We start from the raw sequence: 115,343 nt of genomic DNA, 5'->3' as shown, positions 1-115,343 counted from the left end.
CTCCTTAATCAGGGCGACACCTGCGCCGGTCACCGTCCATTGGGCAGTCGGCGGCTTTTGGCTCCCATATTCAGTCGGATAGCGAAACTGCTTTTCCACCGCGGCGTTATGGCTTGACGCTCCGGTCAGGATATATTTTGCTCCTCGATAATTGATGATAAAGGAGGCTAAAGCAAGGCCTTCCATCGATGTCGAGCAGGCACCAAACAGGCCGAAATAAGGAATCTTGGCTGTTCGTGCCGCAAAGCTTGATGGCGTAAGCTGATTGACCAAATCACCCGTAAGTAAAAACTGAATATCATCTCTTTTGACCTTGCCTTTTTGCATAGCCGTTTCGATTGCCTCTTCAAGCAGCAAACTATGAGCTTTTTCATACGAGTCCTTTCCCATCCATAAATCATCGTGAAGGATATCAAAATCATCTGCCAGGTTTCCATTGGCTTCGAATGGGCCGCCGGTCACCCCTGATGCGGTTATGATCGGGCGATTTTTAAATACCCAGGACTGTTTTCCCCTTAGCAATTATAAAACCCCCCACATTTTTAATAATGTTTTGATTAAGGCAACAACAAAAGCTGCAAAGACCCCAAACAGAACAACAGATCCCGCTAGTTTAAACAGATTTCCCCCAACACCAAGAACAAATCCTTCGGTGCGATGCTCTATTGCAGCTGAAATGACAGCATTGCCAAAGCCTGTTACAGGCACTGCACTGCCCGCACCTGAGAACTGGCCAATTCGATCGTAAACACCGAATCCTGTCAGAAGCATTGTTATAAATATCATCGTGGCAACAGTGGGGTTGCTTGCCGTTTGTTCGGTAAAATCAAAATAATAAATATAGAAATAAGTAATCGCTTGTCCAATTAAACAAATCAGGCCCCCGACCAAGAAGGCCCTTAGGCAATTTTTCAAGAGCGGGCGCTTTGTTTCATGCTTCTGTTCGAGCTGCTGGTATTGCTTTTGCTGCGGGGTTTTTTTGGGCTTATTCCCCATTGTGATTGGCTCCTTCCTATGTCATTTCTTTTTGAAGGCTGATAATCGATTTCAACCTTTTTTCTGCCTTTATATCCGAGAAATCTGGTTTTTGCATGTCTTCTTGCAGCTGGACAGCTTCAAGGAAAATTTTATAATCACTCGATACTGTAAAATTCTCATCGGGAAATTCTTTTTCAAGCCGCTTTGTAATGTTTTTTTCAATGTCCTTCATCCCGAACCGTTCTAAATGCCTGACTTTATACGCAACAAGAACATCCTTCTTCCCTTTTATGACTGCGACATCGTAAATTTCATCAAAAGCCATAACCTCCTCTTTCACCTTCTGAGCAATGATGATATCTTTCTGTTTATCGCTAATCGGAACAGGAGCTGGATTTGTCGCTCTAATAAGGGACATTTGATTGCCCTTTCCTTCATCTGCTTCTTGACAGCCTGCTAAAATAATGGTTAACAAAAGGAGAAGCTGGCAAATAAAAAATGATTTTGACCATTTACTTTTCATATTTTTCCCTTCCTATGTAAGAAATGTGTGTTTCACTCTAATTTATTGTTTGCACTGAGGCCGATTTTATTACATTAAAAATACTTTTTGTAAGAAAAAAATAACCGGGATAATTTCGGCAACTTATTCGGCCCGTTTCATCAATCTCATTTTCATCGAATTTTTGTATGCTCAGTTTTCGAAAAAAAATCCAATAAAAAAGACTGTCTCATCTATCGAGACAGTCTTTTTATTTTCTATTTGTGTTTTTTCTTTTTAAGCAGCCACAATCCTTCTTTATTCTCTTAGGTTCCTGTTTTACGCGAGTTATTCGCGAAGCTTGTTTGCCTGATTTTTTTTGCAAAGTGTCAGCCTCCTTGTCTGAGATTCATAATATAATATGAAAGCTTGACAAGATTGGTACGGCTAGCTGCCCAATGCTTTACTGATAAAAACTTCGATTACCGAACCTATAGCAGCGACTGCCAGAACAAAAATCACAGGCACACCAAACACTGGAACAAGAAAATATATAGCAGTTAACAATAAACTGGACCAAACACCCGTGCACCAAAAACAGCTAAGCAGTTCTCCAATCCAGCTTTTTATTCCCTTACCCTTTGGAACTAAGTAGATTTCTTTGTTCCCATCCGGATCTTCTTCTATTTGTTCTTCAAAAAAAGGAGCCCTTATGAATTCAGTTATTTTGTCAAAAACAATTAGCCTTGTTAAACGAAACGAAGCAATCCCGATGATTACTATCAACCATAAATCAAGGTTCAATTCAATCACCAACCTATTTAAATGTTAAGCAGGCATATGATAAGTAAAAATAAAAGCTTATCGCCAGCTCTATAATAAGGCTTCACCAGTTTTAGCAGGAAGCGAGGATTTCCGCTATTCAAAAATTATGATGTCAGTAATGTCATCTATATTAAACTTTTTCTGATGTCTGCCAATTTTCACTTTCACAAAATTTCCTTTTTTGCTGATTACCTGAAATTTGATTGGCTGCCCATCTATAATCGCTTCACACACTGGTGTTTCTATACCATTCCAATAACGCGCCAAATGAGCGATCTTTACTCTGATTTTCTGTCTTTTCATCTCGTCTATCCCATGAATTGAAGCTGTGGACGTTGTTGTCCCCACCTCATTTTGATGGTAGGAGCCTAAAGAGTTTTCTTGTTCGCCCGAAGCGACTTCATGCGGCATTTCCACCGTTGCATCTGTCTGAATGTTGTTGTCATTGTTTACCGCCTTTTCACCTATTTCGACATCTTTATCCAGATGCCCTAATAAATCAGCCTCTGTTTCAACAGTCAGTTTTTCACCAAGCATTTGCTTCAGCTTTGATTTTACTTCGTCCTTTGAAGCCTTATTTATCTGTTTGTTTTTTTGCGCCAGCCCAGCTTTTTCATAATCGTCTTCCTCCGTTAATTCCACCTCGATTTGCTGAAACTCGGGAAATTGCTGATCATTTTTCGTATAAAAAATATTTTGCATATGGTTGTTCGCCGGTTCATGTTTATATAATAAAGGTTTAAAAGGTGGCTGCTCATCTTCCGCCAAAAGTCTCCCTCCCACACAATCAATTATTTCTTCATTTATTTGTATGCAGCAAATATCGCTGTTGCTATATCAGTGGAAGTTTTCAAACTATTTGAGGGTGTTTGCAGAGGCAAATAATCATGTGACTGGATTGTGATCTGAGAGGGACAACTCTTTAGATTGAACTATAAAAAAATGCCCGCTTCACACCAGAAGCGGACATTTTCTTACTTAAGCAATAATATGGTAACCCGAATCAACATGAATATTTTCCCCGGTAATTCCGCGCGACATGTTGCTGAATAAAAACACTGCGGTATCGCCAACCTCTTCCTGGGTCGTCATCCTCCTAAGCGGGGCTTTCTCCTCGATTTCTTTAAGAATGGAATTAAAATCACTGACTCCTTTTGCGGATAGAGTGCGGATTGGACCGGCCGAAATCGAATTCACACGAATTCCCAGCTTCCCTAAATCATTAGCCAAATATTTCACACTTGCATCCAGAGAAGCTTTTGCAACGCCCATAACATTGTAGTTCGGCATAACCTTTTCTCCGCCCAAGTAGGTTAACGTGACAATGCTTCCGCCTTCTGTCATTAAATCTTTGGCTTCCTTAGCCACTGCTGTTAACGAATAGGAGCTGATGTTGTGAGCAAGCAGAAACCCTTCTCTTGTCGTGTTCAAATACTCTCCCTGAAGCTCTTCCTTATTCGCAAAAGCAATACAGTGGGCGATTCCATGGATCACCCCGGTTTGCTGCTTAATTTCCGCGAAGCATTTTCTTACTTCTTCGTCATTGGTGACATCGCATGGAATGATCAGTGAATTTGCACCGTCAAGCGTTTCCGCAAGATCACGGACGCTTTTTTCCAATCTCTCTCCTGCATATGTAAAAACCAGGCTGGCTCCTGCTTCATGAAGTGAGCGGGCAATCCCCCAGGCGATACTGCGTTTATTGGCAACTCCCATAACAACATAAGTTTTTCCAGCCAATGATAAGCCCATTCTAAAATCCTCCTATTAATACAAGTTATTAATACCTAGTACTAATTCTAATACATTTTGAAAAAAATGAAAAGAAACATTGCACTATGATTGTATTGTTAAGTAACACTGCCTAGTAAATCAAGCGATTTCCCCGCATGTGATGCACCAGCTATGTAACCGAAGCGTGCATTTCCACCCGCATCCCCCGAGACTTAAGATAAGTAGCTCATAAATAAGGTAGCCATGCCAAAATAAATCAAAATACTGATAATATCATTAATCGTCGTAATAAATGGCCCTGAAGCTACCGCAGGATCAATCTTTAATCTGTGCATCAACAGCGGCACTAATGTTCCGGCCATTGTCGCAACAAACAATGATGAAAGAATCGACATCCCTACCAAAATACCGAGATAAATATCACCTTGCCAAATATAAACGACAAGTGCGGATAGGATCCCACATGTAGATCCGGTTATAATACCCGTTCCTGCTTCCCGCAAAACCAATTTTAATTTGCTCTCTTTTTCCAAATCTCCAGTTGCAATCCCCCTGACCGCAACCGCCAGCGCCTGCGTCCCAGTATTTCCGGCCATCCCTGCGATTAAAGGAATGAACACGGCGAGGATGGCAACCTTGTCTAATGTATCCTCAAACCGCCCGATCAGGCTCGCTGTGAATGTCCCAAGGAAAAGCAAAATAATCAGCCAGGGCAGCCGTTTTTTAGCTGCTGACAAAGGACTGCGGTCAATCGAATCAAGGTCGCTTATCCCGGCCAGCTTGGAATAATCGTCCGATGCCTCTTCTTCCATAACATCAATAATGTCATCAACGGTAATGATCCCAAGTAAATGGCCTTGAAAATCAACAACCGGAAGAGCAAGCAAATTATAATCACGCATTTTTCTTGCGGCTTCTTCCTGGTCCTCGGCGACCGAAATCGAAACAACCCGGTCTTGCATAATCTCTGATAACATCGTATCGTCAGAACTGATAATCAAATCTCTTAATGAAATAACCCCAACAAGAGTTTTTTGTTCATCAATCACATAAACGTAGTAAATTGTTTCCGCCCTTGGAGCTTCATTTCTTAAAATATGCATCGCCGACCGAACGGTTTGGTTTGCAGAAATGGCAATAAACTCGGTCGTCATGATACTACCGGCTGTATATTCTTCATAATGGAGCAGCTCTTTTATTTCATCAGCGGCTTTATCATCCATAATCGTTAAATAACTGGCAACTTGATCTTTATCCAGCTCATTCAAGACGTCGACGGCATCGTCGGCGTACATATTCGAAAGCATATCTGCAGCGTACGCAGGATTCATTTCTGCTAAAACCTCTTGGTATTCTTCTTCCTCAATTTCTAGATTTTCGAACAAACCGGCCATCTCTTCCGGAGATAGATAATGATAAATGAGCGTCCGTGATTCTTCGTCTAAATCCTGGAAAAATGAGGCCTGGTCATATGGGTGCAGCTCCAAAAACTCGTCCCGGAACTTTTGCATGTTTTCTTCTTTTAATGCATCAAGCAGCAGCTTAATATTTGTCTGATGAAGTGTCTTTTCCTGTTTTTGATCTGTCATACGCTTTTCCTCCCCACTGCTTTATGATAAGCTTTTTCCACTCTTATGTTTATAACAGGAAAATAATCGTGTTGGACATTCGATACTATTTTTCCTTAATGTTTTAATAAATTTTCATAAAGTAATTCTTAACTGGAAAACGAACAAATTATTTTTAAAATAAGAGGCAGCATTATTCATTTCATTCGTTTATTTAAGGTTAACAAAAAATGCTTATGATTAGGGTTTCTTTTAAACATACTAATGATATTTTCTCCTGTATGGTTACAAGAAGCAAACTATCGCAGAAAAATAAAGGAGATTTTTAAACATGAAGCTCGATATAATTGGTGATATTCATGGCTGTTACAACGAGTTTTACGAGCTGACAACAAGACTCGGCTACGAATGGGCTGATGGATATCCGATGCATCAGCAAGAAAGAAAGCTGGCCTTTGTCGGAGATTTAACGGATCGGGGTCCTGATTCTATCCGAACGGCCGATGTTGTTTGCCAGCTGGCTGTTGATAAAAAAGCAGCCTTTTATGTTCCCGGTAATCATTGCAACAAGCTGTACCGCTATTTGCTTGGAAACAATGTTCAAATATCCCATGGGCTCGAAACAACGGTCGCAGAAATCAATGCATTATCAAAAGACGAGCAGCAGCAATTCCGAACAAAATTTATCGAACTGTATGAACAGGCCCCGCTCTATCATGTACTTGATAATGGGAACCTTGTCATCGTGCATGCCGGGATCCGTGAGAATTTTATCAGCAAAAATGATGCGAAAGTAAAATCCTTTGCATTGTACGGGGATATTACTGGAGAAAAACACCCGGACGGGTCACCGGTGCGCAGAGATTGGGCCAAACAATACCAGGGCAAGGCTATTATTGTATATGGGCACACCCCTGTTAAAGAAGTCCGGAAAATCAATAACACCTTCAACATTGACACAGGCGCTGTGTTTGGGGGAAAGCTGTCCGCACTTCGATATCCCGAGCTGGAAATCGTATCTGTTCCATCAACACTGCCTTATGTGGAAGAAAAATTCAGGGAAACGTAATTTTGCTAATCCGGTATCCCGTCAAGTCCAATAACTCAAAAATGCCACCCCGCCAACGTGAGAGGAGTGGTTTCTTATCCGAACATATTGATCACTTGTTGCATATCTTCCGGAAGTGCAGCATGAAAATTCAGCTCCTGCTCAAGAATGGGATGCCAAAAGGCGAGATTGCTGCAATGAAGCGACTGCCTTCTGATATACTGCCTGCTTCCCCCGTACAAATCATCTCCTAATAAAGGGTGTCCAAGATAAGAAAGGTGAACCCTGATTTGGTGGGTTCGCCCCGTTTCCAGCTTGAGCTCAATATGTGTAAACCGTTCGAACCTGGCAAGAACTTTAAAGTGGGTACAAGCATACTGCCCTGCAGCATTGACTTCCCTTTCAATAATGCTGTCAGCTTTTCTTGCGATCGGCTCAAGTATCTTCCCGCTATCTTCAGGAATGTGCCCTTCACACAGCGCCTGATAAACCCTGTTCACCTGTCCGGATCTTTGCTGCTGGCTGAGGAGATGGTGGACATGCCTGTGTTTCGCAATCAGGACGATACCTGAAGTATCACGGTCGAGGCGTGTAACGATATGGGCGGTTGCTTCTATGTCTTTTTCCTGATAATAGCCAATCAGTGCATTCGCCAGGCTGCCGGATGGATGTTCACGTGACGGGATCGTGCTCATTCCCGCCGGCTTAAGAACGATCAACACATATAGATCTTCATAGATGATCGTTAAAGGGATTTTCTCTCCTTGCATCCCTTCGCTTCTCTCTTCTTTCGGAAAAACCACTTCAAGATGATCACCTTGATTCAGAATATAGCGGACCGTTACATCGTCGCTGTTAACCCGAATGTTTCCGCCCTTAAATTTGATATCGGTTAACGCTGTTTTTGAAATGTGATACTCCCGCAAAAATTGGCGAATTAATTTTCCGGAATCCTCATTTGTAATTTCCCATTCAAGCTTAAATCGTCCAGGCATATATTTACCCTCTAATCCTTATCGCTTACAAATGAATCACGGACGCGCTTCCAAAATGGAAACGGCCTGAAGCGGGCAAAGCGGATTTTTTCATCGGCAACCCTGAATTGAATCGACTTCACATCTTTATGCAGCAACGGAAGATGGTCAATCGTGATTTGAAAATCAGCTTCATTTACCGGTTTCAGCATGCACGTATGATGTGCCGGCAAAATGAGCGGTGAACCGATGGTCCTGAACACGCGATTGTTGATTGATGCCATTTCAGCCACTTGAATCGCTGGTAATGACGGATGGAGGATCGCCCCGCCCAGTGCTTTGTTGTAGGCGGTGCTTCCCGACGGCGTCGAAATGCATAAACCGTCGCCGCGAAATCGTTCGAAGTGCTGGCCTCTTATTTCAACATCCATGACAAGCGTTTGTTCCGCACCTTTAACTGTCGATTCATTAAGAGCCAGATAACGGGTTTCTTTGCCGCCATGCTGATAACGAATAATCACTTCGAGAAGCGGGTACTCAATAATTTGGTAAGGAGTTTTCGCAATTGCAATCACGAGCTTTTCAATCTCTTCCGGAACCCAATCGGCATAAAATCCAAGATGTCCAGTATGGACGCCAACAAAAGCCGTTTTATCAAGTCGGCTGCTGTAGCGGTGAAAAGCGTATAACAGAGTCCCGTCGCCGCCGACAGAAATGACGATATCCGGCTCTTCTTCATCATAGACAAGCTCAAAATCCAATAAATATGATCTCATTTTATGCATGAGTGTATTTGACCTTGAATCCCCTTTGGATGTAATCGCAAACTTCATGACTGGATGCTCCTCTTTTTTATAGGAATAAGCGGTTTATAGCTTGTTTTACAGTTTAAAATACCAGCAGGCAAATCACTTTTCCCCTTCCTGCTGCTCTTTTTTTCTAGAAAAGAAGGCCTGGGCATCCTGAATTTCCCCGCGGATTTGGGACATTTCTTCATCCAGCCGAAAAGCGGCTTCTGCCGCTCTCTGCAGCCTCATTTTTATATCCTCAGGAAATTGGCCTCGATATTTATAGTTTAAGGAATGTTCCACCGTTGCCCAAAAGTTCATGGCCAGTGTCCGAATTTGGATTTCGGCCAGAATCTTCTTTTCCCCGTTTATTGTTTGGACGGGATATGAAATGACAACATGGTAAGACCGGTATCCGCTCGATTTTTCATGTGAGATATAATCGCGTTCTTCAACAATTTCAAAATCGTTGCGGTTTCGAAGCAGCTCTACAACCTTTATGATATCGTCGACAAACTGGCACATCATCCTGAGGCCCGCAATATCCTGCATTTCTTGTTCAAGCCTGTTTAACGGGATTCTTTTTAGATTTGCCTTATCCAAAATACTCGCAATCGGTTTAACACGGCCTGTGACAAACTCGATCGGCGAGTAGGTCGTATCAAGTTCAAACTGGGCCCTCATTCCCTTCAGCTTTACTTTCAACTCTTCAACTGCTAGTTTATAAGGCGCTAAAAATTGATCCCAATGCTTCATAAATACTCACCTCATCCGGTTTTCTCTATCTGGATGTTGGAACATTGAAACAGCCTAAAAAACATTTTCGACTTTTTCAACCATTACCGCTCCATAATTGCTGTTTCCTTTAATATTTTCAATCAGGTAGGATAATTCATTATGAAATTGATCAAGCAGCAGCCTCTCGCCGCCACCGGCTGCATATACAGGATACTCCGCATCAAGCGCTTTCTTGATTTCCGGCCAGATCTCTTCCGGAAGCTCAATATATGTATACTCATTATTCATTTCTGTTAAGTAAATAAATGCCAATTGATCCGAGTCAACAAGAATTCGACCAACCGCAGATAGTTCCGCTAATGCAACTGGAAATTTTCCCTCAAGAATTAATTCATTTTCCTTTATAAAAGCTTTTTCGATTGTGATCCTTTTCTTCACGATTATGATACCTCCAAACTCTCTCCATTTTACCACATTGCCGGCATATCTCCTAAAAATTGCAGTGGCTTAAGAAAAACGTGATAATATGGACAACAGAGGCTGCTTATCCAAACTTGGCAGAAATAAGACACATCCGGAGCTTTCCGGTGATCTGATCTGCGGTATTGAAAATGAGAGGACGATCGTTTATGCCACAGCATCTTGAAATTGAATGTAAAAACCTTCTAACGGAAGATGAATTCAACCGGTTGAAGGGATACTTTAAAATAGCTGATTCAGCATTCAGGCAACAAGTTAACTCGTATTTTGATACAAAAGATTTTTTATTAAAACAGAACGGGACGGCTTTACGAATCCGTGAAATAGGAAATAATTTCGAATTAACATTAAAGCAGCCCGGCGGGGAAGGGCTGTTCGAAACGAACCAGCCGTTAACCGCCAATGAAGCTGCTGCAATGCTGACGTCCGCGGCAGTTCCAGAAGGGCAAGTTAAGGAAATTCTTAAACAAATTCCAGTGCCGGTTGCTCTCCTTGAAAATTTCGGTTCACTGACCACCTTTAGAGCTGAAATCGAATTCCGCGGCGGTCTGCTCGTTTTCGATCACAGTTACTATTTAAATATTGATGATTATGAAGTAGAATATGAAGTAGAGGAAAAAAACAGCGGTGAAAAGATCTTTATTGAACTTCTGTCTGCTCATGATATTCCGATCAGGGCAACGAAAAATAAAGTCAAAAGATTTTACGATCAAAAATACATACAGCTAAACTCTTAATTCTGTAGATATTAAAAGGAGTTTTTTATGAACATAGATAAATTAAAGATTATGCTTGAACTTCAGGCGCTGCAAAACTTTAATCAGCCGACACCAACAGCTTCCAACAGCACAATGTTCCAGGACTTGTTGGCAGAATTTCTTTCTGGCCAGGAAACGGCAAATCTTGACTTGCTCCCCGAGAAAGAACACAGTGAAAAATTTAATCAAATGGCGCCGGTCACTATGCCTTCCCTTCCGCCTATCAATCTGACAAAACTGCCGCAGACCCAGTCTGATTATGAAGACATTATCAAAACGGCTGCTGAGCACTATGGGCTTCCGGCTAAATTGATTCAAGCCGTCATTAAACAGGAGTCGAATTTTAATTCTAATGCGGTCAGCCATGCCGGAGCTTCAGGACTGATGCAGCTTATGCCGGCGACTGCCCGCGCTCTTGGTGTAAAAAACGTTTTTGATCCCTATGATAATATTATGGGCGGCAGCAAATATCTGCGGAAAATGTATGACAAATATAACGGCAATATCGAATTAACACTCGCTGCTTATAACGCCGGTCCTGGAAATGTCGATAAGTATTCAGGAATTCCCCCATTTAAAGAAACACAAAACTATGTGAAAAAGGTGACGCAATCCTTTCTGGCATAGAGTGTAAAATAGTTCCAAACGCCTGTTACTGGTAACGGGCGTTTTTTTTGTGTAAATTAGTTAGGAAAGCAAAAACTGCCGGGTGTTGTTGGCATCGCAAGGCTTCTCGGTTGAATCGTCAAAAGGGCACTGTTAAAATAAAGAAAATTAAATAACATAAAAACCTATTCAAAAGGAGTTATGACAATGGTCGAGAAAATGCCGACACCGTTCGATGCCATCGGCGAAAAAACGCTGCACCAGCTGGTGGATGCTTTTTATCGCCGTGTTGGACAGCATCCTGATCTCACTCCTATCTTCCCAAATGATCTTTCTGAAACTGCAAGAAAGCAAAAACAGTTCTTAACGCAATATTTGGGAGGGCCGGCGCTTTATACGGCCGAACATGGGCATCCAATGATGCGGGCACGTCACACTCCATTTGAGATTACGCCAGCCAGAGCAAAAGCATGGCTTTCCTGTATGAGTGAAGCAATGGATGAAACGGGTCTGGAAGGCCAATTAAGAAAAGATTTCTATGCAAGGCTTGTCTTGACTGCCCAGCATATGATAAATACGCCAGATGATACAGAAATAGAGGGTGGGTCCTGAGTGAAATCACAAAAAAACTCGTTCTTATCGTCTCACTGCCACGCTATTGATAAGAGGCCAATCGAAATATATATGTTTGTTGACCCGCTATGCCCTGAATGCTGGGCATTGGAACCAATCATTAAAAAGCTGCAAATCGAATACGGGCGTTATTTTTCGATCAAGCATATTTTAAGCGGCCGCCTCGCAACACTTAATCTTGGCAGAAGAAAAAACTATGAGAATATTGCAGAATTGTGGGAGAAAACAGCCAGCAGATCGGGAATGTCGTGTGACGGCAGTGTATGGCTCGAAAATCCGATTTCCTCCCCTTATCTTGCGTCGATGGCCATTAAAGCGGCCGAGCTGCAGGGAAGAAAGTCAGGAATCAAGTTCCTAAGGAAGCTGCAGGAAGTACTATTTTTAGAAAAACAGAACGTCTCTAACTTTGACGTCTTAAAACATTGTGCAAGAAGCGTCGGACTTGATGTTGAAGAGTTTATAACCGATATCCATTCTGAAAGTGCTTCAAAAGCTTTTCAATGTGACTTAAAAATAACTGCCGAAATGGATATTCAGGAAATCCCTGCTCTTGTCTTTTTCAATGAACAAGTAGAAGAGGAAGGTATCAAAATTACCGGCTCTTATCCTTATGAGGTTTATGTACAAATTTTAGAGGAAATGCTCCAGGAAAAACCGGAACGTAACAGTCCTCCCCCCCTGGAAGATTTCTTGCAACATTACGGGCTTGTCGCTTCAAAGGAAATTGCAGTTGTTTATAATTTATCCGTAAGCGAAGTCGAACGAGAAATGAAAAAACTTTTACTAAAACAACTGGTAGAGCAAATCCCCGTTAAATACGGTATGTTTTGGAAATACAATGATTAACAGAAAAAAGCTCTGCCTCATTTGGCAGAGCTTTTTCTTTACGAACAAAGGGGATGGGAGAAATTTTTCACGGTCAAACAAAGGGGTATATGTTTGTTTGTGATCAACTTCACGTCTGTAATATACCACGAGTTTGGGCGGAGTAGCAATAGTTTGTGTGTTATTTCACAATATTGTCAAAAACAAGTGATGTGATCATGGACAACTGCATATTTATTAGGGTAACTGACATTTCTACATATGAAACCCCGGTATTCACTGTTTCATATAGATGGTATCAACGATGTTTTTAATGTGTTAAAAAAGGAGGAGCCTGATTTTGCAAAATACTATCATAGGAATTATGCTGCTGTTTATCTTAGTTGCTTTTGGCCTTCATTTCCTGGGCCTGATGAAGTTAATTCCTGTTTTCATTAGCGGTCCGCTCTTGTTTATTTCATTGCTTATTTTTTTCTTATACTTAAACGAACGGAAAAAGTTCAAAGGATTTTAGTGTTTATTCGGATACATTTTTTGCGGTGATTACCCATTTTACACCATAAAAAAAGCCGAATTTGAATAGAACATCGTTCAAGTCCGGCTTTTGTTCTGTCTATATGTTACCATGTCTTACGATAATAATTGTTCCATCTCGTTAAGTTTTTCTTCAAAAACTTTACATGCTTCTTCAATCGGCTTCGAGCTTGTCATGTCTACTCCAGCCTTTTTCAATACTTCAATTGGATAATCCGAGCTGCCCGCTTTCAGGAAGTCTAGGTAGCGGTCGACGGCCGGTTTTCCTTGTTCAAGAATTTGCTTGCTCAGAGCGGTTGCTGCACTGTAGCCTGTCGCATATTGGTACACATAATAATTATAGTAAAAGTGAGGTATCCGTGACCACTCGAGGCCAATTTCCTCATCAATTTCAATGTCTTCACGGCCAAAGTATTTTTGGTTTAATTCGTAGTAGTCCTTTGTTAACAAGTCTGCTGTTAAAGCTTCGTGATTCTGTGCTTTTTGATGAATAAGATGCTCATACTCAGCAAACATTGTCTGGCGAAAAACCGTTCCTCTAAAGCCCTCCAAATAATGGTTCAATAAGTATAGGCGTTTTTGTTCATCGTCAATCGTTTTCAGCAGATAATCATTTAATAACGCCTCATTACAGGTTGATGCTACTTCTGCAACAAAGATTGAATAGCCGCCATAAGGATATGGTTGATTTTTGCGTGTATAATAGCTGTGCACGGAATGGCCAAATTCATGGGCAAGTGTAAATAAATTGTTGATGTTATCCTGCCAGTTCATCAAAATATATGGATTTGTTCCGTATGCGCCGGATGAATAGGCTCCGCTCCGCTTTCCTTTATTTTCATGCACATCAACCCAGCGATTCTCAAAACCTTCTTTTAAAACGCTTATATAATCTTCTCCAAGCGGAGCCAGCCCTTTTAAAATGATCTCTTGCGCTTCTTCATAGCTGATTTCCATTTTGACGTCTTTAACAAGCGGAGTAAACAGATCATACATATGAAGCTTATCAAGCCCCAATACTTTTTTGCGCAGCTTGACATAGCGATGTAAAAGGTGAAGATTGTCATTGATCGTATTCACTAAATTTTCATAGACGCTCTCGGGAATATTGTTAGCTGCCAGCGCTGCATGGCGTGCAGATTGATACTTCCGGATTCGCGCATTAAAATTATCCCGCTTGACCGTACCGCTGAGTGTACTCGAAAAAGTATTTCGGTACTGCCCATATGTGTTATATACAGCTTTGAACGCATCCTCGCGAACCCGACGATCCTCGCTCTCCAAAAACCTTATATAGCGGCCATGGGTCACTTCCACTTCTTCACCATTCTCATTTTTAATGCTTGGAAATTCCAAATCTGCATTATTAAGCATGCCAAAGGTCGTACTCGATACGTTCATAATCTCGGAAGCTTCAGCCAATAAGGCTTCCTGCTCGGCCGAGAGCACATGCGGCCTTTGCAGATTAATTTCTTCGAGGGCATGTTCATAAAGCTTGAGGTCCGGTTTTTCTTCCAAAAACTTTTTAAGCTGTGCCTCATCAATTGTCAATATTTCCGGAACAATATAGGCAAGCGCACTGGCTGCCTGGGAATACAAGTTCTTGATTCGGTCATCAAGTGCCTGATAGTGGGAATTGGTTGTATCCTGGTCGTAGCGCATATGGGCATATGTATACAATTTCCCAAGGCGTTCCATTAATTGATCCTGGACTGAAAGGGCTTCGAACAAATGCTGTCCACTCTCACCAAGCGTTCCCTGGTATTTCTTCATTTCTGGAATAAGTTCTTTTACTTGTTGATATTCTTTCTCCCACGCATCATCCGTCGGAAAAATATCTTCGAGTCTCCATGTATCCTCTAAGGTAATTTCATCCCTTGCCGGCAGTTTTTTTACCGCTGTTTCATTTGTCATATTCGTCATCCTCCATTTATAGAATTGTGAGAAGAAGCACAAGATTTGTTCAAGATGTATGCTTGAACTCGATCATGACGGTATGCTTCTAAATTCTCGTTGTACAGGGCAATCTCCTTCCTTTAATATAAAGTACCATAACCTGCAAGAAATGCACAAAAACTAAGCAATCATAGCATTTCCGCTGTCTGCACCTGCTGGAAAATGCAAATCCCCTTTTATTGTATGTTCCTGGCGCTTTTTTCATTATAAGTTCCGCATGATGGCAGGCCCGAAATTTCGATACATCAATTCATCCGCTGTTGACTTTTGAGCTGACGTCTCAGGTCTGATAATTTGCTTTAATACTGCTAAATTGTTTTTGTTCCTCCACGCCAGGTAACCGGTATCAACAAGAAGCTTTACATATCCTTGCACAGCTAATGGCCAACTACCTTTTACTAGTGGCAGGCTTCTAATATTAATTTGATTCTTTTTTAATCGCTGTGAAAAACAGTGGTAAAGTTGCTGGATGGATAGAACTTCGCCGCTTCTGTATTTTTGCAGAACATCCATATATAAATATGTTTGCCAAATAAGCGGGGAGGTCTCGATAAACAAACTATTTGCAGTCGGAAGCCCAATAATAGATGGAAGCAGAGAGATGTTTAAGGAATGGCGGTAAATTTCTTTTAAAAAAGATAGGTTTGCGGATTTTGTCCGGCCGAAGAATGTCAGTTTATAACGATCCAACTCTTTTCTCCACGCGTTCAGGGAAAAGGAAGGTGAGCTCGTTGCTGTGAGCAGTTGTTGGATATCGGTTTTTGTCGGGGTTGAGAAGCTGAATTGAACAAATGCATGGCGTGGAGACATCGAAATCGGATGATGGATGGTAATGAATTGATTGGTAACGGGGCAATAGCACAGAAGGTTCCATTTTTCGATATGTTGTCTGAAAAATAAAAAATGAAACTGGGAAAACGATGCTATATCTGCTGTCTTCCGTTTGAGCAGCTTTCCTCCCAGAATCCATATCGGGATCCAATTGAAGCGGAGATAACCGTTTGTCCTGTCGATAAATTGTTTTGAGCTGATCGGTGAACATTGATATTCAAGAGCGATCCTTTTACCTTTATACGTGTACGAGATATCAGCCCGCTGGTTAATTTCAGGAATATAGTGTTCCAGTATCGGCTGCAAGTTCTGTCGTTTAAGCCATGAGTACAGGTTCAGCTTTCCTTCCATATGGTACAGGGATTCCGCTTCAGCTCCGGCAGCAGTACAGATGCTGTCATGATAATGGGAAAAGTGATGGACTTTTTTCGTACCGATTTTCAAAATCAGTTTTTCATCGCAGTGGGGGCAATAAAATTCCTCCCTCTTTCGTAAATCATCGAGGAACTCATATCGATAATGATCGCCGAGTGAAAAATATTCTCCTGTTTTCGTTTTCGCAGTCAGCATATACCTCCTCCTTTCTTTTTTTAATTCGAGCAAGGAAAATAATTTCCTGCCTAAACGAAAAAATTTCGTGTTAATTAACCGCCGCCGATGAAATTTTTCAAAAAAAAAGGCATAAAAAAACCGACTTCAAATTTGAAATCGGTATATGTTATGAAAAGTATTTGCGCAAGGTAACAAAAACGTCTTCCTCGATAATGACCTTTCCGTATTCCTCAATACGGTGAATGGTCATTTGTGTCTCATTGCCGTATTCAAGAAGAACACTGAGCAAATTATCAATTTCTTCTTCTTCCAAATCCTCTTCCGGGAATTCCACATATAGATAATACTTGCCTTCAAATGAATATAGCTTGGCAAGTAATGAGTCGATTCCAGGGCGATGTGACAACGAAATAACATCCTCAAAATCGCCGAACGACAGAAGGAAGTCAAGACTTTCATCTTCCAATGCCTCTTCTTCTATATCCCCTCTAGGGTTAAAATGTTGATCAAGCATTTCTTCAATTCGCTCATCAACAGGAATATCCTTGATTTTTTCATCAGGTACAGGCAATTCGAATTTTTGGCCATCCTTGGAAAGCTGGGCTTTTGTCACAAGAACCTCCAAACCTTTATCAAGCGCCTGAACTTGAATCCATAGAGGCCCTTCAGCAGCAAACTCTTCCTCTTGATGAACTTCATCCATCATTTCCCAGAATAGCTCTTCGCTTCTTTCCCGGTTGTACCAGATCTCTTCGCGGTCGAAGCCTCTTTCCTCTATGTCAACATAGGAAATATAAAACTTTACCGTATGTTCGTTAATACGTTCTATTTCCATCAGGAAACCTCTCCCTTCTTGCAAGTAATGAAGGGACTAAATACCCCCATACAGAAGCTTATGCTAACCTGTTACCCTAAATTAACGGTAATAATCGTATTTTAGTCTCAGGCGGACATTGTTTTGTACCTTGTACTTTTATTTTATGATAAAACATAAAATAAGGGAAATAAAATCTTATAGTTCATAAAAAACCATTACTTGCCTATTTATTTTTATGCTGATTTACCTTCTTTGATCGTCTATTTTCCTTAAAAAAGGGTTGCTTTATTTTAACAGATCTCGCTGTCTAGTACAAATAATCCAAATCGTTTACTTTTATAATACCCCCATATAAAAAACCTCTTCTCCATAATAAATGGAAGAAGAGGCGGTTACTGTTTAATTTACAAGGCGCTGCGCTTCACGAAGCTGGTAGGTACGAACTTTTCTAGGTAGGAAACGGCGAATTTCGTCCTCGTTATAGCCTACTTGTAATCTTTTCTCGTCGATAATAATTGGACGGCGAAGCAAGCCCGGATTATCTTTAATTAATTCAAACAAATTTTGTAACGGCATTGTTTCGAGATTAACATTTAATTTTTGGAAAGTTTTTGAACGAGTGGAGATAATTTCGTCAGTTCCGTCTTCTGTCATTCGCAAAATTTCCTTAATTTCATCAATTGATAATGGCTCTGAGAATATGTTTCTTTCTCTATATGGAATTTCATGTTCTTCAAGCCATGATTTAGCTTTTCTGCATGATGTACAACTTGGTGAAGTGTATAAAGTAACCATCAGCATCCACACTCCCTTAACAATATATAATAACGCCATGTAAAAGTATTCTTTAATGGAGGTATTTTCTAAAATTAAAATTACTTTAAATAAGTAATTTATATTATGTATTATACACTAATTAAGATTAGTTTGGTACCCTTTTTCAAAGAAAAATGAATTGTTTCTCATCTGAATTTTATGCCAATCCTCCATTAACCTAATAGATAAGACGAATGAACACCTGAAAAGTTTCATTTTTTTACGTTTATTTATAAAATCTCTTCACCCCCGGTGATTTTTCTTAACATCCAAAGCAATTTCCCACATTTATATCCAACTATATCCAAATTTGCGCTAGAAAGTTTAGTCAATTTTGAATTCTATTTGTTTATCTACCCTTAGCAAAAAAACTTAAACCTAAAAAAAAAATTATTTTTCATTCTCAATTATTCTCCCAGGAATGAAAATGAGTGATTCTCTTTCGGATCATTTACAGTGATTAAATATTTTCCAATAGGTTGTTTCGATTGTTTTTTTCACCAATTGTTAATACTTCTTCCACAGGCTGATATGATTCTCCATAAAACTGCTTGTCTTTATAGGTATGAATCATTTCATACGTTTCCTTCATTGATTCAAAGATGATTTCTTCAGATTCCTGATTTGGCGCCCAATAGAGAATTTCCATTTCATTTATTTCATTTGTAGCGAGCGAACGGCGGCTATACCCGATCGAGTTGGCGTGCTGGAAGCCTTCCCGTTTATAAAAACGGAGCCTTTTTTCGGTGTCTGTATCTTCATAATTGATCGGCTCTACTTCAAGAATGATCGGCTTTCCTTTCCGCTTCAAGTTCTCAAGTAATTTATGTCCGATCCCTTCGCCTCTTGCATCCTTTGAGACAAACAAATAATCAATAAATACAAAGCGGTCCAGTTCAGCATACATTAAAACATGATGCGGTCCTTCGTCTTTATGATAAATATTTGCCCGTTCTTTCAGCAGCATTTCCATATGCTCTTTTGATTTCATTTCCTCAACAGGAAAATACTGATTCAATTTTTCATACCAATGCATGTACTTGCTCCTTTCAATCATACGCTTGTTCAAAAATTTGCTATCTTAAACCGAAGTATTTGTAGATTTCCCCCTTTCAATACCGCTTCACTTCTTTTACAATAAAAGCAGTGGGATTATTTCATCTTTTTCGAAGACCGTGAAAAAGAACGATGGAGGGTTACATATTATGGGTGGTTACATAATGGATTTAACAATCGTCGCATTGCTGATCGTTGCCATTACGGCGTTAATGGGCGTCCTGGTAAACGGAATTGGCGAAAAAGTGTTTGGTGGCAAGCACAAAACCGAATTTGCCGATCAATCTGCCAGAATGCAAACCGGCTGGAAAACAGTCGGCGGCAAAAAGAAATAGCATTTTTAACATTTGGTCAAGAAACGCTCGAAGCCCATCAACAGGTTAGAGCGTTTTTTTACGGTGTATAATCCACATCACCAGTATATTTATTCCCGGAGTTCCAAAGCAGAAATTCGTTTATACCATTGTCGCTCAGCGCGCGAATTTGTGCTTCGATCTCGGCCTTGCCATAAACCTGATAATTTCCTGGGCCAAGCCACGTTGCCGTGAAATCCTGCAGCCATGGTCGCGATAGAGGTGGATCGCTCAATTCTGCCAGTTTTGCTTTCTCCAGTTGTGTATAAGCCGATACAATTTCGTATGGTTGAAGATCGGGTTTGCTCACGCCAAAATACGGAGTCCAATGACTCGGGTAAATCATGGAGGAAATGACATCAACGTGTTCGGAAATTCGCGAAAAATTTTGGCCGATCCCCGGCGCTTCAGGCAGTGTCGCAGTATAGCCGAAAATATCAACAGAGACATTAACCCCGTAAGGTTCAAGTTTTTCCTCTGCATACTTTACAAAATCAGTAACGGCACTGATCCGGCTTTCAATGTTGGTACTGCTCGATGTTTCATATTGCCCTTTCGAATAATTCAACGATGTATCACGAGTCTCAAACCCTTCAGGGAAGCGGACATAATCAAACTGAATCTCCTGAAAGCCCAGTTTTGCCGCCTCAATCGCAATTCCGACATTATAATCCCATACTTCTCCTAAATACGGATTGACAAACGATTCATTCCTGCCATTTTTCCATATTTCATTCCCTTCTTTAAAAGACCATTCCGGCTTCATCGCCGCCAAAACGGAGTCCTTGAACACAACTACTCTGGCAATCGGGTATATCTGTTTCTCCTCCAAAGTTTTTAACATTGCGGCAGGATCTTTTATATAGGGTTTGCCAATACCATGGTAGGTTGATCCCTCTTCCGGCAGATATGTAAGGTTCCCCCGATCGTCTTTGATATCAATAACCATTGCATTTAGGTCCGTATGATCCAGAAGTTGTGTTAACTGATTAAATTTTTCGCCTCCGGCTGAATGTCCAGTTACATAAACTCCTTTAACTGCATCCGGGTATGTAAATTCGTGTCCTGTATCAAACTTAAATCTCGCCATCTCCTCTGGGAGTTCTCTTACAAATGGTAGATGTTCGCGCTTAGGCTGGTTAGCAAGTGTACGCTCATCTTTGGCCACAGCGGCACTGCTGGAGCTGGCAAGCAAGAAAGATACAGCTGCGATTTTCAATAAGTTCATTCATAACCCCCTCTTTCAAACTGGCCATCTATTATTATTTTAAACTCAAATTCTCGATTTATTCATTTATTTCGTAATTACCCATTATTAAGAATAATAGACATGAAATATGAGAATCGCGTCGAAATTTTGCGAAAACTGTTTAGTCATCATTGGATTAGTAAAAATGTTTTCATCACAGAAAATGATCGTTTTAACCTTGGAACACCTTGCTTTTACGACAAGTTTCAGTTATTTTGTATATATAAGAAACCGTAAATGAATAGGACAGGCTTTGAAAAAGACTAGTACTTTTGCACCCCGTTTTTCCAGAGAGTTTGTGGTTGGTGAAAACAAACAACGGAGCAATCGGAATGGACTTTGTGAGCCTCACGGAGGAACTACTGATTATGCAAACGATTTTTTCAGGAATACAGCCAAGCGGTACGATTACTCTTGGCAACTATATCGGGGCGATGAAGCAATTTGTTGAACTTCAGCACAATTATCAATGTTACTTTTGTATAGTGGATCAACATGCGATTACAACGCCGCAGGATAAGACGGTTCTCAGAAAAAACATTAAAAGCCTGGCTGCACTCTATTTGGCGGTAGGAATCGATCCGAATAAAGCGACATTGTTTATCCAGTCAGAGGTTCCGGCCCATGCCCAGGCCGGGTGGATGATGCAATGCGTGGCCTATATCGGGGAACTGGAAAGAATGACGCAATTCAAAGATAAGAGTGCCGGCAAAGAGGCGGTTACGGCTGGATTGCTCACCTATCCGCCACTGATGGCCGCCGATATTTTACTATACAATACAGACCTTGTTCCCGTCGGAGATGATCAAAAACAGCATCTCGAATTAACAAGGGACCTAGCGGAAAGATTCAATAAAAAATACAATGACATTTTCACGATTCCCGAAGTCAGCATCTCCGAGGTTGGTGCAAGAATTATGTCCTTGCAGGAACCGACTAAAAAAATGAGCAAATCCGATCCAAACCAAAAAGCGATGATTACGATGTTGGATGATCCGAAGTTAATTGAAAAGAAAATTAAAAGTGCTGTCACTGATTCGGAAGGAATGGTCAAATTCGATAAGGAAAACAAGCCTGGGGTTTCAAATCTCTTATCAATTTATTCGATTCTGACAGGAAGGACAGTTGATGACCTTGAGGCACAATACGCAGGTAAAGGTTACGGAGAATTTAAGTCAGATTTAGCCGAGGTTGTTGTTAATACCATAGAACCAATTCAAGCAAAGTACTATGACTTAATCGATTCAAGTGAATTGGATCGGATTCTGGATGAAGGCGCTGAAAAAGCGAATAAAGTTGCTTTCAAAATGCTCAAAAAAATGGAAAATGCGATGGGTCTGGGACGGAAAAGAAAATAAGAAGCCACAAAGAAGGAGCTGAAATATCAGCTCCTTTTTAGTTAACTTTAGGTCCATGTTCCATCTCCCACAGTTTTTCGAAAAACGGCTGCCCCTTTATGATATTTTCACATAAAACTGCATGCTTGCTTGTCCAGCCTATTTTCGTCTCTTCAAACAACTGCTTCCATGCCTCTTCGAAGTGCATTTGCTGGATTTCGCTATATTTTTCGGGATGCCATTCGGTATACCAATAGCGGATTTCGGCTTCGTTTTGCGAAGAATGCAGCTGATCGAGAGCCATAAATAAAAGTTGCTTTAATTGCCGTTCTTTTCTCGTCAGCCCTCTCATTAAATGGGGTTCTGGCGAGAGGATATGAAAGCTTTTTAAGGTTGATTGTTCATGAAAATCGTATTGAGCCGTTTCCTGGTTTTCAAGCATTTCATAGACGAGTTGTTCCTGCCTCGGAATCAGCCTGCTTTTCCGAATTGGAATATTATAACCGATTGTATCCACCGCTAATATTCCTGTGCCATCTGAAACTATGAAGCAATATTCAAGCTGGGTGCGTTCATGGTTTTTCCGTAAATATGCTTTTTGAAACACATCGTCCATAAGTTGTTGAGGCAACTCCGATAAATCGTTTTCTATGTAGTTGTATAACAGAGTATCAATTTTCAAAAGCGGTACTTGATCCAGTAGCTCAACACCGTCGTCCTTTCGCCATTCATGAAAATGGCAAATATTATATCCGTTCTCTTCCCCTTCGAACCAGTTCACCCAAACATCATGAAGATATAGCATGAATTTAACCCCCGCTTCAACAAACTGTTTATCATTCAGTATGGGCAGTTGGAAGTTAATTTATTCCTTTTTTAATCGCATCAGGCGTCTACTTTTCTTGTCGATGATCCGGGTAATAGATGCTTACCGAAATAATGATGATTCCAATCAGGAGTAGATAACATTCAAACCGTGTGCTAACAAAAGACAGATAATCGGTAAGGTTGAGTCCGGTTGCCAGTAAATTTAGGTAGATGATCAGGCTAACTCCCCCGGAAACGGCAAGTCCAAAACCGGTGAGCAGCAAGAATAACCTAAAAGCCATGCAAACGAACCCGAATCCGGCTTGAATTTCGTTTAATCGTTAACATATCCATGTTTATCACCCCTGGATTTTCCTGTTTGCCTTAAATATATGTGGTGATAAATACATATATGTACAGGCCATGTTTTCAAGTAGGATGATTATTGTTCGTGAACGAGTTGTGCGATCAAGGGGTTTTTCATCATTAGGATTTAGTTTTTAGGATCCAGAAAACGGTTTGCAGGCAGCACGAGCGACCTCTTAATGGAGAAATTCCCTTCCTTTTTGAAATCCGAAATAATTTGGTAACCGATCGCATATCCGAGCAGGCGCGGATATGGACCTGTGCCGAATAAAAGCATGTCATGTTTTGTATTGTTTCTGGACAAGTCCAGATTTTCAGATACATACTTGTCCCAGTAGCGGACTAATTCTTTTTCCGAGTAAAAATAACACCAATTTCCAATGTATTTTTTGCCGCAATAATGATTGACTGCTTCTTCAGCCAGCCCTTCCATTATGATCGAATCGAGCAAAGTGTATTTTTCAAGCGGTTTTTTTATTTTGTGCATACGGCAAACATGATGATATTCATGGACAAAGAGTGCTTCTATTTCTTTTATATCGTCGCCGGGCGAAAGAAATAGAAATACTTTGTCTTTGAAAGAAACTCCAGCTTTGCCGTCGGTTTCCTTCATCAATCTCCGGTTTTCTTCATTGATGGGAAAAATAAATACCGGCACATCCGGGCCGTTCCATAATTTTTTGTACTTATTGAACAGGTCACCAACCTTGGTCCAAATTTTACTTTCCAATAATGTCAAATATGATTTTTTACTGGTTCTGCCAGGTCGGTACATTCCGAACTCCAGTAAGTATTCATAAATATTCTTCGGATCATCGTTCTCAAAAAGGTCAGCGAATTTACTGCATATTTTGACCGGATTATCAAACTGGCGCTTCATCCATTCATCTGTATTAATAATCCCCATTATCACCACTCCATATAAACTCATTGTCCTTTTTCAGTTTATGAGCAAGGTGAATTTTGGTGATTTTCACAAACAGAAAAAGAGCGGTATTTGGCCGCTCTCCTGGTTATGCAAGAAATTGAAACATTTATCAATATAAAAGTAGTCGCTCCAATTCCGGTTGTCGCCTTAATTTGAGATAATAATGAGTAATCGTTACTCTCATACATCTTTAAGGTAAGAGAACTTGCTTCTAACATACTCATAGTCTCAGCTTCTTCTACATATTCCGATTTCTATACAGCAAATAAATAAAAAAAGGGGCACCTATTCCTGATACAAACACCCCTGCTGGAAGATCTAGCGGGAGAAACGCAGTTCTGGCCACCACATCTGCTAAAATAACAATTAGTCCTCCTATCAAAGCGGCAACAGGTACCAACCCCCCAAAAGATCGGCCAACCAGTTTTCTTGCAATATGAGGTGCAATTAAGCCGACAAATCCGATTCCTCCGGCATATGCCACAGCAGAACCTGCCAACGCCACAGAAACAATAAGCAGGGCAAAGCGGTGATACTGCACCCTTGAGCCCAAACCTAAAGCCACTTGATCACCCAGTTCCTGCACATTAACCTCTCGGGAAAATAGAAGGGCAAGCGGAACAAAAATCAGCACCCACGGCAACATTGAATAAACATTTTCCCAATTTGCTCCATAGACGCTTCCTGTTAGCCAAATATAAGCCTGCCCTGTTGTGTAAGTTCGATTAAGGACGATCATCATCGTTGTTAAAGCACCCATTGCTGCTGCCACTCCAATTCCAATGAGTACAAGGCGGATAGGTGTGACACCCTTTTTCCAGGCTAAAATGTAAATGACAAGTGAGACAATTCCGGCCCCCAATATGGCGGCAAAAGGGATGAACTTAATACTGATTGTCCCCGAAAAGTACGTAATAAACAAAACTGCTGCAGCCGAAGCACCACCGGTTATTCCTATAATATCGGGAGAAGCTAAAGGATTCCGGACGATCCCCTGCAAGATTAGGCCGGATACTCCAAGTGCCATGCCGACAAGTAAAGAAAGAATCATTCTAGGAAGTCTAAGGGTATCAATAGTAAATTGGTATTCCGTACTTTCCAGCCCCAATAAGTGTAATAGTACAATCAAAGGATTGATCATAGTACTTCCTACGGATAGCCCCACTATAAACAACAACAGCGATAAACAAAGTAATAATGAAAAAATAACAACCATTTTTTTTTCTATATGAAAAGAAAATCTGCCTGATCTATCCCGTACTGAGAAATACTTGCTCATTCCTTGTTAAACCCCCTGCGTGCAATATAAATAAAAAATGGGGTGCCAATAAACGCCGTCATGACTCCAATGGGCATTTCTTGGGGCATAATGACAAACCTTGCCGCCACATCAGCCAATAATAATAAACTGGCGCCCAACAATGCACAATAGGGAACAATCCACCGATAATCAATGCCAACCAGCGAACGAACAATATGAGGTATAATGAGACCAATAAAACCAATGGAACCGCCAACAGCAACGGAGCCGCCAGCCAGGATTACAACAACGAATGCAATTAATATTTTTACTAAAATGATTCGTTGGCCCAGACCTTTCGCTATGTCTTCTCCAGATGTCAAGATATTAACGGCATGCCCCAACAGGAAGGCCAAAATTACTGCGCTTGCCATGAAAGGCAGGATTGGTTTAAGCATATCTAAGGTTCTGCCGGCTACAGAACCGGACAGCCAAAAGAGCATTCCTTCCAGATTTTGTTCATCAAGGACTAACAAACCTTGGGTAAAAGAAACAAATAAGGCTGAAATAGCAGCACCCGCCAGAACAATTTTTATTGGTGACAATCCATCGCTTCCCAGTGAACCAAGAAAATAAACTAGAATTGCTGCAACTGCCGCCCCTAAAAAACCCATCCACATGAGATGTATCAAAGACGTAACTGAAAAAAATGAAACAGCAAAAACGATAAAAAACAGAGCGCCGGCATTGATTCCAAAAATACTCGGGGAAGCCAGCGGGTTTCTTGTTAATGCCTGCATAAACGCCCCCGCTATCGCAAGGCTTGCTCCAATTACCGTTGCTATGACAGCCCGTGAAGTTCGTGTGGTTGTGATAATTACATGCTCTGTTGAAGACGGATCAAAATGTAATAAAGCCTCGATTGCAGTTTTAAATGGAATTGGCGTCTGACCCAAAGCAATACTTAAAGTAAAAGAGATGGCAAAAAGACCAAATCCGAGTATTAAACCTAAAAATTTTGAGTATGTACGAAGAAATAGATGTGTCATTTCCTCCCTCTACTTTCATGAATTTAGTTTTTTAAATGACAAAAATAGGAGGATTATAAAATCCTTCCTATTCTGTCTACCTTCGGCTATTTACTTCTCCAACTCAAAATGCTTGTAAAGGTCATCCAGCATGTTATTTGCTGAAATAATGCCTCCGCCATTATTCCAGGTAACCTCATCCACCATATATACCTGATTGTTTTTCACAGCATCAAGATTTTTCCATAATGGATGACTGGTCCATTCTTCATATGATTTTTTAACCGCTTCACCGCTTGTATCATCAAAATTAAATACAAAGAAGCTATCCGCATTCATATTAGGAATACTTTCTTTATCCGTTAGCTTAAGTACAACTGTACCCTTTTCCGCTTCTTTTTGTTGAAATTCAGGACGTACAAACCCAAGTTCACCTAATATATCTCCAGCAAAGCCTGTTATATAAATACGGGAGTGATCTTCCCTGAAATTAAGTACGGATAGCTCAATTGGCCATTTATCACCCATTTTGGCAGAAATCTTTTCTTTAAAATCAGCAACCCTGTTGTCCCAGTCAGAAACAAGTTCATTTGCTTTGTCTTCCTTATTTAGCGCTGTTCCCATCAAATCAACCGTTTCTTTAAAATTAAAAACAGTCTCATGAGTAACGGTTGGGGCAATTTGAGATAATTGATCATAAATTTTTTCATGACGCAGCTTAGAAGCGATAATCAAATCCGGTTTCAATTTTGAAATTTCTTCAAGGTTCGGCTGTGTTTCCAAACCCACATTTTGGACTCCTTCCAAATCGTTTCTAAGGTATTTATAAATCGGCTGTTCTACCCAGGACTCAACCACTCCTACCGGTTTTACTCCAAAGGCAACAGCAACATCGGTGGCCCCTTGGTATAAGGTTACAATTCTTTTTGGTGTTCCCTTAATGGTTGTTGTTCCCATTGCATGAGTAATGTCACGGGAACTTTCTAACCCTGCAGCTTGCTTTCCTCCAGTTCCTTCTTTTTGTTCTGTCTGTTCCGCCTCTTTATTTTCTTTCGATGCTTCTCCTGATGATTGACTTCCACATCCAGTTAAAATCATTGCAAGGGATAAAATGATTGCGAGCAAAGAAAATGAATATTTTCTTTCAAATGAGTATGTAATTCCTGGCATGTAGATTCCTCCTAATTGATAGTGATAATTTTTATCAGTAATAAATTATATATTCATAATCTTTGAATACCTACTGAACGTGTTTTCCCCCTTTATTAAAATATTGATGAGAACCTGTCAAATTAAGCGGGGTTTTATATGGAAAGTTCCTCTCTAATTAATATTGAAAATCATTATCAATTAAGATGATAAAATAATTAGGGATTTTAGTCAATAGAAATTTAATTAAAGATTATTAATTGTTTGAATATCCTAATTTCCGATTCTTTGAAGTTTGCTTTTAATGGGGCAAATTCTGCAATAACCAATTCCTTCAAGGTCTTCTTCCAGTAGATAATACATACAGCAAGTTTTCCGGCATGGATTTTGTTCAAGTTCTTCTCCAATTTTCAAATATTCTTTAATCGGATTTTCTTTTAAATTAAATAAGTCGCCTTCCGCATTTTTTAGAAATTGAAAGTCACTGTTCAGTCGTTCGATTTTGACCAGCTCAACGTCTCTGGACAATATTTTCCGATAGATGGAGTTGATTCGAATGGCTACGTTTTCCCACAGTATTGACGGAGAAAGACGGGATGTTTTTTGCAATGTATTTAAAACAGGAGTAATGTGTTCAGAAAAAAGAGAGCGTAATACGTTTACACGCCATTGTTCCCTCTCTAAATTCGTTGTTTCCTCCCAAGGGCAACATTCTAATTGAATACATAATTCACGTTCTTTACTCAATGCACATGCTTTAACAGGTAATTTAAGCGTACAATTGTATTGGACCATACTATACAAGGTAGACGCTACGATGAGATAAGCATACCTTTTAGAAAACATCGAAGCCGCGACTGATAAATTTGGTGCTTTTATCTGCAACATTAATTTTTGTAAAAATACTCGGCATTTTTCTTCATTTAAAAGATCCGACATCTCTATATCCTTGGGTTTCTCATGCTCTAAATGTATATTGAATGTCTTAAGTTTATTCATCATCATACTGTTCATTTTTATCATCCTAATAACAAATTTCAATTCTTAATCAGTAAAATAAAGAATATTAAATTGAATAAAAAGCACCTGCTTAAGTTCTAAAAGTAAAAAAAAGAAATTCGTGCTGACCCGTCATAAATATGGCGAGAATGAACACGCTCCAGCTTAACCTTTAAGAAATTGCCATTGTGTCTGTCCTAACCTTAGTAATTTACCAATCTTCTTGATTTCTCTGTTTTTTCTTTTTCTATTGCACGTTCCATTAATATTTTATAATTCAGGTGGTTGAATTTGTAAATACCGTCTTGATCGGCGATAATATAGTCACCCGATTCAAAAACGACTCCACCTACACTTACTGGAGTGTTGACTTCCCCTTCCAACTTTAAATTTCTCGTCGTCTTTGGTGAAACGATTCATAAAACACCGGTATACGACTCCTCCTTAAATATTCAAAGTCTGTTACTGCCCCACCAACTATAACGGCAGATAATCCGATTTCTTCTGCTTTTCTGGCTCTAAATTCTCCCCAACAAGCATGTGTTTTATTCCCTGAAGCATCAATAACTAAAATATCCCCTTCTTTAGCATGTTGAAGAGCTATATTTAATGGGTAACCATCTCCACTTGATAATTTTACCGTAATAACTTCCCCATACACTTTAGTAACGGATACTGTACAATTAAAATTAGCTATGAAACCAAAATCGGTAAAGTGCCCTATTGTCGAAGTGCTAACCGATTTAAATTCTTCTATCTCATCCGCAGTATATTTCTGCACTCTTTCTCTAACCGTTAACATTTTGGCCTCCTTGCTAATTCAAATAAAATGGATTATATCCTATCCCCTTTCCAGATGGCATCGCCCCCGGGACACCATCTGATTCCAGTAAAGGACGAATGATTAGCTTCACCGGCCACTCTTTTCTTTCGAACAGCTCATAGTGCAGTACTTCCCTATCCGCTTCAGGTATATCGATTGATAGCAACGCTTCTCTTAATTTCATTTCTGTTATTTCCCAAAATATATTTTCTGGAATATGATAGATTTTGGATAACGATTCCATTATTACAGCCAAATTCACTTGTATGCCAAGGGATTGGATGTAAAAAATTAATTTTTCAATCGATTCGTTATATAAGGTGTTTGAATAACCGGGTCTTATCTGGTACCCAGGATCTTTAATTTTATGTTTTTCTAAATACGTTTGATGCAAGCGGACTGAATCATGGTCTCTAAATAATAATCCAACTATTTTTTTATTTTTTAGTACTACACAACAATTTTGGCCGTGAATCTCCGGTACAATCCCGACTTTAAACAACCTCATTGTAATATCATGAAATACAGTCGCTAAATCTGTATAAAAGCTGATAACATCTTCATTTGATAGAGTTTCTTCTAATAATTCACTTAAAAAATGATGGCCTTGAAGTTCGACGCCTAAAGAAGACATGGATATAATTTTATAACCATTATTCATAATTTCTTGAGGATAAGTTCTTACTTGGGCTGCCAAATGGCGCGGATGATCATCAAAAAGCCCTATAGATTGAGGCATATATCCCCACCAATTTTTTTCTTCACATAAGAATACTCTGTTAGCAAGAGTCTCGTCGCAAGCTACAGCTTGTCTAAACATTTGCTCTCCGGCTATACCATTTAATAATTTAACGACTGGCAAGTATCTGGCAGCACCCAATGACTTAACACTAATTGGTAGTTTCAACATTTTCGTTGATTCATGGGGAGATGTTAATGAACGCACAGAGGATGTGGCCAGGAAATCGCCAACTTTTGAATCCAGGATGATAATTATTTTATCCTCTAATTCTTGTTTAAAATTTGGGATGATAATGTTTTTAAGCTGCCACGGATGAACAGGTATGATCGTATATTTATCTTTGGAAATCCCTTTGAGTATTAACTCGTTTTCAATGATCGCTTTTTCCTCGTCTTTTAGAATATCAAGGCTTTCCAGTCCATTTTCCGGGCACCCTTTTACGACTGAATCATTACATATTGCCACCCAACATAAGGTCGTCTGTCTCCCGAATTCAGCCATATACTTTTGATAATCGATTGGTGTAAAACCTATTTTTGCTTTGGACAAAGGATGAAACGGCCGATCACGTAAAGATGCGATCATCTCGCCTTTAACAAACCAATCATAAGCTGACGTGGGCTTAATAGTTTCGTAATCATCCATCCGTTTTAGACTAAGATTTAATTGCTCTATAGACACTTTTAACCCTTCCAGAAAATCTCCTACACCCGAATGTGCATATGCTTCTTTAGACAACGAATGTTCCAGCACCAATTTGCTGAGTTCTATAGGTGAACTTATCGCCACCCAATCATGGTTCTCCTTCTTATAAATAGAAGAACCAGACACCCACTGATAGCCCTGTCTATAACTTTTTTCCATAAGAAAACATAATTTATCGATATAAACCAAAGTTTGTTTAAATTCGGGATAAAGTTCTTGAATAACATTTGGTACATCTGAAAGCATTTTTGTGGTATGTTTATCGATATAAAAAAATTGCTCTGCAATAAATGCATTCATTAAATCTTGCGTTATTATTTGCTCAGCAGTAACACTTTGTAATTGAGTTATTGTTTTTTCCATAACGGTTCCCTTCTGTTATGTAATAAAATTCAGGGTGAGGATGACCTAAAAAGTCATGGTGAGAAATAGTCCAGCAATATGCACCTGATTTCTTAAATAGGATGGCATCTCCAACCCGTAAACTTTCCACCTCGGCATTTTCATAGAGCCGATCCTTAGGTGTGCACAACTCGCCAACGATCGTTACGTTCGAACTTTTGGTTTCCGGTCTTTGAAAAGGATAAGACCACCTTTCAAGATGTATTACGGAAAACGGATGATTATGCCCCCAGGATGCAGGCAATCTATTATGATGGGTTCCGCCCCTTATTACAGCGAAGCACTGGCCAGCTGACATTTTTATATCTACTACTTCCGCAATATAATAACCATAGTCGGCAACGATAAATCTACCCGGTTCAAAGAACAATTGCGTATCACCCAGGTTTTGTAATGCTTCACTTTGGGCCAATAAGGAGGTAAAGAGCTGCCAGTCAAATCCAGGTGTCTCATTATAAGAGACCCCAAAACCTCCTCCAGCGTTAATAACTTTCACATCTAATCCATATTGGTGTTTCCATTGTTCCACTTTTTGAATATAATGATGAATCATTTCTACGTGTAATTTTGTTCTTAGGTTATTTGATAAAGAATGGAAGTGAAAACCCCTGAAATGAACGTGCGTATTTTCTTTCTCTCTTAAAATGGATAACGCTTCTCCAATTAACTCTTCATCTATTCCAAACTGACTTGGCCGGCCTCCCATTGATATGTTTGTTTTGGGCAATGAATTTGTTCTTAAATTAATCCGTAATAAGACTTGAATATGCTTATTGCTTTTTTTCGCCAGCACGATTAATTTCTTCAGTTCCAAAAAACTTTCTACATGCAGATATGAAACATTTTCGCTAATTGCCCTTTCAAGTTCATAATCTTTTTTGCCAGGCCCCCCGAATAAAACAGGTACCGTTTTGGAAACCTCTCTTACTTTGCTCAACTCACCTATCGATGCAACTTCAAACCCCTTCACTAACGGCAATAATGCCTGTATAATTCTCTTATCAGGATTCGCTTTAATGGCATAAAATAAATTAGTCTGCTTGGGCAACGTGCTTAACATATTACTTACATGGTTTTGAATCCCTTCCAAGTCATATATATAAGCACATATTGGGTCTATCGTTTGATTATGCACCTCATTTATCATTTTTTTTATATCAGGATCCATACTGACCTCCAATTAAACTTCGATATTCTTTCAATTTTTGCATATATGCCCGAAATGCTGTACCTCTCTCATCCCCCAACACAAAAATATGTACCCCATTTTCCACCCACTTCTTATGATTCTTTGGATGTCTGGAGACAATTGAGTAAGGTACGTTACATTGCTTTGATACTTCATATAATTTCTCTAAATTTTTTTGCACTTCTGGATGATCTGTCTCCCACGGCACAGCAAGTGATTGAGAAAGGTCCGCTGCTCCTTCCAGAACGAAACTAATTTGTGGCAGAGATAAAATCGATTCACTTTCATTAACACCTAGCAAGCTTTCGATCATTGGAACGATCATCATCTCTTTATTTGCCTTGGCGATATAATCTCTTAAAGAATACTTTGCGAATACTCCTGGCCTGCCACTGTTAAGACTTCTCATGCCAATTGGATGATAGAAAGCATAGTTAATTGCATTTTCTACTTGTTCCTTTTGCGTAACATTTGGTATGACAATGCCTTGAGCGCCACAATCGAGCACTTTCAAAATTTCGATCCTGTCAACTTTTGAAATACGGACAAGCGGCGTAATCCCCACCAACTCGGCAGCACGGACCATATCTTCAATGTTTCCATATTCGTTGATGTATGTTCATAATCAATAATGACAAAGTCAAATTCAGCATGACCAATTAGTTCAACCATGATCGGATGTGGTATAGATACAAACATTCCAAAAACAGGTTCATTTTTTTTAATTTTTTCTTTAAGCTTATTTTTTTCCATTCATTTCACTCCACGTCAACAGCAAAGGATTTTTTGTTTTGCGGAAATACAACTGGCCGTCGCCGTAAATACGCCGCTTGGTCATCTCTTCGATCAATGCAGCTTCAGAAAATAAATTAAACATCTCAAACCGTTCTTTAAATTCAGGATGATCATGTTGATACGCTGCTATCGTTTTTACACATCTACTCCAAAAATCTATCTCACTCAATCCGAATTTTTCAAATGTGTAACAAATTTCTGTCATGCAGATAAAGAAAAATGCATCATATGTATAGTCTCTAACTTCTGCTGCATCTTTGGCCTGAATAAACGAATATCGGTTAAATTTCCTGTGACTTTCCGGCTCTGGATTTAATTTTGGCTCCCAATCCGGCTTTAAGAGTTGATCAGGAGTATACCGAACTCCATCATGCAAATCTTTAATAATCATTCTTTTCGGGAAATTGTTTTCAACGACTAAAATAATATTTTGAGCATGGGATTCCAGCGCGATCCCATGAGCAAATAATAAATGTATGATTGGAAACGTTACAACTTTAATAAGCGCTTCACTCCAAGCTTCAACCCCATATTGTTCAATCGCAGCTTTAATAAATGGCTCTCCGTTTTTTTGAGTATGTGATAGAGCATTTAGCGGCCACGCTTCCTCATTATCTTCAAGATATGTCGAAACATTTTCTCTGAAAATGGCTCCGAGCGTTCCATAAGTCATATCATATTGAATTGGATTTAGCTTATCGTACCGAAAAGATATTCCCATTACTTCTCTTAAAATCTGAAATTTTTCTTTTTTTAATAACGAGTCATCTTGAATAATTTTATTTAGCCAATCACTTATTAACGGGGCATTCTGAGTTGTGTGATGGGCTAGAATACGACTGGTTGAAGTATTTGTTATACTTAACGGAAATTTTATATATGGTGCTTCTGCATTTTCACGATGTGATAAAGAACGGATAGATTGCTGTACTCTATAAGTACTATTTGCTGTTCCTAGAATCACAATATCTTTATCAATCAATTGTTGAACGAAGAGAGATAGAATTTTGTTTTCTAGTTGCCAGGGATGTGCTGGCAAAAAAACATAATTCTTTTCTTCGCAGCCTTTTTCCTTAAGCACCTGTAAAAACCTATATTTATCTTCATTTGTCACATGATGTTTAATTATTTCTTCAAATGACATCTTTTTCAGAGTATTGACATCAATTAGCTGCTCATTTACTGCAACCCAGTATATAGAAACTTCCTGATTGAATTCTGGTCCATAATCAAAGTTATCTGCTAAAGAAAAGCCGATTCTTGATTTATAGCTTGGATGATAAGGGTGGCCATCCACCATATGACTTTCCAACACTTCATAATATTTGTCCTGTTCCGGTATTTGATCTACTTGGAACTGCTTTGACTGGTGATCCTTTACTAATGTTTCCAATAACTCATGAATAAACTGAGAAGTATATGAACCTGTTACGTTATTTTGTATAATCTCTTCAAGAAATAGATATAAATTGGTAAATTCCTCCCCTTCTCTTTTAATTGATTTTTTTTCGATTTTAATTCGACCGAATGACCATTTTACATCTGCTTTACACGAATAATGGATGATATCTCCTTTAGCACTTTTTCCGTTAAAAAACCAATCTGTTCCAGTTTTGGTTGCTTTGATAATATCTTCAAAGAATAATGCCTCCAACGTTTGGCGCATAATCCTCTCTTTTACTTCATCAATCAATAATGCCTTGTCTTTATACGAGTAACTTAGCGTTGCCATAGGTTTCACTCCCCAATTTCTTCATTATATTGTTCACCGGAATATAGGATGGTGCCTCACTTTTCCCAAAAAGACAACTTATCATATTTTTTTTAGCAGCAAACGTCTCAGTTGTTAGCAAATGAAGAATAAATTCGTTCGCATTTTTTTCATATTCTTGCAGAAGAACATCACGAACAATTCCCCAAAAATGTTCTTCTTCCACATTTGCATCTTTGGCAATTGCATGTATGAAAGATCCTAAATGATTAACAACAAAATAATATGATGTGCGTGCCCAAGCTTCTTCTTGTTTATAGAATAGGGGGCCTGTCGTATCAACATCCTCTTCAACCTTTTCTATATTTACACTTACACCTTCTAAATCTCTAATAATAAATGTTTCCGGCATGCCATTCTTTATCGTTAGTAAGGAGTTTTGTAAATGCGCTTCAAAATGAATGCCTTTCTCTTCTGCTAAACGGACAATAGGCAATAATGAAATTTCCAAATATCGTTTGAACCAGTGTTCTATTTTTTGACTTCCAGTCAGTGAGTATAGCCGGGAATGATTACGCTTAACCGGAGTTTCAATTAAACTGGAAAGAACAAAAGTTGTCTCTACATCGAATTCAATTGGGCGATAGACAATAGTAAATAATTTTGTGACGTCTTCATTTGCAAACTTGCACGTACATACTCCTACCTCATAAGAGATTTTTGTATTCGATTCTTCCTGGAAACAGCTTCTCTGTAATATGTACCTGGTCGCATCCAATGTTCTGCGCATTTGTTCTTTATTATTGGTTCTCATCATATTTGTTATTTGAATGTTTAGCGAAAGCTTAAGGTTGCAGGTCATTTCAGGAATATATACCGTACGGACAGAAGATGTCGGATATGCCACAGGGCCTAAGCTGCCAAGCGGGATTATTTTCTCTTGATTTATATAGTCCTCTACTTCTTTTACTGTTTTTACATGCTCGTATTGCCAAGGGTGAATGGGTAAAATTGCATAGGAAACCATTTTGTCTTTAAGAACTTGTTGTGCATGCTCTTTAACACTTTTATGCAGATCAATCCTTCTTTCTTCCGACACCCATTCTTCCTGGTAAATATCATTTCTAACAGCTAAATAACACAGCTGAAAAGAAGTACGGAGTTCTGGACAATACTTTTTAACTTCATCTTTTGTAAATCCTAACGTATTTTTGGGAAAGGGATGGAACGGATGCCCATATAAGAGCGATTGTTCTGACGTTAAATAATCCCATTTATGTTGTTCAACCGAATACTCTAAAAATAAAGCTAATTTTTGAAAGCTATTATCAACTTTATTTGAAAAATCAATAGAACGTTCAGCCGTTATTTCAGGATGCTTATCTTTTATTTCTTTAACGATCAATTGAACTAAATAAGAATAATCAAGTTTTCTTTCTTTGTTTACCTAAAAACTAGCAAATTCATGTTCACCTATTGCAGAATAAAATGAAAGAGTTCCTGATATGGTTACGTCACTAGTTGGGAAATATATAGAATAAGCATTTTTATTTTTACTGACCGAAAAGGAGTTTGAATTTTCACTGCAAAACTCTCTAATAAAACAATTTAATAATGTCTTACATGTATGAAAGTTTGCTTGATTCCGACTTTCAACCCGTTTTTTAACTGACATTTTTAACACCTTCATCTAATTTTCTTCTATTTAAAAATAAAGCCAGCGGTAAAGTTAATACCATTAAAATCCCTAACACTAGAGATTCTTCTTTTAATGCCATCCATTTTGCATGGTGAGTGCTTTCTCCAGATTGAATGATCATTTGCCAACGCGCATCGTAATAAACGGTTAATATTATCACTGAAAAAGAAGATGCTAAACGTTTTATCGTATTAGACAATGCTGATCCTTCGTGCAGGTCGTCATCTTTTAATGAATTAAGCCCAATTGTCGTGACGGGCATATTTGATAAACCAACACCCATTCCTCTTACTGCCATTAGGATGACAATGAAAATTAATGGCACTCCTTTGGGGACAAATGCAAAAAACAATATTGAAATGGCAATCAGGCCTATGCCATAAACAATAAAATGCATGGATTTGCCCGAATCAATTAAGTTTCCACCGATCCATACAAACAAACTTGTAAAAATGGCTGTCGGAATAAACAGGGCACCTGTTAATGAGGGTGATAAATGGAACACCTCTTGGAACATTAATGGTAATGTAAAGATAACGCCAAACATGACTGAAGCATGGACTGCTGACATTATGACTGAGACAGCATATACAGAATTGCGTAAGAGCCCGAAACGAATTAAAGGTTCTTTTTGTATGTTCTCTATTTGAATAAAGCGAATCAAAATAACGACGCCTAAAAAAAGCATTACACTTGTTTGCCCACCCCGGTATCGTCTGATTTGAAAACATCTGAATGCCCAGACTTAGTCCGCCAATGCCTAAAACCAGTAATACAATTCCTTGAAGGCGGATTGTTTTTCTATGCGCAGGTCGATCAGGGTTGATTTGCCTATAGCACAAGATTAATGAAAACAGCGCAAAAGGAACATTTATCCAAAATAGATGTCTTAACTCTCCAAATTGAATAATGAGACCTCCAAACGTTGGACCAATAGCCGGCGCAATGGTTAACAACATTCCCCATACACCAGTCACTTTTCCACGGATTTCTTTACTGTAAATATCAAATAATAAAACTAATGACAAAGGAATCGTTAAACCGGCTGCGATGCCATGCATAAAGCGTACTAACAATATCATCTGTACATATTGATAAAATAAGCCACCCATTATTGAAAACACAAAGTATAAGCCAATTCCCAAAATATATGTTTTTTTTCTGCCGAGACGATCAACAATACAAGCAGTCAACGGCATTGTGATCGTCATTGCCAATAGATAAAGTGCAATAATCCATCCACCATATATAGTGGAGATATCATACATTTGAACAAAGCTCGGCAATAATATATTAAACGCGCTATTCGTCAAAACTAAAGAAAAGGAGCCAATAAGGATAGCAATTAAAACAGTATGCTTTTTCAATTTCATTAAAATAACCATTGTTAATTGATCATTTGAATAGCTTCAACTACAGATTTCTCAAAAATATTTAAAACTTCTGTGGTTTCATTTTCTGTAATGGTCAATGGAGGTAAAAAACGCATGACTGCTGAGTGGCGTCCTCCTACTTCAATAATCAAGCCATTCTTAAAACATCTCTCTTGAATTTTTAAAGCCAGCTCCTCAAATTCTGGATAGTGTCCTAAACAATCTTTTTGTTCTTTGGGATTTACAATTTCAACCCCTATCATCAACCCTCTTCCACGAACATCGCCAATCTCTTCATATTTTTCTCTTAAATCGTTAAGCCTTTCAAAAAATTGCTTGCTGCGTACTTTTACATTTTCAAGTATATGGTTTTCTTTTATATATTTTAAAGTTGCCAACCCTGTAGCCATGCCCAACTGATTGCCGCGGAAAGTACCAATATGCGCCCCTGGATTCCATTGATCCAGTTCCTCTTTATAAATAACAACCGACATTGGCAGGCTTCCTCCAACTGCTTTCGAACAAACAATGACATCTGGAATGATGCCCGCATGTTCAAAAGAAAAAATTTCACCAGTTCTCCCAATTCCTGTTTGAACTTCATCTACAATTAAAGGAATTCCTCTTTCTGCAGTAATACGTCTCATTTCTTTTAACCATTCAATATCAGCTGGGATTGATCCACCTTCCCCTTGTACTGTTTCAAATATCATGCCACAAGGAGACGCTATACCACTTTCACAATCATCTAATAAATTTTCGATATATTGCGCGCTAATTTTAGCAGTCTTACCTTCGCCAATACCAAATGGGCACCGATATTCATATGGAAAAGGGAGAAAATGAACATCAGGTAATAAACTTTGCAAATGTTGCTTCTTGCTTAAGTTACCACTCATGGACATGGTAGCTTGTGTCGATCCGTGGTAACCCCCCTGGAACGCCAAGATGGACTTACCTTTAGTGGCATTTTTCACTAATTTAATCGCTGCCTCAACACCATCAGCACCGGTTGGCCCACAAAATTGTATTTTAGTCGAGTCTCTTAACTCTAAAGGTAATATGGAGAGTATTTCTTGTATAAATTCGATTTTCAAAGGAGTTGCTAAGTCTAATGTATGTAACGGAATTTGTCGTTTTAGCACATCTTCTATTGCTTGAATTACAACTGGATGATTATGTCCTAATGCAAGTGTTCCTGCACCGCTTAAACAATCATAAAATACTTTCCCTTCTACATCTATTATCATCATTCCTTCCGCTTTCTCAATAACCAACGGGAAATGACGTGGATAGGATCGGGCATTCGATTCTTTTTGATTCTGTAATTCTAAATACTTGTTCCCCGTTTTGAATGTCATCATCTATGGACACTCCTTTTTATTTAATAATGGAAATTACCGTAATTGATATTAAGATCATTAATAAAGCGTGATGAAAATAAATTGTTTAATAAGAAATCAGTCTGGGATACAGAGTGCATTTTCACATCGGTTGCTTATGATAATGAAATTCATTATCAATTACCTTATTAAGAATAATTGATAATGATTATCATAGTCAATGCCTTAATTGAAAAATAGGAAAATTCACCCAAAAAATTGTCACAGAGTTTAAAAGTACACTACAGCCTTTTGTCCTAGGCAATCATAATATTTTGACTAAAATATTCCCCCTAACCCTTAGCCCAGAATTAAGCTTTTTTTTAACAAGTTTATTTTATTGGAGTTGGATTACGTATCTTGGCATCTTCAAATTCATCATATCCTTATTATGAAGAAGCTGTTGATATCCTTATCGAAAAATTGAGGAAAGAGGAGCAGAGGTAGTCCTTTATGGTTTAAAAATTGAATTAACCCCGAGTCAGGATGATATTGAAATTTGCAAAGAATTTGGTAGAGAATTTGTGAAAATTAAAGGCTGTCGAGAAACTCGACAGCCTGGCGCGGTATTTGACCGCTCTCCTGGTTATGCAAGAAATTGAAATATTTGATAGAGTTTATAAAAATGAACATAATATAAATCCTTATTGCTTCCTCCCGACAAAGCGAACAATTCCAAGCGTACCGGTGTTCATGTCCTCTCTTAAATTCTCATGCTTTACAATTTGACACATCATTTCATAATCATCTGTTATGGTCTGTAAGCCATTTAACAGGGGTACTGGCTTGTTTTTGACGGTTCCATAAATGATTGCTTCAACTCCGAATGGATCATGTAGAAACTCATTTTTGAGCTTGGAGGATTCGTTGTGATAATCTTCTTGATAATATTTTTCATATTCACCTGTACAGCCGCAAATGGGACATTCATCCACAAACGGATGCAAGTGAGCCGGACGATCTACTTCAAAATGAACACTGGCAGCAACCGGATAATAGTTTACATCTTCAATATAAAAAGGTTTCTGTTGACTTAAATAATGCGTATAGAAACGAAGATGAATCGAGTGATCATGAGTCAAATACCCGTTATCACCTAACTTGATTAATTGCAGTCCTCTTCGCCTTCCAACGGCGTCGCATCCCTCTGCTGTGTGAAAATAACCGTAGTCATCCTCCATTTCGATCGTATCTTCAAGGGCACGAACGACAAATGTAAGAGCTTGCTTATAATTATCGGCTAATTTGTCAGAAATCATGATCCATAGATTAGGATATCTGGGAGCTGAATTTGGGAAGTTATTAAATTGCGGTAATAAATCAATCAAGATCTTACTCCTCCATGTTCGTTAATTGACAATAAATTGGTCGCTTGGATTTTTTCAATTACTTCAATTAGCGCTTGTTCATTATTTGTTTTTTGGGTGACATAGTGTGAAACGGCTTTTAAATTGGGGATCGCATTTTTTACAGAAATTCCTAATCCTGCTGTTTGAATCATTTCAATGTCGTTCTCATTGTCGCCAACAGCAACAAGCTTATGCGTTGGAATTTCCAGATGCTGCATCAAAACCTTTACTGCTTCGCCTTTATTAACCCCTGTAGCTATGAATTCCAGCAATTCGGGTTCAGAGTTTATCGGTGTGAAAATAGAGTAAATCATTTTCAATTCATGTATCTCTTGTTGGTTTCCAATCAGCATGATTTTAACCAATTGCTTTGTAAGCAGTTCGTCAATGGTTGTATACTGTGCTGTAATCGAATCTTTTATTAACTGTTGATGTATGTAAGTACTTTCTTCGAGAAAGTAAGCACCTTCATGATCAAAGGCCAACAAACTGACATTATATTGATTCCTGATCTTTAAAAATAACGAAACAATGTCGTTTATTTCATTACTCTCTAAAAATCGAGCATAAATAAACTCACTGGCCATTGGTTCATAAATCATGGCGCCGTTGTATAGGATGACAGGAGTAGTAATCCCAACTTCATTAATATAAGGTAAAACGCTATCGAGTGAGCGGCCGGTTGCAAAAGTAAATTTACCTCCAGCTCTCTCAAAGCTTTGAATTCTGGATATGACATCTTTAGAGATTCGTTGGTTGTTATCAAGTAAAGTACCATCAAGGTCAGAAATTATGCACCACAAGCTGCTTCAAATCCTTTTCATTTTTTGGAAAAATATTTTGTTGTGATCCGTCTCGTTCAAATAAAAATTGCATTGTATTAATTTTTATCCAAACATCCGAATGTTCTCTCGGAACAAGAATGGTTGGACAAATCACTTTTACTTCTTCAAACGTACTTTCTAATACGACTGTGATCAGAAATTCTCTTCCTGTATGTTCAACGTGTTTGATCATACCCCTTAAAAAATTCTTCTGATCTGGTTTATTAAAAACCATTTCTACGTCATGAGGCCTAAACCCCAAGATCAGATTTTTCTTTTGATTCAAGCTGTGTTCGGGTATGTTAAAACTTGATAGACTAATGGTTGTATTTTGCTTTTCGATTACGAGTGAATGATTGGCAAAATTGTAGGAGCAGTCCAGTCTATTCATGATCGGCATTCCTAAAAAGCTGGCGACAAACCAATTAGTAGGATGATGGACGATCTCTAACGGATGATCATACTGTTGCAGCTCTCCATCTTTCATTACCGCGATCATATCAGACATAGCCATCGCTTCATCTTGATCATGGGTGACCATGATGGTGGTAATTCCTAATTTTTGTTGAAGTTGTTTTATTTCCTCTCTCATTTTCATACGTAATGAAGCATCAAGAGCAGATAACGGTTCATCCAGTATTAATAAATCAGGCTCTTTAGCTATGGCTCTTGCTATGGCCACACGCTGGCGCTGGCCACCAGAAAGTTGAGACGGTTTTCTCTCCTCAAATCCTTCCAGATTTACCATTCTTAAAACGCTCTTCACTCTTTCTAATGCTATGTTTTTAGGAACTTTTTGATTTCTTAATGGAAACATAATGTTGTCTTTAACTGACATATTCGGATATAGGGCCGAGTTTTGAAATACCATTCCTATTTTTCTGAATTTCGGTGGAACTGTTGTAACACACGTATGATCGAAGAAGATCTCCCCGTGCGAAGGCTTTTCCAGTCCAGCGATCATTAACATGGTTGTGGTTTTCCCACACCCGGACGGCCCTAGTATCGTGGTCAATTTTCCTGATGGAATTTCTAATTCGATATTTCTGACAGCTGGTTTTTTTGGTTCGTAATATTTGTATAACTGCTTTAAAGAAACTTTCATGAATTGAGCCCTCCACTAAATCTTCATCTTAGAAATATATTTTTGTGAGAACAAATATAGTAACATGGCAGGAATCATGTAAAATGTTGCTAAAGTCATAATAAAACCATAGTTCACAGACGCAGTAGAATTCATATCCAGTAAAGAATTTAAGATAATTGGAAATGTTATTTTACTTGAATCGTACGTGAAGGTGGAGACAAGAATATATTCGCCCCAGCCATTTAAAAAGGCAAAAAGTGTTATGGCGGCAATTCCTGGCCAAATATACGGAACATATATCGCAAAAAACTTTTTAAGATTAGAAGTTCCATCGATTTCGGCAGCTCGATCGATTTCTTTCGGGATTTCGTCAAAGAAACCTTTTATAATCCAAGTGGACAGACCTACTTCTGCTAATCCTTTAATTAAGATCGTGCCGAATAAAGTGTCTAATAGACCAACTGTTTTTAACATATAGAAGCTAGCGATTAGTGTCGTAATGGATGGCAGAGCCCTTGTGAACAATGTTGATTGAATTAGCAAATCTTTACCGGGGAATCGGCCTTTTGATAAAGCATAACCGGATAATAAACTCACTCCAACTTCGATCAACATACTGCCGAGTGCGATGAGTAAAGTGTTATAGAAAATGGTCCAGACATTGGGAAATGCAAACGTACCCACCACTAAATTAGGTTCAAATAAAAATTTCCAGTTATTTATGGTGAAACCTGCTGGCAATCCTCCCTTGATATCACTAAAAGCAAAAAGAAACATCCCTAAATAGATACTTAATAGAACTAATGAAAAGATCGTAAGGACGGTAATACAGAAAGCTTTTAAGCAACTGTCAGAAATTCGATTGTATAAATTCGTCCATCCACCTGAGTTCACGAATTGTTTCATCATCATTTATCACTATCCATTAACTTTTTTAATCCAAACTGCTTGTAGGCAATGATTATTACTATAAATATTAAAGGAAGCATGTACATCGAAATAGCTGAACCGTAACCGAAATCTAACGTAGAAAACGCGGTATGAAAAGAATATAATGACCATACTTCAGATTGATAGTTTGGTCCGCCATCCGTCAGTAACAAGATCGATTCATAAGATGTTATCAGGGCTAAACCTTGCCAAAGCGTTAAAAATGTGAGTGGCCACTTTAAATATGGAAGGATTAATCTTTTTATAATGACCCAATCAGAAGCTCCGTCCACTTTCGCTACCCTAAATAAGTTTTCATTCATTGACTGAATAGAGGAAGATAACATGATAGTGGTAATCGATGTACCCATAACCCCTGCTAAAATAATATTAATGAATAGAGGATACTCAGTTAGCCACGCTACAGGCTCTATGCCGTAGAATTTATGTAATATCATATTGAAGATCCCACTATCGGTCGGGCTGAATATCCATGTCCAAAGTAATGCCTCGACTACCCCTGGTGATACTTTTGGCAATAACCAAATGGCTCTAAAGAAAGTTCCGCGTCTTGAGTTTTTTATAAAATAAGTAGTTGTAATTGCCACAAACATTCCTAAAAAAATTTTTATAAACAGAGTCATGAATACGAAAATCAGCGTGTTCCAGAAAATTAAACCAATTTTCGGGTCAGATAGGACCTTTTGATAATTGGTCCAACCAACAAAATCCCAATTTAAGCTGTGATCCATTGAGGTAAAAGAGATCAGGATAATGATTAAAGCAGTGATGGGTACGATCAGGAGTTGATTTAAAACGAAAGGGCCCAAAATCAGGCCCCAATATTTATTTTCTTTCGCTAATTTCCATAGAGATTTCTTTTGGTTGAATTCTTTGCTGATAATCTCTTGTTCTAATAAAATTGTTTCAGTTGATAGCATGGAAATTCCTCACATCTCTTATTTAATGACAGAGTTCGCTTTCAGGTTCAGTGCCATTTGTTCTTCAATGTAGGATACAGCTGTTTCAGGTGTCATTTCACCAGACATCACATAAGTTGTAGCGTCAATCAGGATTTTGCTATATTTTGTCTGATCCGAATGGTTCCCTGCAAAGTGTGAATAGTTCGTTAAATGTTTCACACTGTTGATCCATTCATTTGCTTTAACTTGTTCGTTTTCTTGTCCTTCTTGCGTAAACGGGATATGCGATGTTTCAACAGCATGCTTCGCTTGTAATTCCGGGGCACTTACATGTACCAGCAATCTTTTCGCAATGTCCGGATATTTTGTGTTTTTTGAGATGACATAGATATATGGATTCGATACCGTGATTGGTTTCTTTCCTTTTTTAATTGTTGGCAAATTCATAATCCCAACATTTTGTTTGATCCAATCAGTAGTCACATTTCCTAATTCCTTATGCCACCCTTGAGTACGAAACTTTACTTCATCCCAAATTCCGCCTTGAGCAAACAACGTTTCCTGGTTTAACATTCTAGCCAATTTTTCTGCTTTATCTGTTGTCATATTTGCTGCAGGGACGACGCCACTATCTTTACTTTCTTTAATCCATTCAAATGTTTTCAGAACTTTTTCTTTATCGAGGATAAATTTTTTGTTTTTCCAATCATATAGCTCTGCTCCAAAGTTATAGAAATTCATTGGAACGTCATTTGGGCCGCGGTCGAATTCATACCCGTTTTTTACAAGACCCTTTTTTTGTGCTTCTAAAGCGATATCTGTCATATCGTTTAAAGTAAAATCGCCTGTTTCAGCTTTTTTTGGCAATTGGTTAATATCTTCTTCTGACCAACCCATTTTCCTTAAAATTTCTTTATTAAAGTAAACAGCACGTGCCTCTGTATCTTGAATGACTCCATAGACTTTCTCATCCCATGTTACTGGCTGCCAATAGCCATCCATTATATTTTCAAACACTTTTTCCTTCTTTACACTGTCCAGCGGCAGGATATAATCTCCCTCTGCCATCCAGCCGACAGAAGCATAAGAAGTTGTATAGATATCCGCGGCATTGTTTGACTGGGATGCAAAGATAAAATTCTTATCAAAATCTTCAGCACTCATTGGTTTGACAATTGGTTCAATTTCCACTCGATAATTGGCTTTTTCCTTTTCAAGCTCTGCGTTCAATTTTTCTGCTGCACCTTCAAAGTTGGTTACACGTGTAGGAGCTGAAGCATCGTTTGTAAAAACCTTCATCGTCATAATTTTGTTTCCATTTTCATCTTTTGGCAGATCTTCTGTTGAAGCAGATGTGGTTGTAGGTTTATTGGATTGGCAGCCCGCTACAAAATTGATGGATAATAGCAATACGAGTGCACTTAGTAAAATTTTTTTCATTTCATATTACCTCCTTTTATTCTCTTATTTCTTTTAACATAAAAACGAATGACGTCGTTCCTCATATAATCGTATGAAAGTAAAATCGGTTTTCCCTCGATCGTATAGTGGGTTTGAATAAATTTTAATAATGGATAATTATTGCCCGAAAAAATTGCTGGTACTTCATCTAAACTCGTTACTGCTTGGATTTCCGTGATCGCTTCAGTTATTTCGTAATCATAGAAGTCCTTTAAAAACTTGGATAACGATCCTTTAAAATAATATTGTGCAAATTCATTTCCAACTAATTTATAGGGTAAAACGTTAATAGAGTATACAACTGGCTCGAGTTTAGCTGTTCGTATTCTGTTTAAAATATACACGTCATCATTCTTTTCAATTTGTAACAGTTCACTTGCTTCATCTGAAGGCTTGTCTACATATATGTTCGTATCCATATCATCTTCAGCTAAGTTAGCGTTCCGAATCATTTCAGTGATACTGGACAACGAGTTAAGAGAATTCTTTAAAGATAGTGATTCTTGTTTTATGTAGTAGCCTGAACCTTGTATACTATAAATTTTCCCCTGTTCGATCAACTCATTTAATGCTTTCCTAATTGTTTCTCTGCTCACACTGTATTGTTCCGATAACTCCTTTTCGCCTGGCAGTCGTTTCGTTGTCCCATCTTTCTTTGAGATGTAGTGTTTATATATTTTATAACTGATGTTTAAATACTTAACAGTTCTCATCTACCTCCTCCTTGTTACCTTCATTATAAGTGGCGATTGTTAATCCTAAATTGACCGAAAGTAAGGAAAAAACTATATTTATGTAAATTTGTCTAGACAATTACAAATTTGTCTAGGTGAAATGTTTCTGTGTAGACCCAACATTTGGAGACAAAAATTAAAGGCTGTCGAGTTTCTCGACAGCCTCACAAGCGATATTGATGACCGCTCTCTTTTCATTATTCTATTCGTATTTGCGAAATGCGAGTGTCGCATTATGACCGCCAAAGCCAAGTGAATTGCTGATTGCAGCTGTTATTTCCTGCGTGCGGGCTTTGTTTGGGATGTAATCAAGATCACATTCCGGATCCGGATTTTGCAAGTTGATTGTTGGAGGCAAGACTCCTTCGTTTATGGCTAGAACAGTAAAGATTGCTTCAACCCCACCTGCTGCACCAAGTAAGTGGCCTGTCATCGATTTTGTTGAGCTGATCGCCAGCTTATACGCATGGTCTCCGAATACTTCCTTGATTGCGAGCGTTTCAAATTTATCATTGTACTCTGTGCTAGTGCCGTGGGCGTTGATATAATCAATTTCTTCCGGGTTCAACCCACCGTTTTCAAGTGCCATTTTCATCGCCCGGGCTCCGCCCTCGCCTGCAGGAGCCGGTGCCGTGATATGGTAGGCATCCCCTGTCGCACCATAGCCAACAATTTCCGCGTAGATTTTGGCGCCGCGAGCTTTAGCGTGTTCAAGTTCTTCAAGGACAACGATACCTGCACCCTCCCCGATTACGAACCCGTCACGGTTGATATCAAAGGGACGGCTCGCTGTGGCAGGATCAGGATTTGTCGAAAGTGCCGTGTTGGAACAGAAGCCGGCAACAGACATTTTTGTAATCGGAGCCTCTGCGCCTCCAGAAACCATCACATCTGCATCTCCGCGCTGGATTACCTTGAACGCATCCCCAATTGAATTTGTTCCTGTAGCACAAGCGGTTACTGTACATGAATTAAAGCCTTTGGCACCCAGAGTAATCGATACCTGGCCAGCTGCCATGTCAGGAATAATCATCGGTACGAAGAACGGGCTGACGCGGCGATAACCTCGATTAAGGAAGGTTTCATACTGTTGTTCGAATGTTTCCATTCCTCCAATTCCGGAACCGATCCAGACCCCCACTCTTGGTGCATTTTTCTCGTTGATTTCAAGACCCGCGTCTTTTACAGCCATCAACGAAGCCGCTACAGCATAATGTGTAAAGCGGTCCATTTTTCTTGCGTCTTTTTTCTCAATAAAGGCTTCCACGTTAAAGTCCTTTAACTCTGCAGATACCTTTGCGGGATATTCGTCACGGTTTACCCTTGTCATTAACCCGATCCCTGAAACTCCTGCAATGGCGTTCTGCCATGAAGTTTCAGCATCGTTGCCTAACGGTGTGACCGCACCGAGTCCGGTGACTACTACCCTTCGATTTTCCATTTATATCGCATCTCCTTACCATCAAATTGTATTGATCTTGTTAGCGTGAAAACAGGCTGGACTCTGCTTTAAATATGGGCCACCAATTTAAAGTCCCCAGCGAAGCGCAATCGCGCCCCATGTTAAGCCTCCTCCAAACCCTACCATAACGATTACATCCCCATCTTTTATTCTACCAGCCTCAAGCTCCTCTACCATCGAAATAGGTATCGATGCGGCTGAGGTATTCCCGTATTTATGGACCGTTTTCGACATTTTATCTTCAGGAAGCTCTAGCCGCTGACGCGCTGCTTCCATAATGCGAATGTTAGCCTGATGGGGAACCAGGAAATCGACGTCCTCTTTCTTGAGGCCAGCCTTCTCCAAAACATTTATACAGCTTTCTCCCATTTGCCGGACGGCAAATTTGAATACTTCCCTTCCGTTCATAATGAGATATTCGTCCTGGTACAGGTGTTTTCCTCCTGTACCATCTGCGCCTAATTCGAAAGCGAGTATCCCCCGTTCTTCACTAACGGGTCCCATGATCACAGCTCCGGCACCGTCCCCAAATAATACGGCTGTGTTCCGGTCCTCCCAATTGGTGATTTTCGAAAGTTTTTCAACACCAACAACCAAAACATATTTATATGCCGAAGTTTCAATAAATTGCTTGGCTGTAATCATTCCATACATAAAGCCGGCACACGCTGCACTTATATCCATTGCGGCTGCTTTTTTCGCGCCGAGACGTTCCTGGAGCATACAAGATACTGATGGAAATGGCCGATCGGGCGTAACGGTTGCGACTAGGATTAAATCCAGTTGCTCCGCGTTAATTCCCGCATTCTCAATCGCGTTTACTGCTGCTTGATAGGCGAGATCCGAAGTGTCTGTGTCTTGATCGGCAATTCTTCTTTCTTCTATTCCCGTTCTGGTTCTGATCCATTCATCAGAGGTATCCATTATTTTCTCTAAATCATGGTTGGTTACGATTTTTTCCGGCAAACATTTGCCAATTCCAATGATCCCAGCGTTCATGAAGCCAACTCCTTTTTTTGTTATTCGACGTTTTTTAAAAATTATTGGCAAAAGCCCCATCTACGGAGGCCACCCTGCTTCATATTTATTATCTATTATTATGACTTGGTACTAATTTTATTAAAAATGGAGCTAAAACGCAACTATTTTATCATCGTTCCCTTTCCTAAAAATCCATCAGCTTAGACAGTTGTCCAGCGCATTCGAGGCCGTTCATTCATATTTTACTAACAAAAGCGATCGAAGGAGGTAATGACATGGGGTTAGAAGAAGAAAACACTCCTGTAAGCATAAGGGGAGAGGACCGTTTTTCCCGGTTTATGTTCGGTGCGCCGAAAAACCAACCGCACAAATCCGTAAATGATGAGATTAACTACATGCAAATAATCGAACAAGTAGATCATATTGTCGAATCCGTTAAAGAGCTAAAGCCGCTCCTTAATATGGTTACACCTGTTGTGAAAAAATACTTCCCAAAAAAATAACCCACCCGTGCGGATTGATGCCAGGGTGAGTTTAGAGGCCGGCCGCTGACAAGCGGCACTCTTTATTTATTTTTTTCGTTTAGCGCATCTTCTCTGCCAAGCTCATATGCTTCTGACATGACTTTTGTGAATATCGACATAAATGGCTGAATCAAATCGGGCGTCAGCTCTACGCCTGCCTCATCAAGCTGCTGTTTTGCTTCAGGCAGATATTTCATGGCAATCTGCATAAATTCCATCGTTTTATCTTGCAAAGTAAAAACCTCCATCATAATCCTTATTCATTTGGCAGTTTGCCGGTTTCACGATACACTTCGATATGCTTGTGAATTTCGTTTTCGAATTCTTTATCGACATCAGAACTGAATTCCCCAAGCGTTATAACGTCGTCGCTGAAATCATAGTATAAATTGCCTGCTTTAAGTTTCCCATTATCAAATTCTTCTGCAACAACTTCATAGAGCTTGTCGACATGCTGGACCGTACTCGTCAAAACCGTCGTTTCTCCGAGGTCTGCTTGATCGGAAATATAACCAATGGCATAGAGCCCGTGTTCTTTTACTTTTTCAATAATCGGCACGTTATAGCCGTCACCTGCGGGATAGATGACATCTGCCCCTTCATCAATCATCTTGTCCAAATAAAGAATTGCGCCCTGGTCATCGTCCCAGTGCCCGACGTATTCAATCTCAACTTTCACTTCGTTATCTTCAAAAAGGGCACCCTCATAAAAGCCTTCCACTTCAGGCTGCCATTCATACGCTGCAATGATGCCAACACGTTTTGTTTTTGACATATGGGAGGCAACCATTCCCCCGAAAAAACCCATTGCATACCCTTCAAAATTCAAGCTGGTTGTATTTTCGTTTTGGGCGTCGCCATTGAAGCTTACGAAATGAATATCGGGGTATTTTTCCGATAGATGGTTAAAATAAACTGCATATTCATTGCCATGCCCGAAAATTAAATTGACTCCCTTTTGGGCAAATTCTTCTACAGCCCGTTCGACAATCATTTCCGAATTCATGTCCTCTTTATAATAAACATCGACGTTAAAATGGGATTGGATTTTCAGCATTCCTTTGTACCCTTTTGTGCCCCAGACTTGATCGTTAATCGTTTCGGGCACGAGTAAACCTACCTTTTCCAATTCCCCTGATTTTATTGGCTGATCACAGCCGGCCAGCAAAAGAAGGCATAAGAGTAAGACTACGAAACGTTTCAGCATGTTATGCAGCTCCTTTTTTGCCCTGTCAAATAATAAGAGAATCTCTCCCAAATCCGAACGAAATATCGTCAAGAGCCGCTTTCATTCACCCCAAAAGCAGTGGGGCTTACAATATTTGTGAGCCCCAAGGTCAATGCTCAATATCTTTCATTCTACCCCGATGTGAATTAATTGAAAAGATTTTTTTCCTTTTATCTCATATTCTGGTTTAATCGTTCTCAAATAACAGTGAGTTTTCCAAGTGCTCTTTTTGCTTCTTAATACCTTCTCGGGCAGTTATACTCATTTTTACCTTTTGGACCTCAATGTCGTTCTTATCATGCAATTTTTTTGTCTGGATGTTTCGATCGATAGCATTATCTATGCCAAGAAGTTCTGCGCATTTGTGCCAGTGGCCTGTTTCTTCATTGGCCAGCAAAAAGCTGCCGGCTATTGTTTGGTTGATGAGTATCCCGATTGTCTCAACAACAGCATCTACATAAATCGCATCGTCCGTCCATTCACGGTGATCATTTTCAGGAATCGAATACGCCGGGTCCAACTCTTTCAAAAAACACTGCTGAAACAGGCTGGCTGGTGATTGCCAAGGCCCGTAAACTGTTGGCAAATAGATTTTTAGCAGTGCCGGATCTTCTTCCTTTAATAATGTAGATAAATCGCTGCCGGCTGTTTTTTCAAAATCGGTGAACCCCTTCTGAAAATAATATTGGGCCGGCAGCAACAATACTGTCCGGGCATGGTATGACAGGATCTTCTGCAGCTTATCGCACAAACCGTGATCGGAAAACAACAGCGATTCCCGATGATTAATAAAATAATCGTATAATGAAATGACCGTAACAGTTTGATGCTCCGAAACGTCTTTCGATCTCATCCAATCTTCAAACTCTATTTCTTTAAAATTAGCATTTCTGCCAATCTCAAGGCGTTTTCCATTTACAAAAAAACCTTCATTTTCGGTATCTGTATGAATACCATCCACTTCAATACCTTCATCAAGCAGATGTTTAGTAAGATTAAAGCCGATAAATTCAAACGCGCCGATTATAATTGCCTTGTCCATTATGATGCCTCCCTGAACCACTGTCACTGTATCCTATGCTCAAGGAAAGTAAATTATTTCTCACAGACTTTGCACTATATTTATTACAATATACTTTCATGTTTCTTAAAAAACTTAATAACCTGGCGTCCAATCTGCTGATTTTTTTCCGGGAGAATATAGCAGATCGACACAGGAATTTGTTTCTCTTTCCACTCGTTCAGAAGCTTTTTCATCGCTGAAAATTGGTCAAAGCTGCGCTTCCCAGCCAGCACATGAATCATCAGCATTGGAATCTGCCCGTTTATATCAGGGATCCTGCCTTCAAGACGAATCGTTTCTTCAATTTCTTCCGACCCTACTTCGTGGGCTGCGGCTATTTCCTTGACAAGCTTTTTATAGAAAAACTTATGTTCTTTCTCTAGTTCAAGATGGTGGGTTAGTGACAGCACCGGATTTATAAATACGAATGACCGAATAGCAGGTCCCATTTCCGAAGCTAGCTTTAAAGCGGTTAATGCCCCCATACCTTCGGCTAAAATATGAACCTTTTCGTTCAATATCTCATTCTTCATGATATGTTCATATAATCGATGTGCAAGCTTTGCTGCTTTTTTGCTCCCCCAATTCTTCCCGTAAAGATTCGAATAGAAGACTGTGTATCCGCTCTCTTTAAGCTTTTTAAGCAATGTGTTCTTACCCTCATTTTGCGTCCAAAAGCTATTTTTCGCATCAACAAACTGCCGATCATCTCCAATAATCAAGATACCGAAACCATTCGGCTTTTCGGGATAATGAACCATGTTCCATTCGGTATCCAACTGAAAGTTCCGGTTTTCCATGCTCAAAAACTCCTTTATCACTTTAATCATAATAATGTATGACAGCTATCACAAATTGAACGGGAGTTTGCCCAGTCTAATAGGGAAAAGCTGATTATTTTAAAAAAAGCCTGCCGCTTAATTGAGAGAAATGCTTACTAACACATTTATTATTTGCTATTCTTATGATAAAATAAAAACAGCAAAAGCGGCTACTACAGCTGTTACTTAAAAGGAATTTTTATGAGGTGAATACTATGCGTTATTTCTGGACCTTCTTTTGGACTTTTCTTCTTATCCAAATGTTGAATTATGTAACCGGCGCAATGATGGGTGCCGAATTTGACTTAACTGCCGGATCGATCCTGGCGGTCATTGCAACCGTATTAATTATTGTTGTAACACAAATTTTGCCGAATGACCCTGTTGAAAAGCACTGACCCGTTTACGAAACAGTTACCCGCGATATACACAAAAAAATCATCCTTTTTAGAAGGATGATTTTTTTTTCGATTACTTAAGAACCAACTCGTTTCCTTCAACGGCAATATGGACCTTGTTTTTCCCTGTAATTTCACCGGCGATGATTTGTCGGGCAAGCTTCGTCTCTACATGGCGCTGAATATACCTCTTTAATGGCCTTGCCCCGTATACAGGGTCAAATCCGTGTGCAGCGATAAACTGTGTCGCTTCGTCTGAAATCGTTAAGACGATTTCCTGATCATCAAGCCTTGTTTGCAGCTCGGCAATAAGTTTGGCGACAATCTCTTCGATCTCGGAAAGCCTTAAAGGCTTAAATAAAATCGTTTCATCGATACGATTAAGAAACTCAGGGCGAAAGTGGGCTTTTAACGCTCCGTTCACTTGATCCCGGACCATTTCATCAAGCTCACCGTTGTCTGAATGTGATTCGAGTAAAAAATGCGAGCCAATATTGGAAGTCATAATGATCACAGTGTTTTTAAAATCGACTGTCCGGCCCTGGGAATCGGTAATTCGCCCGTCATCGAGCATTTGCAGCAAAATATTAAATACTTCAGGGTGGGCTTTTTCGATTTCGTCAAGGAGGATGACTGTGTAGGGTTTTCTTCTAACCGCTTCAGTCAATTGGCCGCCTTCTTCATAACCGACATAGCCCGGTGGAGCTCCAATCAGCCGTGAGACAGCATGCTTTTCCATGTATTCCGACATGTCGATTCGCACAATATGATCCTCACTGTCAAACAGGGATTGGGCGAGTGCCTTAGCAAGCTCTGTTTTCCCCACACCGGTAGGGCCGAGGAACAGGAATGAGCCGATCGGACGGTTTGGATCCTTAATGCCTGCCCTTGCCCGCAAAACCGCATCTGATACAAGCCTGACTGCTTCTTCCTGGCCAATCACCCGTTCATGCAACACGCTCTCCAGTTTTAAAAGCTTTTCGCGTTCCCCCTCAACAAGCTTTGAAACAGGTACTCCCGTCCATCTTGCGACAACGTCGGCTATTTCTTCTTCGGTAACCTCTTCACGCAAAAAACGACTGCCTTGAGTTTCCCGTTCATTTGTTTCGAGCTCCTTCAGTTCTTTTTCAAGAGCTGGGATCTTTCCGTGACGCAGCTCTGCTGCCCGGTTTAAGTCATATTGATTTTCAGCTTCAGCTAACTCTCTGCGCAGCTTTTCAAGCAGCTCACGTTTTTGCCGGACATTTTGAATTGCTTCTTTTTCCAGCTGCCATTGTGCTTTCATTGAATTGGCACGTTCGCGCAGATCGGCCAGTTCTTTTTGAAGAGTGGTAAGCCTTCTTTTGCTTGCCTCATCTGTTTCTTTACTAAGTGCAGCCTCCTCTATTTCCAATTGCATCACTCTGCGGGTCACTTCATCCAATTCGGAAGGCATCGAATCAATTTCGGTCCTGATCATCGCACACGCTTCATCGACCAGATCAATCGCTTTATCGGGCAAGAACCGGTCGGTAATATAACGATTTGACAGCGTTGCAGCAGAAACAAGGGCGCGGTCATGAATATTGACTCCATGGTGGATCTCAAACCGCTCCTTTAAACCTCGCAATATCGAAATCGTGTCTTCGACATCAGGCTCCTGGACGAGGACTTGCTGGAAACGCCGTTCCAAAGCCGGATCTTTTTCAATATACTTTCGGTGCTCATCGAGGGTAGTTGCCCCAATACAATGAAGTTCGCCCCGTGCCAGCATCGGCTTCAGCATATTGCCTGCATCCATTGCCCCTTCCGTTTTTCCGGCCCCGACAATCGTATGCAGCTCGTCGATGAAGAGCAAAATCCTCCCGTCACTTTTTTTCACTGCCTGTAAAACGGCTTTTAATCGTTCTTCAAATTCACCACGGAATTTGGCTCCGGCAATTAAAGAACTCATATCAAGGGCAAAGACGGTTTTATCTTTTAATCCTTCCGGTACATCCTTGCGGACAATGCGCTGGGCGAGACCCTCGACAATCGCCGTTTTACCGACGCCGGGCTCGCCGATCAAAACAGGATTATTTTTTGTTTTTCGTGAAAGTATCCGAATGACGTGACGGATTTCGCTGTCTCTTCCAATGACAGGATCCATTTTGCCGGTCTTTACTTCGGCGACCAAATCCCTGCCATATTTCTCAAGAACATCATATGTTGCTTCAGGATTTTGCGATGTCACTCGTTGGTCCCCCCTGATCTCTTTGAGTACTTTTACAATCAACTTTTCAGTACAGCCAAGCTTTTTCAATGCTTGTCCTGCTATAGAATTCTTTGCTTTAATCGCGGCCAGCAGAAGATGCTCGACCGATAAATATTCATCTTTCCATGCTTTCATTTCGACTTCTGCTTCATTAAAGAGGCGCCGTAATGCTGATGTAATATAGAGCTGCCCTTGCGCCGCCCCGCTTCCGGTCACCCGCGGCTTTTTCAAGAGGTCTTTTTCAAGTTCATTGATAAACTGGGCGTGATCGAGCTTCAATTTTGCGAAAACCGAACGCAGCAAATTATCTCCTGGTTCCATTAAAGCTGTAAAAAGATGGGATTCATCCACTTCCTGATGCTCATGCCGGGCAGCAATTGATTGTGCCCTGATCAACCCTTGCTGGAGCCGTTCAGTCAATTGATTGAAATCCATATCGATCACCTTGACCTTTCCTGACCTTTTTATCCTAATTATAACAAACAGGGGCTGGCAATTCCAATTGCCAGCCCCTTCTATTTAAGCTAATATCTCTGCGAGCAGCGCTTTTTGAGCATGAAGCCTGTTTCCTGCCTGTTCAAACACTGCTGAATGCCCGCCGTCAATGATTTCGGCACTCACTTCTTCCCCGCGGTGTGCCGGTAAGCAATGCAAGAACAAAAAGTCTTGATTTGCAAGCTCGACAAGCTGTTTGTTCACCTGGAAATCTTTGAAAATCTCAAGTCGCTCGGCATTTTCTGCTTCCTGGCCCATACTAGTCCAGACGTCGGTATAGATGACATCAGCATCCTTGACTGCTTCATAAGGATCATTGCAGATTGTCACCTTTGCTCCGCTTTCTTTTGCCGCTTTTTCGGCAATCGCAACAGCATTGGCAGGTGGTTCATAACCTTTTGGCGAGGCGATTGTAATGTGGCTGCCGACTTTTGCCGCACCGATCATTAACGAATTGGCAACATTATTGCCGTCACCAACATAAGTAATTTTAACACCATTAAGTGAGCCGTGTTTTTCCTCGATCGTCAGCAAATCTGCCAGCGCCTGGCAAGGGTGGTACAGGTCCGTTAGCCCATTGATGACAGGAATATCAGCATGCAATGCCAACTCCTCAATCGTCTGATGAGAAAAGGTGCGAATCATGATTCCATCCAGATACTGCGATAACACCTTCGCTGTATCAGCGATCGTCTCGCCTCTGCCAAGCTGTAAATCATGGCTGTTCAAATACAGGGCATTGCCGCCAAGCTGGAGCATGCCTGCTTCAAATGAGACACGCGTCCTCGTTGACGATTTTTCAAAAATCAACCCCAAAATCTTTCCCTTTAACAGGGGAGGCTGTTCACCAAGCAACAATGAATTTTTCAATTTCTTTGCTTTTGCAAGCAATCCCTTGATCGTTTCAGGCGAAAAATCAGCCAGAGTCAGAAAATCCTTACCTTTAAGGTTCATTGCTGTGCCTGTATCTATTACGGGAATCATACTGCTGTCACATCCTTCTTCATCATTTCCTGCCATTCAGCAAGCTTGTTGACAGTTATACCTTTAACTTGTAATCCTGTTAAAAATGCTGTGAGTGTTTCTGTTTCAGTAAAATTCAAAACCCGGTTCCTAACCGCAAGCTCGCGTAACTCGCGAACTTGATCCGATTTTCCTGTGCTGAAAAAAGCGGCGGTACTAGCAGCTTGCAGCTGTTTCTCAATGTCTTCCGGCTGGATCAGTTTTACTCCCGCCTCTTTTGCAAGCTGGAGCCATTCTTCTGTGCTTTCACCTTGCAAAAAGACAATGTTCTTGCCTTCTGCCCGGGCTTTCATCGCGACGTGAAAGGATTTACTTAAAGCAGCCGGCAGGTTGGCTGCAAAGCTGATTCCCTCTCCGGTTGATTTCATTTCCGGACCGATTTTCGGATCAATTCCCCGTAAAGCGTAATTGGAGAAAACGGGGTATTTCACACATACATATGGAACGTGGTCCAAAAGTCCATTGCCACTCGGCAAAGAGTATTTCCCAAGCAATATTTTTGTCGCAATTTGCACCAACTGTACACCAGTCGCTTTACTGACGATTGGAACTGTACGGCTTGCGCGCGGGTTGATCTCCAGCAGGTAAACACGTTCTCCTTCTATAATAAATTGGATATTCAGGATTCCTTTGTAGTGAAGCTTCTGAACAACCCGCTTTGCATAGCTCAGCATTTTTGCTTGTGCTTCCTTATCAATGCTCTGGGCGGGTAAAACGGAAATGCTGTCACCGGAATGAACGCCTGTTTTTTCAATATGCTCCATGATCGCTGGGACAAGAATATTTTCCCCATCAGTGACGACATCCATCTCCGCCTCAATCGCCGACAAAAATTTATCAACCAGGACGGGATAGGGAATGTTTGGATTGTTCAAATAAGACATTAACTCATCCTCTGATTGGATCAGCTCCATCCCCTGTCCGCCAATCACATAAGAAGGCCTGATCAAAATTGGCAAACCAATTCGTGTTGCCGATTCGATTATTTCCTCAGGAGAAGTGGCCATCTCACCTTCAATATGCGGGATTTCCAAACTGGCCAGCAGCTCGTAAAAGCGTTCCCTGTCCTCAAGAATATCGATTGTTTTCGAATTTGTGCCGAGAAGGCGAACTCCATTTTCCTCCAGCTGTTCTGCAAGATTCAAGGCGGTCTGTCCCCCGAGTTGAACAATAACCCCGTCTATCTGTTCAGCTTCGATGACGTTCATAATTGATTCGACAGTAAGCGGTTCAAAGTAAAGCCTGTCTGCTGTCGCAAAATCAGTACTAACTGTTTCAGGATTGTTATTGATCATAATTGTTTCGATATTTTCTTCCTTTAAAGAGAACACACCATGAACTGAACAATAATCAAACTCTATTCCCTGGCCGATTCGAATTGGACCGCTCCCGATGATTAGTACTTTTTGTTTATTGGAAGCGAATTGCTCGTTTTCACCGAAGTAGCTCGAATAAAAATAAGTTGATTTTGCTTCAAATTCGGCAGCACATGTGTCAACCATTTTATAAGCAGGCAGAATACCGAGCGATTTTCGTTTTTTGCGAACATCTTTTTCGCCAACATTCCATTGCTGTGCGATAAATTTATCGCTAAAACCTTTTTCCTTAAAGCGCTGCAGACTGTCTTTCGTTACTGAATCAATGGACGTTCTCTCAATCGTTTGTTCGAGCTCAATCATGCCCGAGAAACAAGTTAAAAAGAATAGATCAATTTTCGTTTGTTCGTGTATTTTTACAGGGTCATAACCGCGGCGCATCAATTCAAATATGACAAGGAAACGCTCATCATCGGCTGTTTTTAAGCTTTCCAGTAACGCATCAGTAGTTTTTAGTGCTCCTTCAGGGTGCTTTAAATCAATCGTATTGATTTCAAGTGACTGGACTGCTTTTAAGAAAGCCCGCTCAAAATTCCGGTCAATGCCCATTACTTCCCCAGTCGCTTTCATTTGTGTTCCAAGTGTGCGGTTTCCGCCTGGAAATTTATCAAAAGGCCATTTAGGTATTTTGACGACGACATAGTCGAGCGATGGTTCAAAACTGGCCAGCGTGTCTTTTGTGACCGGGTTTTTTAATTCGCTTAAAGAGTAGCCGACAGCGAGTTTTGCAGCTATTCTGGCAATTGGATATCCTGTTGCTTTTGATGCCAGCGCTGATGATCGGCTCACGCGCGGATTCACTTCAATTAAATAGTAATGCTTGCTTTCAGGATCCAAGGCAAATTGGATGTTGCAGCCGCCAATAATACCGAGGCTTGAAATAATTTTCACAGAAGCGGACCGCAGCATCTGGTATTCTTCATCCGTCAGCGTTTGCGAAGGAGCGATAACAATTGAATCACCTGTATGGATACCAACCGGATCAATATTTTCCATATTACAAATTGTGATGCAAGTTCCAATCGCATCCCTCATCACTTCATATTCGATCTCCTTAAATCCGGCAATGCTTTTTTCAATGAGACATTGGCCAATTGTGCTTTCTTTCAGGCCCCCCATGGTGAGCTGGACGAGGTCGTCAGGATTGTCTGCAATGCCTCCGCCGGTTCCTCCCAGAGTATAAGCCGGCCTGACAATAATCGGGTAGCCGATTTTTGCGGCAAATTGCAGCGCCTCTTTTGAAGATGTAACAATCGTGCTGTCTGGCACCGGCTCTCCCAGCTCTTTCATCAGCTCGCGAAAGGCCTCCCTGTCCTCGCCTTTCTTAATCGACTCAATTGAAGTTCCCAGCAGTCTGACATTATACTTGTCGAGAACACCATTTTCGCTTAACTGGAAAGCCAGATTCAATCCGGTTTGGCCGCCAAGTGTTGCGAGCATTCCATCAGGCCGTTCTTTTTCAATGATTTTCTCAAGAACATCAGCTGTCAGCGGCTCAAAATAAATCGCATCGGCAAAGCTGTGGTCAGTCATAATCGTTGCCGGATTATTGTTTACTAAAATAACTTTATAACCCTCTTCTTTCAGAGCCAGGCATGCCTGTGTTCCCGCATAATCAAATTCGGCGGCCTGGCCAATGATGATCGGCCCGGAGCCAATGAGAAGAATGGACTGAATACTCGTATCTTTAGGCATATGCAAAAATTCTCCCGTTGTTTGTTTTGATAAGCTCGATAAATTCATCGAAGATGTATTCTCCGTCAGCAGGTCCTGGATTCGATTCGGGATGGAACTGAACCGTTTGGACCGGATAATCCTGATGGGTAAGCCCTTCAATGGACCCGTCATGCAAATGATAAAAACGGACATTGAAGCCTGTTCCCCGCAAACTTTTCTCCTCAACAACATAGCTGTGATTTTGCGACGACATTAACACTGAGTTTGTTTTAATATCCTTAATCGGGTGGTTTGCACCCCGGTGCCCAAACGCGAGCTTTTGAGTATTGCCGCCAAAAGAGAGCGCTGCAAGCTGGTGTCCAAGGCAAATGCCGAGTGTTGGATAACGGCGGAGCAGTTTATTTAAATCAGGCATTAAGCCTGCCAACTCTTTTGGATCCCCCGGTCCGTTAGATAACAGGATTCCATCAGGATGAAATTTTTCAATCTCCTTTGCCGGCGTATCGAAAGGGACGGCTGTGACCCGGCAATTTCGCTCCAGCAAAGACGATAAAATTGACTTTTTATAGCCAAAATCAATCAAAACAATATGAAAATCACCATCTCCATACATTTTCGCTTCCGTCCCGGACACGCTGCGTACTTTATATCCAAGATCAGTATTAAGCCGGATCAACTTCTCAGCATGCTTTTCTGCGGTTAATAAGGCAGGCATCGTGCCTTCATTGCGGATTTTCTTCACCAATGCTCTCGTATCAACCCGGCCGAGCATCGGGATATTCCACTTTTGCAAATATTCCTTCAATGTCCATTTTGCTTCATAATGGTAGGCTGCTTCGTGTGATTCATAGACAATAACGCCGGCGACATGCGGGATTTTGCTTTCAAAATCCTCCTGATTGATTCCATAATTGCCGATCAGCGGATATGTGAACACAATAATTTGGTCTTTATAAGAAGGATCTGTAAGCACTTCCTGATAACCTGTCATCCCGGTAAAAAAGACGATTTCTCCCTGTATATGCTGTTCAGGGACGGCTGTAAGCCATTCTCCTTCAAAACACTCTCCGCTCTTCAAATAAAGGGAACCTTTCAACTTGCACACCTCTTCACTTTTTTGCATATTTATAACTTTTATATATTTTTTATGCATTACGCATCAAAAAATTTAGCCTTGAACGGCCGTTAATGATTGATTGGTTAATGTGTTTTGGATCATCGCTACCGCTTCATTGATTTCTTGTTCGGTAACAGTAAGCGGCGGTAGCAGCCTCAGTACATTTTCTCCTGCCGGCAAAGCCAGCAACCCAGCTTTTCTTAATGTTGCGAGCGTGTCCTGGACGTTGACGCTTAATCCAATCCCCAGCATCATGCCAAGGCCCCTTATTTCTTTCACCTGGGGCAATGATAATAAAGCTGAGCATGCCTTTGCCAAGTATTCGCCTTTTTCTTTCACTTCTGCCAGGAAGGAGTCTTGAAAAACAACCTCCATCGTAGCAGTGGCTGCGGCAACTGAGAGCGGGTTTCCGCCAAAGGTTGAGCCATGGCTGCCCGGGCCGAATGCAGAGCTGAGATTTCCTTTTCCAATCACTGCTCCGATCGGCAGCCCGCTTCCCAAGCCTTTCGCCGTTGTGACAATATCAGGCTTCAACCCAAAATGCTGGAACGCGAACGGTTTACCGGTTCTGCCTATTCCTGTCTGAATTTCATCGATAATCAGCATGGCTTGATGCTGTTTACATAAATGAGCTACTTTTGCCAGGAATTGTTCTTCAGCGGTGATGATTCCGCCTTCGCCCTGGATGACTTCAAGCATGACAGCTGCTGTATCATCGGACATTTCCTTTTCAAGGGCAGCAATGTCATTAAACGGAATCGTCACAAACGTTTCAAGCATCGGCCCAAAACCGACTTTAACTTTTTCCTGTCCTGTCGCCGCCATCGTTGCGAACGTGCGTCCATGAAAAGAATTTTTAAAGGTGATAATTTTATGCTTTCCCGTTTGTTTACGGGCAAGCTTAATGGCTGCCTCATTTGCCTCTGCACCGCTGTTCGCAAAAAACACCAAGTCAAGCCCTGCTGCATCAGCAAGCATTTTCGCGGCGGCTTCCTGTTTGTCAATCACAAATAAATTTGATAAATGCCAGTATTGGTCTAATTGCTTCTGGATCGCATCCTCAACCGGCTTTGGCCTGTGCCCGAGATTGCATACACCAATTCCGGACGTAAAGTCGAGGTAGCGCTTCCCGTTTTTATCTATTAAAATCGTGCCTGCCGCCGAAGCCGGTTCAACTTCCCACTTTGTATATGTTGGAAACAGATAACTCATCATCAGACCTCGCTTTTCTGCTTATAGTCGTACCTTTCCATTGCTCATCTTCATAAATGGCGCCCTTTCCTGACGCGATCATCGCATTTTTCACACCTCGTTTAACAGCGGTAAGCGCTGATTCAACTTTTGGAACCATACCGCCATAAATTTGGCCTTCTAAAATATATGCATCAATCTCTTCAGGCGTTATATGAGATACCACAGAACCTCCTATCATGATTCCTTCTACATCGGTCACGAATAAACAGCATTCTGCCTGTAAAGCGAGCGCGACCGCTGCAGCGGCATAATCTGCGTTAATATTCAGCTTTGTCCCATCCGCCGTGACACCGACCGGGGTGATCACAGGAGTGAAATTTTCCTTTAACAGCATGTTAATTACACTTTGGTTAACTTCGATTACCTCGCCAACAAATCCGAGTTCCTTTTTGTTAATAAACCTGGCTTTTAGGCACTTTCCATCACTTCCGCTTAATCCGATCGGATTAAAACCGTACTGGCCGAGAAGTTCAGCCAGTTTTCGATTTGTCTGCCCCGTTAAGACCATTTCAACAACCTGCATCGTTTCTGCTGTTGTTTTCCGCAGGCCGTTTCGGAATTCAGGTACAACATCGTACAGTGCGAGAAGCTTATTGATATCAGGGCCGCCGCCATGGACGAATACAAATTGCCAGCCTTGCTTGTCAAGCTCGTGCAAGCTGTTGAAAAAGGAAGGTGTCAGCAAGTCAATAACACTGCCCCCGCATTTAATGACGATAATCTTGTTCACATTATGTTCGGTAGCTTGCATTAATTTTGATATAGTCATAGGTTAAATCGCACCCCCATGCTTTGCCGGCTCCGGCTCCTGAGTGGATATCGACAAATATTTGAATAAAGTCATTGTTCAGATACTCTGTCGCCTCTTGTTCCGAAAATGGCTGCGGCTCACTTTTGGACAGCATCTTGATCGGGCCGATCGATATATCAACGGCAGCAGGATTGAGGCTGGCTGAGCTTTGGCCGATTGCGCAAATAATCCGGCCCCAGTTTGCATCCGCACCGTATACAGCAGTTTTGACGAGATTTGAGCCAACGATTTGCTTGGCAATCATATTGCCATCGTAGTTGTCAGCTGCTCCGGTTACGTTCACTTCAATCAACTTTGTTGCCCCTTCTCCATCTTTCGCAATTTGCTTTGCCAGGCTTTCACAGCTTTCAGCAAGCAACTCGACAAACAACGGCCAGTCACGATGTTCAGGCGACAGCGCTTCATTGCCAGCTTTTCCATTTGCCATGACGAGCACCATATCGTTTGTCGAAGTATCCCCATCAACGGTTATTTGGTTAAAGGTTCGGTTGGTCACTTCTTTCAGAGCCGCACTCAAGTGGTCGGAAGCGATGTTGGCGTCCGTTGTTACAAAGGCAAGCATCGTCGCCATGTTTGGATGGATCATTCCCGACCCTTTTGCTGCGCCGCCCATTACAACGGTCTTTCCATCAATTACTGCGGAAAAGCACGATTTTTTCATGACCAGATCCGTTGTGAGAATAGCAGTTTGAAAGCTTTCAGCGTTGCTTTCAGCTGCACCGGGAGACAACCCGGCAATTCCTTTTTCAATTTTGTCCATCGGTAAATATTCACCAATCACTCCAGTCGAAGCAACTGCGACATGATTTTCTTTTATATTAAACTTTCGGGCTGTTAGTTCCCTCATCTTATAAGCGTCTGCCAATCCCCGTTCTCCTGTACACGCATTCGCACATGCACTGTTTACAATTACCGCCTGCACCAGGCCTGCTTGCTCGATGCTTTCCATTGTCACCTTTAGCGGTGCAGCCTGAAAGAGATTTGTTGTATAAACGGCAGCGCAGCTTGCCGGAGTATCACTGACGATCACGCCCACATCTTTTTTTGCATAACGCATGCCGGCATGAACTCCATCGGCGCTAAAGCCTTTTGGTGACAGGATGCTCCCTTTTGTGATCGCTTTTATTCCCTTTTTCATGGTAATTGTTTGCAAAATATTCTAGCCTCCCTTTGTTACGGATAAAATGGTACAAATTCTAAACCGGCTTTTTCATCAAGTCCATTCATGATGTTTGCATTTTGGACAGCCTGCCCGGCCGCCCCTTTCACTAAATTATCAATCACCGACACAATCGTCAGCCTGCCTGTTCTTTCATCCGAATTCAAGCCAATATCACAATAATTGGAGCCGGCAACCTCTTTGATCGACGGATAAGTACCAACTGGCCGGATTCTGACAAATGGATGATTTTTATACATTTCCCTGTATAAATCAGTTATTTCCTCTGTCGAAACAGGTTGGAGCAGTTTAACATACATCGTTGCCATAATTCCCCTTGTGATCGGCAGTAAATGCGTGCTGAACGTGATGTTGCCAATCGCTTCATTCCACACATTTAATTGCTGTTCAATTTCCGGGATATGCTGGTGCTGATTAACTTTATAAATTTTTATATTTTCGTTTACTTCTGAAAAGTTGCTTCCTTTTGAAGCTGCGCGCCCCGCCCCAGAAGCTCCTGACTTTGCATCGATAATAATCATGGCGGGATCGATCAATTTATTCATCGCGACAGGAGCCAGCCCAAGTAAAGCAGCTGTCGGATAGCAGCCGGGATTGGACAGTATCCTTGCCCGGGCTACATCCTGACTGTTCCACTCTGATAATCCGTACACAGCCTCATTAATGATTTTCGGATCGACCGCATTATGTCCATACCATTTTTTATAGACGCCGCTTTGTTTTAAGCGCAAATCCCCTGATAAATCAACAATTTGAATGTCCGAGTCCGCAAAAGCCTCGGTAAGCTTGCCGGAAACTCCTGATGGAGTAGCCAAAAAGACAAGCTCGGAATGTTCAGCGATTTTATCGGGATCAATTTTTTCAAGCCGATGATCTAGGATATCTGTTAAGTGCGGATATTCTTCACTGATCGGAAGCTCTTCTCTTGTTGAATGAATTGATTGTATATTGTATACAGGGTGAGAATGCAAAATCCTTAATAATTCAGCACCACCATACCCGGTTGTTCCGATAATAGAAACGTTCATGCATTTCCCCCTCAAGAAAAATGTATATTTAATCATAAAAACTTATATTTATGAAAAATATGTTTCTCTTATTATAAGAATTTACTTTCAAGAAAGCAACCGTAAAAACTAAATTTTTAAACTGTTTTATATTTTTATGTTATAGACAGTTGACGATAAATAGTTTTTATTTTTAAAATATTTAAAAGCGAGACAGTTTCGCACCTTCAAAAGGTGGTTAAAACATGCAGGTAATGTCAGAAATTTCGGCTGAATTAACAGAGATCTTCCAAATGGTGCATCATATGCGGAAAACGGAAAAGGGGGCATTCCTTTTTCAGGAAGGGGAAAATGCCGCTGAGCTTTTCCTGATTCAAAGCGGAAAAGTGCAAATCAGTAAGATGGTTCCCGATGGCCGTGAATTGACGTTAAGAATGTGTTCCGAAGGAGATTTAATCGGGGAGCTTTCTTTGTTTTGTCCTGCACCTAAATATATGCTGAGCGCAAAAATAGTCGAAAGCGGCGAAGTGGCAGTGATTTATAGAGACGATCTCGAGGAAAAGCTAGCCGAAAACAGCCGTGCAGCGCTGGAATTCATGAGATGGCTCAGCGGACAGCATCGCAAAACGCAAACAAAATTTCGCGATCTAGTCCTGCATGGAAAAAAAGGCGCTTTATATTCAACGTTAATCCGTTTATCAAACAGCTACGGAGTTGCCAGAAAAAACGGGATTTTAATCAACGTTCCCCTCACCAACCAGGACCTTGCCAACTTTTGCGGCACCTCTAGAGAAGTGGTCAACCGGCTACTCAGCGAACTGCGCAAAAATGACATTATCAGCATGGATAAAAGCTTGATTACGATTCAGGATCTCGATTATTTAAAGCTTGAAATCGATTGTGAAAACTGCCCGGTTGATATTTGTAATATCGAGTAACCGAAAAAAGCTTCATGGCAAACTGAAACCAGCCATGAAGCTTTTTATCTTTGCCTAAATAATTGCGATCAGCATTACAATAAAGAAAAAAGCCGCATTGGCGATTTCGAGAATGCCAACTTTTTTGATAGAATATGGCTTTCCATAAAAAGCAAATGCTCTCAGCAGGCTCGGCAAAAACGCAAACGCAATCAGCCATTGCCCGGACACAAGCCAGATAAGCAGTACAAGGGCATGATATGTCCAGGAAATTCGTTTATATAAACGGCTTTTCTTTTCCCTGATCATTGTTTTCACATAAAACGTACTCCCTGCAAAGAACAAAACCGATCCTACAAAAATCAAAACCAAGTCCTCTGAAATCATTCCGGCGCTTAAATACCCGCTCGCAAGCCCGGCAATCGCAAATACAAAGATAGCGCTGAAGTCGTTTAATAGAGCCCGGTCTTGATTCTTGCCTGAGAAATAAATGTTAATAAAGAAGAGTGGAATCATCAACAGACCGAAAATCACTAGTGATGGCCTTGCCCATAAAGGAATCGCTAGCAGAATTAAAGCAGGGACGAGATAAATGAATGTCCACTTTGTATAGAAATTTACTTTCTTTTTTTTGAATAATAAGAGCATTGGGTATGTCGCTAAATATAAAAGGAGCCAGCCAAAGAAAAAAGGAATGTGTTCCCATTGAATTCCCGCAGCCGCTGCACTCAGCCAAAAAGGAATGATCAGCATCGCCCAGGCTCCGTGCTGTTTTGGCAAAAATAACTTCATAATGATCTCTCCTATACCTATACTACTTTAACTGTATAGAATTTTCGGCATGTAATAAGTGAAACTAATCACAAAATATCAAGTTATTTTTCGATTTTTGCATGTTTTTCTGTTTCATTCCCATAAAAAAGGGCCCAATGGACCCAATTACAAATGCTCATACTAGCTGTGCGCGTTTTCCTTTAAAAATCGGGTAATCCATTGCACTCCTTCATGTCCACGCGCCGGGAAACAAGGAATAGTTAAACCTGCCAATTCGCTATGCCCTTCAAGCTCTTCATGAAAAAGGATTACCTTAACCTCCTGCAGCTGTTTGAGGAGGAAAAGGTCCTCCTCTGTTCTTATTAAAATCGCCTTTGGATAATTTTCGTGCTTATGCCCTTCGACAATGATAAAGTCCGGCTCAAATAAAGACATGAATTGTATCTTTTTAGAAAGCGGCCAACTGGCATTTTCCCCATGAATGATGACTCTGCCATCACCTTCAACGAGAGTAGCAGCCGCGCCAGCCGTTATGTGGCGGCTTGAGTCTTTTTCGACTGGAAGATCCGGTTTTCCGCCATGGCCATGGTGTTTAATCGTCACCGTCGTAAAACCGCTTTTGGACAGGCTTGAAAGCAAGTTCGTCACCAGCAATGTCTTGCCGCTGTTTTGAAAACCGCAAGCCTGGAATACAACAGGTTTTACCATGGCCACTCGCTGCCGGTTTGGTCTTCAAGCAACAACAGTTCTACTTCATCCCCCGCTGCAAATCCCCTTGTGCCTCCAGGTAAAATCATCAACGAGTCTGCGCCGGCAAGGCTCATGACGATGTTTGATTTATCAACACCGCTTGGAGAGGCAGTCAGCCTGCCATCCTGAAAATCAAGGGCGCTCCTGACAAAACGTGCAAACGGATTGGCTTTTGGAAAATTAGCGGTAAGAATCGCTTGTTCTTTACGTAAATGCGGTTTTTCTGAGAACAGCAGTGTACGGATCACTGGCCTTGTAAACAATTCGAATCCGACATAGCAGGCGGAAGGATTTCCGGAAAGACCAAACAGGAGCTTTCCTTGATATTGGGCAACGGTCGTCACGCTGCCCGGCCTCATGCCGACTTTATTGAATAACACTTCTGCCTGCAATTTTTCGTAAATGTCCGGCAAATAATCGAAGTCCCCTACCGATACACCGCCAGTTGTGACAAGCATATCAACCTTATCCAACGCATTTTTTACAGCCTCAAAACAAATATCAAAATCATCCGGCAGCTTGCCAAAATAATGAACTTCTGCTCCTGCCCGCTCAATCTGGGCCGAAATCATATGCGAATTGCTGTTGCGAATTTTACCAGGTGATAACGGCTCCTCCACTTCAAGGAGCTCTGTTCCGGTTGCGAACAGGCCAACGACCGGCTTTTGCGCGACCGGAACTTGTGCGTATCCAAAAGTTGCGAGCACAGCCTGGATGCCCGGATTGATAAACGTTCCTTTTTTAACAAGAACGTCTCCTTCTTTCGCATCTTCGCCCCGGAAAGAGACATTTTCACCGTTTTTCGATGCGCGTTTAACAGCCATATAATTTTTGCCATCACGCTCCATCTCTTTTGCCAATTCGAGCATTACAACAGCATCGCACTGTTCCGGCATTTGTGCTCCGGTCATAATGCGGACGCACTGAAACGGCCCGACATTTTTGGATGTGATCAAACCGGCACCAATATGATCAATCACTTCAAATTCGACCTGGTTTTCTTGGGAAGCTCCGACTGTGTCGATGGAGCGAACCGCAAACCCATCATATGGGGCCCGGTCAAAATGAGGTACGTCATGGGTTGCGATTATATCTTCAGAAAGATAGCGGCCATAGCTATTCGTAATCGATATGTATTCTGTCTTTCCATTCTTCGCATAGTTCATCACTCTCTTTACTGCTTCCCCGATAGAAATCGGTTTTCTTCTTTCAACCATCATTCATCAGCTCCTACCTGCACTTACAACGGCAAATTAACGTTCTTTTTTGCCTCTTTATTATATAGGGTATACGAAACAGGAGATCATGACAAACATCACAGCAGTTTTCGGAATAAATGCTTCTGTTTTGCCACTTCATTCATTAAAAAGCTCCGTTTTCAAGCTTTACGGAGTAGAAACAGAAAAAAATCGCTAAGTGTGATATGCGTCACCTTCAAACCAATCATAATCCTTTATTGTTAAGGTGTGATCAAAACATTTAATGATTTTAAGGAGGAAGCATAATGAGTTTGCCATTTTCAGCAACATCACTTGTAAAAGATATTGTAAATGAGCTGCCTAAATCCAGCGATATTTTTAAACGCCATCGAATTGACTTTTGCTGCGGAGGCAATATCCCCCTTACCGATGCTGCAGCGCAGCGCAATATCGACGTGGATTCTTTAATGGCGGAATTGCATGAGGTTTATCAAAAGAGCGGGAATGAGCCGACAGATATAAAAACGTGGATGGCTTCGAGCTCCGCTGAACTGATTGAGCAAATCAAAGAAAAATTCCATCGCCCATTGGAAGAGGAATTGTCACAGCTCAGTCCGTATGTAACGAAAGTGTCCAGGGTTCATGGCGACCGCCGCCCGGAACTCCTGAAAGTATATGAGCTTTATTATGAATTAAAGAAAGAGCTGCTTGAGCATACAACAAAAGAAGAAGAAAGCATTTTCCCATTATTGCTAAAGCTTGAAACAGCCCCTGAAGCAGAGCGCACCCGGATTTTGGAGGAAATTAGACAGCTTGAAAAAGAACATGATCATGCAGGCGCAATTTTAAAGGAACTGCGCGAGATCACTTCCGATTTCACGCCGCCTCTTGATGCGTGCGGAACCTACCGTTTAGTCTATAAACGTCTCGAAATGCTGGAAGAGCAAACATTCATGCATGTCCATCTTGAAAATAATATTCTGTTCCCGCGCTATCTGACGGCAAATTAATAGATGACTTTCCTGACTACCTTGCCGGACTCAAGCCGGCAAGGTTTTTGTCTACAAGCTACCTATTGTTATTTATCTACTTCGTCATGTTAGCCGGAAGAGATGCGCCTTTTTCAAACGCTCTTTTTCTTCGCAACTGCAGCGTATCGCCCAAGTTTTTCTTTAACAGGATAACGATATTTATCGACGCTGCGAGTAAAACCAGAATGAAGAAACATAGTGCCGAAACAAGCGTAACGACCCACATTGAGCTATTCATGTCAAACAAACCCTACCCTCTCTTTCAAAATCCCGTCACGCAAAAACAAACTCCGGTCCCCGTACTTTGCAACCTCCTCATCGTGGGTAACGATTAAAATCGTCATGCCATTGTAATGAAGATCTTCCAAGCATGTCAGGATATTATCCCTGTTTTCTCCATCCAAATTGCCTGTCGGCTCATCACACAGTATTTCAGGATTGTGGACCATCGCCCGGGCAATCGCCGTTCGCTGTTTTTCCCCTCCCGACAGCTCTCCTGGCAGATGTTCAAGCCGATGGGACATATGCAACTGTGATAAAATCTCCGTTGCCCTTCTTTCAATCTCCTTTTTCGGCAGATATGGCCATTGCGGGAGCATAACATTTTCCACCACCGTGTATTGGTCAAGGAGGCGGTAATGCTGAAAAATAAAGCCTATCTTATTGCGGCGGAAATCCTGGAGCGCATCGTCAGAGAGCCCATTCAACAGCATGCCGGCTACTTCTACCTCTCCCATGGAAGAACGCTCCATTCCCCCGATTACATTCAGCAAGATTGTTTTCCCCGAACCTGATGGACCTAATATCGTGATCCATTCACCTTTTTCAATCGATAAAGAAACATCCTGAAGAGCATAAACCGGGTGAAAGCTATTATAAACAACCTGGATATCCTTCAAACTAATGATGCTCATATTATTAGCCTCCTATATTGAACAGCCATCCACCCCCAACAAAGCGGTAGGTGGACAGCAGCCAAAATACTAGCAAACTTCCATTTCATTCATCATTCATTTTCCTGTTTTTTGGAACTGCGATCTATTTCCAAAATATGATAGTTTAATATTGCTGTCAATATCTTCTACGGGGTTTTTTGTGTTTTTTTTAATTTTTTTCAAATACGTGAATTAACAGATAATTTTTCGGTACAAAAAAACAACCCTTTTCCAGAGTTGTTCCTTCACCCACCGATATATGACATTTCAATTTTCTTGCGGGTTGCGATTGTTTCTGCTGTCCGTTCATCTGAATAGCGGTCGCTTCGCTGTTCCCAAATCGAAATGATTCTTGCTTTAATCTCCTCATCCGTTGCGCCTGCTCTCATAAAGTCGCGCAAATCGTGGCCGTTGCCATTGAAAAGGCAAGTAAAAATTTGGCCGTTTGCCGATAATCTTGCCCTTGTGCAGGTTGAACAAAACGATTCAGAAACGGATGGAATAAAGCCGACACGCGCGCTCGCATCCTTGTAGGAATACAATTTGGCGACTTCCCCGTAATACGCGGGTTCCACCGCCTCAAGAGCGTCGTGGTTTTGCAAAATCTCATAGATTTCTTTTTTCGTGACAACATCATCCATTTTCCAGCCATTTGTGCTGCCGACATCCATAAATTCAATAAAACGAAGCTCCAGGCCTTCCAGTTTACAGAACTTCGCCATCGGCACTATTTCATGTTCATTTAAGCCTTTTTTGACGACCATATTGATCTTGACGCCCAGTCCCGCTTGTTTGGCAGCATTAATGCCTTTTAAGACCGGACCGACACCGACGTTTCTGCCGTTAATTTGGCCGAACAGCTCATCATCAAGACTATCGAGGCTGACATTGACCCGTTTTAAGCCGGCAGTTTTCAGATCGCTTGCAAGTTTAGGCAGTAACACTCCATTAGTGGTCAATGCAATATCATCCAACCCTGGAATATCAGCAAGCATTTTTACTAATACAGGCAAATCCCTGCGCAAAAGGGGTTCTCCGCCTGTTAAGCGGATTTTTTCAACACCGAGCCCGACAAAGACCCGTCCAAGCCGTTCAATTTCTTCATAAGCAAGCAATTCGCTTTTTGGCAGGAACGGAAAGTCAGGGCCGAATATTTCAGCAGGCATACAATACTGGCAGCGGAAATTGCAGCGGTCGATTACAGATATTCGCAAATCCCTTAACGGCCTTTTTAGTTGATCTCGAATCAAGTGATCTTTCATTCCATCACCCCCATATATGAGACGTATTTTAACAAACCTTATGTTGGAGTGCTGTTATTATCCTCACACTTTTTATTGTTAATTTCACAAAAGATACATCTGCCTATATTTAATCATAAAAACATAAATAATATGTGAAACTTTGAAAATTGTCATGAGAATGTCAAATCCGCTTTATGTAAAGCAGGAGAATTTCTGACAACTTTGTGAATTACCACTATTAACCTAATGGTAATGTTATGATATGAAAAACGTTTTCACTTTATGAAAAGGGTGATATAAATGACCGTGACAATGAAACCAACTCATTCGATTGAAATTAAAGAACTGCTGCAGTTTGCCGACCACAAAATCCAAACAAAAAAAGGCACGTACCTTTTCCAAGAAGGAAACGAAGCAGATTTACTTTACATCGTTTTATCGGGAAAAATACAAATCAGCAAAATAACTACAGATGGCCGCGAGCTGAGCTTAAGAATTGTCGGCCAAAATGATATTTGCGGAGAGCTGACGCTGTTCACCGATTCCCCAAAATATTTACTCAGTGCGTTAATCATTGAAGCCGGCGAAGTCATAGCGATCAAAAAGGATGTATTGGAAAGAGAAATCTTTCAAAACAGCGCCCTTGCATTTGAGTTTATGAAATGGATGAGTGACCATGTCCGCAAAACACAAACGAAGTTTAGAGACCTCGTCCTAAACGGTAAAAAAGGCGCTTTATATTCAACACTTATTCGCATGACAAACAGCTACGGGGTGAAAGGCAGTGATGGAATCCTGATTGACCTTCCACTGACAAACCAGGAGCTGGCGAATTTCTGTGGGACATCGCGGGAAAGCACAAACCGGATTTTAAATGACCTCAAGCGGGAAGATGTTATTTCTACGAAGAGAGGCAAAATTGTCGTCCATGATGTTCAATTCCTAAAGGACGAAATTGGCTGTGAAAATTGTCCGGCAACCTATTGTAGCATTGATTAATAAATCGATAACTTTATCAAAAAGGGATGGGCGAATCCATCCCTTTTATTATGGCTGGATATTTTCAGCTTGTTTATTCCTCATCGACTTTGGTATATAAACGCAGAAAGGCTCACTCTCCAAGTAATCTCCTGTCATCGCATAGGCGCGCGAACGGGAGCCGCCGCAAACATAACGAAACTCACATTGGCCGCATTTTCCTTTATACATGTCAGGATTCCGCAACTCCTTGAAAATGGGTGATTCCCTGTATATTTCGGCAAGCGGCTGCTCGCGAATATTTCCTGCTTTCACCGGAAGCAGTCCGCTCGGATAGACATCGCCAATGTGTGAGATAAACATAAAGCCGTTGCCGTCATTGACGCCCTTCGGAGCTCGCCCCAAGCCGTCAATCGAACCAGTGAGCCCTTGATTGGTTAACGCATCTAAATATTGAATTTCGGCTGGTTTTGCCTTTGCTTCCCGTATTTTTTGCTGGATCACGACGCGCCGATAATGCTGGGCTGCTGTTGTTTTAATATCGAACTTGACCTTCTTGCTCAGCTGGTAAAGCCATGTAAATACCTTCTCATGTTCAACAGGCGAAATCATGTCCTTCTCCTGGCCTCTGCCAGTTGGGACGAGAAAAAAGACACTCCATAGCACGCACTGTAAATCTTCTACAAGCTTTGCCATTTCATCAAGGTAATCAATGTTATAACGCGAAATGACAGTATTGATTTGCACAGGTATCTCCAACTCATGCAGATACTTGATGCGTTCAAGCGTCAGGTCAAACGATCCCGCAGTCCCGCGGAAATGATCGTGCACCTCGGCAGTCGGGCCATCGAGGCTGAACGCCCATCTGGACAGGCCAACTTCTTTCGCTTTCTCAATCGCAGCCTTTGTGACATTGGGCGTTGCACTTGGAGTCATCGACACCCTTACCCCTTTACTAATTGCATAAGCAGCAATTTCAAAGACATCGTCACGCATGAGCGGATCACCGCCCGTAAAGACAAGAAGAGGGTTATTCATGTCGTAAATTTGGTCAATCAATGCTTTTCCTTCTTCGAAACTCAATTCGCGGGGATCCCTTTTATATTGTGCTTCGGCCCGGCAATGAAGGCATTTTAGCTGACAAGCTCGCGTTAACTCCCATATAACAATAAATGGATCTTTATTAAAATCTCTCGAAAACATATTTTTGCCACCTAACCTTTTCTGCTTCCCGGACTAAAGTACCACCGTCTTTTCTGCAAAATTTAACGGTGAGCCGGTGAAATAAGATAGCTTTCGAAAAGATTATAGGCGATTACCGAGTTAAAAAAAGTGAAATATCTCACAAGAAAACAGTTTTTTTTCGTACTTATGATATAATTTTGGTTGATTGGTTGAAGAACATAGGCAAATCTAAGAAAAGTACAAGCGATTTTTGAAAGGCAGAGTGCTATTAACAGCAAAATGTTGTATTTTATGCTTATAAAATTCCTTTTTACCTCTCTTTTGAATCAGTTCAATCAAATGACTTGTTTTTCGGGCTTAAATATCCCAATTTAAACCATATATTTCTATAATATGCTAATCACCATAGGTTATCCGGATTATTTACGCGAAAACCGAGGGGAATTAAGCGAAAGTGGACATTAATTAAGCGAAAAAATCAATAATTAAGCGAAAACCAGCTTTATTTAAGCGAACCTATTATTGAAAATCCTGTTCCTGCAAAATACCTTAGCGCAGTAGTATGCAAACTAAAAATTTTTACTTTACTTCAAAAAAAATCCAGCAGGAAAATTCCCTGCCGGAATTCTTTCTATTATTGAACGCCCAATGCGATTTTCGCGTATCTTGTCATCCGGTCCTTTGACCATGGCGGATTAAAGACAATGTTAACATCGACTTCTTTCACCTCAGGAATATCATCCAACGCCCGTTTTACTGAATCTATGATCGTGCCGGCAAGCGGGCAGCCCATTGAAGTGAGGGTCATGGTGATCGCTGTTTTTCCCTCTTCATCCATTTCCACGTCATAAACGAGCCCAAGGTTGACGATATCTACTCCAAGCTCAGGGTCAACAACAAGTTCAAGTGCACCATAAATACTGTCCTTCAATTCCTGATCCATTCTGCTTCACTCCTTCGCAGCTTTTTTTATCCGTACTGATATGATACCAGAGAAAGCATCATGTTTAAAAGCAGAAGCACTACAAGTAGGTTTCAAACCATTTAACCGTACTTGCGATTCCTTCCATGCTGACTTTGTGCTCCGCCTTTTCATCGCTGATAAATTTCAAACGGTCCGGTGCGTCTTGATAAGCCGGTTTCATTGATTCATAAAAATGATATGCCGGCTGATAAGGAACAACCGGGTCCTTTTTTCCGTGCCAGAATAATAACGGCCTTTGTTCAAGCTTTTCAGGCTGGGCACTTAAATCGTATTTTTGGAGATGGCTGAAGAGGCTGGCTATTTCATTCTCACTAAACGGGAAGCGAATTCCCCTTTTTTTCATTTCGTCCAATTGTGCGAGCGCAAACTGTTCATAATAAGGCATACCCATTAAGCTTACTGCTGTTTTAATCCAGGAGTATTGTGTCAATGCTCCCAATGTGACAATCGCTCCCATCGAGGTACCGGCAACGCCGATCCGCTCAACCTCAATATAATTTTTGCGCTCATAATATTCTTTAATAGTATTTAGCTCTTCAATCGTATTTAATACAATATCCCAAAACCTGAAGTTTAAGTTTTTGTCGCCTGATTCCTGTGCTCGTTCACCATGATGGATCGTTTCAGGCAAAACAACCCTGAAACCCTTCTGGGCCAGCAAATAGCCATAATGCAGATTTATTTCTTTTGCGCTTGTAAATCCGTGGACAAAAATAACCAACGGAAGCGATTTACTACTCTCGTCTTTTTTGGCTAAATGCAGAACGGGAATATTGCCAATACGCAGATTTTCAACAATAATCAACTCTAGAAACCCCCTGGACGATGAAACAAAAAAAGCTGTTCAAAGTGAATTTTTTTTACAACTTATCATGAAATTGATAACATAATAATAAAGGTAAATATAGTAAACCATTATAGAATGTAAATTCTTTCTATAAATTGAGTTTATCATGTAGACATTTTTTTTTCTAAAGCTTTACACTGAATAAAAGCATTTGTTTAATTGAAAAACGAATAACTATTTAATATCAAGACAGTGATAGCCGTTCAATACTCAATCGTCCTGCATGTTATGATAATTGCATTCGTTTTTCGGTCCAGCTTAATACATTGTGAAATTTACTCACTAAAAAAGAAATTCGCTCAAGAAGGAGACCATATGGCAGAGAGACATTTAATCGCTTTAGATCTTGATGGTACATTATTAAAGGATGATAAAACAATATCGGAAAAAACAAAAGGAGTGCTCAATAAGGCTCGCGAACAAGGCCATATCGTGATGATTGCAACCGGCAGGCCGTTTCGTTCAAGCGAGATTTATTACCACGAGCTTGGCCTTGATACGCCGATTGTCAACTTTAACGGTGCATTTATACACCACCCGCTTGATACAAAATGGGGAGTTTATCATTCACCAATGGATATCAGTGTCGCACAGGATATCGTTGAAGCGCTCGGTACTTTTCATTTTCACAACATTATAGCTGAAGTCATCGATGATGTGTTTATCCATTACCATGATGAAAAATTATTGGACGTGTTCAGCCTGGGAAATCCGAACGTTACAACCGGCGATTTACGGAGATTTTTAAAAGACTCGCCGACAAGCATGCTGATCCACACCGATGAAGAGCATGTCCGGACGATCAGGGACCACCTGTCAGATGTCCACGCCGAGGTAATTGACCATCGCCGTTGGGCCGCACCATGGCATGTGATTGAACTTGTCAAATTCGGCTTGAATAAAGCGGTCGGCTTAAAGAAAGCTTGCGATTATTTCCAAATCGCGCCCGAAAATGTTATTGCCTTTGGAGACGAGGATAACGATCTCGATATGCTTGAATTTGCCGGCAGGGGAATTGCGATGGGAAATGCAATTGACATTGTTAAAAACATCGCCAATGAAGTAACGTTGACGAACGAGGAAGATGGCATAGGCGTCTACCTGAACGATTTATTAAATTTAAAAGCATTATAATCTCACAGCCTGAAAAATTTTTAAAAAATTGGCTTTTAATCCTAGTTGTTTATGTATAACCGGAGCATACTAAAAATGAAGCAGCGAAGCTGTTTCATAGCTCGAAACTCGGATGGAGGGATTCGTATGGGTAAACACAATAAATCAAAACGCTTTGTGCAGTATGCAGTAGACACCGTATCTAAGCATGATGAACGCATCCCATTTCACACAACATACGCTGAAGCTGAGGCTCGCAAAATGGCGAATGTGAAAGAATCATCTCTCGGAGGAGTATAAGGTCAGCTGACAGCTGTTTTCTAGAAAGCCTGAATTGCTGCTAACACAAACAACATGCAAAAAAGCGGTTCCGATAAAGCGTTTTTCGGAACCGCTTTGTTTTATGGCTCTCGAAAACTTTCGAGAAGGACCGGATAATGATGGAACGTTTGCCCGCCTTGGTTCGTTCGTTCATAAAGGCTGGTGATAACGGAGCCATTTTTCGGGAGCTTATCTGCCGGTATACGGATGCTTAACTCGAATTTGGACCAATCCGGATATTCCGAGCCTGTTCTCATCGTTTGCTCTGTCACCAATTCATTATGGCCATCCTCTGCCGTATAAAAAAATTCACCCGTGCCGGGCCGCGCTTCCCCTGTAATCGTATAATTCCCTTTTACACCGGACGCTTTGATATTCCGAAAGACTGGATTTTCCATAGGAATGATAAGCTCAGCAGTTGCAGTTGGACGATCATTTACCGCACCGTTTATTTGTCTTGCTGTGATAGCTGCTTCCACTTTATAATTTCCAGCGGTGACCCGGACACCGTCCTGCTTATAGTTCCATTCTTCGGTCCATGAAACTGTTTCCTCCGGGTTTAATGTTAACGTTTGCAGCGCCTGCAGGAAAGAACGTCCCTCAGAATATTGGTAGACGACACCGCCGTTTTCATCTCTGACCAAAATATCGTATTTTTGTGAACTGGAAAATTCAAAATCCAACGGCTTTGACCCATCATTTTTTAAAATTAAAACAAATTCTGCCTTTTCGGGACCTCCGATTGCATGGACAAAAAATTGATAAGACCCCCCTGTTTCACTAAAGGCGTTCTTAGGCAAATAGGAAAGCAATAAGCAAAAGATTAGGATAAACATTTTTTTCATTGCGATGCCTCCAGATGACGCGACTTAATCCTTCCGGAACATTCCAAAAACTTCTGTCGTCTGAACAATATTGGTAAAGGCATGGGGATCAACTTCTTTAATAATCCGTTCGAGATCAAATAATTCATAGCGGGTAATGACAATAATCATCATTTCCTTGTTCTCGTTCGTAAATGCCCCTTTTGCCGATACTCTCGTAATGCCTCTGACCAGTTTTCCATGGATCGCTTCTTTCAGTTCTTCCGGCTTTTTCGTAATAATCATCACGGTCAGTTTCTGATGCCTTGTATGGATGGCATCGATTACCCTCGTTGAAGCATAAAGGGCAACCAGAGTGTAAAGCGCTTTTTCCCACCCATATAAAAAACCGGCTGATATTATAATGATGGCATTAAGGACAAAAAAATATGTACCGACTGGTTTATCTTTCATTCTTGACAACACCATCGCAACAATATCCATTCCGCCTGTTGAAGCACCCCATTTCAATGTCATCCCTACTCCAATAGCTGCGATAACCCCGCCAAACACAGCATTGAGGAGAATATCATCAGCCACTTCCTTAATCGGGAGCAGCTCAAGAAATAAAGACATTGACACGACACTGATAAAACTGTAGAGTGTAAACGTTTTTCCGACTTTTCTCCAGGCAAGAATGGTGACAGGTATGTTTAAAAGAAACAGCAAAATTCCTGTCGTCAGCGGCAGTGGCGTAATATCACTCAGTACTGTAGAGATCAGTTGGGCAACACCCGTGAAGCCACTTGCGTATACATTGGCAGGAATTAAAAAAAAGTTCATGGCAATCGCATTTAATAGCGCGCCAATCAGGACAACGAAACACTTCTTTGTATGTAATAGAACCATCATTTACCCCCTGTAAATTATCATCATAAACAATCCACTCAAAACAGACATATCTGCATAAATTTCATAAAGCATTTCTTTGAGTGAATTTCATAAAAGCATTCTTTAACTGAAAAACGAACGGTTATTTATAATTTAAGACAGTATTATTCGTTTCCTACGGCATACTCCTGTTAATTTAGACAACTTCATTCGTTTTTCGGTTTAGCTTGTTACATTGTGAAATTTACTCCTTTAATTGATAAACGAACAATTATTTAAAATTAAAACAGTATTCGTTCATACGGAATCCTGCTCGTTTATTAAGACAATTTAATGCGTTTTTCGGTTTAGCTTAATACATTGACAAATTTACGCACCTATTAAATCTTTACCCAATTTTGCTAATTCCCAATACAATTCATTGTATTTTTCCCATAAAAACGCTAAACTAAGTACATAAATTGGTCGAAAGAAGGTGATATCCATGACAGTAAAAATATTGGCTGACAGCGCGTGCGATTTACCTTTGCAGTTTTACGAGGAAAATGATGTTACCTTATTTCCGCTAAAGGTTCATTTAGCTGACAGGGAATATGAGGATCTGAAAACAATTGAGCCTAAGGCGGTTTATGATGCGATCCGCGATGGGCAACACCCAAAAACGTCCCAGGTTTCACCGCATGCGTTTAAAGAAGTATTTACCAGAATGGCCGAAAATAACGAAGATGGAATTTACATAGCGTTTTCTTCCCAGTTATCAGGTACCTATCAAACAGCCATGATGATCCTGGAACAAGTAAAAGAACAATATCCAAACTTTAATTTAACGATCGTCGATACAAAAGGTGCCTCACTGGGGTGTGGATTGGTTGTCGCCGAAGCAGCCTGGATGGCAAGTCAAGGCGTGCCAAAGGAAGCTATCTTGCGGGACATCGAATTTCGGGCCGGGCATATGGAGCATTTATTTACCGTTGATGATTTGGAATACTTGGCAAAAGGCGGCCGCGTTTCGAAAGCATCCGCGTTTCTTGGCGGCTTGTTAAACATCAAACCGCTTTTAAATGTCGAGGATGGCAAGCTGATCCCCCTTGAAAAGCTGCGCGGCAAGAAAAAACTGCTGCGCCGCATAATCGAAGTAATGCATGAACGCGGCGTACAATTGGGCACGCAAAAAATCGGAATCAGCCATGCCGATGATTTGGAAACAGCCGAGGAAATGAAAAAGCTTATTCAAGAAGAATTTGGTGCCAAAGATGTGATGATTACACCGATTGGTGCCGCTATCGGATCTCATACCGGTCCAGGTACTATCGCGATTTTCTTTTTAAATCAGCTTCCTGTGGACTAATACCTACTACTACTATGTATCGCAGACGATATACAATTATTCAATCTATGAAAAAAGGACAAGCTTCGGCACCATGCCGACTGCTTGTCCTTTTGCTTATTTTGACTGGCGGTCTTCGTCTTTTTTCAAATAGGTCCAGCCTTCTTCTTGATAAATCATGTCTTCTTTGATCAGTTTGCCGAGTGCCCTTTTAAAAGCAGCTTTGCTCATTTGGAAACGTTCAGTAATCTCGTCGGGCAGGCTTTTATCCCAGTATGGCATCGCGCCATTCCGAGAAACGAGATAGGCTAAAACGGTTTCTGCATCCTGATCCATCACATCGTGCTTCCTCTTCAATAAAGAAACGTTGACCGTTCCGTCTGCTTTGACATCGATAATTCGGCCTTCTACCCTTTCTCCAAGGCGTGGCTCTCTGCCCCGCTGCGATTCATGGATAAAGCCTTTAAAGCCATCAGCCGTATAGATCCAGCTGCCCACCTTGGCAGTCCTGTATATATGCCCCTGAATATTTTTATTGAAGTCTTCGTTGCCGGCTTTAACCGCTATTTCTTCAAAAACCTTGTCAGTTGCAAGGCGCGCATACAGGCGATTATTCCGATTGACCCGGATCGTCGCATAAACGAGATCCCCTTGTTTCGGCCAGACGCCTTTATGGGCGGGAAGATCTTCTTCCCCTAGCAGTAATTCTTTTTGGATGCCGATATCGAGAAAAACGCCCAAACCCGGATTGACATCAGTTACGGGCACCCATTCATAGCGTTCAACCTGTATAGCCGGGATTTTATCAGCGGCAGCGATTCTCCCTTGTGAGTCGGTGTAAAGAAATACTTCCAACTCATCTCCCTCTTCGTATGATTGTTTTGCTTCATTCTTATGCAATAGCACATCTTCTTCTCCATCTGTTAAAAAGAATCCGAACTCCGATGTTCTAGCCACCTTTAATAACGCTGTCCGGCCCAAGTTTTCTGTTAAAGACAAGATAATTCCTCCTAATTGTCTTTCTTTTCCGCACCTTAACCAAGCACATAGTTGTTTAGACTGCTATATTTTACTATAATGAACCCATAAAGAAAAATGTTATCGGAGGTTATTATGTCAAAAGAAAGTTCATTTGATATTGTGTCCAAGGTGGAGATGTCCGAAGTCACGAATGCGATCAATATTGCCTTGAAGGAAATTCAAACACGCTACGATTTTAAAGGAAGCAAAAGTGACTTATCACTTGATAAAGAAGAGCTTGTGCTTGTTTCGGATGATGAATATAAGTTAGGCCAATTAAAAGACGTGCTTTTAAGCAAAATGATTAAGCGGGGCATTCCCATCAAAAATCTCGATTATGGAAAAATCGAAAATGCCTCAGGAGGAACAGTGCGCCAACGGGCCAAGCTTGTCCAGGGAATTGACAAAGAAAATGCCAAGATAATTAATACGATTATTAAAAACAGCGGTGTAAAGGTTAAGAGCCAGGTCCAAGACGACCAGGTCAGGGTCACCGGAAAAAACCGTGACGACCTGCAGCAGATCATTGCAGCAATCCGTGAAGCAGATTTAACCGTCGATGTGCAGTTTGTTAATTATCGATAATAAGTTAATCAGGAAAGTGGCTATTACAGCCACTTTTTGATTTCAAACATAAAATATATAATATAAAGCTACAACTTGGATTCGGGTTGGACTGTGCTTTCTATAACAGAAAATGGTATGCTTTAGATAGGGGATATCAACTCGTTTTAAATCCATAGCGAAGGAGGGTATGAATATGAAAGACAGGGGTACAACTACTTCTCGAACAAGAGAACAACACAGAAATGCACACGCTTTGGCAAGACAAATCATCAATCATCCCCGATTAAAAGGTAAACTATATGGAAAACACTTTGCGAGAACCGCCGTTGAAATTGAAGTTGTGACAGTAAAAGACCAAACACCCAAAGAGGTCCTTTACACAAAAACTAGCTGGCAGTGCCAGACACTTTAGCATAGAAGGCCTAAGAGAAGCAGACCGAATTGCAAACCGTGAAGATTGGGAGGAAGATGTCAAGTGACCACAAAGGTGTTAATTGACAATAACATCTGGGCTGCTGATGAAAAGGGATATCCAGAAGTAGTAGATTACATTGAGCAGCTCTTAGAGGATGAGTCTGATGCTGAAATATATATGACACGAATCATTGAAATGGAATTACTGTCCTATAATCATTGTTACATAGAATTGTTTTTTCTCGAACTCTAATTGGCCAGCGCCTGGTAATTAACCAATAGTATATATATTTTTTGTCCCCATTAATTCTCTCCGAATACATGGATTTAAAATTATATGTGTCCCTATTTTTCTTAAAGTTCCTCCCGTTAATTCACATAAATTTCACTTTCAGCGATCTCTGCAAATATTTTCCAGGTTTTCCCTCCATACTAAAATGGAATTAATTATATATAGACGAATAATTGGAGGGAATTTAATGAGCAGCCAAAACGAACAAAAAAATACTTTTCCGCCCCAGCACCAGGATCACCAGCCAGGTACAGAGGATGAAATGCATCCTGAACCGATTTCTGTTGACGACAATTATAAAGGAGCAGGTAAACTGAACGATAAAGTAGCCCTTATTACAGGTGGAGACAGCGGCATCGGCAAATCGGTCGCTATTTATTTTGCGAAAGAAGGAGCCAATGTCGCAATCGTTTATTTGGAAGAAACGGAGGATGCCCGGGAAACAAGGCAACTTGTCGAAGCGGAAGGCCGGGAATGCTTGCTAATAGCCGGAGATATTGGTGATGAAAGCTTTTGTAAGGATGCAGTCAGCAAAACACTTGACCTGTTTGGCAAGATTGATATTCTCGTTAACAATGCAGCAGAACAACACCCTCAAAACAGCTTGCTCGACATTTCGTCAGAGCAGCTTGAACGAACTTTCCGAACCAATATTTTTTCGATTTTCTATTTGACAAAGGCGGTACTTCCCCACTTGCAAAAGGGAAGTACGATCATTAATACAGCATCAATCACCGCCTATCAGGGAAACAAACAGCTTATTGACTATTCATCCACAAAAGGGGCAATCGTGTCCTTCACAAGATCGCTCGCCCTGTCTCTTGATGATAAAGGGATCAGGGTGAATGGAGTGGCACCGGGGCCAATTTGGACACCGCTTATTCCGTCGACTTTTACAAAAGAAAAAGTCGCCAAGTTCGGTGCCAATACACCGATGGGCAGAGCCGGCCAGCCATATGAGCTTGCACCCAGCTATGTTTATCTCGCCAGTGACGACTCAACTTATGTCAGCGGCCAAATTATCCATGTTAACGGCGGAACGATTGTGAACGGGTGACACTGGCAGTGCTGGTCAGTATTTTGTGCAAAAAAAGCAGTGGGGCTGTCGCTCCGCTGCTTTAAATAATGATCCGGTTATTGATTTTGGGCTGGCCGCAAGAAGATCTGATCATAAGTTCATGCGGGATAATAATTCTTTTCACTGGTTCTTTCGGGTTTTCAATTTTTTCAATCAAGCTCCGCGCTGCTTCATATCCGAGTGCGAATATATTGATATCGACAGACGTTAACGGGGGCCGGGACATCTCCGACAGCAAAACATTGTTAAAGCTGATAATCGACATATCATCCGGAACGCTGATGCCCATTTCATCGAAGGTATTCAAAATACCTAAAGCCATTAAATCATCGGCAACAACAAGGGCTGTTGGCTGTTTTTCGAGGGAGATAAGTGCATTGACTGCTTCCTGACCGCCTTCTCGTAAAAACTCCTCATGGATGATGTATTCATTGGCAAGAGATATCCCTGCCTCACGGAGCGCCTTTTCATATCCTAGCAGACGGTCCACCGTTACAACAAGGTTCAAATTGCCGCCGACAAAGCCGATTCGCTCATGGCCGAGTGAGATTAAGTACTCTGTAGCCTCTTTCGCGGCGCGAAAATTATCATTATCGACATGGGTAATTTCTTCGACGTTTTTGAAAGGTTTGCCAATCACAACAAACGGAAACTTTTGGTCCTGCAAATAGGTGAGCACTTTGTCTTCTACTTTTGAATAAAGAAGAGCAACGCCGTCAACCCGTCGCCCCTGCACCATTTGAACGACTCCTTCAAAAATTTGTTCCTCCGTTTTGCCAGTTGTCATCGTTAGGGCGTATTGGTTTTCATGAGCGCCTTCACTCAACCCTCTTAACACGGTTGGGAAAAACGGGTTTTGAAAAACAACATCGGTTGAACTTGGCATCACCAGGCCAATTGCTTGAGTATACTGGCTTGCCAGGCTTCTCGCTATAAAGTTCGGATGATAACCGAGCTGCTCCATTGCTTTGCGGACCTTTTTCTTTGTTTTTTCGCTGATTCGCGGACTATTTGCAATAACACGCGAAACCGTTGACGGTGCTACCTTTGCAAGCTTGGCGACGTCTTTAATTGTAACAGCCATTCTATCACCCTCCCTCGGAAGCCGTTATTCCGTTAGTTATATTATAATTGAAATGTAAACATTTGTTCGTTCTTTTTTATCGCTGATTTTACGATACCGTTTACTGAAACAGAAATATTGTCGCACACACCGTGAATAACCAACTCAACAGTCTTCCAATCAGGCTGGAATTTTCCTCTATCTGTTATGGTAAGGTCGACTTTTCCATCCTGGCATATAACGTTCATTTCTTTCGTAAGGCATTTCCCATTCTCGTAATCGAAGCTGATGCCATCATCCTGATAAAGCTTGAATGAGTAATCGGTACAGTCTCCATAGTACAAATGAACGGTTAACTTCTCGTCTTTCATTTCAGTAGTTTGCTTCAGTTCACCTTGAACGACAAGCGATCCCTTTTTTATAAATACCGGCAGCACATCGAGCTCTGCCTTTATTAAGTGATGCTGCTCTCCCGCCCATTCCTCGCCTGTCCAATAATCGATCCATTGCCCCTCAGGGAGATAAACAGCGCGGTGTTCTATACCCGGCTGCATGATTGGTGCAACAATCACATTATCGCCAACCATAAATTGATCTGACAGCTGATATGTGTTGGCATCATGCGGGTATTCGAACATTAATGGGCGCATCACCGGCGTTCCGCTTCGATGTGCCTCCGCAAACAAAGAATAAAGATGCGGAAGCCACTGGTAGCGAATTTCAATATATTTCTTAATAATTTTTTCGTATTTTTCGCCAAACGACCACGGCTCCTGCCTTGCAAAGCCGATTGCACTGTGATTGCGGAAATACGGTGTAAAGGCGCCAACCTGCGTCCAACGCGTGAGAAGTTCTCCATTGGAATCATGGGCAAAACCACCGACATCAGGACCTGCAAAAGGAATTCCCGATAATCCGAGATTCATAACCATCGGCAGCGACAGTTGCAAATGCTCCCAGAAGCTGCGGTTATCCCCGGTCCATACAGCTGCATAGCGCTGCACGCCAGCAAAGCCCGCCCGCGTCAGCAAAAACGGCCGCAAACCTTCCAGCTGGTTTTTCATGCCGGTGTAGGTTGCCTTCCCCATCATAAGTCCATAAAGATTGTGCAATTCACGATGGGTCTTCGGATCACCTTCGTTTTCATGAATGACTTTCAGATCCATCGTTTTCGTTTCGTTAAAGACGGCCGGTTCATTCATATCATTCCATATGCCTTCAATTCCTAAATTCGTGTAAAATTCGTGTTTTTCTCCCCACCATTTACGGACTCTGGAGCTTGTAAAATCAGGGAAAGCACTATTTCCCGGCCATACATCACCTAAGTAAATTTTTCCTTCGATGTACTTGCAAAAGTGGCCGCCCTGGACTCCTTCTTGATAGATCTTGTACTCAGGGTCCTCTTTAACACCCGGATCGACAATCGGAATGACGCGTATACCTTTTTCTTTTAGGTCACTGACAAGCTGGGCTGGTTTCGGAAACCGGGCGCGATCAAAGGTAAACACGCGATATTCGTTCATATAATGAATGTCTAAATAGATGACATCAAGCGGGATACCCTTTTCAAGAAAAGTATTTGCAAGCTCCCGCACTTCCTGCTCCGACTCGTAGCTGTAGCGCGATTGATGATAGCCGATTGCCCATTTCGGAGGAATCGGAATCCGGCCGGTTAAGGCCGTATATTGCTCAAGCACATCCTTTGGCTCAGGACCTGACATAACGTAATAATCGATTTGTCCTCCTTCTGCGCCAAAAGAATAACCATCTTTTTCAGTCTTAAAATCAAAAGTAGTTTTAAAGGTGTTATCAAAAAATAGTCCATGAGCACTGCCGTTTCTCAGCGTCATAAAATAAGGAATTGATTGATATAACGGATCTGTCTCGGGATTATGGGGTGCATAGACATCAGTGTTCCACATCGTCATTTTTTCGCCGCGTTTATCAAGAAAACCAGTCTTTTCACCAAATCCGTAAAAATGGTCTGCCACGTCCATCTCTTTAAAGCAAATCACTTCATTCGAATGATTATAGCCCATTCCTTTTGCCGCTTCCCGTATAAGTACGTTCCCGTCCTGATCAGACACAGTGAGTCTCACTGGGTTCTTTTTTATCTGAACGGTCAACTTTGCTGATTGCAAAAGTATATCTTCGTCTGCGTCTTCTGCTAAAAAATCAACACTCTCTGGTTCTGCAATTAGAGCCGGGCTGCTTGCAAGTGTTGTATCCCCAAACGGGTTTAAGACAAAGCGAACAATATCAGCACGATAAAAGACGATCTTCAAATCCCCTGATTCGGTTTGAACGGTTGCTCCATTGGCTGTTTGTTCAAATTTGATGACTTTTCCAATATCATTAAAATTACGATTTTTCACTTGCTTTTTTTGGCCAGGGTGAATAGCAAAACTAGTGTCTTCAAGCATCTCTCCGCCTCCTCATGCCATTCTAACAGGCTGTTATTAAGATGAGTTTCTGTCAGATCGATCGCTCCCTGATAAGTCCGCGTTGCGGCAACAAATCACCGGTGTGCAGGTTTAATTTGCAGGGTGACACTGCTTTACCATCCCTGCCTAGGAGCTTTTTCTTCTCGATCTCTTCCAGACTAAAATAATAAATACGAGGAACGCTGCATAGACAGCACCCATAACTGTGAGATAAGGAATATTTAAACCGGTTTTTTCTGTTAAAAAGTAGATTTCCGCTTCTTCCCGGTCGAGGACGAGTTTATATTGTCCTTCACTGCTCTTAATCAGGTCGCCATTCAACAGACCTCTTAACTCTTTGTCCGCATCAAGACTGCTCTCCTCCAGCTCAGCTGACTTTGTTTCAGAGCTGTTATTAATCGCAATCACCGACGTTTCGTCACCCGAGGTCCGCTTATAAACAACCATTCCTTTGTCTTCAAATAAAAGCTCGATCGTTCCTCTTGTTAAAGATGGATATTGATCGCGCAATTCGCCCAATTTTGTAATATAGTCAACTAATTCTTTATCTGTCCGGAAATCCATTTGCCTGTGATTATCTGGTTCGTCTCCGCCGTCAAGGGCAATCTCACTTCCGTAATAAACAATCGGAATTCCGGGCGTTGTGTATAGATAGGTTAAAGCAAGCTTCCATCTCGGGCCGGGATGAATCTCATTTTTGATAATATCCCGCGTGAAGCGGGCTGTCTGATCATTATCCATAAAAGTTCCCATTAAATATGGGTTATCATAGCTTTCCTGATGTTGCTCCCACGCGCTGAAAAGTGTGCCGAGTGACTGATCGGGCTTGGAAAATGCCTTTCTCAAGTAATTATTCAACGGATAATCAACAAAGCCATCAATACCTGTTTTTTTATATTCAGCAATTTCATTTGGATCGTCAGATGATATTTCACCGATTAAATAAAAATCTTCTTTTTTCTGTTTTACTTCTTTGGCAAAATCCTCCCAGAAGCTGATCGGCACATGATCAACAGCATCAAGGCCATAACCGTCAATGTCCGTCTCTTCAATCCACCAGGTAGCAGCATCCAACAAGTATTTTCTCACTTCAGGATGATCCTGATCAAGATCAGGCATGCCATTTAACTGGCCATTTTCCCGCGCTTCCTTGTCTTCGACATTTACAATTTCCTGCTTTTGTTGAAACCAATCCTGTTTTTCCGGATCGTTCGTCCATTCATGATTCGGCCCAACCTGATTAACGACAAAATCCAAAATAATTTTCATATCTCGATCATGTGCTTCTTTAACAAGCTGTTTAAACTCGTTTATCGTTCCGAAATGTTCTTCTGTTTTATAAAAGTCATTAATCAAGTAACCGTGATAGCCGCCCGCTTCATTATCAAATACAGGGGTAAGACGTAAAGCTGTAAATCCCATCTCTTTTAAATAATCAAGCCTGTCGATAATTCCTTTGAAATCGCCGCCATGGTATGCCATCGGACCATCGGCATCGACAACAAAATCATTGTTGGAATCAATATTGCTAAATCGGTCAACCATTATATAATAAATGGTCTCATCCTGCCATTTGCGCTCTTCTTTTTCAACCGCTCCTGCCGGAAAGGCGTAAAAAAGAACAAACGGAATTAAGATAAGAGTGAAAAGATACTTGTTCGTTTTCATCTCCGTTTCCTCCTTAAAGTCGTCTCAAGCTGCGCAGTCTAACGTGAAATCCGCTTTTCAACATTTAAGCAGAAATCCGTGGCTGCCAGTGGGCTTTTCTCTATGAGCTTGCCGGCATTAACCGGCAATCACGCCGCAGCTTTTATATCCGCCTTTAAGATTAGCCTTTTGTTCCCCCTGCCGTCAAACCGGAAACGAAGTATTTTTGGAACATCAGGAAAAGGATTGCAATCGGAATCGCGATTAATACAGAACCTGCCGCAAATTTGGTAAATTCGTTCCCAAATTGCTTGGCCACCATTTCATACAAACCAACAGTCATTGTAAATTTCTCATTTGTTCGGAGCAAAACTCTCGCCAGGATAAAATCGCCCAAAGGAGCGATGAAGGAAAACAGCGCCACAACGGAAATGATAGGTTTTGCAAGCGGCAAAACGATTTGCCAAAAAACGCGCAGATGCCCTGCTCCATCCATCTTCGCCGACTCATCAAGTTCTTTCGGAATCGTGTCCAAATAGCCCTTCATCAGCCAGGTGTTCATCGGGATTTGCCCGCCTACATAAACAAGAATGAGACCAAGGTGAGTATCGATCAGTTCGGTTCTTGTCGCTAACACAAAGATAGCAATTAAGGCTGCGAAATTGGGAATCATTTGCAATATCAAAAACGTTATTAAGCCATTTTTCCTGCCAACAAATCGGTAGCGGGAAAATGAATAGGCTGTTAAAGATACAGTAATCACGGTAAGAACCATTGTTGAAATACTAATTTTAAGTGAATTCATATACCAGTGTACATAGTTGGACTTATCTGTATCAAAAAGATATTGGTAATGTACGATCGTCGGATTTTCCGGAAACATCTTCGACCCTGATAAGCTTTGCCCGGGATTGAAGGACGAGCCGATTACCCAAAGAAGTGGATAGATAATGATGAAAGACATTAACGCAATCACAGTGTACGTCAGCGTCAGGCGGATAATTTTACTTTTCTTCATGCTCATCGCTACATCAAATCCTCCTCTTGGAATGATTTCGTTCTTCTAAATTGCCATAACGCTACTGATACAACGATCAGTGAAAGGATCATCGTAATCGCAGCCGCTTTTCCATACTGCGCAGAAGTCATCGTCAATTTATAAATCCACGAAATCAAAATGTCTGTCCCACCGGCATTTTGGCCCGGAATCGCAGGACCTCCACCATTGAACAAGAAGATTACGTTAAAATTGTTAAAGTTAAATGTGTACTGTGTGATGATGATCGGAGCAGTCGCAAACAAGACGAGCGGCAAGGTAATCTGTGAAAATTTTTGGAAAATCGAAGCTCCGTCAACGGTTGCTGCTTCATATAATTCATCCGGAATCGATTGGAGTATGCCTGTTGTCATCGCAAATATAAACGGAAAACCAAGCCACGACTGGATAAAAATTAAAGCAACCCTTGTCCATAGCTCTTCGGTCATCCACGGGATGGACGAGATACCGAGCGCATCCAACAACCCAGTATTAATAATTCCAAAGCTTTCATTGAACATACCTGAAAAAATCATGATCGAAATAAAAGAAGGAACGGCCCATGGAAGGATAAAAATTGTTCTGATCATTGCTTTTCCTTTAAGATCCTTCTGGTTGATTAAGATCGCAAGGAAAATACCTAAGGCAACCTGTAATGTCGTCGCCCCAAATGTCCAAACGATTGTCCAGCCCATAACACCAAAAAAGGTTTTTCTCCAAAGATCCAGCTTAAAAATATCCACAAAATTTTGAAAAGCTACCCAGTCGACGAGTTTGGCGGGTGGCGAATGGTATAAATCATAATTCGTAAAAGAAAGCAAAACCACAAACAAAATCGGGAAAATAACAACAAATATTAATAGGAAAAAGCCCGGCGAAATCATTAAATAGGGAAAGCCATTGTCCAGTAGATTATGATACTGTTCGCGAACGCTGTTCAGCTTGAAACCCCGATCACGTTTTTTGCCATTGGTATAAGCATCGTAAATATTAAAAGCATAAATCATCAATCCCAGCACTGTTACGATCACTGCGATGATTCCATCGATCAGCAAAAAGATTGAATGATCGACCATCGGGATGGTACCTAAAGTTATCAGTCCCCAAAATCCCCAATTGAGCGTGTCATAGAAGGCAATAAAAAATGACGAAGCTAAAATAAGAAAAATTGCCCCTTTAAGAAATTGTTTATTATAAAACTGGCCAAACCCCGGAATGAGCGAGAGAAGTCCCGCGTTTCTTCCATGATTGGTGACCGTGTTCACATCATCCACTTTAACCATGCCTCCCTTTCTATTAGGAGAAAGCAGCAACGAAAATTTATCTGCTATCTTAAGTTGGTAACTTCGCAAAAAACATCCTTATGTTATGTTAAAAAAAGGATGGGCAATACCCATTAAGAGGTACCGCCCGATGATACAAAAGCAACTATTATTTCGTAGGGTGATTGGATTCAATATTTGTTTCAATTGTTTTCACAGCATCATCAAGTGCCGGTTTTGCTTCGGACTTCCCGGTTGCAATAGTCTGTAGTGCAGATGCCATTGGTTCCCACACTTCTGCAATGTGAGGGATGTTTGGCATAGGAACAGCGTACTGTGATTGTTCAGCAACAGCTTTGGCACCTTCATTTTCAGCAATAACCGGATCATCAATTAACGATTTGACAGGAGGAATTTCCTGAGTCAGTTCATAACGTTTTTTAGCATTTTCTTCATTGGTGATATGCTCAACAAATTTTGTTGCCCAATAAGCATTGTCTGTAAAAGCAGTAACATGCCATCCTTTAACACCCATGAAGGTTTTCATATTTTTACCGTTTGGAAGCTTTGGCATTGGAGCGACCCCGATATCAATACCCGCATCCTTTGCTCCCTGGAATGCCCATGGACCGTTCATCATAGAAGCAATACTTCCTTCATTAAACAGTCCGTCTCTTGTCGTACCGCCGCTCTGTCCAATAATACCATTAGGAAATAATCCTTCAGAATACCATTTTTGAATATACTCGGCCCCTTTGATGGCACCGTCGTTATTAAGGCCAATATTAGCAGGATCCAAAGACCCGTCTTTTTCCTTGAACACATAACCGCCCATCCCGGCAAGGACGCCATGTGCAAAGTAGAAGTCATCCCATACTGCGATAAATCCATATTTTCCTTCTTGATTAAAGTTTTTAGCAAACTCGTAAACTTCATCCATTGTTTTCGGAGCACTTTCCATTAGCGCTTTATTATAAATAAAAACTGGAGTCTCTGTTGCTTTAGGAAGACCATAAAGCTTCCCATCGAACATTTGCGCCGTAATTGAGGATTCAGTAAATGTATCGATAACAGATTGGTCCACTTTAATTTCCTGGATTAACCCTTCAATAGCAACCTGTCCAATTTGGTCATGGGGTAGTGTAACTACGTCCGGAGCGTTGCCTGCTGGACCATCAAGGCGAAGCTGATCACGAATTTTATCCGCCATTCCGAGTTCCTGGAACTCAACAGTAATTCCGTATTTTTCTTCAAAAGAGGCTATCGCTGGTTCAAGTGCAATCCCTTTATCTGTATCTTCCCAAACAACCAGTTTCTCCGGTTTTGCCGGTTCTTCAGTTTTAGTCTCTTTATCTTTTCCTGTATCTGCCGGACGAGTTGCCTCACGGTCTGGCCCGCAAGCAGATAAAACTCCCAGCAACAATACGAATAACATAAAAATAGATACTGCCTTCTTCATCATTGACCCCTCCATATGTAGGATTTTAGTAGTTTCATACAACGTTTGCGCACCAATCCAAAAAAAGCAGTTAAGTAAGCGTTATCATAATGTTGCAAAAAAATTTGCTATGGCATGACTCTGTTTTCTATAATCACACTTTTTTTGCGAAAACGATTGCACAAACTTCACTTTCATTATACCTATATTTTTACTTTTAGCAACCGTTTTCATAGAATTAGAGAAAAAATATTTTCACTTTTTAACAAAGGTATGGCTTGAATGATCAGAGATTCTTTGCTACCTTTTAAGAAAGTATGCAAAAAAATGCAACCGATTGCATTGAAAGGAGAAAATTATGATCGATGTTTCAGCCGTATACCACAGACCTACAGATTCCTTTGCTTATCCTGTTCGTGAGGATGCTTTGCACATTCGGATTCGCACGAAAAAAAATAATGTAGAAAAAATTGATTTATTATACGGCGATCCATTTGAGTGGATCGATGATAAATGGGCTACATATGAGGCTTCTTTAAGCAAGACAGGATCAGATGCCTTGTTTGATTATTGGCAAATTGAAGTAAAGCCACCAGCGAAGCGACTGCGTTACGGTTTTTTCTTAAAGAACGAAGACGAGCAGATTTTATACACAGAAAAAGGATTCTTTACTGAGCCGCCTGAAGATTCCGGCTACTATTTCTGCTTTCCCTATCTCCATGAAACAGAGGTTTTTCGAGCTCCTGAATGGGTCAAGGATACAGTCTGGTATCAAATTTTTCCTGAGCGTTTTGCGAATGGGGACGAATCGATTAACCCGGACAACACGAAGGACTGGGCGAGCGAACAACCATCGGCATCCAATTTTTTTGGCGGAGATTTTCAAGGCATCATCGACCATCTTGATTATTTAAAAGAACTCGGCATCACCGGTATTTATTTCACGCCGATATTCAAAGCATATTCGAACCATAAATATGATACGATCAATTACTTTGAAATTGATCCGCAATTTGGCGACAAAGAAACATTTAAAAAACTGGTAGACAAGTGCCATGAGAACGGAATCAGGATCATGCTTGATGCCGTTTTTAACCATAGCGGCTACCACTTTGAACCTTTTCAGGATGTATTAACAAACAGAGCCGCATCCAAGTATGCAAATTGGTTTCATATTTCCGAGTTCCCTTTAAAAGGCGGGGACCGGCCAAATTACGCTACATTCGGGTTTGTCGAGTCGATGCCCAAATTAAATACGTATGATCCTGATGTAAAGGAGTATTTATTGGAAGTCGGCCGCTACTGGATCAGGGAGTTTGATATTGATGGTTGGAGACTTGATGTCGCCAATGAAATCGACCACCAATTTTGGCGCGATTTCCGCCGCGAGGTGAAAGCGATTAAGCCGGATGTATATATTTTGGGTGAAGTCTGGCATGACTCGATGCCGTGGCTGCGCGGGGACCAATTTGATGCAGTGATGAATTATCCGTTTCTCACGAATGTTGTTGAGTTTTTTGCGAAGGAAAATATCAGTGCAGCCGAGTTTACTGACAATATGACAACCGTTACTCAGCTTTATCCTGCCACGATAAATGAAACAGTCTTTAATCTTGTCGGCAGCCATGACACAAAGCGAATCCTGACTGAATGCGGCGAGGATGTGCAAAAAGCAAAATTAATATATGCGTTTATGCTGACATTTACCGGGACGCCGTGTATTTATTACGGCGATGAAATCGGCTTGACTGGTGACACGGATCCAGGCTGCCGAAAATGTATGCCATGGGCGGAAGAAGAACAAAACAGGGAGCTGTTTACTCACATCCAGGCACTAATCAAGCTGCGCGCAACAGAGAAGCTGCTTGCCAACAAGGGCCAGCTAACCTTCTTGCCGGTAAATGAAGACAGTCAGGTGATCGCTTTTTCGAAAACGGATGGACAAAAAGTCGTGGTTGTCATTTGCAACAATTCTGCTGAACAACAAAAATACACGCTCCCTTTTCCTTTAAAAAGCCGGAAAATTACCGATCTAAAAAATGGCTCTGAATTCGCAGCCGAGGCCGATGATTTGTTTGTGTCTCTGGCTCGATATGATTATGCGATCTTAACGTTTTAAATGAGTCAGTCTTAAGCTGTTGCTTAAGACTGACTGGTAAGGGGACCTGCACATGGGAAAGACAGCAAAGAAAAATATGACACTTTTTGCCTTAACATGGCCTATTTTTATCGAAATTCTGTTACATATGCTAATGGGTAACGCTGATACACTGATGCTTTCGCAATATTCGGATGACTCTGTTGCGGCCGTTGGCGTATCGAACCAAATTTTGTCGCTTGTTATCGTCATGTTTGGCTTTATTGCAACGGGGACAGCGATCTTAATTGCCCAAAATCTGGGTGCCAAACAGATCCAGACCGCCAAAGAAATAGCGGCTGTCTCGCTGGGTGCAAACCTTAGCTTCGGCCTTCTGCTAAGCATTGCTGTCTTAATCTTCAGCAAACCGCTGCTGCGAATCATGGATTTGCCCGAAGAACTTTTAGATGAAGCTAACATCTATTTAGTCATTGTCGGCGGCTTTTCTTTTGTTCAGGCTGCAATTATGACGATCGGTGCGATTGTCCGCAGCTACGGTTTTACAAAAGATGTTATGTACATCACGATTGGCATGAATATTCTAAATGTAATCGGTAATTACCTATTTATATTTGGCCCGTTTGGCATTCCAATTTTGGGTGTGGAAGGTGTTGCTATTTCAACGGTTGTAAGCAGGATTATTGGACTTATTGCGGCTGTCATTATTTTGTTTAAACGAATTCCTGATTCATTTCCTATTCACCTGCTTTTAAAATTTCCGAAGATTCATATGAAAAACTTGCTCGGCATCGGCATTCCCTCTGCCGGTGAGCATTTGTCCTATAACGGGTCGCAAATCGTGATCACCTACTTCATTGCGATTTTAGGTACAGAAGCATTAACATCAAAAGTGTATGCACAAAATATCATGATGTTTATTTTTCTGTTTAGCGTTGCCATCAGCCAGGGTACGCAAATCTTGATTGGGCATATGATTGGGGCAAAACAATATGAAGAAGCATATAAACGCTGCTTAAGAAGTTTAAAACTGGCGATACTCATGTCGTTTAGTGGCGCAGTGGCAGTCTCGTTTTTTTCCGATAGTTTAATGGGGGTTTTCACTGCAAATTCAGAGATTATCAAAGTCGGCGGCAGCCTGTTATTGCTGACAATCATATTAGAACCAGGGCGCTCATTTAATTTGGTCGTCATTAATGCTCTTCGTGCTGCTGGAGATGTAAAATTCCCGGTTTATATGGGAATTCTCTCGATGTGGGGAGTTAGTGTAACACTATCATACCTGTTAGGAATCTATTTTGGGCTCGGTTTAGTCGGCATTTGGATCGCATTCATTGCTGATGAATGGTTAAGGGGATTGCTGATGCTGTGGCGTTGGAAATCAAGGGTCTGGGTGAAAAATTCTTTTGTTACGTCCGAATCGGCATGATCATTCGTTCGGGTCCAATCTTGTGTGAAAAGGAAAGAAACAAAGAAGCCCTGAAAAGGAGCTTCTTTCTGCCATTTAATCAACAATTTGAATGTTGTATTTTTCAAACCAGATGTGAATTTGCGCTAAATGGGCTAACAGTTGCGGGCCTGTCATCAATTGGCCGTACCACGGCACAGTAAATGCGGATCCTCCAGAATCAGCGATTTGTTTTAATTGATTTGCGTCAAAAAACTCATATAATGCCGAGCTTTTGTCCCTTAAAATCCCGGAAAGCATTTTTTGAACAGCCTTAGTATATGTCGGGTGATGGGTTTTCGGATAAGGGCTCTTTTTCCGGTAAAGCACTTCATCCGGAAGCATACCCTCCAAGGCCTTGCGAAGGATGCCCTTTTCTCTGTTGCCGTGCATTTTTAATTGCCAGGGAATATTCCACACATACTCAACAAGGCGATGGTCTGCAAACGGAACCCTGACCTCCAGGCTTGCTCCCATGCTCATTCGGTCCTTCCGATCAAGTAAGGTTGTCATAAACCAGAGGATATTCAAGTAAAATATTTCTCTCCTTTTTGCATCCTCATTGCTTTCACCATCTAAACGAGGTGTTTCTTGAATGGTTTCTTGATATTTCTGAGATACATAGTCTTCAAGCTGCAGCTTGGTTCTCCAGTGATCTTTTAAAAGATTTTGCCGTTCTTCCGTAGAGCGCATCCATGGAAATCCATTCCGGTTTAAGTCTTCGCTGCGATGAAACCATGGATATCCCCCAAAAATTTCATCGGCACATTCACCGGAAAGACTGACAACAAAGTCTTTTTTAATTTCTTTGCAAAACCATAATAAAGACGAATCAATATCAGCCATTCCCGGCAGATCCCTGACCAGCACCGCTTCCTCAAGGTACCAAGCCACATCCTCTTGTGAAATAATGCACTTATGATGAATGGTTTGAAATGAATCTGTCATTAACTGAATCCAGTGGGCGTCTGAGTTTGGCTGAAACTCACTTTCCGTAAAAAACTGCTCGTTTCCCTCATAATCAATTGAGTACGTATGAAGATACCCTTTTCCCTCTTTTCCAAACTGTTTTGCAGCAATTGCTGTTATCGCACTCGAATCCAACCCTCCCGATAGAAAGGTACAGAGCGGCACATCGGAAACCAACTGTCTGGTAACAGCGTCGGTCACAAGAAAGCGGATTTTTTCAGCCGTTTCCTGCAAATTATCAGTGTGCTGCTCACTTTTAACATTCCAGTAACGATAAGTTTTCAAACCATTCCTGCTAAAGCGAAGGCAATGTGCCGGCCGCAGCTCTTTAATTCCTTTAAAAACCCCACTGCCAGGAACGCGGGACGGACCGAGTCCAAAAATTTCTGAGAGGCCCTCGCGGTCAAGCTCTGCAGTGACATCAGGATGGGTTAATAACGCTTTTAGTTCCGATCCAAACAACAATCCGTTCTTGGCTTCAATAAAGAAAAGCGGTTTAACACCTAGCCGGTCCCTGCCAATAAACAGCTGCGCCCTTTTTTCATCCCATATCGCAAAGGCAAAGATACCGTTTAAATATTCGACGCATTTTTCTTCCCATTCCATATAGGCAGTCAGCAATACTTCTGTATCAGAATGACCTTTAAAGGAATATCCTTTTAATATCAGGTCTTTACGCAGATCTTCTGTATTGTAAAGTTCACCGTTATAGCAAATTGTAAACCTTTTACCATACTTTTCTTTTGTCATTGGCTGTTTTCCTCCGGCAGGATCAACAACAACGAGCCTTTTATGACCAAATCCGGCATGCGCACAAGTCCAAACATTCGTATCATCCGGACCTCGTTTTGACAAAGTTGCCGCCATTGTTTCGATAACTGTCTTCTCTTTGTTCATGTCCCTGGCAAAATCAATCCAGCCGGTAATTCCACACATTGTGATCATCCTTTCTGAGCGGAAAATATAGTAGGCGCAGGTTAGCGTGCTTTCAGTGTATGCAATCCGGCAAAAATGGTTAACAGCCTAAATTAAAGAAAGAGAGTTATAAAAACGGGTTAAACTGTCTACAAAGGATGGTGAGGCAACTAATGACGGAGGTTATACCATGAATCGACAGCAGCGAACAAGGCTTTTTGAATGTCAAACGAGGGCATATACAGAAGGAACCATTGAGTACATTAACGATCAATGGATCTTTTTTGATGGTGAAACGGAAGAAGCAACAATGCTCGATGATTATCTCCACCAGGAAATCCAGGTTTTCCGTTATAATCGCTGGAAGAAAGGTATTCTGTTTGAAGAAGGAAAAATCGGACTTGCAGATGAGGTCATTTACTTAAATAGTCAGGATCGTGTTAGAATGCGCAAGCATCTAATTTATTCACTTGAACAATTGCTGGAAGGCATTAACGATGATGCTTTTTTTCAGTTCATTACGACGCTTAATTCCCTGCACTTTTCGGCATTTGACTGTATTTATTGTTACAACCACCTATCTTTTTTGAACGATGAAAAGCGAAAAAGCGGTGTTAATTTCCTTGTTTTTGACAATCAAGACCACATTTGTGCCGTCCAGCATCATTTTTACTATTACGAAAACAGCAATGATCGCTTCGAATTCACATTAAACAGCGGAAAGCGCATGGTCATTGAAAAAATTTCAAAATAATCATCGTTGGAGACTTTTCAACTCAGGTATTAGCAGGACAAAAAGAAGAACTCCGAATGTGAAGTTCTTCTTTTTTGTTATTAATACAGTGTTCTCTATTACATTATTGCTGTTGAGTGAGGTTCATCGCCGTCTCGGACATATTTATATCGACCTGTAGTTGCTCGTCCAATCGATGCGGATGATAATACCCTTTTGAAATCATATATTGACTGATTTTTCCGTGTGTCTCAATTGCTGAATTTAATTGCTGCCTAAACGCTGTTCTTAGCTCTGGCGTGGCAGATTCAGTAATGGCCATCGAAAGATTTCTGACACCTGATTTTGCTGTATTTAAAAAGTCCGTCGCAATCACTTGATCGGTCATTCCGCCCATTCCAGTCATGTTCCGCAAAATTTTATTCATGAAAGCGCCTCCTGTTTTGTTAATAACTCCTGCAACTGCTGAATGTGCGCCCTGTTGACTTCTACATCACCGGCAAGCAATGCCTTAAGCTCTTCGTCCTGCGCTAATCCACTCATTGTGTGGGATTTTGTTAAACAAACATTTTTGAAGGTCAATATTTCGTGAGCTTCCAAAGTTTCATGAACGCCGAGATACTTTGTCATTATTTTCACTCCCTAATCGTTATAGCTACTTGTTTATACTTTGTAGAAAAAATCAGCTTTATTCGTCGCGGCCAAACAAAAAAACTGCCCGACATGAACTGGCAGTTTCCTGAAATATTATGCTAATTAGAACCAATCAAATCCGATTGGCAGGCTGAGTCCGAGATAAAGGACTAGCACAAGGGCAACAATGAATTGTCCCCATAAAATAGATGTTTTCTTCTGATTTTTTGTGCGAATTAAAATCATTTCAAGCATCGCAATTACCCAAAGTCCGACTGCGGTTTTTAGGATATAGGCTAACGTAACGTTTTCGATTCTAAATAAAAACTCAGCTCCGGTAGCAATAATCAAAAGATACAATACTCTTAAGATCATATGTACTATTTTAGAGCCTTTTTGATTCCCGCTTTTATGCAATCCGAGCGCCACGAAAAACAAAACAAGCGCTAAAAACCATGCGGTAATATGAAAATGCGTGGTCATGCACAGATCCCCCTTATGTAAAATTCGATATCATCATAACATATTCACAGGGAAAAACCTAAAAATAAGCTGGTCCCAGTGTGGCAAATCTAGCTTTCTACTTTGTTGACAAGTTTTCCAATTCCCTCTACTTCAATTTCGATCAGATCACCTGGCTGCAAAAAGCGAGGAGGACGAAATCCTTTCCCAACTCCTGCCGGTGTTCCGGTTGCGATAATATCCCCCGGTTCAAGGGTCATTCCTTGGGACAAAACCGAAATAATTTCTTCAACAGGGAAAATAAAATTTTCCGTATTGGAATTTTGCCTCAGCTCTCCGTTGACCTTTGTCTGGATGAATAAGTGATTTGGATTCGGCAGAGCCGACGCATGAACGATCCACGGTCCAACCGGGCAGGAGCCATCAAGGCTTTTTCCGATAAAAAATTGTTTGTGCCGTGTCTGTAAGTCCCTTGCGGTAACATCATTCAATACCGTATACCCGAAAACATAGTCAAGAGCCTCTTCTTTACGGATTTCTTTACCCTTCTTTCCGATAATGACGGCAAGCTCCCCTTCATAATCGAGTTCGTTTGTCACATGTGCGTGATTCAAAATGACGTCTTCGTGGCCAATCACTGTAGTAGGCGCCTTTGTAAAAACCATAATATGCTCCGGTATATCTTCTTTGCTGCCCATTTCAATCGCATGCTCCGCATAGTTTTTACCTACACAGAAAATATTTTTCGCGGGGCGCGGGATCGGCGCTAACAATTTTACTTGATCGATTGGTATGTAAAGTTCGGCTTCCCGCTGGTTTTCACTTGCCCATGCCTCAAGGGCTGCTGCTTTTGCAATGAACGATTCCCCGAGTGAGATACATTCGATCAGCTTTTCAGGAAATCCATTCGAGTCTGTTCTTATTTTTTCCGCTCGGTTTAAAGGAAGAATACGCTCTCCCTTGTTATCGACCATGCCAACAAAAACGCCTAAATCATCCTGTGCTGTTGCAAATTTCATTTGAACACCCCACTAAGTCATTATTAAAGCTGTTTTTAATATCATGATTTTTTCAACTCGATCTCAGTTCGTTTCAATTTTTGCAGTTTTAGATAGGTAAAACATCTCCATAACCATTCGAACGGGCCATATAAGAAATGTTTCATCCATAGTTGGCTTATGATTATTTGAAAGGCAAAAATAAACACGACAAGAACCGTCCCGCCTGCAAGGGAAATATCGCCGTAAAAACCAAGGCCATAGCTGTAAAAAATCAGCGTCGAGACGATTGATTGGAGCAGATAATTGCTGAGCGACATCCGGCCGACAGTTGCAAACGGCATGAGCAATTTTGCAGTTGCTGGTCTTCTTACGGCAAAAGCAACCATCAGTGCATATGAGATTGCCAGGAGCGCCCCGCCAAAAAAATCCTGTACAAATTCGCTCGCCACATTTCTGCCCAGTAAGTAGGGAGATATTTTAATAAGTAAACCGCTTATCAGCGTCACGACCAAAATCTTCCGGAGCTTCTGTTTATGCTCTTCAGGATGCTCCAGCCATTTCAGCTTCGCTGCTCCAGCACCGATCAGAAACAGGGGAAGAATCGAAGACAGCATTAAGAAAAACGATACAAAGTTATTCACCATATACCAATCAGTTGCCCGTTGGACCGTAATCTCGCTAAAGCTGCCTTCCTGATAGATTTGCTGGGATAATGCCGCTGCAGCATGATCATACATCGTTAACTCAGCTTCAGGAGTAAACATCACCATGCCGATTACCAGTATGCCGAAAATAATATTTGCGATTGTATAGAGCAAAGTTCCTGTCAGCATTAAAGCTTTTCCTGGTAGTTTTAAAAATAAAAGTGCGATAAAGCCGAACACCGCGTAAGTAATCAAAATATCGCCGTGCCAAATGAAGAAGGCGTGGATGATGCCCATCATTAATAGAAGAAACAACCGGCGCAAGGCGATCGGCGTAAACTTTGCTTGCCTTGCGAGAACACGCTCTCGCAGGATGACAAGTCCATAACCGAACAAAAGCGCAAATAGCGGGTAAAAGCTGGCTTGTGCAAAAACGTCGATAACAACGTACACTGCTTTGTCCACCGGTTCATTCCACCATTGCAAAGGATCAATATACAGAATTGGCGAATGAAAGGACATCATATTGACAAGAAAGATCCCCAATATCGCCACGCCTCTCATCGTGTCGATCGAGGTGATTCTCTTATTTATTGTTGGCATGGCATCATCCCTTTTTTAGAAAAGTCGTGAAATTCATTATACCTGAAAAAGCGGGAAAAGTGATTATAATGTGCTCTGGAGTTCATCGTAATTTCTGGCTGGCGATCATCGTAAATTGCGAGTTCCGCTCGTAAATTTCAATTCTTCAATATTCACGATATAAAAAACTGCCCATGAACGAGCAGTCTTAGTTGACAAACCGACCTGTTTTTCCTTGCGCTTTCCAGTAATCGTCTCTAAGATGGACCTTCTGGATTTTCCCGGAAGCTGTTTTCGGAAGCTCCTCAACAAATGTCACTCCTGTAATCGCTTTAAAATGGGCCAACTTTTCCCGTGAAAAAGCAACAAGATCAGCTTCTGTGCAAGTTTCCGCGTCCCTCAGCACGACAAACGCGTGCGGCGTTTCACCCCATTTTTCATGCGGAACGGCGACAACAGCAGCCTCCAATACAGCTGGATGGTCGTACAGAGCACCTTCGACTTCAATTGAAGAAATATTTTCACCGCCACTAATAATGACATCCTTTTTGCGGTCGACAATTTCAATATGCCCTTCGCGATCGACCATTGCCATATCACCGGTATAAAGCCAACCGTCGCGAATCGCTTCCATGGTCGCTTCTTCATTTTTCCAGTACCCTTTCATGACTCCATTGCTTCTTGTGATGAGTTCGCCGATCTGTTTGCCGTCATGGGCCACTTCGTCACCATTTTCATCGACTACCTTCACTTCACAGCCAATCATCGCAAAGCCCGTTTTTGCTTTCACTTGATTCTGCTCGTCTGCCGGCAGATCCTTTAAATGGGAGCGGATCAGCGAAATGGTGCTTAAAGGCGACGACTCAGTCATCCCGTAGACTTGAATAAACTCCCAGCCCAGTTCATTTTCTACTCGCGTCACAAATGCCGGCGGAGGAGCGGAACCTGCAATAACGACCCGAATTTGCTGCCTGATTGCGGGCTTATGTTGTTCATTATACTGGAGCAATGAATTCAATACCGTCGGAGCCATGTGCATGACCGTTACTCCATGTTTTTCAATGGCTGCAAAAATTGCCTCGGGAGACGTTTTCCTCAGGCAGATTTGCGTCGCACCGTTCGCAGTATAGTAAAATGGTGAACCCCAGCCGTTAACATGGAACATCGGAAGAACATGCAGCAGAACATCCTCATCGTTTACCCGCAAATGGTGCATCGCGCTTAAAGCGTGCAAATAATTGTTGCGATGGGTTAGCATGACTCCTTTCGGATTGCCGGTTGTTCCACTAGTATACAAAAGACTGCAAATATCATCTTCATCCACTGCTGTTCTCGTAAAAGAATTTGCCGGTTGACCTGTAAGCCAATTTTCATAATCCATTTCAGCATATTCATTTTTGTTGTCATGGACGATGATCGTCTTGACTGTTGTCAGTTTTTCTTTGACAGGTACGATCAAGTTGTACAGCGTGCGATCAACAAACAAGATGGTTGTTTCGCTATGGTTCAAAATAAACAAATAATCATCCGGCTTTAATCGGGTGTTAAGCGGCACCATTATGGCGCCGGTCAGGAATACGCCGTAAAACCCTTCAAGCATTTCAACTGTGTTTCCGGAGAGATATGCAATCCTGTCACCTTTTTTCACTCCCAGGTTTGTTAACCCGTGCGCAAGCTTATGAACTCTTTCATTTAGCTCCTTGTATGTAAGAACATGTTTATCGCCAAAAATCGCTCTCTTTGAACCATACAATGATACAGCCCTGTCCAAAAATTGCGAAAGAACTAATGGCACCTTCATCCTTATCCCCTCCCTAGAAAAAATTAAACGCTTTCAAAATATACATTTATTATGGCAGGTTTTTACCCGTTTTTTTGTCGTAATATGTCTATTTGATATTTTTTTCCGAACAAATTCTTTCATCCAGCTTCAATTCCTCTTTATTGATGACAGTTAACGCCTATAAAGTTGGGCGATTTAATCACATTTCCGGTCCTTGCACATACGATATTAAAGAAATTTACTTTAAAGGGTGTAGATCATGCCGGCAATTGTAGGAGTTGTCCAAGTGATTTCAATCGGGAGCAGTTCTGTCTTTAACATTGGCGATGTTTATAAAATAATGCCTGTATCGACGGCCAAGACATTCTCCGGGGCAGGTTCCTTTAATACCGGTAACGGTTTAAATGTATACAACAAGCGGAGCTCAACCAACACTTTTGACCGGGATGCGATCGATCAAGGTCCATATTTAAATGCATAACAGCAGGTGATAGCGATGAATTTTTATATTCAACAGTCAATTCACATCAATTTGATCCGAATTGACAGTATTATGAATTCGGCAGTATTGCAGATCGGCAGTTCCGGGATTATTAAACCTGTTTCTTATTTAAGCAACACCGGAGGGTTTATAGAGCCTGCGCCGGAAGCTGAAGCGCCCGATTTCGAAACCGGAACACATTTTGAAAGTCCGGCAGTGCCTTTGACAACAGCGAGAGGCAGAGTCAGCCAGGATTTGTAATGCGAAGAAAATTTGGTCAACTGGACAAACATGTGAGGTGGTATTCATGAACGAGGAGTTTTACCGGTACCTTCAACATCTGCATAATTTTGTTCAGGCTCAAGACAAGAAAATTCGCGCGTTGGCAAAATCAATGGCGATTCTGGAGAATGAAATGAAAGACTTGAAGGAAAAGCCATCCATTCGGGTTGAAAGGATTGAATATAAGTTTGACCAGCTCAAGGTAGAAACCCTTGAAGGCACGCTTAATATTGGTTTAAATCCAACCGATTTGCAGGGGATCGAAGATTTTTCCGTTAACAATGACCAAATGAGTACTCCTTTTTCACCTAAAGAGCGGATGCAAATGGTCGTCGATATCGAGGAGCACATGAACAACTATATCGATTCAGACTTAAAATCGATCGTTGATGAAGCAAAAAACCAATTGAACCTGCGTTTAGATGATTCGTATACTTCCTTTATAAAGGATGACATAAAAAAACAGCTTCCAGCCAGGATTGAACATTTTATCAATCAACATATTCCTGCTGAAAGGTCTCCAGAGTATTTCGAAAAATACAGAGAAAAAATGATTGTTCAGCTGAAAGAGGAAATCAATAGAGGTGTACACACCTTCCTAAATCATTTGCCCGATACTGTGAAAGGAATGAAAACAGAATGAATTTCCATGTTCTGAACCGGGAGATTTGCGTAGGACATATACAGGTGATTGGGGTGTCGAGTTCTTCGCTGTTAATGGTCGGGGATGCAAACACGATTCAGCTTGCCTCTGCCTTTGATACTCCGGCTGAATCGTTAATTATTGGCCCGTTTGTGCCGTTAACCCCGGATGTGCGATAAATGCTGCAACGGACTTCCTATGTAACAGACTTGAAGGTCACCACAGTATCATACTCCTCGGTCATCCAGTTGGGAGATTCAGAAATCATCAACGGGTTTTCCCGTGCCATTGCAGTCCAGCGGGAAGAGGAAGTTTTTTATAGTGATGAAGGAAGCTTTTCTGCTTACCCTGTTTTCAATAAACCGATTCCGTTCATGCCAATACGGGAACAACTTGTGCAGCAAACATCCCACATCTTTCCTGTCCTAAAAGTGAAAAAAATAGATATTCTCGGAATTTCTGCTTCATCTATTCTCCATATTGGAAACAGCCAAAACATATCTTTAGAATCGAGGATCAAACATATCCGGCAATTGAGACCCCGTTAATTGCACAATATTGTCACATGATATTATCGGAGCCGGACAAGGTCATCATTCAGAAAAGGATGTTATATATGCCCGCCATAATTGGTCCAGTGCAGATTATCAATGTTGGAAGCGGGATCGTCCAGTTTGGCGATGCCGTATATATCTCCCCAAAGCATGCATCTAAATCGGTCTCGGGAGCCGGCGCGTCGAACACAGGGGGCTTTATCATTACGAATAACGGAATAAATATCAACAATGTGATTGATACAAATCTGTTGGACCAGCCTGTTGTTGGCAACGCCTAAATTTTCTGCTCCCTTCGGAAAAACCTCACGCGCCCGGATTTGCCGCTTTTACCTTAACAAATTAAACAGGCGATAACCACTCACGGTTATCGCCTGTTTGCCTTAAGCAACTGACTTATTTATCAAGTTTTATGATGTGCCCGCCATCAAAGAAAAATAGGTATCTTTCTTCAATTGTCTTTTTGAAAATTTGCTCAAGTGCTCTCGTATACAGATCTATTTGCACTTTATACCTTTTTTCAAGCACTGGCTTCGCTTCCTCGAAGCCCCCTTTAAATCGATCATGAATTTGATCTGTTTTGTAGTCAATCAGCACTGTAGCTTGCTCATCTTCAAACACACAATCGATGATCCCCTGCACAAAAACGCGCTCCTCCTGCCCTTTCCAATCACGATAAATTTCTTTTGCGGACAGTGATAAATTAAACGGGACTTCGCGGTTTATCTTTGATGCGCCTATCAGCCTTTTACCTAAATCAGTCATGAAAAATTGTGCGACAAGGTCTGCTTCAATAACGGAAACTTGTTCTTCCGTAAGCAATTCTTTTTCCTGCATGACCTTAATTTGTTCTTTTATGCTTTGTTCGGTCAAGGGAAGGCGAAGGTTTAGCTGCTGCATGACCATATGCATCGCTGTTCCCTTTTCCGCAGGTGTAAGTGACTTTTCCTGCATAAACTTCGGCCGTGTCAATATCGGCTTTTTGAGTTGGCGCAACCATTCCGTGCTGCTCTCCTCAGCAAATGCTTCGCCCTGCCGTTTTATTTCAGAAACCGATTGTTTGGATCGATAGACGGCTGCCTCAGCATGTTCATATTTCCATGACAGTTGATGATTGACGATTTCGGAAAACGGAGAAACAACATCGACAGTCTCCCCTGCTGCCACTTTCGCCAGCAAATCATCCTGCTTCACCATCGCTTCCTCCCGCTGTCCGGCCGCTTCTTCTGCAGTGACAACCTGCACTCTCCAGCAGGAAGGATGTCCAGCGATCTCTTCATTTGAAAACGAGCTAATGATGCTTCCTTCCGGCCCGAAAACCTGGAAATCGCGATGGCGGACTATTGATGGGCCGATCCAATCCATATAGCTGCCCGCGGACGCCCGCTCAAACTCGGATAGAAGCCATTTTTGATTCGAAGCTGCTGCTGACCACTTATGAATCGTTTTTTCGGCATCTTTCACAGACCCAATCAAAAACAGTTTTTCCTTCGCTCTTGTTAACGCCACATAAAGCACACGCATCTCTTCGGCAAGCATCTCCATCTTCTTTTTCCGTTTGAAGGCAAGCTGTGGAAGTGATGGATAAGAAATCCGTTTTTGGGCATCGACATATTTAGCCGCAAACCCAAAGTCCTTATCAAGCATAAAAGCCTTTCTTATGTCCATGACGTTGAACTTCCGTGAAAGACCAGCGACAAATACGATTGGGAATTCGAGGCCTTTGCTGCTGTGAATCGTCATGATTCTGACGACATCCTCCTGTTCGCCCAGCGCCCGTGCTGCACCGAGATCATCGCCGCGGTCCATCATCCGTTCAATAAAACGCAAAAAGCGGAACAAGCCCCGGAAAGATGTTGACTCGTATTGGCGGGCCCGGTCATAAAGTGCCCGTAAATTGGCCTGGCGCTGCTTTCCGCCCGGTAAACCACCCACATAATCAAAAAAATGAGTTTCCCTGTACAAGCTCCACAACAATTCGGAAAGTGAACCTTGGCGGGCCCTCTTTCTCCAGTTTGTCAATTGCTCAAGGAAATGGTTTGTTTTTTCATGAAGCTCTTCCCCTTCGTGTCCCGGTTTTGCCCGGCAAAAGCTCACAAATGCGTCATAAAACGATCCCCTTCGCTCGCTTATCCGAACCTGCGCGAGCTCATTTTCATCTAAGCCAACAATCGGTGAACGCAGGACAGATGCAAACGGAATATCTTGAATTGGGTTATCGATGATCTTCAACAATGACATCATAATCGCCACTTCTGTCGCTTCAAAATATCCGTTTGAAAGATTTGCATAAGCAGGAATTCCTTGCTGCTTAAACTCTTCCATTATTTGCGGCGCCCATGTCATCGAACGCAGCAAAATAACGATGTCCCGGTATGCTGCCGGCCTATCCATTTTTGTTTTTGCATTAAAAACAGGCAGTCTTTCGCCAATGATTCCCTTAATTTTTGTCGCCATCAGTCTCGCTTCAAGCTGGACCTGTTCAAATTCTTCGGCATCATAGGCTGCCAGGTCATCTTCCTGCTGTTCAGCTTCATTGTTTTCTCCGGATTGGTCAATCAGCAAAACTTCAACCGGATGCTCGATGTCTTCCGGGTAAGCTGCGCCCTTTTTTAACTCGGCCGCTTCATCGTAGTCAATTTCGCCAACCTTGACACCCATTAACTGCTTAAATAAATAATTGGTCCCGTCCAGTACTTCCTTCCGGCTTCTAAAATTCCTTGCCAGGTCAATGCGCAGTCCGGATTTTTTTCCTTCAGTCGAAAATCTGTTGTATTTTCCGAGGAATAAATTTGGTTCGGCAAGCCGGAATCGGTAAATGGATTGCTTCACATCCCCAACCATGAACAAATTCCCGGCTTCTTCACTATCCTTCGTAACGAGCTTAAGAATCGCTTCCTGAACCAGGTTTGTGTCCTGGTACTCGTCCACAAACACTTCTTTAAAATGATTGCGATAACTTTCGGCAGCCTCAGAAGGAAATCTCAATCCGTCTTCCTTCATTCCTCCGGTTAAAATTTCAAGGCAATAATGCTCCTGGTCGGAGAAATCAACGAGTCCCTTTTCTGTTTTTACCCTTTGAAATCGTTCCGAAAAGGTTCTGACAAGGGTAACGAGTGTTTCGATATGAATCTTCATTTCCCGCATATCCTTTATAAAGCTTTCAGGCCTTCTTGAAAAAAGTTCATTTTGGATTTCCTGTAAAATTTTCTTTGCCTTTTCGCGCAGCTTTTGGGCACGGTCCAGCAATTCTTGATCAAAATCATCGCCGCGGCATGTTTTTGCCCGCGAAAAAGACCATGACTGCATCGCCTGATATAGCGTCTCCCAGGAATCATTTTTTGCAGCCATTAATATGTGGACGATTTCGATATCTTCGACAAAATTTTCCGCGCGTGGGGCTGGCCCGCCTGGAAGCCTGGTTAGCTCGAGCCCCTGTTCAAGAAGCTGCATCGCTCCTTCAAGCTGAAGCTCAATATCAAATAAGAGAGACTTCACAAAAGGCAGATCTTCAATCAAAGCCGATTCATCAACATCATACATCGCAATAATTGAAGCAAGATACTGTTCAGGAGAAGGATTCGACCTGGCAAAATCATAAAGCTCGCGGACAATGTCCTGTAGTGCAGCATCGTTTCGGTCATTCGTGAATGTGTCGACAAGAGCAAAAAAGGCATCATTACCGTCTTTCCCGTATTCTTCTTCAAAAAGCTCATCAAGCACTTCATCGCGCAACAGCTGAGCTTCTGTTTCATTGGCAATCCGGAAGCCTGGGTCAATATCGATTAAGTAATAATATTTTCTGATTACATTTAAGCAAAAAGCATGCAATGTCGAAATTGAAGCACGGTTTAACAGGCTTAGCTGCTTTCTTAAATGGATTGATTTCGGCTGTTCCTCAATCGCTTTTTCAAGTGCTTCACCAATCCGGTGCCTCATTTCAGCAGCGGATGCGTTTGTGAAAGTCACAACCAACAGTTCATCGACATTGATTGGGTCCTGCTCATCAACTATTTTGCGGATCATTCTTTCAACAAGAACAGCCGTCTTTCCCGAGCCTGCCGCGGCAGCGACTAAAATGTCCTTTCCCTTTGCCGCGATCGCTTTCCACTGGTCATCGGTCCAGGTGACGTTGTCAGGCTTCGCCGGAATTTGGAGATTCGTCAATCCCTTCATCCTCCCCTCGAATTATCTCAAGCACATCGTCCTTTTGCTTCGGATTCAGAATCCGGTAGTTATTGCCCTCGACTGACTGGTCAAACTGGCAGACGGACTTAAAGGAGCAGAATGTGCACGGAATCTTATTCTTCAGCTTATACGGGGATACATCGGTAATACCTTCCGTAATTTCATTGCCCGTTTTTTCATATATGTTTCTGACATGGTTTGTCAGCCGGGCAAACTCCGCGCTGCTTGCCACTTTAGAGCGTTTTGAAAGTGTCCCGTCTTTCTTTATTCCGGCCGGGACAATCAAGGATTCCCCCGAATCAAGCGACCGGTCCATTAAGTTAAGTACATTTTCATCACCGAGCAACAGACCGTTCATTTTAAACTTTTTAAAGATTTCGCGTTCAATCTCATCCAGAGAAAGCATTTTTGACGTTTGGATGATCGGATTGTGAACATGAAAATATAGAACACCGGCTGGACTCGCTTCAGTACCGATGAGCGAGCCAGCGTGGCTGATTACGATATCGAGATAAGTAAGCATCTGTAAAGATAAGCCGTAATAAACCTCGCTCAAATTCAAGTCTCTTTCACTTGATTTATAATCGACTACCCTTAAATAAACCCCATCTTCGTTCTCTGCTTTATCGACCCTGTCTATCCGGCCAGCCAATTCCATTTTCGCACCATTTTTAAGTGAAAATGATAACGGAGGCAGCTGTTCCTTCAGCCCGAACCCAAGCTCCAAACCGATCGGAACGAACCCGCTCGCTTTCGAATGCTCGCTCAAAATATAGGACGCCCGGCTAATAATATTTTCAAGTTTTCTCTTAATGTAAAAATGCCTGTTTGAGCTTAAAAGAATCTCATTCTGCAATTTTGGCGCCAGTTTCTCAACCGCTTCTTTGGCAAGCATTTCGCAGTCAGCCCTCGTCATGCTTGACCATGACAAATTCCTTGCATTGACAGCTTCTGAAATATGCTTTAATGCAGCGTGAAATAAGTCTCCGATATCGGGGGCTTCAAGCCTGAATATTTTTCGATCACGGAGTTTCAAGCCATGCTGGGCAAAGTGTGAGAACGGGCAGCTGTTAAACATTTCCATTCGCGAAACACTTGCCTGAATATGATCTCCATATAGCCCACTGCTCACGTTCCTTGACAATTGCCTTGCTTTATTTTCATAAAAGAGACTGGACAAAACTTTATACGCGGTTTTTTTCTGTTCCGAACTTTTCATGTAATAGTTGTATACATCCCACCAAAAATCGTATATCGGATAATTTCGTTTCTTGAGCTGCATTTGGCCCGCTAAATAGGAAAGCGCAGTCGTTTCCCCTGAGACAAATTCCAATTGTCCCATTTCCGGAAGCTCGGAAGGATCGACCACAAAATAATCGTGGCGCGCTTCCGGCAGCAAATCAACGATTCTCTTAATATAGGGGGACGGCATCAATGCTTTTCCTTCTTCATTGGCGAGCGGATAACTTAAATAAAGCTGCTTCGAAGGGGTTATAAAAGCTTTATAAGCGAGAAAATTCTCATCAAGCAGTTTCGTTTTGCTGCTTGCAGCGATTTTTAATCCGCCCGCAAGCAGGGCTTCTCTGTCTTCATCGGCAAGGATGCCCTCCTCGTTGATCTTTGCAGGCAGGACTCCTTCATTCAGGCCAATCACAAACGCCGCTTTTATATCAGATAACCGCGACCTTTCCAAATCAGCAGCAAGCACCTGGTCAATAGCGGGCGGTACAAGCGAAAATTTCAGTGCCTCCATACCAGCATCGAGTATCGAGGCAAATTGCTTTAACGGCACTTTTTCTTGACCAAGCATTTCAACAAACTGGTCAAGCATGGCAATAATGGCATCCCAGGCCTGGTCATGCTCACGTGCTCTGACAAGATTCCCCTGCTCTTCTGCTGCCAGCTTCCATTGCTCAAGCTTTGCCGGAATATCAAGCTCCTCAACAAACAGATAAACCGCTTCACTAAGATCACGGCCATTTTCCGCCCTTTTCAAACGCCTTGACATTCTTAAAATGGGGGCGGTAATCAAAAGCCGAAGCTCATTTAATTCCTGCTCCGCCCGTTTTTCCGCATCAGTCTGGGCGATAGCCTCGTTTTCCAAGCCCCTGATGCGCCGATAAACCCAGCGCTCCCGCTTCGTCCACTTGTCTCCTTGAATCCCGTACGCCAACACATAGTTTTCAAGCCTGTCCATTTGTTCACGAAGCTGCGCCGGATTAGAGGTAAGCGGATATAATAATTCCGTTTTAACGGCACGGAATACAGGCTCATAACGCCAATTTCCAACGATCACTTCAAGACTTGAGCGAATCAGCTCAAGCAACGGATGATGCAGCATCGTTCTTTTTTGATCGATAAAATAAGGAATGCCGTAATCATGGAAAATCGTTTCAATAATTTCATGATAGTCATTACCGTTTCTCGTTAAAACAGCTATGTCTTTAAAACGATAGTCTTTATCGCGGACTAAATGCTTAATTTCACGGGCGACGCCTTCCAGTTCCGCTCTTCGATTGGCTGCCTGTACGATCGTAACAGCGGCCGCTCCCTGGAAAGCTTGAGCAGGCCTTGTATCAAAATGCGCTTCGAGATGGTTAAGTGATGGATGCTCCCAGCGCTTTTGCTCGTTTAAAATGAATTCCGGCTCCAGCTCAATGTTTCCAGCCTTAACGATTTCATAAAGCGTCTGGCAAGTTTCACCGCTCATTCTAAACAGATGCAGCTCATCCGGGGCTGTTACTTGAAATGGTTGATCAAGCGTCAGCGTAATCGTTACCCGTTTGCAATGCTTCATAAGCTGCTGAATCACCAAGTACTCCTGGGGGGTAAAGCTATAAAACCCGTCAATATACACTTCGGCGTTCTTCAAGTAGCCAGATGAAGCGGCTTGTTCAGCGAACAACCTGAAGTAATCCTCTGAATCGGTATATTTGCCGGCCATCGCCTCGTCAAAATGGTTATATATTAATTCAAGGTCATGAAGCTTATCCTGAATATCAATCCGTTTTTGTTGTTCATTCTCAGCCAAAGCTGCATGCTTTTCAGCGAGTTCCTCCGGATTTATACAATACCGCTTAAACTCTGTGAGCATTTGTTCCATCTGCTGGATAAAACCGTTTTTATCAGCAGCACGCTGAAAGATGGTGAGCTCGTCTTTGTTTTCTTCAATAATCTTTCGAATCAGCATGCTTATTCCAATGCTGTTTAAATGGTAACGGCTGATGCCGCCCGTTTCCTGCAGGACCCGCCATGCAAGACGTGTAAAGCTGTACACTTGCGCCCTGATCATTCCCCCCAGGTCAGGCGTTGTCACAAGCCTGTACTCCGAAAGAAATGTCATCTGTTCCGGTACAAGATAAATTATCGGATCGCCATCCGGTTCCTGAAATAATCTCTCGCGTATTTCATTCAGGCATGTCTCCGTCTTACCGCTCCCGGAACGCCCGATTAATAGTCGAACAGACATCTCCCCATCCTCCTAATAAAGCTATCTTTCTCTTATATTATTTTAGCACAGCATATGATTAAAATTTTATCGCCTGCGTTTGGCAAATAGTAACTGGTTTCATTCTAAATGCTTTTCAGCTTTTATGGTTTGAGATTTCCCACATGTGCGCGCAGCTAAAGTTCTTAGTTGTAAAATTGATTTTAACTAAACTTATGATATCATACTGCTCACATAGCGAACGTTAGTTCCTATCGTTTTATACAGCTCTATAATTTGAAGGCACTATAACATAAATAGTTCCTGCTAAATGATTTACGGGGTCATTTTTCTTTTCAGCCCATAATATAGTACATATTAGACAAGCTTGGATGGTTCTTTTGGAATTATATTAAATTAACAATTGAGAAGGTATAAAGATGACTGGATTAATCATTATTCTACTGCTTGTGCTGGTGCTTCCATTTACAATGAAAGCCGTTGAGGATAACCTCGAAATTTTCTTATTTTCAATGGGGGTTGCTGCCGTTTTGTTCAGCGGGGTGTTGGACAGGCCTTTGATGGTGAAAGCATTGGAAGACCCTATTAAAATTGCAATAACCGTTCTTATTGCGGGTTTGCTGTTCAAATGGCTGTTAAGACCTTTTGAAAACTTAGTTAGCAAAACTGGTAAATCCATACCTTATCCATTATTCTTCGCCCTCGTCGTCATTGTCCTTGGCTTCCTTTCAAGTGTCATCACCGCGATCATTGCCGCATTAGTCCTTGTAAATATTGTCACTTTCCTCCGATTAGATCGAAAATCGGAATTGCGGCTTGTGATCATTTCCTGTTTTTCAATCGGCTTGGGAGCCACTTTAACACCAATTGGCGAGCCGCTTTCAACAATTGTCGTCAGCAAACTGAATGGGGATTTCCTGCTTCTGTTCAGGCTGATAGGGCCGGAGGTAGTGATTGGGGTATTGATGATGGGTGTTTTTGCGGCCCTATTTATTCAGCCTCAGCCGCATAAAAAAGGACTGTCTGGATTTAGCAAGGCTGAAACGTACCAGGAAATTCTTAATCGTTCTATAAAGATCTATCTGTTTGTAATGGGCTTGACGCTGCTTGGCGCCGGATTCGAACCGATGATCAATATGTACATGCTTCAACTCAATCCATTTTTGCTGTACTGGATCAATATGATTTCTGCGATTCTTGATAACGCAACCCTGGCAGCTGCCGAAATTAGTCCGGCGATGGACTACATGGCCATCAAAGCAATTTTACTTGGCCTGATTACGAGCGGCGGCATGCTGATTCCCGGAAATATTCCCAATATCATCTCCGCTGGCAAACTGAACATTACCAGCACAGAATGGGCAAAATTCGGCGTTCCGTTCGGATTGATGACGATGGTTGTTTATTTTGTGGTGATCTTGTATGGGGAGTGATTTTTCATTACTTGTAAATGGCTAAAAGATTTGTTTTGAATCTTTTGAGTAAGGGGGTTTCTTGATAAATTCGAGTTTATAAGAAGGAAGATTTATACGTGATTGATTAGGTTGACGTAATTATGCAGGGAATCACCATGAACCAATTTAGGAGATTTTTTTTCAAGTAAAAAGACTCGAAGTCATTCGAGTCTCAGATTGTCGACAAAAGGGGTTCGGAATGGTCTCATTCCGAACCCCTTTTGGTTATTTTTAT

General features: G+C 41.4%; 112 protein-coding genes and 2 pseudogenes (1 of these 114 running past the window's edge). 31 read left to right on the top strand and 83 right to left on the bottom strand.

Annotation, left to right across the window (positions count from 1 at the left end):
* From spoVAD to mgtE, 7 genes are all read right to left on the bottom strand, one after another.
* Window positions 1-522, bottom strand: partial view of a stage V sporulation protein AD gene (gene spoVAD / locus CU635_RS12860; RefSeq protein ID WP_101577772.1) — the 5' portion only. The gene continues 498 nt to the left of window position 1, outside the view; 522 of the gene's 1,020 nt are visible here — the first part of the coding sequence; its start codon is at window positions 520-522; its stop codon lies beyond the left edge, outside the window.
* Window positions 523-996 (bottom strand): stage V sporulation protein AC, encoded by a 474-nt coding sequence (spoVAC, locus tag CU635_RS12855; protein ID WP_101577771.1) that lies wholly within the window; start codon window positions 994-996, stop codon window positions 523-525.
* A gap of 16 nt (window positions 997-1,012) precedes the next feature.
* Entirely contained in the window at window positions 1,013-1,501 is a 489-nt protein-coding gene (locus CU635_RS12850) for a YhcN/YlaJ family sporulation lipoprotein (protein ID WP_101577770.1), read from the bottom strand.
* 405 nt (window positions 1,502-1,906) lie between these two features.
* Complete coding sequence (locus CU635_RS12845) at window positions 1,907-2,272, bottom strand: DUF1360 domain-containing protein (protein WP_373270865.1); 366 nt, start codon at window positions 2,270-2,272, stop codon at window positions 1,907-1,909.
* Window positions 2,273-2,377: 105 nt separating this feature from the next.
* A complete protein-coding gene (locus CU635_RS12840; protein ID WP_101577768.1) occupies window positions 2,378-3,052 on the bottom strand; it encodes a hypothetical protein in 675 nt (224 codons plus the stop codon).
* Window positions 3,053-3,262: 210 nt separating this feature from the next.
* A complete protein-coding gene (fabI, locus tag CU635_RS12835) occupies window positions 3,263-4,036 on the bottom strand; it encodes an enoyl-ACP reductase FabI (RefSeq protein WP_101577767.1) in 774 nt (257 codons plus the stop codon).
* 194 nt (window positions 4,037-4,230) lie between these two features.
* A complete protein-coding gene (mgtE, locus tag CU635_RS12830; protein ID WP_101577766.1) occupies window positions 4,231-5,607 on the bottom strand; it encodes a magnesium transporter in 1,377 nt (458 codons plus the stop codon).
* A gap of 310 nt (window positions 5,608-5,917) precedes the next feature.
* On the opposite strand from mgtE, the gene prpE reads away from it, so the two are divergent.
* Window positions 5,918-6,655 (top strand): bis(5'-nucleosyl)-tetraphosphatase PrpE, encoded by a 738-nt coding sequence (gene prpE, locus CU635_RS12825; protein WP_101577765.1) that lies wholly within the window; start codon window positions 5,918-5,920, stop codon window positions 6,653-6,655.
* Window positions 6,656-6,729: 74 nt separating this feature from the next.
* Here the strand turns inward: prpE and CU635_RS12820 are convergent, their stop codons facing one another.
* From CU635_RS12820 to CU635_RS12805, 4 genes are all read right to left on the bottom strand, one after another.
* The gene (locus CU635_RS12820; protein ID WP_101577764.1) at window positions 6,730-7,629 is read right to left on the bottom strand and encodes an RluA family pseudouridine synthase; all 900 of its coding nucleotides are present in this window, start codon (window positions 7,627-7,629) and stop codon (window positions 6,730-6,732) included.
* Between the two features lie 11 nt (window positions 7,630-7,640).
* Window positions 7,641-8,441 carry an NAD kinase gene (locus CU635_RS12815; RefSeq protein ID WP_101577763.1) on the bottom strand — a complete coding sequence of 267 codons (801 nt, stop codon included), beginning with the start codon at window positions 8,439-8,441 and terminating at the stop codon, window positions 7,641-7,643.
* Between the two features lie 75 nt (window positions 8,442-8,516).
* Window positions 8,517-9,152: a GTP diphosphokinase gene (gene yjbM / locus CU635_RS12810; RefSeq protein WP_101577762.1), complete on the bottom strand. Its 636-nt coding sequence runs from the start codon at window positions 9,150-9,152 to the stop codon at window positions 8,517-8,519.
* Window positions 9,153-9,206: 54 nt separating this feature from the next.
* Window positions 9,207-9,572 carry a UPF0738 family protein gene (locus tag CU635_RS12805; RefSeq protein ID WP_101577761.1) on the bottom strand — a complete coding sequence of 122 codons (366 nt, stop codon included), beginning with the start codon at window positions 9,570-9,572 and terminating at the stop codon, window positions 9,207-9,209.
* A gap of 191 nt (window positions 9,573-9,763) precedes the next feature.
* Between CU635_RS12805 and CU635_RS12800 the strand changes: the two genes are divergently transcribed.
* From CU635_RS12800 to CU635_RS23365, 5 genes are all read left to right on the top strand, one after another.
* Window positions 9,764-10,351: a CYTH domain-containing protein gene (locus CU635_RS12800; protein ID WP_101577760.1), complete on the top strand. Its 588-nt coding sequence runs from the start codon at window positions 9,764-9,766 to the stop codon at window positions 10,349-10,351.
* Between the two features lie 27 nt (window positions 10,352-10,378).
* The gene (locus CU635_RS12795; RefSeq protein WP_101577759.1) at window positions 10,379-10,999 is read left to right on the top strand and encodes a lytic transglycosylase domain-containing protein; all 621 of its coding nucleotides are present in this window, start codon (window positions 10,379-10,381) and stop codon (window positions 10,997-10,999) included.
* Between the two features lie 186 nt (window positions 11,000-11,185).
* Complete coding sequence (locus CU635_RS12790; protein WP_101577758.1) at window positions 11,186-11,590, top strand: globin domain-containing protein; 405 nt, start codon at window positions 11,186-11,188, stop codon at window positions 11,588-11,590.
* Window positions 11,591-12,457 carry a ClpXP adapter SpxH family protein gene (locus CU635_RS12785; RefSeq protein ID WP_245917458.1) on the top strand — a complete coding sequence of 289 codons (867 nt, stop codon included), beginning with the start codon at window positions 11,591-11,593 and terminating at the stop codon, window positions 12,455-12,457.
* Between the two features lie 319 nt (window positions 12,458-12,776).
* A complete protein-coding gene (locus CU635_RS23365; RefSeq protein WP_180955713.1) occupies window positions 12,777-12,950 on the top strand; it encodes a hypothetical protein in 174 nt (57 codons plus the stop codon).
* 116 nt (window positions 12,951-13,066) lie between these two features.
* Here CU635_RS23365 and pepF read toward each other — a convergent pair whose 3' ends face one another.
* The 5 genes from pepF to CU635_RS12760 all read right to left on the bottom strand — a co-directional run bounded on the left by pepF (window position 13,067) and on the right by CU635_RS12760 (window position 18,978).
* Window positions 13,067-14,884, bottom strand: a complete 1,818-nt coding sequence (gene pepF / locus CU635_RS12780; protein ID WP_101577756.1) for an oligoendopeptidase F — start codon at window positions 14,882-14,884, stop codon at window positions 13,067-13,069.
* A gap of 246 nt (window positions 14,885-15,130) precedes the next feature.
* On the bottom strand, window positions 15,131-16,327 hold the full coding sequence (locus CU635_RS12775) for a competence protein CoiA (RefSeq protein WP_101577755.1): 1,197 nt from the start codon (window positions 16,325-16,327) through the stop codon (window positions 15,131-15,133).
* A 148-nt stretch (window positions 16,328-16,475) separates the two neighbouring features.
* Complete coding sequence (mecA, locus tag CU635_RS12770) at window positions 16,476-17,144, bottom strand: adaptor protein MecA (RefSeq protein ID WP_101577754.1); 669 nt, start codon at window positions 17,142-17,144, stop codon at window positions 16,476-16,478.
* A 381-nt stretch (window positions 17,145-17,525) separates the two neighbouring features.
* Window positions 17,526-17,921 carry a transcriptional regulator SpxA gene (spxA, locus tag CU635_RS12765; RefSeq protein ID WP_101577948.1) on the bottom strand — a complete coding sequence of 132 codons (396 nt, stop codon included), beginning with the start codon at window positions 17,919-17,921 and terminating at the stop codon, window positions 17,526-17,528.
* Window positions 17,922-18,402: 481 nt separating this feature from the next.
* The gene (locus tag CU635_RS12760) at window positions 18,403-18,978 is read right to left on the bottom strand and encodes a GNAT family N-acetyltransferase (protein WP_101577753.1); all 576 of its coding nucleotides are present in this window, start codon (window positions 18,976-18,978) and stop codon (window positions 18,403-18,405) included.
* A 169-nt stretch (window positions 18,979-19,147) separates the two neighbouring features.
* On the opposite strand from CU635_RS12760, the gene CU635_RS12755 reads away from it, so the two are divergent.
* Window positions 19,148-19,333 (top strand): hypothetical protein, encoded by a 186-nt coding sequence (locus CU635_RS12755; protein WP_101577752.1) that lies wholly within the window; start codon window positions 19,148-19,150, stop codon window positions 19,331-19,333.
* A gap of 58 nt (window positions 19,334-19,391) precedes the next feature.
* Here CU635_RS12755 and CU635_RS12750 read toward each other — a convergent pair whose 3' ends face one another.
* Entirely contained in the window at window positions 19,392-20,579 is a 1,188-nt protein-coding gene (locus CU635_RS12750) for a putative glycoside hydrolase (protein ID WP_101577751.1), read from the bottom strand.
* Between the two features lie 386 nt (window positions 20,580-20,965).
* Between CU635_RS12750 and trpS the strand changes: the two genes are divergently transcribed.
* Entirely contained in the window at window positions 20,966-21,958 is a 993-nt protein-coding gene (trpS, locus tag CU635_RS12745; RefSeq protein WP_101577947.1) for a tryptophan--tRNA ligase, read from the top strand.
* A 37-nt stretch (window positions 21,959-21,995) separates the two neighbouring features.
* Here trpS and CU635_RS12740 read toward each other — a convergent pair whose 3' ends face one another.
* The 18 genes and pseudogenes from CU635_RS12740 to CU635_RS12660 form a co-directional block, all read right to left on the bottom strand.
* Window positions 21,996-22,742 carry a YjbA family protein gene (locus CU635_RS12740; protein WP_101577750.1) on the bottom strand — a complete coding sequence of 249 codons (747 nt, stop codon included), beginning with the start codon at window positions 22,740-22,742 and terminating at the stop codon, window positions 21,996-21,998.
* An 88-nt stretch (window positions 22,743-22,830) separates the two neighbouring features.
* Window positions 22,831-23,046: a YuzI family membrane protein gene (locus CU635_RS12735; protein WP_101577749.1), complete on the bottom strand. Its 216-nt coding sequence runs from the start codon at window positions 23,044-23,046 to the stop codon at window positions 22,831-22,833.
* Window positions 23,047-23,237: 191 nt separating this feature from the next.
* A complete protein-coding gene (locus CU635_RS12730; protein WP_101577748.1) occupies window positions 23,238-24,017 on the bottom strand; it encodes a DUF2268 domain-containing putative Zn-dependent protease in 780 nt (259 codons plus the stop codon).
* A 259-nt stretch (window positions 24,018-24,276) separates the two neighbouring features.
* On the bottom strand, window positions 24,277-25,317 hold the full coding sequence (locus tag CU635_RS12720) for a FecCD family ABC transporter permease (protein ID WP_101577747.1): 1,041 nt from the start codon (window positions 25,315-25,317) through the stop codon (window positions 24,277-24,279).
* Complete coding sequence (locus CU635_RS12715) at window positions 25,314-26,327, bottom strand: FecCD family ABC transporter permease (RefSeq protein WP_101577746.1); 1,014 nt, start codon at window positions 26,325-26,327, stop codon at window positions 25,314-25,316. The genes CU635_RS12720 and CU635_RS12715 overlap by 4 nt, the downstream gene beginning before the upstream one ends.
* Before the next feature lie 90 nt (window positions 26,328-26,417).
* Window positions 26,418-27,476 carry an ABC transporter substrate-binding protein gene (locus CU635_RS12710; protein WP_101577745.1) on the bottom strand — a complete coding sequence of 353 codons (1,059 nt, stop codon included), beginning with the start codon at window positions 27,474-27,476 and terminating at the stop codon, window positions 26,418-26,420.
* Window positions 27,477-27,728: 252 nt separating this feature from the next.
* Window positions 27,729-28,469, bottom strand: a complete 741-nt coding sequence (locus tag CU635_RS12705; protein ID WP_180955738.1) for an IucA/IucC family C-terminal-domain containing protein — start codon at window positions 28,467-28,469, stop codon at window positions 27,729-27,731.
* A gap of 188 nt (window positions 28,470-28,657) precedes the next feature.
* Window positions 28,658-28,837, bottom strand: coding sequence for an RraA family protein (locus tag CU635_RS24210; RefSeq protein ID WP_180956489.1), 180 nt, complete (start codon window positions 28,835-28,837; stop codon window positions 28,658-28,660).
* Window positions 28,838-28,839: 2 nt separating this feature from the next.
* A complete protein-coding gene (locus CU635_RS12695; protein ID WP_101577742.1) occupies window positions 28,840-29,256 on the bottom strand; it encodes an RraA family protein in 417 nt (138 codons plus the stop codon).
* A 13-nt stretch (window positions 29,257-29,269) separates the two neighbouring features.
* Complete coding sequence (locus CU635_RS12690) at window positions 29,270-31,087, bottom strand: IucA/IucC family protein (protein ID WP_101577741.1); 1,818 nt, start codon at window positions 31,085-31,087, stop codon at window positions 29,270-29,272.
* Complete coding sequence (locus tag CU635_RS12685) at window positions 31,047-32,294, bottom strand: type III PLP-dependent enzyme (protein WP_101577740.1); 1,248 nt, start codon at window positions 32,292-32,294, stop codon at window positions 31,047-31,049. Before CU635_RS12685 ends, CU635_RS12690 begins: the two co-directional genes overlap by 41 nt.
* Window positions 32,284-32,901, bottom strand: coding sequence for an HpcH/HpaI aldolase family protein (locus CU635_RS12680; RefSeq protein WP_245917457.1), 618 nt, complete (start codon window positions 32,899-32,901; stop codon window positions 32,284-32,286). Before CU635_RS12680 ends, CU635_RS12685 begins: the two co-directional genes overlap by 11 nt.
* A complete protein-coding gene (locus CU635_RS23840) occupies window positions 32,826-33,068 on the bottom strand; it encodes a hypothetical protein (RefSeq protein ID WP_245917456.1) in 243 nt (80 codons plus the stop codon). The genes CU635_RS12680 and CU635_RS23840 overlap by 76 nt, the downstream gene beginning before the upstream one ends.
* Window positions 33,055-34,842 (bottom strand): IucA/IucC family protein, encoded by a 1,788-nt coding sequence (locus tag CU635_RS12675; RefSeq protein ID WP_101577739.1) that lies wholly within the window; start codon window positions 34,840-34,842, stop codon window positions 33,055-33,057. The genes CU635_RS23840 and CU635_RS12675 overlap by 14 nt, the downstream gene beginning before the upstream one ends.
* Window positions 34,817-36,226: an IucA/IucC family protein gene (locus CU635_RS12670; RefSeq protein ID WP_245917455.1), complete on the bottom strand. Its 1,410-nt coding sequence runs from the start codon at window positions 36,224-36,226 to the stop codon at window positions 34,817-34,819. Before CU635_RS12670 ends, CU635_RS12675 begins: the two co-directional genes overlap by 26 nt.
* Window positions 36,227-36,485: 259 nt before the next feature.
* Window positions 36,486-37,091 carry an MFS transporter gene (locus tag CU635_RS23835; RefSeq protein ID WP_342751455.1) on the bottom strand — a complete coding sequence of 202 codons (606 nt, stop codon included), beginning with the start codon at window positions 37,089-37,091 and terminating at the stop codon, window positions 36,486-36,488.
* Window positions 37,092-37,365: 274 nt separating this feature from the next.
* Window positions 37,366-37,893 (bottom strand): annotated as a pseudogene (locus CU635_RS23830) (MFS transporter); the annotation flags it as partial.
* 14 nt (window positions 37,894-37,907) lie between these two features.
* Window positions 37,908-39,254 carry a diaminobutyrate--2-oxoglutarate transaminase gene (locus CU635_RS12660; protein ID WP_101577946.1) on the bottom strand — a complete coding sequence of 449 codons (1,347 nt, stop codon included), beginning with the start codon at window positions 39,252-39,254 and terminating at the stop codon, window positions 37,908-37,910.
* 393 nt (window positions 39,255-39,647) lie between these two features.
* Here CU635_RS12660 and CU635_RS23825 point away from each other — a divergent pair.
* A pseudogene (locus CU635_RS23825) lies at window positions 39,648-39,805 on the top strand (NADPH-dependent FMN reductase family protein); the annotation flags it as partial.
* A gap of 114 nt (window positions 39,806-39,919) precedes the next feature.
* Here the strand turns inward: CU635_RS23825 and CU635_RS12655 are convergent.
* The 9 genes from CU635_RS12655 to CU635_RS12615 form a co-directional block, all read right to left on the bottom strand.
* Window positions 39,920-40,603, bottom strand: coding sequence for a hypothetical protein (locus CU635_RS12655; protein WP_101577738.1), 684 nt, complete (start codon window positions 40,601-40,603; stop codon window positions 39,920-39,922).
* Window positions 40,600-41,427, bottom strand: coding sequence for a Cof-type HAD-IIB family hydrolase (locus tag CU635_RS12650; protein ID WP_101577737.1), 828 nt, complete (start codon window positions 41,425-41,427; stop codon window positions 40,600-40,602). The genes CU635_RS12655 and CU635_RS12650 overlap by 4 nt, the downstream gene beginning before the upstream one ends.
* On the bottom strand, window positions 41,408-42,553 hold the full coding sequence (locus tag CU635_RS12645) for an ABC transporter ATP-binding protein (protein ID WP_101577736.1): 1,146 nt from the start codon (window positions 42,551-42,553) through the stop codon (window positions 41,408-41,410). The genes CU635_RS12650 and CU635_RS12645 overlap by 20 nt, the downstream gene beginning before the upstream one ends.
* A gap of 15 nt (window positions 42,554-42,568) precedes the next feature.
* On the bottom strand, window positions 42,569-43,447 hold the full coding sequence (locus CU635_RS12640) for a carbohydrate ABC transporter permease (RefSeq protein WP_101577735.1): 879 nt from the start codon (window positions 43,445-43,447) through the stop codon (window positions 42,569-42,571).
* The gene (locus CU635_RS12635; protein ID WP_101577734.1) at window positions 43,444-44,406 is read right to left on the bottom strand and encodes a carbohydrate ABC transporter permease; all 963 of its coding nucleotides are present in this window, start codon (window positions 44,404-44,406) and stop codon (window positions 43,444-43,446) included. Before CU635_RS12635 ends, CU635_RS12640 begins: the two co-directional genes overlap by 4 nt.
* Window positions 44,407-44,424: 18 nt before the next feature.
* Window positions 44,425-45,828 carry a sugar ABC transporter substrate-binding protein gene (locus CU635_RS12630; RefSeq protein WP_101577733.1) on the bottom strand — a complete coding sequence of 468 codons (1,404 nt, stop codon included), beginning with the start codon at window positions 45,826-45,828 and terminating at the stop codon, window positions 44,425-44,427.
* The gene (locus tag CU635_RS12625) at window positions 45,825-46,562 is read right to left on the bottom strand and encodes a GntR family transcriptional regulator (protein WP_101577732.1); all 738 of its coding nucleotides are present in this window, start codon (window positions 46,560-46,562) and stop codon (window positions 45,825-45,827) included. The genes CU635_RS12630 and CU635_RS12625 overlap by 4 nt, the downstream gene beginning before the upstream one ends.
* 223 nt (window positions 46,563-46,785) lie before the next feature.
* Window positions 46,786-48,024 (bottom strand): beta-ketoacyl-ACP synthase II, encoded by a 1,239-nt coding sequence (gene fabF / locus CU635_RS12620; RefSeq protein WP_101577731.1) that lies wholly within the window; start codon window positions 48,022-48,024, stop codon window positions 46,786-46,788.
* Between the two features lie 87 nt (window positions 48,025-48,111).
* Window positions 48,112-49,044 carry a beta-ketoacyl-ACP synthase III gene (locus CU635_RS12615; protein WP_101577945.1) on the bottom strand — a complete coding sequence of 311 codons (933 nt, stop codon included), beginning with the start codon at window positions 49,042-49,044 and terminating at the stop codon, window positions 48,112-48,114.
* A gap of 257 nt (window positions 49,045-49,301) precedes the next feature.
* Between CU635_RS12615 and CU635_RS12610 the strand changes: the two genes are divergently transcribed.
* Window positions 49,302-49,529 carry a hypothetical protein gene (locus CU635_RS12610; RefSeq protein WP_101577730.1) on the top strand — a complete coding sequence of 76 codons (228 nt, stop codon included), beginning with the start codon at window positions 49,302-49,304 and terminating at the stop codon, window positions 49,527-49,529.
* A gap of 62 nt (window positions 49,530-49,591) precedes the next feature.
* Here CU635_RS12610 and CU635_RS12605 read toward each other — a convergent pair whose 3' ends face one another.
* From CU635_RS12605 to CU635_RS12590, 4 genes are all read right to left on the bottom strand, one after another.
* A complete protein-coding gene (locus CU635_RS12605; protein WP_373270856.1) occupies window positions 49,592-49,768 on the bottom strand; it encodes a ComZ family protein in 177 nt (58 codons plus the stop codon).
* A gap of 38 nt (window positions 49,769-49,806) precedes the next feature.
* A complete protein-coding gene (locus CU635_RS12600) occupies window positions 49,807-50,757 on the bottom strand; it encodes a BMP family ABC transporter substrate-binding protein (protein ID WP_101577728.1) in 951 nt (316 codons plus the stop codon).
* A 208-nt stretch (window positions 50,758-50,965) separates the two neighbouring features.
* Window positions 50,966-51,820, bottom strand: coding sequence for a hypothetical protein (locus CU635_RS12595; protein ID WP_101577727.1), 855 nt, complete (start codon window positions 51,818-51,820; stop codon window positions 50,966-50,968).
* A gap of 83 nt (window positions 51,821-51,903) precedes the next feature.
* Window positions 51,904-52,641, bottom strand: coding sequence for a lipase family protein (locus tag CU635_RS12590; protein ID WP_101577726.1), 738 nt, complete (start codon window positions 52,639-52,641; stop codon window positions 51,904-51,906).
* 236 nt (window positions 52,642-52,877) lie between these two features.
* On the opposite strand from CU635_RS12590, the gene CU635_RS12585 reads away from it, so the two are divergent.
* On the top strand, window positions 52,878-53,060 hold the full coding sequence (locus tag CU635_RS12585) for a YjzD family protein (RefSeq protein ID WP_101577725.1): 183 nt from the start codon (window positions 52,878-52,880) through the stop codon (window positions 53,058-53,060).
* Between the two features lie 73 nt (window positions 53,061-53,133).
* On the opposite strand, the gene clpB is transcribed toward CU635_RS12585, so the two are convergent.
* The 8 genes from clpB to argC all read right to left on the bottom strand — a co-directional run bounded on the left by clpB (window position 53,134) and on the right by argC (window position 65,254).
* A complete protein-coding gene (clpB, locus tag CU635_RS12580) occupies window positions 53,134-55,728 on the bottom strand; it encodes an ATP-dependent chaperone ClpB (RefSeq protein ID WP_101577724.1) in 2,595 nt (864 codons plus the stop codon).
* A gap of 84 nt (window positions 55,729-55,812) precedes the next feature.
* Window positions 55,813-56,760: an ornithine carbamoyltransferase gene (argF, locus tag CU635_RS12575; RefSeq protein ID WP_373270855.1), complete on the bottom strand. Its 948-nt coding sequence runs from the start codon at window positions 56,758-56,760 to the stop codon at window positions 55,813-55,815.
* Window positions 56,761-56,768: 8 nt separating this feature from the next.
* Window positions 56,769-59,882, bottom strand: a complete 3,114-nt coding sequence (locus CU635_RS12570; protein WP_101577722.1) for a carbamoyl-phosphate synthase (glutamine-hydrolyzing) large subunit — start codon at window positions 59,880-59,882, stop codon at window positions 56,769-56,771.
* A complete protein-coding gene (locus tag CU635_RS12565) occupies window positions 59,875-60,960 on the bottom strand; it encodes a carbamoyl phosphate synthase small subunit (protein WP_101577721.1) in 1,086 nt (361 codons plus the stop codon). Before CU635_RS12565 ends, CU635_RS12570 begins: the two co-directional genes overlap by 8 nt.
* A gap of 72 nt (window positions 60,961-61,032) precedes the next feature.
* The gene (locus CU635_RS12560) at window positions 61,033-62,193 is read right to left on the bottom strand and encodes an acetylornithine transaminase (RefSeq protein WP_101577720.1); all 1,161 of its coding nucleotides are present in this window, start codon (window positions 62,191-62,193) and stop codon (window positions 61,033-61,035) included.
* Entirely contained in the window at window positions 62,153-63,004 is an 852-nt protein-coding gene (argB, locus tag CU635_RS12555; RefSeq protein ID WP_245917453.1) for an acetylglutamate kinase, read from the bottom strand. The genes CU635_RS12560 and argB overlap by 41 nt, the downstream gene beginning before the upstream one ends.
* Window positions 62,967-64,184 (bottom strand): bifunctional ornithine acetyltransferase/N-acetylglutamate synthase, encoded by a 1,218-nt coding sequence (argJ, locus tag CU635_RS12550; RefSeq protein WP_101577943.1) that lies wholly within the window; start codon window positions 64,182-64,184, stop codon window positions 62,967-62,969. The genes argB and argJ overlap by 38 nt, the downstream gene beginning before the upstream one ends.
* 35 nt (window positions 64,185-64,219) lie before the next feature.
* Window positions 64,220-65,254 (bottom strand): N-acetyl-gamma-glutamyl-phosphate reductase, encoded by a 1,035-nt coding sequence (gene argC / locus CU635_RS12545; protein WP_101577719.1) that lies wholly within the window; start codon window positions 65,252-65,254, stop codon window positions 64,220-64,222.
* A gap of 233 nt (window positions 65,255-65,487) precedes the next feature.
* Here argC and CU635_RS12540 point away from each other — a divergent pair, with 233 nt between their 5' ends.
* Window positions 65,488-66,171 carry a Crp/Fnr family transcriptional regulator gene (locus CU635_RS12540; RefSeq protein WP_101577942.1) on the top strand — a complete coding sequence of 228 codons (684 nt, stop codon included), beginning with the start codon at window positions 65,488-65,490 and terminating at the stop codon, window positions 66,169-66,171.
* A 54-nt stretch (window positions 66,172-66,225) separates the two neighbouring features.
* On the opposite strand, the gene CU635_RS12535 is transcribed toward CU635_RS12540, so the two are convergent.
* The 3 genes from CU635_RS12535 to CU635_RS12525 form a co-directional block, all read right to left on the bottom strand.
* Window positions 66,226-66,942: a YwiC-like family protein gene (locus CU635_RS12535; RefSeq protein ID WP_101577718.1), complete on the bottom strand. Its 717-nt coding sequence runs from the start codon at window positions 66,940-66,942 to the stop codon at window positions 66,226-66,228.
* 162 nt (window positions 66,943-67,104) lie between these two features.
* Window positions 67,105-67,632 (bottom strand): molybdopterin-guanine dinucleotide biosynthesis protein B, encoded by a 528-nt coding sequence (gene mobB, locus CU635_RS12530; RefSeq protein ID WP_101577717.1) that lies wholly within the window; start codon window positions 67,630-67,632, stop codon window positions 67,105-67,107.
* Window positions 67,626-68,891 carry a molybdopterin molybdotransferase MoeA gene (locus CU635_RS12525; RefSeq protein ID WP_101577941.1) on the bottom strand — a complete coding sequence of 422 codons (1,266 nt, stop codon included), beginning with the start codon at window positions 68,889-68,891 and terminating at the stop codon, window positions 67,626-67,628. Before CU635_RS12525 ends, mobB begins: the two co-directional genes overlap by 7 nt.
* A gap of 287 nt (window positions 68,892-69,178) precedes the next feature.
* On the opposite strand from CU635_RS12525, the gene ric reads away from it, so the two are divergent.
* On the top strand, window positions 69,179-69,883 hold the full coding sequence (ric, locus tag CU635_RS12520; protein ID WP_101577716.1) for an iron-sulfur cluster repair di-iron protein: 705 nt from the start codon (window positions 69,179-69,181) through the stop codon (window positions 69,881-69,883).
* A gap of 76 nt (window positions 69,884-69,959) precedes the next feature.
* On the opposite strand, the gene CU635_RS12515 is transcribed toward ric, so the two are convergent.
* From CU635_RS12515 to moaA, 3 genes are all read right to left on the bottom strand, one after another.
* A complete protein-coding gene (locus CU635_RS12515; protein ID WP_101577715.1) occupies window positions 69,960-70,151 on the bottom strand; it encodes a hypothetical protein in 192 nt (63 codons plus the stop codon).
* The gene (locus tag CU635_RS12510; protein ID WP_101577714.1) at window positions 70,144-70,818 is read right to left on the bottom strand and encodes an ABC transporter ATP-binding protein; all 675 of its coding nucleotides are present in this window, start codon (window positions 70,816-70,818) and stop codon (window positions 70,144-70,146) included. The genes CU635_RS12515 and CU635_RS12510 overlap by 8 nt, the downstream gene beginning before the upstream one ends.
* A gap of 266 nt (window positions 70,819-71,084) precedes the next feature.
* Complete coding sequence (moaA, locus tag CU635_RS12505; RefSeq protein ID WP_101577713.1) at window positions 71,085-72,101, bottom strand: GTP 3',8-cyclase MoaA; 1,017 nt, start codon at window positions 72,099-72,101, stop codon at window positions 71,085-71,087.
* Window positions 72,102-72,383: 282 nt separating this feature from the next.
* On the opposite strand from moaA, the gene CU635_RS12500 reads away from it, so the two are divergent.
* Window positions 72,384-73,082, top strand: coding sequence for a Crp/Fnr family transcriptional regulator (locus CU635_RS12500; RefSeq protein WP_101577712.1), 699 nt, complete (start codon window positions 72,384-72,386; stop codon window positions 73,080-73,082).
* A 48-nt stretch (window positions 73,083-73,130) separates the two neighbouring features.
* Here the strand turns inward: CU635_RS12500 and CU635_RS12495 are convergent, their stop codons facing one another.
* The 3 genes from CU635_RS12495 to CU635_RS12485 form a co-directional block, all read right to left on the bottom strand.
* Window positions 73,131-74,264 carry a TIGR04053 family radical SAM/SPASM domain-containing protein gene (locus CU635_RS12495; protein ID WP_101577711.1) on the bottom strand — a complete coding sequence of 378 codons (1,134 nt, stop codon included), beginning with the start codon at window positions 74,262-74,264 and terminating at the stop codon, window positions 73,131-73,133.
* Window positions 74,265-74,880: 616 nt separating this feature from the next.
* Complete coding sequence (locus CU635_RS12490) at window positions 74,881-75,189, bottom strand: metal-sulfur cluster assembly factor (RefSeq protein ID WP_101577710.1); 309 nt, start codon at window positions 75,187-75,189, stop codon at window positions 74,881-74,883.
* Window positions 75,190-75,268: 79 nt separating this feature from the next.
* Window positions 75,269-76,036: a prolyl oligopeptidase family serine peptidase gene (locus CU635_RS12485; RefSeq protein WP_101577709.1), complete on the bottom strand. Its 768-nt coding sequence runs from the start codon at window positions 76,034-76,036 to the stop codon at window positions 75,269-75,271.
* Between the two features lie 357 nt (window positions 76,037-76,393).
* Here CU635_RS12485 and CU635_RS12480 point away from each other — a divergent pair, with 357 nt between their 5' ends.
* Entirely contained in the window at window positions 76,394-77,212 is an 819-nt protein-coding gene (locus tag CU635_RS12480) for a Cof-type HAD-IIB family hydrolase (RefSeq protein ID WP_101577708.1), read from the top strand.
* A gap of 126 nt (window positions 77,213-77,338) precedes the next feature.
* Window positions 77,339-77,491 carry a hypothetical protein gene (locus CU635_RS23360; protein WP_180955505.1) on the top strand — a complete coding sequence of 51 codons (153 nt, stop codon included), beginning with the start codon at window positions 77,339-77,341 and terminating at the stop codon, window positions 77,489-77,491.
* A gap of 101 nt (window positions 77,492-77,592) precedes the next feature.
* On the opposite strand, the gene CU635_RS12475 is transcribed toward CU635_RS23360, so the two are convergent.
* Both CU635_RS12475 and CU635_RS12470 read right to left on the bottom strand, forming a co-directional pair.
* On the bottom strand, window positions 77,593-78,357 hold the full coding sequence (locus CU635_RS12475; RefSeq protein WP_101577707.1) for a BsuPI-related putative proteinase inhibitor: 765 nt from the start codon (window positions 78,355-78,357) through the stop codon (window positions 77,593-77,595).
* Between the two features lie 24 nt (window positions 78,358-78,381).
* Window positions 78,382-79,224, bottom strand: coding sequence for a YitT family protein (locus tag CU635_RS12470; protein WP_101577706.1), 843 nt, complete (start codon window positions 79,222-79,224; stop codon window positions 78,382-78,384).
* 466 nt (window positions 79,225-79,690) lie between these two features.
* Between CU635_RS12470 and CU635_RS12465 the strand changes: the two genes are divergently transcribed.
* Complete coding sequence (locus CU635_RS12465) at window positions 79,691-80,554, top strand: DegV family protein (protein WP_101577705.1); 864 nt, start codon at window positions 79,691-79,693, stop codon at window positions 80,552-80,554.
* 96 nt (window positions 80,555-80,650) lie between these two features.
* Here CU635_RS12465 and CU635_RS12460 read toward each other — a convergent pair whose 3' ends face one another.
* On the bottom strand, window positions 80,651-81,532 hold the full coding sequence (locus CU635_RS12460; RefSeq protein ID WP_101577704.1) for a CvfB family protein: 882 nt from the start codon (window positions 81,530-81,532) through the stop codon (window positions 80,651-80,653).
* Window positions 81,533-81,646: 114 nt separating this feature from the next.
* On the opposite strand from CU635_RS12460, the gene CU635_RS12455 reads away from it, so the two are divergent.
* From CU635_RS12455 to CU635_RS12440, 4 genes are all read left to right on the top strand, one after another.
* A complete protein-coding gene (locus CU635_RS12455) occupies window positions 81,647-82,138 on the top strand; it encodes a YajQ family cyclic di-GMP-binding protein (protein WP_101577703.1) in 492 nt (163 codons plus the stop codon).
* 175 nt (window positions 82,139-82,313) lie between these two features.
* Window positions 82,314-82,532, top strand: coding sequence for a hypothetical protein (locus CU635_RS12450; RefSeq protein ID WP_101577702.1), 219 nt, complete (start codon window positions 82,314-82,316; stop codon window positions 82,530-82,532).
* Between the two features lie 63 nt (window positions 82,533-82,595).
* Window positions 82,596-82,787 (top strand): hypothetical protein, encoded by a 192-nt coding sequence (locus tag CU635_RS12445; protein ID WP_101577701.1) that lies wholly within the window; start codon window positions 82,596-82,598, stop codon window positions 82,785-82,787.
* A 226-nt stretch (window positions 82,788-83,013) separates the two neighbouring features.
* Window positions 83,014-83,883: an SDR family oxidoreductase gene (locus CU635_RS12440; protein WP_101577700.1), complete on the top strand. Its 870-nt coding sequence runs from the start codon at window positions 83,014-83,016 to the stop codon at window positions 83,881-83,883.
* A 61-nt stretch (window positions 83,884-83,944) separates the two neighbouring features.
* On the opposite strand, the gene CU635_RS12435 is transcribed toward CU635_RS12440, so the two are convergent.
* From CU635_RS12435 to CU635_RS12410, 6 genes are all read right to left on the bottom strand, one after another.
* Window positions 83,945-84,988, bottom strand: a complete 1,044-nt coding sequence (locus CU635_RS12435) for a LacI family DNA-binding transcriptional regulator (protein WP_101577699.1) — start codon at window positions 84,986-84,988, stop codon at window positions 83,945-83,947.
* Window positions 84,989-85,029: 41 nt separating this feature from the next.
* Window positions 85,030-87,390 carry a glycoside hydrolase family 31 protein gene (locus tag CU635_RS12430; protein ID WP_101577698.1) on the bottom strand — a complete coding sequence of 787 codons (2,361 nt, stop codon included), beginning with the start codon at window positions 87,388-87,390 and terminating at the stop codon, window positions 85,030-85,032.
* Between the two features lie 147 nt (window positions 87,391-87,537).
* Entirely contained in the window at window positions 87,538-89,079 is a 1,542-nt protein-coding gene (locus CU635_RS12425) for an alpha-amylase family glycosyl hydrolase (RefSeq protein ID WP_101577697.1), read from the bottom strand.
* Window positions 89,080-89,239: 160 nt separating this feature from the next.
* Window positions 89,240-90,082: a sugar ABC transporter permease gene (locus CU635_RS12420; protein WP_101577696.1), complete on the bottom strand. Its 843-nt coding sequence runs from the start codon at window positions 90,080-90,082 to the stop codon at window positions 89,240-89,242.
* 2 nt (window positions 90,083-90,084) lie between these two features.
* Window positions 90,085-91,368, bottom strand: a complete 1,284-nt coding sequence (locus CU635_RS12415) for a carbohydrate ABC transporter permease (protein WP_373270854.1) — start codon at window positions 91,366-91,368, stop codon at window positions 90,085-90,087.
* A 157-nt stretch (window positions 91,369-91,525) separates the two neighbouring features.
* Window positions 91,526-92,815 (bottom strand): extracellular solute-binding protein, encoded by a 1,290-nt coding sequence (locus CU635_RS12410; protein ID WP_101577694.1) that lies wholly within the window; start codon window positions 92,813-92,815, stop codon window positions 91,526-91,528.
* 340 nt (window positions 92,816-93,155) lie between these two features.
* On the opposite strand from CU635_RS12410, the gene CU635_RS12405 reads away from it, so the two are divergent.
* Complete coding sequence (locus CU635_RS12405; RefSeq protein WP_101577940.1) at window positions 93,156-94,913, top strand: alpha-glycosidase; 1,758 nt, start codon at window positions 93,156-93,158, stop codon at window positions 94,911-94,913.
* Between the two features lie 52 nt (window positions 94,914-94,965).
* The gene (locus CU635_RS12400; RefSeq protein ID WP_101577693.1) at window positions 94,966-96,318 is read left to right on the top strand and encodes an MATE family efflux transporter; all 1,353 of its coding nucleotides are present in this window, start codon (window positions 94,966-94,968) and stop codon (window positions 96,316-96,318) included.
* Between the two features lie 75 nt (window positions 96,319-96,393).
* On the opposite strand, the gene asnB is transcribed toward CU635_RS12400, so the two are convergent.
* Window positions 96,394-98,241 (bottom strand): asparagine synthase (glutamine-hydrolyzing), encoded by a 1,848-nt coding sequence (gene asnB, locus CU635_RS12395; protein WP_101577692.1) that lies wholly within the window; start codon window positions 98,239-98,241, stop codon window positions 96,394-96,396.
* 169 nt (window positions 98,242-98,410) lie between these two features.
* Between asnB and CU635_RS12390 the strand changes: the two genes are divergently transcribed.
* Window positions 98,411-98,974 carry a DUF2777 domain-containing protein gene (locus CU635_RS12390; protein WP_101577691.1) on the top strand — a complete coding sequence of 188 codons (564 nt, stop codon included), beginning with the start codon at window positions 98,411-98,413 and terminating at the stop codon, window positions 98,972-98,974.
* A 103-nt stretch (window positions 98,975-99,077) separates the two neighbouring features.
* Here the strand turns inward: CU635_RS12390 and CU635_RS12385 are convergent, their stop codons facing one another.
* The 6 genes from CU635_RS12385 to CU635_RS12360 all read right to left on the bottom strand — a co-directional run bounded on the left by CU635_RS12385 (window position 99,078) and on the right by CU635_RS12360 (window position 104,076).
* Window positions 99,078-99,380: a spore coat protein gene (locus CU635_RS12385; protein WP_101577690.1), complete on the bottom strand. Its 303-nt coding sequence runs from the start codon at window positions 99,378-99,380 to the stop codon at window positions 99,078-99,080.
* Window positions 99,377-99,583 carry a hypothetical protein gene (locus CU635_RS12380; protein WP_101577689.1) on the bottom strand — a complete coding sequence of 69 codons (207 nt, stop codon included), beginning with the start codon at window positions 99,581-99,583 and terminating at the stop codon, window positions 99,377-99,379. Before CU635_RS12380 ends, CU635_RS12385 begins: the two co-directional genes overlap by 4 nt.
* A gap of 126 nt (window positions 99,584-99,709) precedes the next feature.
* Window positions 99,710-100,069: a YisL family protein gene (locus CU635_RS12375; protein WP_101577688.1), complete on the bottom strand. Its 360-nt coding sequence runs from the start codon at window positions 100,067-100,069 to the stop codon at window positions 99,710-99,712.
* A gap of 89 nt (window positions 100,070-100,158) precedes the next feature.
* Window positions 100,159-101,067 (bottom strand): fumarylacetoacetate hydrolase family protein, encoded by a 909-nt coding sequence (locus tag CU635_RS12370; protein WP_101577687.1) that lies wholly within the window; start codon window positions 101,065-101,067, stop codon window positions 100,159-100,161.
* A gap of 41 nt (window positions 101,068-101,108) precedes the next feature.
* Complete coding sequence (locus CU635_RS12365; protein WP_101577686.1) at window positions 101,109-102,296, bottom strand: DUF418 domain-containing protein; 1,188 nt, start codon at window positions 102,294-102,296, stop codon at window positions 101,109-101,111.
* 187 nt (window positions 102,297-102,483) lie between these two features.
* Window positions 102,484-104,076, bottom strand: a complete 1,593-nt coding sequence (locus CU635_RS12360) for a long-chain-fatty-acid--CoA ligase (RefSeq protein WP_101577685.1) — start codon at window positions 104,074-104,076, stop codon at window positions 102,484-102,486.
* Between the two features lie 241 nt (window positions 104,077-104,317).
* Between CU635_RS12360 and CU635_RS12355 the strand changes: the two genes are divergently transcribed.
* The 6 genes from CU635_RS12355 (at window position 104,318) to CU635_RS12330 (ending at window position 106,299) form a co-directional block, all read left to right on the top strand.
* Window positions 104,318-104,539, top strand: a complete 222-nt coding sequence (locus CU635_RS12355; RefSeq protein ID WP_101577684.1) for a spore germination protein — start codon at window positions 104,318-104,320, stop codon at window positions 104,537-104,539.
* Between the two features lie 15 nt (window positions 104,540-104,554).
* The gene (locus CU635_RS12350; RefSeq protein WP_101577683.1) at window positions 104,555-104,800 is read left to right on the top strand and encodes a spore germination protein GerPB; all 246 of its coding nucleotides are present in this window, start codon (window positions 104,555-104,557) and stop codon (window positions 104,798-104,800) included.
* A gap of 46 nt (window positions 104,801-104,846) precedes the next feature.
* Window positions 104,847-105,464, top strand: coding sequence for a spore germination protein GerPC (gerPC, locus tag CU635_RS12345; RefSeq protein ID WP_101577682.1), 618 nt, complete (start codon window positions 104,847-104,849; stop codon window positions 105,462-105,464).
* Window positions 105,461-105,643, top strand: a complete 183-nt coding sequence (locus tag CU635_RS12340) for a spore gernimation protein GerPD (RefSeq protein ID WP_101577681.1) — start codon at window positions 105,461-105,463, stop codon at window positions 105,641-105,643. The genes gerPC and CU635_RS12340 overlap by 4 nt, the downstream gene beginning before the upstream one ends.
* Window positions 105,644-106,012: a spore germination protein GerPE gene (locus CU635_RS12335; protein WP_101577680.1), complete on the top strand. Its 369-nt coding sequence runs from the start codon at window positions 105,644-105,646 to the stop codon at window positions 106,010-106,012.
* A 68-nt stretch (window positions 106,013-106,080) separates the two neighbouring features.
* Window positions 106,081-106,299, top strand: coding sequence for a spore germination protein (locus CU635_RS12330; protein WP_101577679.1), 219 nt, complete (start codon window positions 106,081-106,083; stop codon window positions 106,297-106,299).
* A gap of 115 nt (window positions 106,300-106,414) precedes the next feature.
* On the opposite strand, the gene addA is transcribed toward CU635_RS12330, so the two are convergent.
* Together addA and addB are read right to left on the bottom strand one after the other, a co-directional pair.
* Entirely contained in the window at window positions 106,415-110,185 is a 3,771-nt protein-coding gene (gene addA / locus CU635_RS12325; protein WP_245917452.1) for a helicase-exonuclease AddAB subunit AddA, read from the bottom strand.
* On the bottom strand, window positions 110,154-113,675 hold the full coding sequence (gene addB, locus CU635_RS12320; protein WP_101577677.1) for a helicase-exonuclease AddAB subunit AddB: 3,522 nt from the start codon (window positions 113,673-113,675) through the stop codon (window positions 110,154-110,156). Before addB ends, addA begins: the two co-directional genes overlap by 32 nt.
* A gap of 398 nt (window positions 113,676-114,073) precedes the next feature.
* On the opposite strand from addB, the gene CU635_RS12315 reads away from it, so the two are divergent.
* Window positions 114,074-115,087: a DUF1646 family protein gene (locus tag CU635_RS12315; RefSeq protein WP_101577676.1), complete on the top strand. Its 1,014-nt coding sequence runs from the start codon at window positions 114,074-114,076 to the stop codon at window positions 115,085-115,087.
* Window positions 115,088-115,343 lie beyond the last annotated feature (256 nt).

Origin of the sequence: Bacillus canaveralius (assembly GCF_002860125.1) — a bacterium.
GTDB lineage: Bacteria > Bacillota > Bacilli > Bacillales > Cytobacillaceae > Bacillus_BJ > Bacillus_BJ canaveralius.
This window is presented reverse-complemented; position numbering and strand designations above follow the sequence as displayed.

Excerpts from the sequence above, each read along its gene's own strand:
- spoVAC (WP_101577771.1), bottom strand. The coding sequence starts at position 996 with ATGGGGAATAAGCCCAAAAAAACCCCGCAGCAAAAGCAATACCAGCAG.
- CU635_RS12850 (WP_101577770.1), bottom strand. The coding sequence starts at position 1,501 with ATGAAAAGTAAATGGTCAAAATCATTTTTTATTTGCCAGCTTCTCCTT.
- fabI (WP_101577767.1), bottom strand. The coding sequence starts at position 4,036 with ATGGGCTTATCATTGGCTGGAAAAACTTATGTTGTTATGGGAGTTGCC.
- mgtE (WP_101577766.1), bottom strand. The coding sequence starts at position 5,607 with ATGACAGATCAAAAACAGGAAAAGACACTTCATCAGACAAATATTAAG.
- prpE (WP_101577765.1), top strand. The coding sequence starts at position 5,918 with ATGAAGCTCGATATAATTGGTGATATTCATGGCTGTTACAACGAGTTT.
- CU635_RS12820 (WP_101577764.1), bottom strand. The coding sequence starts at position 7,629 with ATGCCTGGACGATTTAAGCTTGAATGGGAAATTACAAATGAGGATTCC.
- CU635_RS12815 (WP_101577763.1), bottom strand. The coding sequence starts at position 8,441 with ATGAAGTTTGCGATTACATCCAAAGGGGATTCAAGGTCAAATACACTC.
- yjbM (WP_101577762.1), bottom strand. The coding sequence starts at position 9,152 with ATGAAGCATTGGGATCAATTTTTAGCGCCTTATAAACTAGCAGTTGAA.
- CU635_RS12800 (WP_101577760.1), top strand. The coding sequence starts at position 9,764 with ATGCCACAGCATCTTGAAATTGAATGTAAAAACCTTCTAACGGAAGAT.
- CU635_RS12795 (WP_101577759.1), top strand. The coding sequence starts at position 10,379 with ATGAACATAGATAAATTAAAGATTATGCTTGAACTTCAGGCGCTGCAA.
- CU635_RS12790 (WP_101577758.1), top strand. The coding sequence starts at position 11,186 with ATGGTCGAGAAAATGCCGACACCGTTCGATGCCATCGGCGAAAAAACG.
- pepF (WP_101577756.1), bottom strand. The coding sequence starts at position 14,884 with ATGACAAATGAAACAGCGGTAAAAAAACTGCCGGCAAGGGATGAAATT.
- CU635_RS12775 (WP_101577755.1), bottom strand. The coding sequence starts at position 16,327 with ATGCTGACTGCGAAAACGAAAACAGGAGAATATTTTTCACTCGGCGAT.
- mecA (WP_101577754.1), bottom strand. The coding sequence starts at position 17,144 with ATGGAAATAGAACGTATTAACGAACATACGGTAAAGTTTTATATTTCC.
- spxA (WP_101577948.1), bottom strand. The coding sequence starts at position 17,921 with ATGGTTACTTTATACACTTCACCAAGTTGTACATCATGCAGAAAAGCT.
- CU635_RS12760 (WP_101577753.1), bottom strand. The coding sequence starts at position 18,978 with ATGCATTGGTATGAAAAATTGAATCAGTATTTTCCTGTTGAGGAAATG.
- CU635_RS12755 (WP_101577752.1), top strand. The coding sequence starts at position 19,148 with ATGGGTGGTTACATAATGGATTTAACAATCGTCGCATTGCTGATCGTT.
- CU635_RS12750 (WP_101577751.1), bottom strand. The coding sequence starts at position 20,579 with ATGAACTTATTGAAAATCGCAGCTGTATCTTTCTTGCTTGCCAGCTCC.
- CU635_RS12740 (WP_101577750.1), bottom strand. The coding sequence starts at position 22,742 with ATGCTATATCTTCATGATGTTTGGGTGAACTGGTTCGAAGGGGAAGAG.
- CU635_RS12735 (WP_101577749.1), bottom strand. The coding sequence starts at position 23,046 with ATGGCTTTTAGGTTATTCTTGCTGCTCACCGGTTTTGGACTTGCCGTT.
- CU635_RS12730 (WP_101577748.1), bottom strand. The coding sequence starts at position 24,017 with ATGGGGATTATTAATACAGATGAATGGATGAAGCGCCAGTTTGATAAT.
- CU635_RS12720 (WP_101577747.1), bottom strand. The coding sequence starts at position 25,317 with ATGAGCAAGTATTTCTCAGTACGGGATAGATCAGGCAGATTTTCTTTT.
- CU635_RS12715 (WP_101577746.1), bottom strand. The coding sequence starts at position 26,327 with ATGACACATCTATTTCTTCGTACATACTCAAAATTTTTAGGTTTAATA.
- CU635_RS12710 (WP_101577745.1), bottom strand. The coding sequence starts at position 27,476 with ATGCCAGGAATTACATACTCATTTGAAAGAAAATATTCATTTTCTTTG.
- CU635_RS12705 (WP_180955738.1), bottom strand. The coding sequence starts at position 28,469 with ATGAACAGTATGATGATGAATAAACTTAAGACATTCAATATACATTTA.
- CU635_RS12695 (WP_101577742.1), bottom strand. The coding sequence starts at position 29,256 with ATGTTAACGGTTAGAGAAAGAGTGCAGAAATATACTGCGGATGAGATA.
- CU635_RS12690 (WP_101577741.1), bottom strand. The coding sequence starts at position 31,087 with ATGGAAAAAACAATAACTCAATTACAAAGTGTTACTGCTGAGCAAATA.
- CU635_RS12685 (WP_101577740.1), bottom strand. The coding sequence starts at position 32,294 with ATGGATCCTGATATAAAAAAAATGATAAATGAGGTGCATAATCAAACG.
- CU635_RS12680 (WP_245917457.1), bottom strand. The coding sequence starts at position 32,901 with ATGGTCCGTGCTGCCGAGTTGGTGGGGATTACGCCGCTTGTCCGTATT.
- CU635_RS23840 (WP_245917456.1), bottom strand. The coding sequence starts at position 33,068 with ATGGAAAAAAATAAGCTTAAAGAAAAAATTAAAAAAAATGAACCTGTT.
- CU635_RS12675 (WP_101577739.1), bottom strand. The coding sequence starts at position 34,842 with ATGGCAACGCTAAGTTACTCGTATAAAGACAAGGCATTATTGATTGAT.
- CU635_RS23835 (WP_342751455.1), bottom strand. The coding sequence starts at position 37,091 with ATGTCAGCAGTCCATGCTTCAGTCATGTTTGGCGTTATCTTTACATTA.
- CU635_RS12660 (WP_101577946.1), bottom strand. The coding sequence starts at position 39,254 with ATGACATTCAAAACGGGGAACAAGTATTTAGAATTACAGAATCAAAAA.
- CU635_RS12645 (WP_101577736.1), bottom strand. The coding sequence starts at position 42,553 with ATGAAAGTTTCTTTAAAGCAGTTATACAAATATTACGAACCAAAAAAA.
- CU635_RS12640 (WP_101577735.1), bottom strand. The coding sequence starts at position 43,447 with ATGATGATGAAACAATTCGTGAACTCAGGTGGATGGACGAATTTATAC.
- CU635_RS12635 (WP_101577734.1), bottom strand. The coding sequence starts at position 44,406 with ATGCTATCAACTGAAACAATTTTATTAGAACAAGAGATTATCAGCAAA.
- CU635_RS12630 (WP_101577733.1), bottom strand. The coding sequence starts at position 45,828 with ATGAAAAAAATTTTACTAAGTGCACTCGTATTGCTATTATCCATCAAT.
- CU635_RS12625 (WP_101577732.1), bottom strand. The coding sequence starts at position 46,562 with ATGAGAACTGTTAAGTATTTAAACATCAGTTATAAAATATATAAACAC.
- fabF (WP_101577731.1), bottom strand. The coding sequence starts at position 48,024 with ATGGAAAATCGAAGGGTAGTAGTCACCGGACTCGGTGCGGTCACACCG.
- CU635_RS12615 (WP_101577945.1), bottom strand. The coding sequence starts at position 49,044 with ATGAACGCTGGGATCATTGGAATTGGCAAATGTTTGCCGGAAAAAATC.
- CU635_RS12610 (WP_101577730.1), top strand. The coding sequence starts at position 49,302 with ATGGGGTTAGAAGAAGAAAACACTCCTGTAAGCATAAGGGGAGAGGAC.
- CU635_RS12605 (WP_373270856.1), bottom strand. The coding sequence starts at position 49,768 with ATGGAATTTATGCAGATTGCCATGAAATATCTGCCTGAAGCAAAACAG.
- CU635_RS12600 (WP_101577728.1), bottom strand. The coding sequence starts at position 50,757 with ATGCTGAAACGTTTCGTAGTCTTACTCTTATGCCTTCTTTTGCTGGCC.
- CU635_RS12595 (WP_101577727.1), bottom strand. The coding sequence starts at position 51,820 with ATGGACAAGGCAATTATAATCGGCGCGTTTGAATTTATCGGCTTTAAT.
- CU635_RS12590 (WP_101577726.1), bottom strand. The coding sequence starts at position 52,641 with ATGGAAAACCGGAACTTTCAGTTGGATACCGAATGGAACATGGTTCAT.
- CU635_RS12585 (WP_101577725.1), top strand. The coding sequence starts at position 52,878 with ATGCGTTATTTCTGGACCTTCTTTTGGACTTTTCTTCTTATCCAAATG.
- clpB (WP_101577724.1), bottom strand. The coding sequence starts at position 55,728 with ATGGATTTCAATCAATTGACTGAACGGCTCCAGCAAGGGTTGATCAGG.
- CU635_RS12570 (WP_101577722.1), bottom strand. The coding sequence starts at position 59,882 with ATGCCTAAAGATACGAGTATTCAGTCCATTCTTCTCATTGGCTCCGGG.
- CU635_RS12560 (WP_101577720.1), bottom strand. The coding sequence starts at position 62,193 with ATGAGTTATCTGTTTCCAACATATACAAAGTGGGAAGTTGAACCGGCT.
- argB (WP_245917453.1), bottom strand. The coding sequence starts at position 63,004 with ATGACTATATCAAAATTAATGCAAGCTACCGAACATAATGTGAACAAG.
- argJ (WP_101577943.1), bottom strand. The coding sequence starts at position 64,184 with ATGAAAAAGGGAATAAAAGCGATCACAAAAGGGAGCATCCTGTCACCA.
- argC (WP_101577719.1), bottom strand. The coding sequence starts at position 65,254 with ATGAACGTTTCTATTATCGGAACAACCGGGTATGGTGGTGCTGAATTA.
- CU635_RS12540 (WP_101577942.1), top strand. The coding sequence starts at position 65,488 with ATGTCAGAAATTTCGGCTGAATTAACAGAGATCTTCCAAATGGTGCAT.
- CU635_RS12535 (WP_101577718.1), bottom strand. The coding sequence starts at position 66,942 with ATGAAGTTATTTTTGCCAAAACAGCACGGAGCCTGGGCGATGCTGATC.
- mobB (WP_101577717.1), bottom strand. The coding sequence starts at position 67,632 with ATGGTAAAACCTGTTGTATTCCAGGCTTGCGGTTTTCAAAACAGCGGC.
- CU635_RS12525 (WP_101577941.1), bottom strand. The coding sequence starts at position 68,891 with ATGGTTGAAAGAAGAAAACCGATTTCTATCGGGGAAGCAGTAAAGAGA.
- ric (WP_101577716.1), top strand. The coding sequence starts at position 69,179 with ATGAGTTTGCCATTTTCAGCAACATCACTTGTAAAAGATATTGTAAAT.
- CU635_RS12510 (WP_101577714.1), bottom strand. The coding sequence starts at position 70,818 with ATGAGCATCATTAGTTTGAAGGATATCCAGGTTGTTTATAATAGCTTT.
- moaA (WP_101577713.1), bottom strand. The coding sequence starts at position 72,101 with ATGAAAGATCACTTGATTCGAGATCAACTAAAAAGGCCGTTAAGGGAT.
- CU635_RS12500 (WP_101577712.1), top strand. The coding sequence starts at position 72,384 with ATGACCGTGACAATGAAACCAACTCATTCGATTGAAATTAAAGAACTG.
- CU635_RS12495 (WP_101577711.1), bottom strand. The coding sequence starts at position 74,264 with ATGTTTTCGAGAGATTTTAATAAAGATCCATTTATTGTTATATGGGAG.
- CU635_RS12490 (WP_101577710.1), bottom strand. The coding sequence starts at position 75,189 with ATGGATCAGGAATTGAAGGACAGTATTTATGGTGCACTTGAACTTGTT.
- CU635_RS12480 (WP_101577708.1), top strand. The coding sequence starts at position 76,394 with ATGGCAGAGAGACATTTAATCGCTTTAGATCTTGATGGTACATTATTA.
- CU635_RS23360 (WP_180955505.1), top strand. The coding sequence starts at position 77,339 with ATGGGTAAACACAATAAATCAAAACGCTTTGTGCAGTATGCAGTAGAC.
- CU635_RS12475 (WP_101577707.1), bottom strand. The coding sequence starts at position 78,357 with ATGAAAAAAATGTTTATCCTAATCTTTTGCTTATTGCTTTCCTATTTG.
- CU635_RS12470 (WP_101577706.1), bottom strand. The coding sequence starts at position 79,224 with ATGGTTCTATTACATACAAAGAAGTGTTTCGTTGTCCTGATTGGCGCG.
- CU635_RS12465 (WP_101577705.1), top strand. The coding sequence starts at position 79,691 with ATGACAGTAAAAATATTGGCTGACAGCGCGTGCGATTTACCTTTGCAG.
- CU635_RS12455 (WP_101577703.1), top strand. The coding sequence starts at position 81,647 with ATGTCAAAAGAAAGTTCATTTGATATTGTGTCCAAGGTGGAGATGTCC.
- CU635_RS12450 (WP_101577702.1), top strand. The coding sequence starts at position 82,314 with ATGAAAGACAGGGGTACAACTACTTCTCGAACAAGAGAACAACACAGA.
- CU635_RS12440 (WP_101577700.1), top strand. The coding sequence starts at position 83,014 with ATGAGCAGCCAAAACGAACAAAAAAATACTTTTCCGCCCCAGCACCAG.
- CU635_RS12435 (WP_101577699.1), bottom strand. The coding sequence starts at position 84,988 with ATGGCTGTTACAATTAAAGACGTCGCCAAGCTTGCAAAGGTAGCACCG.
- CU635_RS12430 (WP_101577698.1), bottom strand. The coding sequence starts at position 87,390 with ATGCTTGAAGACACTAGTTTTGCTATTCACCCTGGCCAAAAAAAGCAA.
- CU635_RS12425 (WP_101577697.1), bottom strand. The coding sequence starts at position 89,079 with ATGAAAACGAACAAGTATCTTTTCACTCTTATCTTAATTCCGTTTGTT.
- CU635_RS12420 (WP_101577696.1), bottom strand. The coding sequence starts at position 90,082 with ATGAGCATGAAGAAAAGTAAAATTATCCGCCTGACGCTGACGTACACT.
- CU635_RS12410 (WP_101577694.1), bottom strand. The coding sequence starts at position 92,815 with ATGAAGAAGGCAGTATCTATTTTTATGTTATTCGTATTGTTGCTGGGA.
- CU635_RS12400 (WP_101577693.1), top strand. The coding sequence starts at position 94,966 with ATGGGAAAGACAGCAAAGAAAAATATGACACTTTTTGCCTTAACATGG.
- asnB (WP_101577692.1), bottom strand. The coding sequence starts at position 98,241 with ATGTGTGGAATTACCGGCTGGATTGATTTTGCCAGGGACATGAACAAA.
- CU635_RS12390 (WP_101577691.1), top strand. The coding sequence starts at position 98,411 with ATGAATCGACAGCAGCGAACAAGGCTTTTTGAATGTCAAACGAGGGCA.
- CU635_RS12385 (WP_101577690.1), bottom strand. The coding sequence starts at position 99,380 with ATGAATAAAATTTTGCGGAACATGACTGGAATGGGCGGAATGACCGAT.
- CU635_RS12380 (WP_101577689.1), bottom strand. The coding sequence starts at position 99,583 with ATGACAAAGTATCTCGGCGTTCATGAAACTTTGGAAGCTCACGAAATA.
- CU635_RS12375 (WP_101577688.1), bottom strand. The coding sequence starts at position 100,069 with ATGACCACGCATTTTCATATTACCGCATGGTTTTTAGCGCTTGTTTTG.
- CU635_RS12370 (WP_101577687.1), bottom strand. The coding sequence starts at position 101,067 with ATGAAATTTGCAACAGCACAGGATGATTTAGGCGTTTTTGTTGGCATG.
- CU635_RS12365 (WP_101577686.1), bottom strand. The coding sequence starts at position 102,296 with ATGCCAACAATAAATAAGAGAATCACCTCGATCGACACGATGAGAGGC.
- CU635_RS12360 (WP_101577685.1), bottom strand. The coding sequence starts at position 104,076 with ATGAAGGTGCCATTAGTTCTTTCGCAATTTTTGGACAGGGCTGTATCA.
- CU635_RS12355 (WP_101577684.1), top strand. The coding sequence starts at position 104,318 with ATGCCGGCAATTGTAGGAGTTGTCCAAGTGATTTCAATCGGGAGCAGT.
- CU635_RS12350 (WP_101577683.1), top strand. The coding sequence starts at position 104,555 with ATGAATTTTTATATTCAACAGTCAATTCACATCAATTTGATCCGAATT.
- gerPC (WP_101577682.1), top strand. The coding sequence starts at position 104,847 with ATGAACGAGGAGTTTTACCGGTACCTTCAACATCTGCATAATTTTGTT.
- CU635_RS12340 (WP_101577681.1), top strand. The coding sequence starts at position 105,461 with ATGAATTTCCATGTTCTGAACCGGGAGATTTGCGTAGGACATATACAG.
- CU635_RS12335 (WP_101577680.1), top strand. The coding sequence starts at position 105,644 with ATGCTGCAACGGACTTCCTATGTAACAGACTTGAAGGTCACCACAGTA.
- CU635_RS12330 (WP_101577679.1), top strand. The coding sequence starts at position 106,081 with ATGCCCGCCATAATTGGTCCAGTGCAGATTATCAATGTTGGAAGCGGG.
- addB (WP_101577677.1), bottom strand. The coding sequence starts at position 113,675 with ATGTCTGTTCGACTATTAATCGGGCGTTCCGGGAGCGGTAAGACGGAG.
- CU635_RS12315 (WP_101577676.1), top strand. The coding sequence starts at position 114,074 with ATGACTGGATTAATCATTATTCTACTGCTTGTGCTGGTGCTTCCATTT.